Genomic DNA, 115,343 nt, shown 5'->3' on the forward strand with positions numbered 1-115,343 from the left:
CGGCCGGCCTGGTGGTGCGCGGCCTGCGGCTCGGGATCGACCTGGCGCGACCGTGCCTGCTGCTCGTCGCCGAGACCGTCCCCGGCCACCACGACAAGCTGGTGGCGGCCGCGGGGCGCTGCCTGTTCGGCAGCGACGGCATCAGCGCCGAGCAGTCCGGCACCGTCGTGCTCCTGCTGCCGCACGACGGTGCGCTGCCCGGCGCCGCGGCCCGCGCGGCCGTCGCCCAGCTCACCCCGCTCGTCGGCGTGCCGGTGACGGTCGCCGCGGGCGGGCCGGCCGCCGGGCCGCGGGCGATCGCCGACGCGCACGCCGAAGCGCTGCGCTGCCTGCGGGCACTGCAGGCGCTCGGCCGCACCGGCGACGGTGCCAGCGCCGCCGAACTCGGCTTCCTCGGCGTGCTGCTGGGCAACGAGCGCGACGTGGAGTCGTTCGTCACCGCGACGCTCGGGCCGCTGCTGGAGTACGACGCCCGCCGCGGCACCGAACTGGTCCGCACGCTCGGCGCCTACTTCGCCTGCGGCGGCACGCTGACCCGCACCAAGGACGAACTGCACCTGCACGTCAACACGGTCGTCCAGCGCCTGGACCGCATCCAGGCGCTGCTCGGCGCCGGCTGGAGCGACCCCGAGCGCGCGCTGGAACTCCAGCTCGCGCTGCGGCTGCACCTGCTGTCCGGCTCCTGAGCGGGCGTTTTCCCGGGACGTGTTCTCCCCGGCAGGCGTTCTCCCGAGGTGGGCGTCCCTGCCGGCGGGCGTTGAAGCCAGGTCCTTGTGCAGGACGACGCACGGCCGGCCGTGCGCCCGGTCGACGCGACGGTCGATCTCGCGCCGGCCCAGCGCCGTCCAGAACGCGAGCGCCGCGGGATTGCTCTCCGGCACCGCCGGACGCAGGCCCCCGCGTCCCTCGGCGCGGAACCGCTCCTCGACCAGTGCGGCCACCGCGCGTCCCATCCCCTGGCGGTGGAAGCGGCCGTGCACCATCAGCAGCCCGATCCACGGCAGCCCGTCCGCGGGACGGCGGTCGAGCAGGCACACGACCCCGACGAGCCGCCCTTGGGTGTCGCGGGCGAACAGGACCGCACCGCCGCCGGCACCGGCCTCCTCCCGCAGATCCGCCTCGACCCGCTCGGCGTCGATGTGCTCGGGATCGTGCTCGCCGGCCGCCCGCCAGTAGGCCGGGTCGGTCGCGTGGACCTCGACGACCTCGGCGATCTCCCCGGCGGACAAGCGCAGCGGCGACAGCGAGAGAACGGGCATGCGGGCCAGGGTGGTCAGGCCGCGAGGCCCGGTCACCCCGGCCCGTCCAGGTGCGTGGGTCAGCCGTCCACCTGAGCCCCGGCGGTGCCTGCTTCCCCACGCTTGCTCCGCCGTGCCCCGGCCCGGGCCGCGCGCAGCCGCTGCGGGAGCCGGGCCACGCCGCCGGGCAGGACGTACACGGCGACGACGAACAGCGTGCCCAGCAGGAACAGCGGCTGCGACAACGGCACCCGCAGCACCGACGGCAGGCCGGCCACCGTTCCCGAGCCGGCGAGGTCGCCGAGCCGCTGGTCGGCCCAGGTGTAGGCGACGCCGCCGATCAGCGGCCCCCAGCGTGAACCGGATCCGCCGAGGACCACCATCACCAGCAGGGACAGCGTGAAGTCGGACGTGGTGGTCTGCGGGGTCGCGCCGCCGGTGAGCAGCAGGTGCACCACGCCGCCGGCCGCGGCCAGCGCGCCGGCGACGACGAAGGCCACGAGCTTGAAGCCGTACGGGCGCAAGCCCAGCACCTCCACGCGGCGCTCGTTCTCCTTGATGCCCTCCCACACCCGCCCGGTGGGGGAGCGCACCGCCCACTGCACCACCACCAGCGTCAGCACCAGGTACGCCAGCGCGATCCAGTACAGGTTGGCGGTGTTGTCGATGCCGGCCAGGAACGACGGCAGCTTGTCCGCGGGGATCGCCCGGCCCTCCTCGCCGCCGGTCACCCCGCCCGGGTCGCGCTCCACCAGCAGCGAACCGGCCTGCGCGAACGCCAGCGTGACCATGGAGAACGCGATGCCGGACACTCGCAGCGACACCGACCCGAGCAGCGCGGCAAGCGCCGTCCCGGACAGCAGGCCCAGCACCACCGAGGGCACGAACGGCAGCCCGGCCTCGATCATGAAGGTGTTGGTGGCGTAGCTGCCCGCCGCGAAGTAGAGCGCGTGCCCGAACGACAGCAGGCCGGTCCGGCCCAGCAGCAGGTCGTAACCGGTCGCCAGCGCCCCGAACACCAGGCAGAGCGCCAGGAGTTGCAGGCTGCCGGCGGAACCGATCGGGCCGTCGAGCAGGCCCGGCAGCGGCATCGCGCTGTACGGGACGGCGATCAGCGCCACCAGCGCCACCGCGGGCCACCAGCGCGTCCAGCCGCGGGCGCCGGGCGAGGCCGCCGCGGTGTCGGGGGCCGCCTCGCGGACCGGAGTGGCGGTGCTCATGCGAGCCTCCCGGTGAGACCGCTCGGCCGCAGGAGCAGCAGGGCGGCGAGCAGGACGACCACGGCGAGGTCGCCGAGGCCGGACGCGGTGTAGTAGTTGGCGAACTGCTGGACCAGCCCGACGCCGGCCGCGGCCAGCGCGGCACCGGCCACCGAGCCCATGCCGCCCATCACCACGACCACGAACGCGAAGATCAGCAGCGAGGTGCCCTGGCCCGGGTCGACCGAGCCGTAGTAGAGCCCACCGAGCGCGCCGCCGAGCGCCGCCGCGGCCCCGCCGATCGCGAACACCAGGGTGAACGCCCGCCGTACGTCGATGCCGAGGGCGGTGACCATGGCACGGTCCTCCACCCCGGCCCGCACCACCAGGCCGTGCCGGGTGCGGCCGAGAAAGAGCCGCAGCGCGGCGAGCACCAGCAGCGCCGCACCCACCAGCACCAGCCGGTTGACCGGGATCCGCGCACCCAGCAGGCCGAACGTCCCCGACAGCGCGTGCGGCCCGGGGAAGGGACGCGCGTCGGCGCCCCAGATCGCCGACAGCAGCGCCGGCACCGCCAGGCCCACGCCGACCGTGGCCAGCACCTGCTCCCTCGGCCGCTGGTACAGCGGCCGGATCAGAGCCAGTTCGAGGACCACCGCGGCCAGCGTGCCCACCGCGGTCCCGAAGGCGACGGCCAGCACGAAGCCCGCGCCGGAGGAACCCGCGCCCGGCAGGTGTCCGGAGGCGGCCCACCAGCTGCCGTACGCCCCGATGGACAGCAGCGCGCCGTGCGCGAAGTTGAGCACGTCCATCAGGCCGAAGATCAGCGACAGCCCGGAGGCCACCAGGAAGTACAGGGCGCCCAGGCCCAGTCCGGTGACCGCGAGCAGAACGACGGTGGACATCAGGCGTCCGCCTCCTCGTGCGCGGGGGAGTTCGAGCCGACGCCCAGCAGGCGGCGGGTCGCCACGGCGTCGGCCAGCAGGTCCGCGGCCGGGCCGCGGTGCGCGGTGCGGCCGTCGGCCAGCACGACGCAGGATGCGGCCAGCCGCCGTACCAGGGCGAGGTTCTGCTCGACGAGCAGCACCGGCACGGCCTGCGCCGCGCGTTCCAGCACCTGGGCCACCTCGGTGACCACGCGCGGCGCCAGGCCCTTCGTCGGCTCGTCGGCGATGATCAGCCGGTTGCCGTTGAGCAGGGTGCGGGCGATCGCCACCATCTGCTGCTGGCCGCCGGACAGGGTGCCGGCCGACTGGCGGGCCCGTTCCCGCAGTTCGGGGAACAGCTCGTACACCAGTGGGTAGTCGGGCGCGCCGGCGCCCGCCCGCTCGGCCAGCCGCAGGTTCTCCGCGACGGTCAGGCCGGCGAATACCCCGCGGTCCTCCGGCGCGTAGCCGATGCCGCGGCGCACCAGGTCGTGCGTCGCCAGCCGCACCGTCTCCGCGCCGGCGAAGCGGACGCTGCCGGTGCGCGGCACCAGCCCGAGGACCCCGCGCACGGTGGTGGTCTTGCCGGCGCCGTTGCGGCCGAGCAGTGCGGTGACGCCGGACGGCGCCACGTCCAGGTCCACGCCGTGCAGGATGTGCCGGCCGCCCAGCACGACCCGCAACCCGCGGACCGCCAGCAGCGGTTCGGTCGCCGCGCTCACAACGCCTCCCCGAGGTACGCGGACTGCACGGTGGCGTCCGCCATGACGGCCTGCGGCGTGTCCAGGGCCAGCAGCGTGCCGTGGTGCATCACCGCCAGCCGGTCGGCCAGGCCCAGCAGCACGTCCATGTGGTGCTCGACCATCAGGACCGTGCGGCCCTCGTCGCGGTGCAGCGAGCGGATCAGTGCGGTGAGCGCCGGCACCTCCTCGGCGCTCACCCCCGCCATCGGCTCGTCCAGCAGCATCAGCCGCGGCTCTCCGACCAGCAGCACGGCGAGTTCGAGCTTGCGCTTCTCGCCGTGCGACAGCGACCCGGCGACCGCGTCGGCGCGGTGGCCCAGGCCGGTGCGCTCCAGCACGCGGGCGACCTGGCCGCCGTAGGCGGCGGCCCGCCGCCACAGCCGGTACGAGCCGCCGTCGGCGGCCTGCGCCGCCAGCCGCACGTGGTCCGCGACCGTCATCGCCGGCCACAGGCTGGACGTCTGGAACGTGCGGCCCAGGCCGCGCCGGGCCCGGGCCGCCACGCCCTCGGCCGTCACGTCCGCGCCGTCCAGCGCGATCGACCCGCGGCCCGCCGGGACCAGGCCGCTGATCAGGTTGAACAGGGAGGTCTTGCCGGCGCCGTTGGGACCGATGAACGCCAGGAACTCGCCCTCGCGCACGTCGAACGACACGTCGTCGACGATGGTCGCGCCGCCCACCGACCAGCCCACGCCGGCCAGGTGCAGGACAGGGGCCACGATCAGCCCGCCATCGCGTGCGGCGGCGGCGTCACCGCGGTCATCGGCAGCCGGCCGACCAGCTGCGGCTTGGCCGCGGCGCCGACGCCGGTGAGCTTGGCGGTGAACATCGGCTGCAGCAGGGCGTGGTCCGCCGCGCGGATCTGCTCGTCGCCCTTGGGACCCTGGAACGACCAGCCCTCCAGGGACTTGGCCATGGCCGTGGCGTCCGTCGCGCTGCCCGCCTCGATGGCGTGCACGATCATCAGCGCCGCGGTGAAGCCGTCCGGGCTGAACAGGTCGGGCGTGCCGCCGGCTGCCGTGATGCCGTCCAGCATCGCCTTCTCGACCGGCGTGCCGGCCGCGCCCGGGAAGTAGTGCGCCAGGAACGACACCTTCGAACCGGCCGTCCCGAACAGCGGGTACGAGGCGACCCCGGCCAGGCCCGTGACGACCTTGGTGGAGGTCACCACACCCTGCTGGTCCAGCGCCGTCCACAGCGCGGGTGCGCTGGTTCCGGCCCACGCCACGAACACCAGGTCCGGCTTGCGGGACTTGACCTGCCGGGCGAACGGCGTCAGGTCACCCGCGCTCGGCGGCGCCAGGACCGAGTCCACCGTGGCTCCCTGGCCGCCCAGCACCTGCTTGACCGCCGCGACGTTTGCCTGCCCGAACGCGGAGTTCTGGGCGAGCACGACGACCTTCTTGCCCTTGGAGTCGCCGAGCAGCGAACCCGCGGTGAGGATGTCCTGGTACGACTGCCGGCCGGAACGGAAGGTGTAGGCGTTCACGCCGGTCAGCGCGTCGGTGGCGGCCGGTCCCGAGATGTACAGCACCTTGTTCTGCGCCGCCAGCGGGGCGAGTTGCAGCGCGACACCGGAGTCGGTGGTGCCGGCGATGATCCGGGTGCCCTTGCCGATCAGCGACTTGGCCTCGGCCACCGCCTTTGCCGGGTCGCCCGCGTCGTCCTGCTCGGTGACCTCCACCTTGTGCCCGGCCGCCTTGCCGGTGTTGTGCGTGGCGTACGCCAGGCCGGCGTCGAACCCCTCGAGGTACTGCTTGCCGTAGGCGGCCAGGGGCCCGCTGCGCGAGTACACCAGGCCCACCTTCACCGGTGCGGACGCGGTGCCGGCACCGTCCTGCGAGGAACTGCCGGTCTGGCCGGGCTTGCTGCAGCCGGCCAGCAGCACGCCGCCCGCGGCCAGCAGGGCGAGCGCGGTGAGGGATCTGCTCCTGTGCGGAGCCGAGGGCCCCGAAATGGTGGACGTGACGATGCGACGCATGGCGACCGGCTCCCGGAGAGGCGGATGGTTGGGTGAACCGTAGAAGCGGCCAGGTCAACCGGACATGTGGTCGGCACACGCTCTGCACGGCCGATCGGTGTCGGCGGGGACCATGGCGGGCGCCTGGAGCGCTCGGAAAGGGTGGCAGGACCGGGGGCCGTCGCCACCGGCGGGCCCGAGCCCCCGGTTCCGGTGCCGAACGCCCGGACGGGCACCCTCACTTCGACCCCTCGGGGAAGGCGGACGCATGGACAAGGTGGTGGCCTCGGCCGACCACGCGGTGGCGGACATCCCGGACGGCGCGACGCTGGCCGTCGGTGGCTTCGGCCTCTGCGGCATCCCCTCCACGCTGATCGCCGCACTCGTCCGGTCGGGAGCCGGCGGTCTTCAGGTCGTCTCCAACAACTGCGGCGTCGACGACTGGGGGCTCGGGCTGCTGCTGGGCCTGGGCCGGATCGCCCGGATGACGTCCTCCTACGTCGGCGAGAACAAGGAGTTCGCGCGGCGCTACCTGGCCGGCGAGCTGGAGGTGGAGCTCACCCCGCAGGGCACGGCCGGCGGCGCCGGCATCCCTGCGTTCTTCACCCCGGCCGGCGCCGGCACCCAGATCGAGGAGGGCGGCCTCGCCTGGCGCTACGCCGCCGACGGCTCGGTCGCGGTGGCCTCGCCGCCCAAGGAGGTACGGGAGTTCGGCGGCGTCCGGTACCTGATGGAGGAGGCCATCACCACCGACTTCGCGCTGGTGCGGGCCGACGTCGCCGACCGGCACGGCAACTGCGCATTCCACGCCGCCGCCCGCAACTTCAACCCGCTGTGCGCGGCCGCCGCCCGGACCACGCTGGTCGAGGCCGAACGCATCGTGGAACCGGGCGAGTTGCCGCCCGACGCGATCCACCTGCCCGGGGTCTACGTCGACCGGGTGGTCGCCGCGGACCCGCACGACAAGCGCATCGAACGCCGCACCGTCCGCAGCCCGCGGGCCCAGAAGGAGAAGTGACCGTGCCCCTCGACCGCGACCGGCTCGCCGCCCGGGCCGCCCGCGAACTGCGCGACGGCGAGTACGTCAACCTCGGCATCGGCCTGCCGACCCTCATCCCCGACCACCTGCCCGACGGCGTCCACGTCGTGCTGCACTCCGAGAACGGCATCCTCGGCACCGGCCCCTACCCGGTCGCGGGGGAGGAGCATCCCGACCTGATCAACGCGGGCAAGGAGACGGTCACCGCGGCGCCCGGCGCGGCGTACTTCGACTCGGCGCTCTCCTTCGGCATGGTCCGCGCCGGGCGGATCGACGTGTCCGTGCTCGGCGCCATGCAGGTCCCCGCACACGGCGACCTCGCGAACTGGATGATCCCCGGCAAGATGGTCAAGGGCATGGGCGGCGCCATGGACCTGGTGCACGGTGCCGGCCGGCTCATCGTGGTGATGGAGCACGTGGCCCGAGACGGCTCGCCGAAGATCGTCCCCGAACTCACCCTGCCCGCCACCGGGCGCCGGGTGGTCGACCGCATCGTCACCGATCTGGTCGTCATCGACGTCACACCGGACGGCCTGCGGCTCGCCGAACTCGCTCCGGGCGTCGACCTGGAGCAGGTGCGCGCCGCGACCGGAGCGGAGCTGCTGGTGCCGCAGAGCCTGGCGGCCTGACCGCACCGAGCGGGCCCGCCCCGGCCCGGGCCCGCTGGGTGGCTCGACTCTCAGATGCGGGCCGCCGCAGTGTCCACCGCGTCCCGCACGTGGCCCGCGACGACCTGCGCGCCGGCCCGGCCCAGCACCACCGAGTAATGGTTCACCTCGGGCACGAAGTGAAGTGCCACGCCTTCGTCCGCCAGGCCGCTCGCCGCGACGACCTCCGGCGCGTACAACCCCACCGGTTCGTCCTGCAGGCCACGTTCGGCCCACAACAGCCGTGCGGGAACGGTCAGTTCGTGGACGGCGGCGAAGACCTCGGGGTTGCGCAGCTCGTCCTCCGCGTCCTCGCGGATGGCCGCGGCCCGGCAGGCGGACCGCAACTCCGGCTCCGTGCCGGTGAGATCGCGGTCGAGGTAGGCGTCGACGTCCGGGCCGTGCAGCTCGGCGAAGGCCGGGTGCCGCGCCCAGAACCCGTGGTACGCGGCACGGTCCGGGAACGTCATCTCCAGTTTGCGCATGGCCGGACCGATCACCGCGTGCAGCACCGCGTCGATGTCCACGCCTTGCGGCACCGGGAAGCCCAGCCCCCCGTCGACCAGGACGAGTCCGGAGTACCGCAGCGGATCGCGGCGGGCCGCCACGCACGCGACGAACCCGCCCATCGAATGCCCGGCGAGCACCGCCCGGTCCACCCCGAAGTGGTCGAGCACCGCGAGCAGGTCGTCTGCATGGCGGGCCATCGTGCCGGCGCCCGCGACGTTCCGGCTCAGGCCCCGCCCGCGCAGGTCGGGCGCGATCACCTCCACGCCGTCGAGCTCCTCGGCGACCCGCGTCCACGCCAGCCCGTTGGAGGCGATGCCGTGCACGGCCAGCACCGTGCCGGCCCCCGGCCGGCCGGGCCAGCGCCGCACCGCGAGCCGCCCGCCGGCCACCTCGACGCCCGTGTCCTCGTACACCCGCTGTGCCCGCGGCGCCCGTTGCCCGTGGTGCTCCCGCTGCTCGGCCATCTGCCGCCCGCCCTTCCGCCGCCGCGGCCGTCCCGCACGGCCCGAGCAGGATAGGCACCCGCGGCGCCCGCGGTCATGGGTGCGATCCACACAGCCGGGCACCGGGCTGTGTGGATCGCGGCGGCACGGCGGCACCCGGCGGACGGCGCGGCAGCATGCCCGGGCCGCGCGCCTGCCGCGCGCACCGGCCTCAGGTGTGCCGGCCGGCGAACCCCTGCGTGCACCAGCCGTTCCGTCGGCACGCACCGCGAACGCCTCCGTCGCGGGCGGCGGCTACTGCGGGCTCCAGCACGTGACGCAGCTCCACGTCGTGGGCGCGATGCCCGCGCGGCGCTGCAGCCATCAGGTGGTGCGGCGGATCCGGCTGGCCACCGAACGGTGGAACGACCACCGGCAGACTGAACCCAGCCGGATCATCGGCCGCTGCGGACGGCACTTGGCTCGGCGGCTGCCCCGCATGTCCGCCTTGAATGAACGGCAGCTTGCGCTTCTCGTACGGCTTGAGGCCGGCGAAGAGCCCGGACGCCCGGAGACCGGCGCTCGGCCTACGCCCTACGCGACCGTGGGCTTGTGGTTGTGAACTTCCGCCTCTGCGGCACGGGCGAGGCGCTCGACCCAGTCCTGGTGATAGCGGTAAAGCGCACCGGGATGCTTACGTCCGAGTTCCTCGACGAAGAAGGGGCCCTGCTGTGTTTCCTCGGTCAATACGTGACAACCATTGTCCGTGGGCGTGATGACCCACCCGTGGTACGCGCTCGAACCTGTTTCGTCGTCGTCGACTGTGGTCTCCCACGCAAGCCTGGTGAACGGCTCGTACTCCGTCACGTGGAGACTCATGGGAAATCCCACCGTCACCCGGCTGAACCTGGTCCCCGGAGCCAGTTCCGAATCGCCGGCCAGGATCTTGACGCGGTCTTCGGGAGGGAAGTAGCTCGACCAGTTCTCGGCGTCGACGAGCAGCTTCCATACCACTTCAGGCGGTGCCTTCACGTCGATGTCATTGAGCGCGTAGAGAGCCGACGACTTGGGGTCGTACCGTTCGGGCCAAATCACCTTGTCATACATCGGCCGTCTTTCCTTTCTGGGTGTGCTGCTGAGCGCACTTCGACGCGCCTCGCGCGTCAACCGGCCTGATTTTCACGCTCGGTCGCCACCTTGGCGAGCGCCGAGCATCGAGCGGAACAGTCACATGGTGTGCGGCATGTGCCATGGGCCTCTCCTTCGCTCTGCGTGAGCCCCTCGCCGGGCCTGGCGAGACGGTCTCGTGGGTGAGAGCAACCAGGGGCTCGGATGGCTTCCCTCAATCACCGTCATGCTTCGAAGGTTTGCGATAAGATCCATGGATGGCTTTCGGCGCGCACTGGAGTGCCAGCGCGGTCAGCCACGGCGTTCCGGGAGCGAGAACGCCCGGCCGGCGTGCACGTCGCGAATACCGGGAGGGTCAGCTCGAAGGCGCGGCATCCCTGAGCCGGACCAGTCTGTCGTGATCCTGCGAGCCGGGCGCGGCATGGTAGATCATCAGCCGCAGTGCGTTGGGGCCGTCGATGGCCAGGTTGTCCCGGGTCAGGGTGAGCCCACCGACCAGGGGGTGGGCGAACCGGACCGGAGGCCGGTCCACCATGTTGACGACGGCGTGGCGTTCCCACAGTTCGCGAAAGCGGGTGTCGCGCGCCGACAACTCGTCGACGAGTTCGCTCGTGCGCTGATCCCCCGCACTGGCGGCGATCGAGGTGCGGAACGAGGCGACCAGGTGAGCGGCAACCAGGTCCCAGTCGGCGAACAGGTCGCGCTCGTCCGGATCGAGGAACACCGACAACAGGCGGTTCCGGCCGGGCCGCAGTGCCGGCGAGAGCGCGCGGGCCAGGGCATTCGACGCGAGGACGTCGAGATGCTCGTCCTGCACGAAGGCGGGCAGGCCCACCGCCTCCAGCAGCCGTCCGATGCTGGCCGGGACGGCCACCAGCCGGGGGTCGTCCACTGGCCTGGTCGGCGGCCGACCCAGTGCGAGCAGGTGTGCCGTCTCGGTCGGGTCCAGCCGCAGTGCACGCGCGAGGGACTCCAGCACCTGCTCGGACGGATGCCGGTCCCGGCCCTGTTCCAGGCGCAGGTAGTAGTTCGAGCTGATGCCGGCGAGCAGTGCGACCTCTTCGCGACGCAACCCGGCCACGCGACGCGGTCCAAGTCCCTCGAGCCCGACGGCGCCTGGCGAGACGCGTCCGCGGCACGTGCGCAGGTATGCCCCGAGCAGGTTGTTCCGGTGCATACCAAACATCCTATGCGTGGGTGACCCTGTCGTTCCCAGGAAGAGCAGGGGCCGGCATGCCTCTCCGGCATCTCCGTAGCGTCTGTGGAGATCGGGCACAACACACCGCTGGAGAAGGGAAACGTGCGATGCCGGACACCAAAGGCCAACGCGTCATCGCGGTCGAGGAGCACTTCGCGACCGCGCGGTTCTGGGAGCGGACGGCGGACCAGCCGGCACTTCCCGGCGAGGATGCCGAGCGTGTGTACTCCCGCAGTTTCATCGCCAATGAGTTCATCAGCCGGCGGCTGACGGATCTGCGGACCCGCCTGGAGGAGATGGACAGGACGGGCGTCGACGTGTCGGTCCTCAGCCTCAATCCTCCCGGTGTCCAGCTCTGGTCCGACACGGCGATGGCGACGTCCCTGGCGCGAGAGATGAACGATGTGCTCGCCGACATGGTCGCCGGCAACCCGACCCGGTTCGCCGCGCTCGCCGCCGTCGCGCCCCAGGACCCCGAGGCGGCGGCCGAGGAGATCCGGCGCGCCACCGGGACGCTGGGGTTCGGTGGCGTGCTGATCGGCTCGCACACCGGTGGGCGATACCTGGACGAGCCGGAGTCCGAGCCGATTCTGGCCGCCATCGAGGAGACCGGCAGCACGCTGTACCTGCATCCGCGGATGCCGAGCCCGCAGATGCTGGACCCGTTCAATCCCTACGGCCTGCAACAGGCGATCTGGGGCTTTCAGGCCGAGGCCGCCACGCACGCGATGCGCTTGATCCTCAGTGGTGCCTTTGACCGGCACCCCGACCTGCGCATGGTCCTCGGTCATCTCGGCGAGGGCATCCCGTACTGGCTCTGGCGTACCGACAATCTCCACGCGAAGACGTACGCCTGGGCGCGCGACGTGCTCAACATGGTCAGGCTCGAACTCAAGCCCAGCGAGTACTTCCAGCGCAACGTCTGGATCACCACCAGCGGCATGTTCGACCACGACGCCCTGGACTACTGCCTGGCCAAGGTCGGCGCCGAGCGGGTGTTGTTCGCGGTCGACTACCCCTACGAGGACAGCGACGTCGCCACCCGGTTCCTGGCCGAGGCGAACCTCGACGACGAACAGCGGGCGGCCATCAGCCACCGCAATGCCGAGCGACTGTTCCGCGTGCCGCCGGCCGCATGACAGCGTCGCCGCCGGACGTACCCGATGACGGCCGGTCAGATCGTGGGGTGCTGGTCGCGGACCGGGCTGAGCGACTCCAGCAGCGCGGCGATGTGCAGGACTGTCGACTCGGAGTGCCAGCTCGCCGCCAGTTCCACGCCGATCGGCAGGCCGTCGCTGCTGGTGCCGAACCGCATGGACAGCGCCGGGAGTCCGGTCAGGTCGAACGGAATGGTCGCTGTCTGGATGTGGGCGGCATCCACCGTCCGGCCGTTGACGGTGAACCGGGAGAGTCCCCAGCGAGTTCGCTCGCGTCGGAGTGTATGAGGTCGGTCGTCATGAGGTCCGTAATGGACCGGTCTACTAGTGAGAGCCTGCTGCCCGGACCGGTGTGTCCCAGGCAGCAGAGGGCCTGTCAGGTGTGGAGGACCTGGCGAGTGACTGTCATCGCACGGTCGAGATGGTGTGCGCTGCGATGAATCTTCGCCATCATGCTCGCTCCGAGCCACAGGTCGTAGAGAGCCTCGGCCGTCGTGCAGGGGCTCTCCTCGACGGACACGGACCCATCCGCGATGCCGGCGGTGATCATCCGCTCCAGGCGGTCGACGATCGCGGTGGTCCCGGCTTTCGTCGCCACCCTCATCACCTCGGAGAGGTCGGCGACCTCCGCGCCGAGCTTGACGACCAGGCACCCGCCCTGGCAGTCGTCCGCTGCCTGCGTGTCGTGGAATCTCTGCCAGTAGCTCATCAGGTGCTCGGCGGAGTTCTTGCCCTTGTCGGCGACGATGCCGTCCATGGTCGCGAGGTAGTCGTCGAAGTAGCTCTTCATCATTGCCTCGCCGAAGGCGTCCTTGGAGGCGAAGTAGTGGTAGAAGGACCCCTTGGGGACACCGGCCGCGGCGAGGACCTCATTGATGCCGACCGCGGCGTAGCCCTTCGCGGCCACGATCCGCCGTGCGGTCTCCAGAAGGCTCTGGCGCGTCTCCACCTTGGTGACTGGCATGCGTGCACCGTAACACCGGATTAGACCGGTCGTCTAGACGGGGCGAGAGGCCGGGCCGGGCCCCCGGCGGTGGATGCCGCGGTGAAGGCTTGTACGAGGGGGCGGTCGTCTCCTCGGCGGGTGGCCATGAAGATCTGGCTCACTGTGGGCGGTCCGTCGAGTTCGAGCCTTCGGGCGCCCGGGGGCAGTGGTGCGGTGACGCTGTACGGGGCGATGGTGACACCGAGGCCGGCCGCGACGAACGTGACGATGGTGTGCCAGTGCGAGCACTCCTGCGTGACCTGGACGTCGATGCCGGCGTTCCGCAACGGCTGCGTGTTCGTGTCGAACGCCTTGGGTCCCGCTGAACGCGGGAAAAGGATCAGAGGGTCGGCGGCCAGCGCCCGCGCTTCCACCCGGTCACCCTCGGCGGCGGGGTGGTCCGTGGGGACGACGGCAACGAACCGTTCCGATGCCAGGAGAGAGAGGTCGATGTCGTCCCGCTGCTCGGCGTCCCGGACGATTCCGACGTCGGCTGTGCCTCGCTCCAGGGCCGTCAGGACATCGGTGGTGAAGCCGTCGTGCAGCTTGACCTGGACCTCGGGGCGGCGGCGGGAGAATTCGCGGAGGTGCTCGCCGACGATGGTGGTGGCGGAGGTGATGAAGGCGACGTCCAAGCGGCCGGCCTCGCCACGGCCGACGCGCCCGGCCTCGTCGAGGTCGGCCGCCAGAGTGTCCAGAAGACTTCGAGCCCGTGGCTGGAACGCCGCCCCCGCTTGTGTGAGGCGGACGCTCCGGGAGGTCCGCCGGAACAGCTCGACGCCGACGATCGTCTCAAGCTGTCTGATCTGCTGGGACAGGGCGGGCTGCGCGATGTGCAGCCGATGGGCGGCGCGGCCGAAGTGCAGTTCCTCGGTCAGAGCCAGGAAGTACCGCAGATGGCGGAGCTCGATCCGTCGATCCATAGGAGCAGCTTATTGATGGGCGCTGGGGTTCGTATTGGACATATGGGTGAGTATGGCCGGAGGCTGTGGGGCGCCACCGGAAAGGGAGTCCGCCCCATGTCGTACGCCTCTGCCCCCGTCGAGATCTCCTCGATCGCCTCACAACGTGACGCCGACGCGTTCTACGCGCTCAACGAGGAGTGGATCTCGCGCCTCTTCGTCCTGGAGGACGAGGATCGAGCCGTGCTCGGTGATCCGTTCGGCCGCATCGTGGCATCGGGTGGCGACGTACTCGTGGCCAAGGAGCCGGGCGATGGGGCTGTGGTCGGCTGCATCGCACTTCTGGCCTATCCGGATGACGTGTTCGAACTGGCGAAGATGGCCGTGGTTCCCGCCACGCAAGGACGCGGCATCGGCCGCCTGCTCATTGCCGCGGCGATCGACCGAGCCAGGGCACTCGGTGGGACACGGCTGTTCCTCGGCACGAACACCAAGCTGGCCCCCGCCATCCACCTTTACGAGGACGCGGGGTTCGTCAGAATCCCCCGCAACCGTCTGCCCGTGTCCGACTACTACGCCCGCGCCGACGTCCTCATGGAACTGATGTGAACTCCCCGGCCGGCCCCCCGGCGCCGGTCAGGGCCGAACATGTGCTGATCGGACCGGGGGAGCCGTAGGTCTCGGCTTCCGCTGACCCTTCCGGCATGAGGAGAATCTATCGCAACGCGTACTTCTATCGATGAACGGACGGGAAGTGCGGGTGGCTCCCCGGCTGTTGGACTGTCCGACGAGGACGGGTGTACCGCCTGTCCTGCGGAAATCCCGTGGAGCATTCGATGCCGTATTCCTTGAAGGACAAACGCGTTCTGATCGTGGGAGGCGGCTCCGACATCGCTGCCGCCCTGGCCACCGATCTCCTCCAGGAAGGCGCGCGGGTCACGCTCGCGGGCCGGAACGTCGAGAAGACGGCCGCCGCGGCGAAGGCCCTCGGGGATGCCGTCCGGTCTGTCGCACTCGACCTCTCGAGCGAGGAGTCGATCCGGGCGGCCGCGGACCAGGTCCGGGCCGCCGGCGGGCTGGATCATCTCGTCAGTGTCGCCACGGAGCGCGGCAACGGGCCGGTCGCCTCCCTTGAGCGCGGCGCGCTGCTCGCGGCCTTCGATGCCAAGGTCGTGGGTCCGATCCTGCTGGCCAAGCACTTCTCGGGGTTGATCGCCGAGGAGGGGTCGCTGCTGTTCTTCTCGGGCCTGGCCGCGTGGCGGCCGTCGCCGGGACTTGTCGCGATGGCGGCCACCAACGGCGGCGTGAGCACTCTTGTGTCCGCTCTCGCGGTCGAACTGGCGCCCACGCGTGTCAACGCCATCTCGCCCGGCGTGATCGACACGAGCAACTGGGACGCCGTCGTGCCCGACAAACACGAGTTGTTCCGACACATCGCCGCCTCCGCGCCGGCGCGCCGTGTCGGGGCCCCCTCCGACGTCTCGGCTGCCGCCTGCGCGTTGTTGATCAACCCGTACATCACCGGCGAGACCCTCCACGTCGACGGTGGAGCGCGCTGGTCCTGATCTGGGCCTTGCCGGACGCGCCGGCCCGACGATGTCGCACATGGGCGGTCACGCCTGGTCGGCGGGCATGTTGGCGGCCCACGTTCCGGCCGGATGCGGTCAGGCCGGGGCCGACGGGTCTTTGAGGCCGGTGACGATCCGGTGAATCGTCTCCAGCGGCAGCTTGGGCGTACCGTCGGGGAAGAGGAGGCCGTTCGTCTCCTGGGCGGTGTCCATGAACTGCGTGTAGCAGAAGCCGGCGACCAGCGGGCTGTCGCGCAGTGCCGCGAACAAGTCGCTGAGCAGCGCAGCGTACTGCGTGTCGGAGCTCGTGCGGGTGTACGAGAACTCGCCCTCGTCGGCGGCCAGCGACAGCCCGCCGAACTCGGTGATCATCAGCGGCGCATCGCCCGCCGCGTACCGTTCGGTCTGGCCGGCGGTGACCGACAGCCGCCGCCCCTGCGGCCCGAGACCGGTCAGCTGGGCCGAGAAGCCGGCCGTGCCGCCGTAGCGGGCGGTCAGCACCTGCGGGTCGCCGCTGTAGTCGTGGACGCCGAGGATGTCGCTGTCGGTGTGCTCCCACCCCTCGTTGGAGACCACGGGCCGACTCGGGTCGACGGCCCGGGTGAGGTTGGCCAGCGCGATCGAGTAGTGCCGCTGCGCGGTGTCGTGGGCGATGTCGGAAGCGCCCCAGCTCTCGTTGATCGGCACCCAGGTGACGATCGAGGGGTGGCTGCGGTCGCGCCGCACGATCTCCAGCCACTCCCGGGTCAGCAACTCCACGGCGTGCGCGCTGAATTCGTACGCCGCGCCGGTCTCGCCCCACACCAGCAGGCCGAGCCGGTCGGCCCAGTGGAGGAAGCGCGGGTCCTCCACCTTCTGGTGGATGCGTACCGCGTTGAAGCCCATGGCCTTGATCAGCTCGACCTCGCGCCGCAACTCGTCGCTGCCACGGCTGGCCAGCAGGGTGTCGGTCCGGTAGCCCTGGTTGAGCACCGAACGCACGTAGTAGGGACGGTCGTTGAGCAGGAAGGCCCCACCGCCGACCCCGACGCTGCGCAGCCCCACGTAGCTGTCCACCATGTCGACGGGGGCGGCGGGGTCCGCCGAGCCCACCACTTCGCCCGTACCGGCGCCTGCCTCCCGCACGGTGACCCGCGCGTCCAGCAGGACCGGCCGCTCGGGATGCCACAGCAAGTCCTCGCGGTCGATGCCGTTGCCGAGCGCGGGTATCACCACGTCCACCCGGGCCCGCGGGGTGCCGACCACCGCCGAGGTCTCGGCGAGTACCCGGCCGTCGAGGCTGAGCACGATCTCCACGGCCACCGGGCGCTGCGGGGTTCGGGCCAGCGTCACCTCGGCCAGTACACCGCGCGCCGGGTCGGCCGTCCAGGCCAGGTCGGCGATGTGCTGTACGGGTACGGTCTCGGCCCACACGCTCTGCCAAATGCCGGTGGTCCGCTCGTACCAGACGGCGTGCGGGCGGTCCCGCCAGTCCTGCTTGCCGCGCGGCTGGGCGAGGTCGGCCGGGTCGTCCTCGGCGCGGACGACCAGCACGTGCTCGGTGGCGCCGGGGCGCAGGGCGTCCGTCACGTCCGCGGTGAACGGGGTTTGGCCGCCGATGTGTTCGGCCACCAGGCGGCCGTCGAGCCAGACCCGGGCACGGTGGTCGACCGCGCCGAAGTGGACCAGGGACCGCTCGCCCGCGGCCGGCGCGAGGACGGCGTGCGGGATGCGGCGGCGGTACCAGACGACCCGGTGCGGCGCGGTCTCACCGATGCCGGAGGCGGGCGCCTCCGGCGGGAAGGGCACGGTGATCCTGCGGTCGAAAGGGTCGGGGGCGGACGGATCGGACGTACTGAGCGCCCCGGAGGGGCCGGCGGCCGCCGCGGGTCCGGGTGCTGCGGGTCGCGCGTCGTCGCCGAACCACGCTTCGCGCTCGCCGGCGTCGGCGTCGTCGTACCCGAAGTCCCAGACGCCGTCGAGGCTGTGCCACCGCTCCCGGCGCAGCATCGGCCGCGGGTACGACCCGTCCTGCCGGCTCACGCTCATGAGTCCCTCCTCCTGCCATCCGCTCTCGCTGTCGCAGTTGCGCTTGCTGTCGCTGTGCGTCACGCGTTTCGGCGGCCGCCCGGGTACGAGCCCGCGTACTAGAATGAGACGCTGCTCGTGATGATCAGTCGGTTCATGATGAGTGAATGTTTGCATCGATGCAAGAGCGGGCCGGCGGACCGCCGAACCTCGGCGGGAGAGCCGGGCCGACGCGAGCCGGTGCCGGGAGCGGGACGAGAGGGCGCCAAGTGGCCAAGGTGCGGATGCGTGACGTGGCCGAGCACGCGGGCGTGTCGGTGCGCACCGTCTCCAACGTGGTCAGCGGCTACCCCCATGTGAGCCCGGCCACCCGCGCCCGGGTGCAGCGTTCGCTCGACGAGCTGGGCTACCGGATGGACTACCTCGCCCGCGGCCTGCGCTCGGGCCGGACCGGCTTCGTCGCCCTGGCCGTGCCCTTCCTCGCCGAGCCGTATTTCGCCGAACTCGCCCAGGCCGTCGTCAAGGCCGCGGCCCGTCGCGGTGTGACGGTGCTGATCGAGTCGACCGGCGGCGACAGCGAGGTCGAGCGGCGCATCCTGGCCGGCGGCCTGACCAATGTTGCCGACGGTGTACTGCTCAGCGCGCTGACCGTGCCCCCCGAAGCCGCCGCTGTCCAGCCGGACTTCCCGCTGGTGCTGCTCGGCGAGCACGGCGTGGGCGACCGTTTGCCGCGGGTCGGGATCGACAACGTGGCCGCCGCCCGCACCGTGGTCGAGCACCTGCTGGACCAGGGCTGCCGACGGATCGTCGCGCTCGGCCGCAACGGCAGCGAGAACGGCCGGCAGCGTACCGAGGGCTACCGCCAGGCCCTGGCCGCGGCCCGGGTGCGCCCGGTGAACTGGCTCGTGGTCCCGGTCGACGACTGGACCAGGAAGCAGGGTTACGACGCCGTACGCCGGCTCCTGGACGGCAGCGGGCCGCTCCCCGACGCTGTGTTCGCCTTCAACGACGCGCTGGCCATCGGCGCGCTGCGGGCCCTGGACGCGTCCGGCGTGCGGGTGCCCGGGGAGGTCGCCGTCGCCTCGATCGACGACGTCCAGGAAGCCGCCTACGCGCACCCTCCGCTCACCTCGATCGCCCCTGACCTGGACGTGATCGCCGAGCGTGCGCTGACCCTGCTGGAGGAGCAGGCCGCGTCGCAGGACGCGGGACCCGCCGGGTCCGCACCGGACGCGGCGCCCTTCCGTCTGGTCGTCCGCGAGTCCTCGCTGCGCGCGCCCAACGCGCCCAACGTGCCCTCCGGCCGTGAGGCCTCCCCGCGCCTGGCGTCCGCGGGTGAGGGCGGCCAGTAGCCGCTTTGCTCTTCGGGTGCGGCCGCCGCCCCGCGCGGAAGCGTGCCCCGCGCGAGCGGGGCGCGAGCCCGCCGTGGGGCAGCTCTCAGCGCGCGGGCCCCCTGCGCCCCGTTTCGGCCGCGGCTATTGCATCGATGCAAATCGTGTGCCAAGGTTCCCGCCAATTGGTTCACACCGAATTAACGAGGTGAATGCCCAATGAGCGGCGCGATGGCGCGTCGACGGTTCCTCGGCCTCGGCGCGGGTGCGGCACTGAGCGCGGGACTGGCGGCATGCTCCTCCCCGCTGGCCTCCGGCCTGGCCGGTGCGCAGCCGGACACCGCGGACGTCATCTTCTGGAACCTGTTCACCGGCGGTGACGGCGCCAACATGGTGCAGATGGAGCAGGACTTCCGGAAGGCGCACCGGGGGGTGACCGTCGAGGCCACCATCCTGGGCTGGGGGAACCCGTACTACACCAAGCTCGCGCTGGCCACCGCGAGCGGTACGCCCCCGGATGTCGGCATCGCGCACCTGTCGCGGCTGCCGCTGCTGGCCGCGGCCGGCCTGCTGGAGCCGGTGTCCCGTACCGGTGTCATGGAGCTGGGCGTGACCGCCGACCGTTTCACTCCCGCGGCCTGGCAGAAGGCCGGCGTGAACGGCACGGTGTACGCGGTGCCGCTGGACACCCACCCCTTCGTGCTCTTCTACAACGTGGACCTGGCCCGCAAGGCCGGCCTGCTCAATGCCGCGGGCGACGGCCTGAAGGACATGAAGGGCGGCGCCGACTTCACCGACGCGGTCAAGGCGATGAAGGACGCCAGCGGCCACTACGGCGCCGTGATGTCGATCACCGCCGACCCGTCCACCGCATGGCGCTGGTTCAGCATGGTCTACTCGGGCCTGGCCGGACCGGTGGTCAGCGACGCCGGCACCAAGGTCTCCGTCGACGACGAGGCGATGCGCGAGACGTTCGCCTTCCTGCAGAGCCTCACCAACGGCGGCCTGATGCCCAGCGAGCTGAACGGCTCCGGCGCCAACGCGCTGTTCAGCACCGGCAAAGCCGGCTTCCTGTTCGACGGCGAGTGGCAGATCCCCTCGTACCGCCTGGTCAAGGACCTGCGCTTCAACGTCGTGCCGTTCCCCGCGCTGCTCGGCCCGAAGCCGGTGGCGTACGCGGACTCGCACGCGCTGGTCGTCCCGCACAACCCGCGGCGCTCGGCGGCCCGTACCGCGAACGCGGCGCGGTTCATCAAGAGCCTGCTGGACGACAGCGCGGTGTGGGCGGGCGGCGGTCACATACCGGCGTGGCTGCCGACGCAAACCAGCAAGGCGTTCCTGGACCAGACCCCGCAGCGCAACTACGTACAGGCGGCGTTCGACGCGCATTACGACCCGCCGGCCTGGTACACGGGCGCCGGGTCGGACTTCCAGAACACCGTGGGCGCCACGATCATCGAGGCCCTCGCCGGGCGGACCAGCCCCAAGAACGCCGTCGCCGCGATGCGCTCGGACCTGAAGCGGTACACCACGACGCGACCTCCGGTCACGATGAAGTAGGAGGCTGACCCACCCATGACGACCGCCGTCGCGACGCGATCGGTCCCCGAACCGGTCGCCGATACCGCGCCCGACCGGCCCGCGGACTCCGGGCGCCGGGCCGGGCTGCTGCTCAGCGCCCCCTTCCTCATCGTCTATCTGCTCTTCCTGGTCGGCCCGCTGGTGGTCGGCATCGTCCTGAGCTTCTTCAACACCACCACGGTCAAGAGCGGGCTGGGCGGCTGGGTGGGGCTGTCCAACTACACGAAGGTGTGCCGGGACCCGCTGTTCTGGGACGCGATGTGGCACTCCGTGCTGTTCACCCTGTTCACCACCCCGCCCCTGGTGGTCCTGGCGCTGGCGGCGGCCGTACTGGCGAGCCGGATGCGTCGCGGCCGGGTCTTCTACCGGATCGCGTTCTTCGCGCCCTACGTGGTGCCGTCGTCCGTGGTCGCGCTGATCTTCCTGTGGATGTACACACCGCAGGTCGGCCTGTTCACCAAGGTGTTCAGCGGTCTGGGCCTGCCTGTGCCGGACTTCATCGGCAGCACCTCCGGCGGCTGGACCGCGGTGACGCTGATGACCCTGTGGTGGACCTTCGGCTTCAACTTCGTGCTCTACACCGCCGCGCTGCAGGACATACCGACCGATGTGTACGAGGCGGCGGCCATCGACGGCGCGGGCCCCTGGCAGCAGATCCGTACGATCACCGTTCCGTTGCTGGCCCCCACCACCAGCCTGGTGCTGATTCTGCAGATCCTGGCCTCCCTGAAGGTCTTCGACCAGATCTACCTGCTGCTCGGCGGCGGCCCCAACCAGTCCACGCGGCCGGTCATCGAGTACATCTACGACACCGGCTTCACCTCGTACCGCGGCGGTTACGGCGCCGCTGCCACCATGGTCTATTTCGTCATCATCGTCGCGGTCTCGGCAGCCTGGTACGGGCTGCGCAGGTGGCGCGCGGCCGACACCGCGGCCCCGGCCGGCACCGCGGCCTGAGCGGAGGACAGCGTGACCACCACCATCATCACCACCGCGCCGGGCCGGAGCGCCGGCGGGACGACGAAGGCGGCCGGGGTCGACGGGCCGAGGCTCTTCAACCGGCTGTGCGCGACCTGCCTGACCCTGTTCGCGCTGATCTGGCTGGTTCCGTTCTTCTGGGCGCTGGCCACCTCGCTGCGCTCGGACGGGTCGATCACCCAGCATCCCACGTCGCCTTTCGCCGGGGGCTGGTCCTTCCATGCGTACTCGTACGCGTGGGACCACTACCCGATCGGCTGGTGGTACCTCAACAGCCTGGTGATCTCCCTCCTCGCGGTCGTGTTCACGGTCGGCTTCTGCTCGATGGCCGGATTCGCCCTGGCCTTCCTGCGGTTCCGCGGCCGGGGTGTGATCATCGCCCTGGTCACGGCCGGGCTGATGCTGCCCACCGAGGCGCTGGTGCTGCCGCAGTTCATCGAGTACCGCTCGCTGCACTTGTTGGGAACCTACTGGGCGCTGGTGCTGCCGTCGATCGCGGCTCCGGTGTCGGTCTTCGTCTTCCATGCCTTCTTCCGCGGCATCCCGACCCCGCTGATCGAGGCCGCCCGGATCGACGGCGCGAGCTGGTGGCGGGTCTACGCCTCGGTCTGCATGCCCATCAGCCGCCCGGCCGCCGCCACGGTCGCCATCCTGACCTTCATCAACTCCTGGAACGCCTTCCTCTGGCCGCTGCTGGTCCTCAACCAGACCAAGTCCCAGACCATCCCCGTCGGCCTGGCCTCCCTGGTCAACAACAGCAACATCCAGTACGCCGAGGTGATGGCCTCCTCAGTCCTCGGCTTCCTGCCCCTGATCGCGGTCTTCCTCGTCTTCCAGCGCCAGATCACCCAGGGCATCGCGACGACTGGCATCCGGTAGCGGAGGTGTGCCGCTGGAGGGAACTCGCCGCGTTGGACGAGAGCGGTCGTGAACCTGGTGCCGCAGCGGCTCAGAACGCGTTGATCCCGGTCAGCTCGGCCGACATGGTCCACAGGCGGGCTGCGGACTGCGGGTCGGCTCCCCACGGGTGCAGGCCGCGGCGCATCGCGTCCGGGGCCTGCGGGTCGACGATCTCCGCGACCTCGCAGTCCTCGAGGTAGACCCCGCCCATGCCGTCGAGGGCGGGTGCGGTCGCTGCCCAGGCCGCCGTCGCCGCCCCGGCCGGCGCCGACTTCCACTGGATCAGGTCGTTGCCGTCCTGGTCGACCCAGCCGAGCGCCACTTGGTCCGCCGGCTCGACGTAGCGCTGGAGGTTGGTGCGGATGCCCCCGGGGTTCAGCGAGAACGCACGGACCCCGAAGGGCTCGGCGAGCTTGTCGAGGTGCAGGGCGAACAGGATGTTCGCCGTCTTCGACTGGCCGTAGGCCTGCCACCGGTCGTAGCCCCGCTCGAAGTGCGGGTCGTCCCACCGGATGTCGGAGAACTTGTGGCCGCGTGAGGAGAACGAGACGATCCTCGCCCCGCCGTCGGCGACGATCGCGGGCCACAGCAGGTTGGTCAGCGCGAAGTGGCCGAGGTGGTTGGTGGCGAACTGGAGCTCCCAGCCGAGGCCGACGCGGGTCAGCGGTGGCGCCATCACCCCCGCGCAGTTGATCAGGTAGTCGACGCTGCGGCCGCGTTTGAGGAACCGTTCCGCGAACGCCCGCACGGAGTCGAGATCGGACAGGTCGAGCCGCTCGACTTCGACCTGCTCCATCCTGGCCAGCTCCTGGCGGGCCTGGACGGGGCGGCGGGCCGGAACGAGCACGGTCGCGCCCGCGGCGGCCAGTGCGCGGACATCCTCGAGGCCGACCCCGGAGTAGCCGCCGGTGACGATGGCGAACCGGCCGGTCAGATCGAGTCCGTCCAGTACCTCTCGGGCGGTGCTGGCGGCGCCGAATCCGCTGCCGATCGGCTTCTGTGTACTGGTCATGATCCCGAGTGTAGGAAGCGCGGAGCGCACCAGCCGTTAGGCATCAGGGGATGTCTCGTGGGATTGGCGGCGGCACGCCGATCTCCAATCGGTGACACTACGTAGATATCGCTTGCGCGGAATGTAGCATAGGGTGACCTTGTGCTCCGGTGCGGCCGCAGAAGGCAGCGCTCTGCTGCCGTGCTCTGAACCCTGCCGTGAGCGCACATCACCGTTGCCCAGCGCACCGGCGGCGAACGGAGAAAGACATGGCCATCGAGGACCGCACAGAGGCCGCTCCCCGGCACGGGCGGATGACGCACCCGCGCTCCCGCGCGGACATCGAGTTCAGCGGCGGCTGGCCGGCCAACGCTCTGGAAGCGGGCAAGTTCTTTCCGGCGACCCAGGTCGGACTGGCCGACCCGGACGCGCCGACGGACGTTCGCAGCGGGCCCAAGCCGGTACCGCCGGACGGGCGGATCGCCAGTGGCGGAAGCGAGCCGGACGCGGTCAGGCTGGACGAGGTACGCGACTGGCCGAAGGTCGATCTGCAGTCGGGCGCCGAGGTTCCGTTCCAGTGGAGCTTCTCGGCCAAGCACAAGACACGCCGTTACAACTACTTCGTGACCAAGGAGGGCTGGGACCCCGCGGCGCCGCTGAGCCGCGCCCAGTTCGAGCCCGAGCCGTTCGCGACGTACAAGCCGCACGGAGACACGCCGCACCCGCAGATGCCGGACCCGTCCCAGGACCCCCACTTCGACCAGCCGCACACGATCCGGCTACCGGAGCGTTCGGGCTACCACGTGATCCTCGGCGTGTGGGAAGTCGCCGACACCGGCCATGCCTTCTACCAGGTCATCGACGTGAACTTCCGCCAGTAGACCCCGCCCGGAATCATTTCGGGTCAGGGGTGTGTGGAGCTCGCTGGTGGTGATCAAGCTGGTGGAGCAGTGAGGCGAGTGATTCCCGCGGGGCTTGTCCGGCCGTGTCGATGACGATGTGTTCCCGGTCCCACGGCTCGTACTCGCGGTCGAGGACCTGCTGCCAGTCGGGCAACGGCAGGTCGGGGATGTCGATCGATCGCGTGGTTACGCGGTCTCGGTGCTCGTCCGTGTCCGAGCAGACGACTTCCACCTCCACGACGGGGACGGCTGCCTCGGTGCCCGCGTGGTGCCAGCCGTCGCGGGTGACGGCCAGCGGATTCACCGATTCCGCGATCACGGTGAGTCCCTGCCGCAGATGCTCCTCGGCCAGGGCGTATCCGACGACGTAGCCGGCCGCCCCGACGGGGTGCTGCGCCAGCCCGGAGCGCACGATGGCCTGTTCGATCGTGTCGACACGTAGGTGGACTGCGGCGAGACGCACGGCCAGAAGCCGCGCCAGTGTCGTCTTGCCAGTGCCGGGCAGTCCGCCGATGACGATGAGCATATGGACATGCTGCCCGCTCGGACTCCAGGAGTTGAGGCCGGTGTGGATTCCCGGGACGCCGAGGGGGTCCGTCACCGGGCGGAGCGACCCGGCACGGCGGCCAGGAGTTCTTGGGTGTAGGCGTGGAAGGGTGACGCGAAGACCTTTTCGACCGGGCCGGTCTCGAGGAGTTTTCCCTGGTGCATCACACCGACGCGGGAGGCGATCTGCCGCACGACCGCCAGATCGTGCGAGATGAAGAGGCAGCCGAGTCCCAGGTCGTTCTGGAGGTCCACGAGCAGGTCGAGGATCTGTGCCTGTGACGACACGTCCAGGGCGGAAACCGGCTCGTCGCACACGAGCAGGTCCGGGCCCAGTGCCAGTGCGCGAGCGATGGCGACGCGTTGCCGCTGGCCGCCGGAGAGCTCGGCCGGCCGCCGGCCCAGGAGCGCGGCGGGCAGGCGTACCTGGTCGAGCAGGGCGGTGGCCTGTCGGGAGCGTTCGGCGCGGGTGCCGATCCGGAAGGCGCGCAGCGGCTCGGAGACGATCTCGGCGATGGACATGCGGGGGGACAAGGAGGCGTAGGGGCTCTGGTGCACCACCTGCATCCGCCGGCGCAGACGGCGCAGTTCGCCGCCGTCCAGGTGGGTGATGTCCTGCCCGTCGAAGATCACGCGGCCGGACGTCGGGTCCGTGAGCCGTACGAGCATCCGCGCGGTGGTCGACTTGCCCGATCCCGACTCACCGACGAGGGCGAGCGTCTCCCCGCGTCGGATCCGCAGGCTGACGGAGTCGACGGCCCTCCGCCCGGTGCGCCGTTCGCCTCGCCGGGCGCTGAACTCCTTGACCAGATCCTCGGCCACGACCAGATCCCCCGATGCGGTCGCCGGATTCCCGGCCACGGCTGAAAGGTCCCGATCATCCAGTGGGGTGACCGCGGGTACCGGCCGGGGGCGCGGTGCACCGCCGTTCTCCCGGAGTGCCGCCCCGGGGTGGCCCAGGCCCGGGACCGCAGCCAGCAGACCTCGGGTATAGGGGTGACGGGGCGAGTCGAGGACCTGCCGCACCGGGCCGGTCTCCACGATCTCGCCGCGCGACATGACGGCGACACGGTGCGCGCGGTCCGCGGCGACGCCGAGGTCGTGGGTGATCAGCAGGACCGCTATGCCCCTCTCGCGGGTCAGCGTCCCGATGTGGTCGAGGATCTTCCGCTGGACGGTCACGTCCAGCGCGCTCGTGGGCTCGTCGGCGACGATCAGCCGGGGACGTGCGGCGAGTGCGATGGCGATCAGTACCCGTTGGCGCATGCCGCCGGACAGTTCGTGGGGGTACTGGCGGGCGACCTGGGCCGGTTCGGCCAGCCCCGCCTCCTGGAGCAGTTCCACGGCCCGACGGCGTGCGGCCGGCCGGTCGGCCAGCCGGTGGATGATCAGGGGCTCGGCCACCTGATGCCCGACGCGCTGCACAGGGTTGAGCGAGACCATCGGATCCTGCGGGATCAGGCCGATCGTTCGGCCCCTCAGCCCGCGCAGGGTGCTCTCGTCGGCGCGGGCCAGGTCCGCGCCCGCGAATGTCATGGAGCCCGCGTCGACGGAGCCGCCGCGCGGCAGCAGGCCGGTCACCGCGTGCGCCACCGTGCTCTTCCCGGAGCCCGATTCGCCGACCAGCGCCACGACCTCGCCCGGCAGCACGGACAGGCCGATTCCGCGTACCGCGGGCACTGTGCCGGCCCGGGTCCGGTACGAGATCCGCAGATCCCGGATGTCCAGCAGCGGTTCGCCGGTCATCGTGCCTCCCTGTCGTCACCGTCGAGGGCGCGGGCGATGCGGTTCGCGGCCAGCACGGTGGCCGCTATGACGAGCCCCGGCAGCGTGGTCAGCCACCAGGCGGTGGCGAGGTAGTTTCGGCCGTCCGAGACGAGCGAGCCCCATTCGGGGGTGGGCGGCTGTGCGCCGTAGCCGAGGAAGGAGAGCGACGACACCTGGAGGATGACCGCGCCGAAGTCGACGGCCGCGTAGACCAGGACGGGCCCGGCGGCGTTCGGCAGCACGTGCCGTACCAGCACGGCCGGCCACCGGGTGCCGGATGCCCGCGCGGCTTCGACGTACGCGGAACGCGCGATCTTCATCGCCTCGGCGCGCATGATCCTCGCGAAGGTCGACACGCTGGTCACGCCGACCGCGAGGGCGACTTCGACCGTGCCGAAGCCCAGCGCCGTCACCAGCGCGAGTGAGAGCAGCAGGCCGGGGATGGACAGGAGGACGTCGGTGAACCGCATCAGCGCGTCGTCCACGGCGCCCCCGCGATAACCGGCCAGCAGGCCCGCCAGGGAGCCCACGAGGAGTCCGACGGACACGGCGAGCACGGTCGCCTGAAGGGTGAGGAAGGAGCCGTGCACCACGCGGGCGAACAGGTCGCGGCCGAGCTGGTCCGTACCGAAGGGGTGGCCGGCGCCGGGGGGCAGGAGCTTGTCCTGCGGAGCGGCGGCCAAGGGGTCGCGCGAGGTGAGCAGGTCCGGGAAGAAGGCGGCCAGCAGGACGCCCGCGATCAGGAGGACGGACAGCACCAGGCCCGGCCGGAGCAGCCAGAACCGGACGTGGTGAGGGATCCGCGAACGCCGCTCCGGCAGGTCCGGGGCGGCGGCCGGCGGAACCTCCTGGCCGGGGCGCGGAGTGCCGGCGCCGGGAATGCTCAGTCCGGTCATGCCGCCACCGCCGGCCTCGTCGTCGTGATGATTCGCGGATCCAGCAGCGGATGGACGAGGTCGACGGCGAGGGATGTCAGGACGAACGTGACGGCCCCGAGGATGACCACCCCCTGGACGACGGGGATGTCCTGGGCCGTCACGGCCGCCGCTGTCTCGCGCCCGATCCCCGGCCGGGCGAAGACGGTCTCGACGACCACGGCCCCGGCCAGGACGTTGCCGGCCATGATGCCGACGAGCGTGAGCGGCGGAATCGACGCGTTGCGCACCGCGTGCCCGAAGAGGACCCGCCGCCGGCTCGCCCCCTTGGCCAGCGCCGTCTGGATGTACGGTTCGGCCAGCGCGGTCCGCAGGCTCTTCGCGAAGACCTGGGCGATCAGCGCGGCAGCCGGCAGCGCCAGCGTGACGGCCGGCAGTACCAGTGCGGAGAAGCCCTCGTCGCCGAAGGCCGGGAAGATCCGCCAGTGGAACGACAGGAGCTGTACCAGCACCAGACCGACCCAGAAGGTCGGTGCGGACACGCCCAGGGACGGCAGCGACAGCAGGAGCTGTCGCAGCCATCTGCGCCGGGTCGAACTGCCCAGCAGCGCAACGGCGCTGCCCAGTACCAGCGCCAGCAGCATGGCGCCGGCAGCGAGTTGGGCCGTCGTCGGGAGGGCCTGCCGCAGCAGGTGCGTCACCGGGACACCGCTTTGCACGGACCGGCCCAGGTCGCCGTGGACGGCGTGCAGGAGCCGCGTGGCGTACTGTTCGGCCAGCGGCTGGTCGAGCCCGTACTGGTGGCGCAGCGCGTCGGTCTGTTCCCGGGTGACGGTGGTCGCGTCGCCCCCTCCGGCGGCCATGATCGTCGCCGGATCGCCGGGCAACAGGTACAGCACGCCGAAGGACACCGTGTAGGCGGCCCACAGCACGAACACGGCCTGGAACAGCCGCCGTAGGAGGTAGTGCCTCATCATCGCCTTCGGAACGCCGGGTCGGGACAGGGCTGGTGTGCGCCGGGGCGGCGCGGGCACGGCGGGTGAACCGGTCAGGAGAGCCAGGCGTCGTGGAACTGCACCTGGGAGGAGGAGCCGAGGCTGACGTCGTGCACCCGGGCGCTCAGCGCGTACACGCTGGTCATCTCGAACACCGGGATCTGGTAGGCCTGTTCGAGCACTCGTCGCTGGGCGGCGGCGACGTCTTCGGCGCGCTTCGCCGGGTCCGCCGCGGAGGACTGCGCGTCCAGCAGCTTCTCCAGCTCGGGGTCCTGGACGCGGGAGAGGTTGAGCAGCTTGCTGGAGAACGCCGTGCGCAGGATGTCGGGATCGGCCCTGGTGCCGTTGCCCCACGCCAGGTCGTAGTCGCCGCTCTTCTGGGCCTGCTGGTAGTCGGCGATGGTCAGGATCCTGAGCGTGACGCCTATGCCGACCTTCTTCAGCTGCTGCTGGACGAGCTCCAGAACGGACTGGTTGGGCCCGAAGTTGGGCGCGAGGATGACCTTGAGATCAAGTTTCACGCCGTTCTTCACGCGGATGCCGTCGGGGCCGGGGGTCCAGCCGGCCGCGTCCAGGATCTGTTCCGCGCGCGCGGGATCGTGGGCGAGGAGCCCGGAGTTGTCCCGGTAGTCGTCGGTGGTGCTGGACAGCGAGCTGGTGGCCGGGAGATAGCTGCTGCTCAAGATGGTGTCGACCACCTGCTTGCGGTCGACGGCGATCTCCAGCGCCCGGCGCACGGCGATGTCGCCGGCCTCGGGTCGTGCGGCGTTGGCGCTCAGCGCGACGGGTACACCGGGATTGGACCGGGCCAGCAGTTTCTCGCCCTGCGCCTTGAGCCCGGCCTCGTCCTGCGGTGCGACACCGCCGATGGCGTCGATCTGCCCGGACTCAAGACTGCCGGTGCGCACTCCGGACTCCGGGACGACCGTGAAGGTGATGGCGTTCAGGTACGCGGGGCCGGTGTGCTTCCACAGGGAGGAGCCGCCCGTGTAGTTCGCACGCCGGCTCAGTTCCACCGACCGGCCGGGTGTGTAGCGGTCCAGCAGGAACGGCCCGGAGCCGACCAGCGGCCCGGTGCACAGGCTCTCGGCCGACCGCTCGAGGCTGGCGGGGCCCAGCAGGCCGAGTGTCGTGGTGGACGTGGCCTGGAGGAACTGGGCGTTGGGATGGTCGAAGACGACCTTGGCGGTGTGGGCGTCGACGACCTCCGTGCCGCGGTAGCCGCTGAGATAGCCGGAACCGAAGATCGACTTGGCTCCCAGTTTCACGACGGCGTCGAAGTTCGCCTTGACCGCCAGCGCGTCGATGGGCGTGCCGTCGCTGAAGGTCGCGCCGTCGCGCAGGTGGAAGGTGAAGGTCGACGCGTCCTGGCTGACCTGCCAGGACTTGGCGAGCCAGGGGACGATCCTGCCCGTCGTCGGGTCCTGGTCGGTGAGGGAGTCCACCAGGCCGCGGGCCGCGTAGACCGCGTCGTTGGTGGCCGCCTGGTGCGGGTCGACGCAGAGCGGGTCCGATCCCAGCGCGAAGGTCAGGTGGCCGCCCGCGCGCGGTCTGGAGGAGCCCGCTCCGGGCGAGGGCGTCGATGAGGACGAGGAGCAGGCGGCCAGCACGAGAGACAGGGCGACGGCCGTGGTGAACAGGCTGAGGGGGCGGCGTGAGCCGGACATGGGGAAGGCCTTTCCGGGCGAGAGGTGGTGCGTGGGTGGACGGATACGGATGGGACGGTCAGCCGTGTCCCATCCGGAACCCGATCCCGCGGAGTGTGACGATCCAGCTCGGGTCGCCGAGCTTCTGGCGCAGCGCGCTGATGTGCGTGTCGATGGTGCGGCTGGCCCTGGCACTCAGCGGCCGGCCGTCGACCGGGTAGTCCCAGACGTCGGCCATGAGCTGAGCACGCGAGAAGACGGTCTGCGGGTGTGAGGCAAGGTGGACGAGCAGGCGGAACTCGATGCGCGTCAGCTGGATCAGCCGGCCGTTGAGCCGTGCCTCCCGGGTGTTCGGATCGATGCACAGGGAGCCGATCACGATCACCTGCGATCGCCCGTAGGCGGTCGGAGGGGACGTCGAGCGCCGCAGGACGGCCTCGATCCGCGCGAGGAGCTCACGAAATCCGAATGGCTTCGCCATGCAGTCGTCGCAGCCGACCTGCAGGGACAGGATCCGGTCGAGATGGGTACCGGGATCCGTGAAAGCAATGATGGGTATGTCGCTCGCGACTCTCAATAAGCGGCACACCTCCAGGCCGTCGATGTCGGGGAGCGCGAGGTCGATCAGGAAGAAGTCGAACTTCGGATACTTCTCCAACGCCTCCGCTCCCGTGCCGCACTGTTCGGTGTCAAATCCGTGGCGATGCAACTCGGCACTCAGGCTGTCGACCCCGACCGTGTCGGAATCAGCTACCAGTACCCGCATGGTCCCCAAGCTTCTGTGAAAACAGCTCGAATTTCCTTACGCAGGTTAGCGGCCCTCCGGCGTTGGTCAAAGGTTCACTGAGACATTTCATACTCCTGCAAGGTTCCCGCAACGCCTGCGCATGAGTGCAGTTGAGCGCCGAGGGGATGCGGAGAAGCGTCAAGAAACCTGTACTTCCCTTAACGAAGTCCTGAGTTTCCGCGGCCTTCCGGAGCGGGTCCCGACAGGTGCACGTGACCCCGGAATGTCAGGTTCCGCTCGCGCGTGTTTGACATTCCCTTGATGGGTTCTTTCGGATACCCTTTACATTTTTGCTTGAGTTCTGCACGGGTTGTGGCGGACGATATTCGGGTCCGGCGGAGACCTGGGCGAACCTTTCCGGGCCCTTGTGGGCCGCGGTGCACGGTCAATCCGAGGGAGTATTCATGTGCGAGTGCCCCCGAAGAGACGGGAGAGGTGTATGAGTGGTTCGGTCATCATTTCCGGAGCCGGGCCGGCCGGGCTCGTACTCGCCGGGGAACTACGACTGGCGGGCATTGATGTCGTCGTTCTGGAACGACTTTCCGGACGTACCGCGGAATCCCGCGGAATCGGATTGAACATCCGTACCGTCGAGACGTTCGCCCAGCGCGGGCTGCTCCGCCGGTTCGGCGCCGTCCAGACCAGCGAACGCGGCCACTTCGGCGGTGTCCCGCTCGACTTCGGTGTCCTGGACGGCCCGTACCGGGCCGCCAACGCCGTACCCCAGTCCGTCACTGAGACGGTCCTGGAGACGTGGGCGCTGGAGTTGGGGGCCGACATCCGACGCGGCCACGAATTCCGCTCCTACCGGGAGGAGGGCTCGTCCGTCGTCGTACGCGTCGGGACCCCTGCCGGGGAGCGGACCCTGCGGGCGGACTACCTGGTCGGCGCCGACGGAGGACGCAGCAGTGTCCGCAAGGCAGCCGGCTTCGACTTCCCCGGCACCCCGGCCACCACCGAGCTCCTGCTCGCGGACATCCGGGGCATTGAGGTGACGCCCCGGACGACCGGTGAGCTGCTGTCCGGCGGAATGGCCATGTCCGCGCCGCTTCCCGGCGGCATCCATCGCGTCATCGTCGGCGAGCGGGGCGCGCCACCGCGCAGGCGCGGCGGTCCGCCGTCGTTCGCGGTAGTCGTCGACACCTGGAAGCGGCTCACCGGGGACGACATCTCGCACGCCGAACCGGTGTGGGTGAGCGCCTTCACCGACGCGGCACGGCAAGCGGCCGAGTACCGGCGCGGCCGCGTCCTGCTGGCGGGCGACGCGGCCCACATCCACCTGCCGGCGGGTGGCCAGGGCATGAACACCGGCATCCAGGATTCGGTGAACCTCGGCTGGAAGCTCGGCGCGGTCCTGCACGGCACCGCACCGGACTCCCTGCTGGACACCTATCACAGCGAACGGCACAAGGTCGGCGAGCAGCTCCTCGCCAACACCGCAGCCCAGAGCCAGTTGATCCTCGGCGGGGCGCAGGCACAGCCGGTTCGCGACGTCCTCGCCGAGCTGATCCGCTACGAGGACGTCAGCCGCCATCTCGCCGCCAAGGTCAGCGGGCTGGCGATCAGGTACGACGTCGGACCCGGCCCGAACCCCCTGCTCGGGGCACGCATGCCGCACCTGGAGCTGACCGTGCGGGGGCGTCCGGCCAGCAGCACCGCCCTGCTCCACGCCGGACGCGGCGTGCTGCTGGACCTGGCGGACAACCCGCACCTGCGCCGCCGCGCGGCGGGCTGGCGTGACCGGGTCGACATCGTCACCGCCGCCGCCCGCGGTGACGGGACCCCGCTCGACGGCACGACCGCGGTGCTGATCCGCCCCGACGGCTATGTCGCATGGGCCGGACCCGGCAGCCACCACGACCTCCCCACGGCATTGGACCGCTGGTTCGGCCCCGCCCGACGCGAATCCGAAAAGAGGTAGACATGCACAGCACACTGATCGTCGCCCGCATGGAACCGGGCTCCGCCGACGACGTCGCCGGAATCTTCGGCGCCTTCGACGCCACCGATATGCCCCACCTCATGGGCACCCGCCGCCGTGAACTCTTCTCGTACCGGGGCCTGTACTTCCACCTTCAGGACTTCGACGGCGAAAACGGCGGCGAGCTGATCCAGAGCGCCAGGACCGACCCCCGGTTCATCCGGATCAGCGAGGACCTCAAGCCGCACATCGAGGCCTACGACCCCGCCACGTGGCGTTCCCCGGCCGACGCGATGGCCCGCCGCTTCTACCACTGGAGCGCGTCGTGAGCCCGACGGACGGCCGGCGGGTCGTGATCACCGGGGTCGGCGTCACCGCTCCCGGCGGCATCGGAGCCAAGAACTTCTGGCAACTGCTGACCGACGGACGGACCGCCACGCGGCGGATCTCCTTCTTCGACCCGTCGCCCTTCCGCTCCCAGATCGCGGCCGAGGCGGATTTCGACCCCGAGGCGTCCGGACTCTCCCCGCAGGAGATCCGCCGGATGGACCGGGCCGCGCAGTTCGCGGTGGTCACCGCCCGTGAGGCGGTCGCCGACAGCGGACTGGACTTCGCCGGTCTGGACCCGCATCGCGTCGGCGTGACCATCGGCAGCGCCGTCGGCGCGACCACCGGGCTGGACCAGGAGTACCGCGCGGTCAGCGACGGCGGCCGCCTGGATCTCGTCGACCACGCCTACGCCGTTCCCCACCTCTACAACTTCCTGGTGCCCAGCTCCTTCACGACGGAGGTCGCCTGGGCCGTCGGCGCGGAGGGCCCCGGCACCGTCGTGTCCACCGGGTGCACCTCCGGTCTCGACGCCGTCGGCTACGCGACGGACCTGATCCGGGACGGAGTCGCCGACGTCGTCGTGGCCGGGGCGAGCGACGCTCCGATCTCCCCGATCACCGTCGCCTGCTTCGACGCGATCAAGGCCACCACGCCGCGCAACGACGATCCGGAACATGCCTCGCGGCCGTTCGACGCGAGCCGTACGGGTTTCGTCCTCGGCGAGGGGGCGGCCGTCTTCGTCCTGGAGGAGCTGGAGAGCGCACGCCGCAGGGGCGCGCACATCTACGCCGAAGTCGCTGGTTACGCGACCCGGTCCAACGCCTTCCACATGACCGGGCTGCGCCCGGACGGCGCGGAGATGGCCGAGGCCATCCGCGTGGCGCTCGACGAGGCCCGGATCGCCCCTGAGGGGATCGACTACATCAACGCGCACGGCTCCGGCACCAAGCAGAACGACCGGCACGAGACCGCCGCCTTCAAGCGGAGCCTGGGTGACCACGCCTACCGGACGCCGGTCAGCTCCATCAAGTCGATGGTGGGCCACTCGCTGGGCGCCATCGGATCGATCGAGGTGGCGGCATCCGTCCTGGCGATGGAACACGGCGTCGTGCCGCCCACGGCCAATCTGCACAACCCGGACCCGGAATGCGATCTCGACTACGTGCCGCTGACCGCGCGCGACTGGCGGACCGATGCCGTGCTGTCGGTCGGCAGCGGATTCGGCGGCTTCCAGAGTGCCGTGGTGCTCGCCCGGCCCGATCGGAGCAGCCGATGAACGCCCACCCCGTGGTGACCGGGCTCGGCGTGGTCGCGCCCAACGGCCTGGGCCTGGAGGAGTACTGGGCGGCGACGCTCGAAGGCCGCAGCGCCATCGGACGCATCACCCGCTTCGACCCGTCCGACTACCCGTCGCGGCTCGCCGGTGAGATCGGGGCGTTCAGCGCGCGGGAGCACCTGCCCAGCAGGCTGCTGCCGCAGACGGACCGGATGACCCAACTGGCCCTGGTCAGTGCCGACTGGTCCCTGCAGGACGCCGGGATCGATCCCGGCGAACTGCCCGACTATGCCGCGGGGGTGATCACGGCCGGCCACTCCGGCGGCTTCGAGTTCGGCCAGAACGAGCTGAAGGCGCTGTGGAGCAAGGGCGGCCGATACGTCTCCGCCTACCAGTCCTTCGCCTGGTTCTACGCCGTCAACAGCGGGCAGATCTCGATCCGCCACGGTCTGCGGGGCCCCAGCAGCGTGGTCATCAGTGACCAGGCCGGCGGTCTCGACGCACTCGCCCAGGCCCGGCGCCAGGTCCGCAAGGGGACGTCGCTCGTGGTGGCCGGTGCGGTCGACGCGTCGATCTGCTCATGGGGATGGGTCGCCCAGTTGGCGAGCGGCCGACTGGCCACCGGGGACGACGTGGAGCGGGCCTATCTGCCCTTCGACTCCGATGCCCGCGGCCATGTGCCGGGCGAAGGAGGTGCGTTGCTGGTGGTCGAGGACGCGGAGCACGCACGTGCGCGCGGCGCGGGGAAGGTCTACGGCCAACTCGCGGGACACGCCGCCACCATGGATCCCCGGCCGGGCAGCGGACGGGCGCCGGGCATCGAGCGCGCGATCGAAGGGGCACTGCGGGACGCCGGGGTCTCACCCGCCGAGGTGGACGTGGTCTTCGCGGACGCCGCCGCCATCCCCGAACTCGACCGTGCCGAGGCCGAGGCCATCACCAAGACGTTCGGGCCGCACGCAGTCCCGGTGACAGCGCCCAAGACCATGACCGGGCGGCTGTACTCGGGCGCCGCGCCCCTGGACGTCGCCGCCGCCCTGCTCAGCATCCGCGACGGTGTCATTCCGCCGACCATCGGTACCTCCCGCGCCGACCGGTACGACATCGACCTGGTGGTCGGCACCCCCCGCCCCGCGCCGGTGCGTACCGCCCTGGTGCTGGCCCGCGGCCACGGCGGATTCAACTCGGCGCTGGTCGTACGCGCCGTCGGCCGCTGAGCCGGCGGACCTCTCCTCCCCGCGGGGATCCCCGGGGCCTGTCCGGGACAACCACCCACCCACGCATGAAAGGCCAGGACATGTCCGCCACAAGCCTGTTCACCCTCGACGACCTGCGACGCATTTTGCTGGAGGCGGCCGGTGCCGAAGAGGGAGTCGACCTGAGCGGGGACATCATCGACACCGATTTCACGGCGCTCGGCTACGAATCCCTCGCGCTGCTGGAGACCGGCGGCCGGATAGAGCGCGAATACGGCATCGCGCTGGACGACTCCGCCCTGACCGACGCGGTCACCCCCCGAAGCCTCATCGAGATCGTCAACGCGCAGCTCTCCGCTGCTCCGAGCGCCTGAGGAGAAGACCATGGCAGAGAGCACCGGACGGGTCGCCCTCGTGACGGGTGCGACCAGCGGGATAGGGCTGGCCGTCGCCCGGCAGCTGGCCGGCGGAGGCCACCGGGTGTTCATCGGCGCCCGCAACGCCGAGAACGTCGCGGCGACCGTGAAGGAACTGCGCGCCGAGGGCCTGGACGTGGCCGGCGCAGCCGTCGACGTCCGCAGTGACGAGGGCGTCGGCGCGTTCGTCCGGGCGGCCGTCGACCGCTTCGGCACCATCGACGTACTCGTCAACAACGCGGGGCGCAGCGGCGGGGGAGTGACCGCCGACCTCACCGACGAGCTGTGGTACGACGTGATCGAGACCAACCTGAACAGCGTCTTCCGGGTGACCCGGGAGGTGCTGAACGGCGGGGGGCTGCGGCTGAAGAGCCGCGGCCGGATCATCAACATCGCCTCCACCGCCGGCAAGCAGGGCGTGGTGCTGGGCGCCCCGTACTCCGCCTCGAAGCACGGCGTGGTCGGCTTCACCAAGGCCCTGGGCAACGAACTGGCCCCCACCGGCATCACCGTCAACGCCGTCTGCCCCGGTTACGTGGAGACGCCGATGGCGCAGCGGGTGCGCCAGGGGTACGCGGCGGCGTACGAGACCACCGAGGACGCGATCCGGGAGAAGTTCGAGGCCAAGATCCCGCTGGGCCGCTACTCCTCGCCCGAGGAAGTCGCCGGCCTGGTCGGCTATCTCGCCTCCGACACCGCCGCCTCCATCACCTCCCAGGCGCTCAACGTCTGCGGCGGCCTCGGGAACTTCTGACCACCTCCCGACGCCCTTCCACCACCGATCGGAGCTGTGACCATGACGACCCGCGAGGTCGAACACGAGATCACTGTGCAGGCGGACGCCACCGACGTCTACCGGTTGCTCGCCGAAGTCGAGAACTGGCCCCGGCTCTTCCCTCCGTCCGTCTACGTCGACTACCTCGAACGCGACGGGAACGAGGAACGCATCCGGATCTGGGCCACCGCCAACGGAGAGGCCAAGAACTGGAGTTCGCGGCGGACCCTGGACCCCGACGCGCTGCGCATCCGGTTCTGGCAGGAGGTCTCGGCGCCGCCGGTCGCCGAGATGACCGGCACCTGGATCATCGAACGCCTCGGCGATCGCCGGTCGCGGGTGCGCCTGCTCCACTCCTACCGCGCGGTCGGCGACGACCCCGAGGGCCTGCGCTGGATCGACGAGGCCGTGGACCGCAACAGCCGGGCGGAGCTGCCCGGCCTGAAGGCCAACCTGGAGCTGTCGGTCCAGGACGCCGAGCTCAGCCTGTCCTTCGAGGACAGCGTCCGGGTGAACGGCGCGGCCAAGGACGTGTACGACTTCGTCAACGACGCCCACCTGTGGACGGAGCGGCTGCCGCACGTCACCACGGTCGAGTTGGCCGAGGACACCCCGGGGCTGCAGACCCTGCGGATGGACACCCTGGCCAAGGACGGTTCGACCCACACCACGGAGTCGGTCCGGGTCTGCTTCCCGCACCGCAAGATCGCCTACAAGCAGACCACGCTGCCGTTGCTGCTGAACCTGCACACCGGCTACTGGACGTTCGAGGAGGGCCCCGACGGCGTCACCACCGCCACCTCCCAGCACACCGTCGTACTCAACCCCGGGAACATCCACCGGGTGCTCGGCCCGGAAGCGGGCATTGCGGAGGCGCGCCGGTTCATCCGGGAGGCCCTCGGCACGAACAGCCGCGCCACACTGCACCACGCCCAGCAGTACGCGGAAGCGCGGCGCTGAGCATGGCACACGGTCCGGACACCGATGTCGTCGTGGTCGGAGCCGGCCCCGTCGGGCTGCTGCTCGCCGGAGAACTGCGCCTGGCCGGAGTGCGGGTGACCGTGCTGGAGCAGCTCACCGAACCGACCACCGAGTCCCGTGCCTCCACCCTGCACACCCGCACGATGGAGATCCTCGCCGAACGCGGAGTGCTGGAGCGTCTGGGCACCCTGCCCAGCGGTGGCCCGGGCCATTTCGGCGGCATGCCGCTGGACCTGTCGGCGGCGGCCCCCGGCCACCGTTACGCGGGCCAGTGGAAGTGTCCGCAAGCCCGCCTGGAGGCCGTGCTGTACGACTGGGCGACGGAACTGGGTGCGCAGGTGCGCCGGGGCCACGTGGTGACGGGCCTGCGCTCCCGCGCGGACCGCGTCGAGGTCGGCTTCATCGAGCTCGGCTCGAAGCCGTCCGTCCTGACCGCCTCCTACCTGGTCGGCTGCGACGGCGAGCGAAGCACCGTACGGCAACTGGCCGGGTTCGAGGTGGACGGCGAGGAAGCCACGCTGGAGATGCTCCGGGCCGACCTCGCGGGAATCGACGTGCCGAACCGGCGCTTCGAACGGCATCCGCAGGGGCTGGCCACGGCCTTTCGCTGGCCCGACGGCACCACCCGGGTCATGGTCCACGTCCACGGCAGCCGGCCCGGGCGGCGTACCGGCGCACCCGACTTGGCGGAGGTGGTGGCGGCCTGGGCCCGGGTGACCGGTGAGGACATCAGCGCCGGCACCCCGGTCTGGCTCGACGCCTTCGACAACACCGGACTGCAGGCAACCCGGTACGTGAAGGACCGGGTCCTGCTCGCGGGCGACGCGGCCCACGTGCAGATGCCGGTCGGCGGGCAGGCGCTCAACCTCGGGCTGCAGGACGCCGCCGACCTCGGCCGCAAACTCGCCGAACAAGTGGCCGGGGCCACCGGCAGCTCCGCCGGCGCCGGCGCGGGCGGCGCCGGACCGCTCGACAGCTACCACGACACCCGCCACCGGATCGGCGCCGCCACGCTGACCAATATCCAGGCCCAGGCCCGGCTGCTGCTCGGCGGCCCGGAGGTGGACGGACTGCGCTCGGTCTTCGGCGAGCTGCTGGAGATCGGGTCGGCCCGCAGCCACCTGGCACGCGCGATCAGCGGACTCGGGCCGTCCGAGCCGGGCCCCCCGCACCACGGAACCCGGCGGAATCCGCCCGCACCCGACGTCACCTCAGGAGAGGCACCATGAGCAGGCTCACCGGCAAAACAGCACTCGTCACCGGCTCCAGCCGCGGCATCGGCCGCGCCACCGCGGTGCGGCTGGCCAGGGAAGGCGCCCTGGTCGCCGTGCACTACGCCGCCAACGAGGCGGCGGCCCGGGAGACCGTCGAGCTGATCGAGAAGGACGGCGGCCACGGCTTCACCGTCCACGCCGAGCTGGGCGTCCCCGGCGACGTGCACGAACTCTTCCTCGGCCTGGACAAGGGCCTCAAGGAGCGGACCGGGGACACGACCCTCGACGTCCTGGTGAACAACGCGGGGGTGACCAGCGCGACCGGCATCCTCCCCGAGGACCTCACCCCGGAGCAGTTCGACACCTTCTTCGCGGTGAACGCCAAGGCACCGTACTTCATCGTGCAGCGTGCGCTCGCGCAGATCCCCGAGGGCGGGCGCATCATCAACATCTCGTCGGGACTGACCCGGGTCGCCAACCCCGACCAGGTCGCGTACGCGATGACCAAGGGCGCGATCGAGCAGCTCACCCTGCACCTGGCCCGGTCCCTGGCCCCGCGCGGCATCACCATCAACAGCGTCGCGCCCGGGATCACCGACAACGGCAGCGCGGTCTTCGGCATACCCGAGGCGGTGGAGCAGATGGCGCAGCTCTCGGCCTTCAAGCGGGTGGGCACCGCGGGAGACGTCGCGGACGTGATCACCTTCCTGGCCACCGACGAGGCCCGGTGGATCACCGGTGCCTTCATCGACGCCACTGGCGGCACCCTGCTCGGCTGATCCGCCGCAGGGCCACAACCGAATCGGACCGCACTGGAGGTGGGCATGCCGACGACAGAGGTCTCCGGCGGCATCTCGGAACGCATGGCACAACTCGGCGCGCTGAAGGAGCTGGTGCATCGGGGCCCGGACCCGCTGGCGACCGGACGACAGCACGCACGCGGCAAGCTCACCGTCCGGGAGCGGCTCGAACTCCTGCTGGACAAGGGGAGTTTCACCGAGGTCGAGGGCCTGCGGCGGCACCGGGCGACCGGCTTCGGCCTGGAAGCGAAGAAGCCGCACACCGACGGTGTGGTGACGGGCTGGGGCACGGTGGAGGGCCGTACCGTCTTCGTGTACGCCCATGACTTCCGGATCTTCGGCGGTGCGCTGGGCGAGGCGCACGCGCAGAAGATCCACAAGATCATGGACATGGCCATCGCGGCCGGGGCTCCACTGGTCTCCCTCAACGACGGCGCGGGCGCGCGGATCCAGGAGGGCGTGCAGGCGCTGGCCGGCTACGGCGGGATCTTCCGGCGCAACACCAGTGCCTCCGGCGTCATCCCGCAGATCAGCGTGATGCTCGGTCCGTGCGCCGGCGGGGCCGCCTACAGCCCGGCGCTCACCGACGTGGTGTTCATGGTGCGGGAGACCTCGCAGATGTTCATCACCGGCCCGGACGTGGTCCAGGCGGTCACCGGCGAGGAGATCAGCCAGAACGGGCTGGGCGGCGCGGACGTGCACGCCGGCACCTCCGGTGTCGCGCACTTCGTCTACGACGACGAGGAGACCTGCCTGGCCGAAGTCCGCTACCTGCTCTCCCTGCTGCCCGCCAACAACCGTGAACTGCCGCCCCGGACGGTCACCGCCGACCCGCCCGACCGCGAGTCCGAGGCGCTGCTCGGCCTGGTGCCCCCGGACGGCAACCGGTCCTACGACATCAGGGGCGTGATCGAGGAGATCGTCGACGACGGCGAGTTCCTGGAGGTGCACGCCGCCTTCGCCCCCAACCTGGTCTGCGCCCTGGCCCGGCTGGAGGGCAGGGTGGTGGGGCTGGTCGCCAACCAGCCCGCGGTCATGGCCGGGGTGCTGGACATCGACGCCAGCGAGAAGGGCGCCCGGTTCGTCCAGTTCTGCGACTCGTTCAACATTCCCCTGGTCACCCTGGTCGACGTGCCGGGTTTCCTGCCCGGTGTGGACCAGGAGCACGACGGCATCATCCGGCGCGGCGCCAAGCTGCTCTACGCCTACTGCAACGCCACCGTGCCACGCATCTCACTGATCCTGCGCAAGGCGTACGGCGGCGCGTACATCGTCATGGACTCCCGCTCGATCGGCGCCGACCTGGCCTTCGCCTGGCCCACCAACGAGATCGCGGTGATGGGCGCGGAAGGAGCCGCGAACGTGGTGTTCCGGCGCGAGATCGCCGCGGCCGAGGATCCGGCCGCGATGCGCGCCCAGAAGATCGCCGAGTACCGGAAGGAACTCGTCCATCCGTACTACGCGGCCGAGCGCGGCCTGGTCGACGACGTCGTCGACCCCCGCCGTACCAGGCCCCTGCTCTGCCGCGCCCTGGCCATGCTCGCCGACAAGGGCGCCGATCTTCCGCACCGCAAGCACGGCAACCCGCCCCAGTGAAAAGGATCGCCATGGATGTCGGACTTCTCTTCGACCTGCGCAACCCGCAGCAATGGCACCGGCCGTGGGCCGACCACTACGCACAGACCCTGGAATTCTGCGAGGAGGCGGACCGACTCGGTGCCGGGGGCCTGTGGTTCACCGAGCACCACCTCTTCGAGGACGGCTACCTGCCGCAGCCGCTGGCCTTCGCCGCCGCCGCGGCCGCGCGCACCCGCCGGGCCAGGATCGGGACCTCGGTGGTGCTTCCCGCGCTGCACCATCCCGTCGACCTCGCCGAGCAGGCCGCACTCGTGGACCTCATCAGCGGCGGCCGACTCGAACTCGGCCTCGGCGCCGGCTACCGGGTGCCCGAATACGAGCTGTTCGGAGCGGACTTCACCCGCCGGTTCGCCGGCACCGAGCGGAACATCCGCGAGATCCTGCGCCTGTGGGCGGACCGGTCGGTCTCGCCCCTGCCGCTCCAGAACCCGCCGCCGGTCTGGGGAGGCTTCTACGGGCCGCGCGGTGCGAAGTTCGCCGGCCGGCTCGGTATCGGCCTGCTGCACATCTCGCGCCCCATGTTCAAGCACTACCGGCAGGGCCTCGTCGAGGCGGGCCACGACCCGCGGGCGGCGAGGGTCAGCGACCTGGTGCCCCTCATCCTCTCCGAGGACCCGGAGAAGGCCTGGCACCGGGTGGCGCCGCACCTCGCCCACCAGGTCAACTCCTATCGGCAGGGATCGGTGGAAGGCAAGGGCCGGACCGTACCGCTGCTCACCGCCGAGGACCTCCGCGACCCGAACGCCCAGGATCCCCGGGGTCTGCTGGACATCGTCACCCCCGAGGACGCGGCCGTACGCATCAAGGAACTGACGAAGGATCTGCCGGTCGAGCACCTGATCTTCTGGGCGAGCATCGCCGGCATGCCGGACGACATCGCCGCGGAGAACCTCCGGCTCGTCACCGGGAAACTGCCGCCGCTGCTCCGCTGAGCAGGCCCCCGGCCCGCACGCCGACGCTTTCGAAGCCCATCGGCGCGCACCCCTGCCGCACCACGACGCGCCCCGTCCGACCAGACACCGACACCGACGCTGGCGGCCCACCATGACGGTCTTCTCCCGGTCCGATTCCCCCAGGTCCGATTCTCCCGCCGATTCCCCGGGCGACGCTCCTGCCGTTCCCCCTGCCGCTTCCCCCGCCACCGAGGACACCGGAGCGGTGGCGGATCCGGCGCCCTGGGACGCGCGGCTGTGGGCCGTGCTGTTCATCCTCTCGGCCAACATGATCCTCGACGCGATCGAGGTGTCCCTGGTACTCGTCGCCCTGCCGACCATCGGCACATCGCTGGGCCTGAGCCTGTGGACGGTGCAGTGGCTGATGAGCGGCTTCGCCATCGGCTTCGCCGCCCTGCTCGTTGTCGGACCGAGGCTGAATGCCGGGCTGGGCCGCAAGCGGGTCTACCTCGGCGCGATGCTGCTCTTCAGCGCCGCCTCCGTCGTCGGCGGGCTGGCCGGCAGCGCCCCCCTGCTGATCGCCACACGGGTCGTCAAGGGGATGAGCGCGGCCCTCACCGCACCCACCGGCCTTGCCATCATCGGCACCACCTTCCCCAGCGGCCCGCAGCAGCGACGGGCGGTCTCCGTCTACTCCCTGTTCGGCGCGGCCGGCTTCACCCTGGGGCTGCTGCTGTCCGGCGCCCTCCTGGAGGTGAGCTGGCGCTGGACGTTCCTCTTCCCGGCGCCGGTGGCGCTGGTGCTGCTGTTCTGCGGCCTGCGGCTCATCCCGGCCGACCCGGGCCCCGTTCCCGTCCCGCACATCGCGCCGGGGCTGCTGCGCAACGGCTCGCTGCTGCGCTCAGCCGTGGGCGCGGCAACGCTCAACGGCACGTACCAAAGCCTGCTGCTCCTGTTCGTCTTCCGGACCCAGCGCCAACTGGGCTGGCCCCCTTGGCAGTCGGCGCTCGCCCTGCTGCCGGCCTGCGTGCCGCTGGCCGTGACCGTGCCCTTCGCCGGTTCCATGACGGCGCGCTGGGGCACCAGCCGGCTGATCGCCTGCGGCGCGGCCGCCCCTGTGGTGGGCTGCGGGCTCTACCTGTGGCGCCCCACGACCGCGACGTACTCCACCGCGATGCTGCCGACCCTGCTCCTGGTCGGCGCGGCCTTCGTGCTCTCCTTCGCCGCCCTGAACATCCAGGCGACCGTGGCCCTGCCGACCGCGGACCGAGCAGCGGCCGTCCCGCTCTACCAGACGGCCGTCCAGCTCGGCGCCGTGCTGATGCTCCCGGTCACCGCCCTGCTGCTCAGCGCCTGCCACGGCTACCGCCCGGCGCTGTCGTTCATCACAGCCGTCGCCGCGGTCGGCCTGCTGACCGCGCTTCACGGACTTCGGATCTCTCACAGACAGGTCGCACCATGACGGATGACCGGCTTTCCCTTGTGATCATCACCGCCAGCGTCAGGGACGGGCGCCTCGGCCCGGCCGTGACCGACTGGTTCCTGGCCCAGGTCAAGGAGCGCGCCGAGTTCGCCGTGCAAGGCGTCGACCTGCTCGACCACCCGCTGCCGTTCGTCATACCCGCGCCGGGCTCGGACCTGCCCGCGGAGGTGGTCCGGGTGCGGGAATCGCTGCGTTCCGTCCTCGTCGCGGCAGACGCCTTCGTCGTGGTCACGCCCGAGTACAACCACAGCTTCCCGGCCGCTCTGAAGAACACCGTCGACTGGTTCTACCAGGAGTGGACGGCCAAGCCGGTCGGGTTCGTGTCGTACGGCGGACTCAGCGGCGGCGTGCGCGCGGTGGAGCAACTGCGCCAGGTCTTCGCCGAGGTGCACGCGCTGACCGTCCGGGAGAACGTCGCCTTCCCCAACGCCGGCGGGCGCTTCGACTCGCAGGGCCGGCCGGCGGACGCGGAGCCGAGCGTCCTGTCGGCCGGCCTGCTGCTCGACCAGCTCGACTGGTGGGGCCGAGCCCTGCGCACGGCCCGCGGCGAACGCCCGTACCCGCGCTGACATCAGCGACAACCGCCCCGAAGGGAAGCGCGAATGCCCCAGAAGATCACGTCCGCACCGCCGGACGTCCGCCGTGCCGACAGCACGCACGTCCACGTGGCCCAGTGGTACGTACCCGACCGCGAGAGCGGCATCGATGCCCTGCAGGAGGCCGTGACGCAGTTGCGTACCACCCCCTGGCCCACCGGGATCCTCTCCTTCGGTGGATACCTGAGCACCGAGCACGACACCGTGCTGACCTACGCCCAGTCGGCCGATGCCGCAGCCCACCGCGCCTTCACGGCCGGGCTGAAGGGGCTGGCCGGCGCCCAGACCGTCGAGTACACCCTGTACCGGGCGATCGTGCTGGACACCGGACCGGTGGTGCCGGCCAGTTTCGTCGTCGCCGCCTTCGACGTCGATGGTCCCGGGCCGCAGGAAGGCATCGTCGCCTCGATAGCCGACGCTCTGGAACGCGCCCCGGCCGCGCAGCACCCCGGACTGATCTCGGCCAACTTCCACCGCAGCACCGACGGCAGCCGGGTGCTCAACTACGCCGAGTGGACCAGCGACGAGGCTCACGCGGCCTTCCTGGCAGGCGCCACCCGGACGGCGACTCTGCGCGCCACCCACGACACACCCGGGGTACGCCCCATCGGCTTCAAGCGCTACCACCTGCTGCACAGCCTCACGGCTTGAGGCACCGACCCGCCGCCTGCGCCTCCGACGTCATCACGTCATCACGCCATCACCCCGGGAGGAACCGACCATGCCGACCACCACGCCGACCAGGGACGATCTCGTCGAGAGCGCGGGGAAACTCGTGCCCCTGCTGCGCTCCCGCGCCCTGTGGATCGACGACAACCGCCGGCTTCCCCCGGACGTCATCGAGGCGATCGAGGCGTCCGGACTGCTCAGGATGCAGGTGCCCACCCAGTACGGCGGATACGAGTCGGACGCCCGCGCGTTCGTCGACGTGCTCGCCGAGATCGCCAAGGGGAACAGCTCGGTCGCCTTCTGCATGTCCATCTACGCCTCGCTGACCTGGATGGTCGGGCTGTGGCCGGACGAGGCCCTCGACGAGGTGTTCGCCGAGCCCCACGTCCGGGTGACCGGCACCACGGCAGCGTCCGGTACGGCCACTCGGGTCGACGGCGGCTACCTGATCAACGGGAGCTGGGGCTACAACAGCGGTATTCTGCACGCCCACTGGAAGATCACCGCCGCCATGCCCGAGGGGCCGGCCGGACAGACCCTTCCGGTCTTCACCCTCGTCCCGGTGTCCGAGCTGGAACTCGTCGACGACTGGCACACCACCGGCCTCCAGGGCTCGGGCAGTGTCACCACCGTGGCCAAGGACGTCTTCGTGCCGGACCGCCGGGTGATCACGGGTGCCGACTTCTACCAGAACATCAGCAACTCGCGGGCCAACGCGGCCAAGGGGGGCTACCGGGTGCCGATGCTGGTCACCGCGACGGCGATGCAGACCGGCCAGCTCGTCGGCGCGGCCAAATATGCCCTGGCCGGCTTCCTGGAGCGGCTTCCCGGCCGGCCCCTGACGTACACGAACTATCCGAGTCAGCAGGAGGCGCCGATCACCCACCTGCAGGTCGGTGAGGCGGCACTGCTGATCGAGGACGCCGAGGCGCGGGCCCACCGCTTCACCGACCTGCTCGCCGAGAAGATCCGGCGGGACGAGCCGTGGTCCCAGGACGACCGGATCTTCTCCCGGGTGCAGATCGGCTGGATCGCCAAGCAGGTCAAGCAGGCCGTCGACATCCTGGCCTCCGCCGGCGGCGGCTCCTCGATCCTCCGGGACGTACCGATCACGCGCATCCAGAGGGACGTCCAGGCGACGTCCCTGCACGCCCTGATCACCCCGGCTACCAACATCGAGCTCTACGGCAGGTCCCTGACCGGCCTGGAACCCAACACGGTGTACCTGTAAGGGGGCCCGAACGCCGGGCTGCCGCACCGGGGAGCAGGGGACGCGCACGGAGCCGGCGGTCCGGCCCGTGCGCGCCGGCGTCCTCGCCCTGTGCGGCAACAGCCCGGCCTTCCGACCCGTCAGGCGGCATCCTTCCCGCCGGCCGTGCCCATGCGGAATCCGACCCCGCGGACGGTGACGATCCAGTCGCTCTGCCCCAGTTTCTTGCGCAGCGAGTTGACGTGGGTGTCGACCGTACGGCTCGCCTGGGCACCCAGGGCCTGCGCCATCGGGATCTCCCAGATCTCCGCCATCAGCCGCTGCCGGGTGACGACCATCTCGGAGTGCCGGGCCAGGTAGTACAGGAGATCGAACTCCTTGCGGGTCAGTTCCACCCGCCTGCCCTGCACACGAACCTCGCGCGAGACCGCGTCGATGTGCAGGCCACCGACCGAGACCGTCGTCTTCGGGGCGAGCGCCGGCCGGCGGGGCTCCCAACGGCGCATCACGGCCTGAATACGGGCCGCCAACTCGCGTATCTGATAGGGCTTGTCGAGGCAGTCGTCAGCACCCGCCCGCAGCCCGAGGACCCGCTCCATTTCGCCGCCGCCGGCGAACGCGATCAGGGGAACGTGGGCCGTTTCACGGAGGGTGCGGCAGACCGTCAGTCCGTCGATGTCCGGGAGGTCGAGGTCGAGCAGGACGAAGTCCGCCTGCTGGAGGTTCTCCAGTGCGGCGGTCCCGGAATCGACGGTTGTGACGTCATGGCCGTATCGCTCCAGGTTGCGGGTCAGCGTCAGCGCTTCGTGTTTCTGGGCCTCCACCACGAGAATGTGCACGATATCTCCTTTGGAGTCGCACCGGCCAAAGGTGGTTCCACGACCGCAAGCTCCATTGCCTGCCTCCCTGCCGTCCTGACTCTGCGCACATATGCTGATCCGCAGGGCGGATTCCACACCGCTGTCGTCGATTCGTGTCAGGGTGTTCACGCGTGTTCACAAGAATGAGCGGACCGGCGGACGGAAGATTCCCCGGAGCCCGGAACTATCCCGAACTCAGGAGGCGGCCGCGGACGCGGTGGCGCTCAAGTGGTCGGATTGGAACGCACGCAGGAATGTGCTCACCGCGGCGTTCACCACGCCGCGCAGTTCGGCCTCCGGGACGGGGCGGGTGCCGAACTGGGACCGGGCCTCCATGGGGCCGGTGAGCAAGGCGAGGAACTGCTCCGCGGCCTCGACGGGATCGCAGGTGCGCAGTACGCCGGCGAGGGACAGCCGTGCCATCCGGTCGGCGAGGGTCTGCCTGAGGCGATCGGCGCCGTGTCCCCAGACGGATTCCAGCAGATCGGGAAAGCTGGCGCTCTCCGCGTTCAGAAGTCGTCGCAACGCCCAGGAACGGGGATCACAACACTGCACCAGCAGGCGGTTCGCCACGTCCTCCAGGCGAGACCGGACCGCGTCGGGGTCCGCCGCGCCGTCCATGGCCAGATGCTCGGCCGCGGCCACGTTCTCCGCCATCACCGCGTTTCCGGTCGCCTCCATGGCGGCATGGAAGACGTTCTCCTTGTCGCCGAGGTGGTTGTAGACGGTGTGCTTGGCGACGCCTGCCACCTCGGCGATCTCCTCCACGCCCGCCCGGGCGTAGCCCCGGTCGGCGAACACGGTGAACGCCGCGTCCAGGATCGCCTGGCGCTTGTCGATGCGTCCTCGGGAGGTCGCCCGAGTGGCACCTGCCGACGTCGTAGTTCCGCCCACTCGATCAGTGTAGCCGCTTCGGGCGCCAGTTTGCACCCGTGAGTGCAGTTGATTGACCGTGCCGTTGCCCTGAACGCATCAGTGCTCTAATCTGCACTCGCCAGTGCAAAAATAGCTGTTGAGGCCAACGGAGAGGCTCATGGCGCATCCATCGGACGAAGGCCTGGATCCCGCGCTGCGGCGACTGATCGGTGTCATCCTGCTGGGCGGGATCATGGGGATCCTCGACGGCTCGATGGTCGCCGTCGCCGCCGACACCCTTGCGAAGAACTTCCACACCTCGCTCAGCGCGGTCGGCTGGGTGTCCACCAGCTATCTGCTGGCTCTGACGGTGAGCATCCCGGTCACCACCTGGGCGGTCGACAGGTTCGGCGGGCGGCGGCTGTGGCTGCTCGGCCTCGTGGTGTTCCTGGCCGGGTCCATCAGCTCCGGACTGGCGTGGAACATCGGCAGCCTGATCGCGTTTCGCGTGCTCCAGGGCCTCGGCGCCGGGTTGCTCGACCCGCTGATGCTGACCCTGCTGGCCCGGTCGGCGGGGCCGAGCCGTATCGGCCGGGTCATGGGCCTGATGGGCGTGGTCGGCTCCAGCGGCCCGGTGTTCGGACCGGTCCTCGGCGGACTCATCCTCCAAGGTGCGTCCTGGCGCTGGATGTTCCTGGTCAACGTGCCGATCGGCCTGGCCGCCCTGCTGCTCGCCCTGCGCGTGGTTCCGGACGACAAGCCGGTCGGTGAGCACACGGCGGGCAAGCTCGACGTCCTCGGCCTCGTGCTGATCGGCCCGGGCGTCGCGGCAGCCGTGCTGACCCTGTCCCAGTACGCCGAGCGGACCGAGTTCCTCACCTGGCGGGTACTGGTGCCCCTCGCCGCGGCGGCCGTGCTGTTGGCCGGCTACGCCGTCCACGCGCTCCGCGAGCGGAGCACGCGGCCGCTGATCGACCTGCGGCTGTTCACCTCGCGCAGCTTCTCCGCCAGCGTGACCGTCGGCTCCCTCGTCGGCCTGGCCACCTTCGCCAGCCTGTTCGCGCTGCCGCTGTACTACCAGCAGGTGCGCGGTCACGACACCTTCGCGTCCGCCCTGCTGCTCGCCCCGCTCGGCGTCGGTTCGGCTGTGTCCATGCCGTTGACCGGGCGGCTGTCCGACAAGGTCGGCTCGCGCAACCTGGTACTCGCCGGCGCCGTGGTCGCCGGGCTCAGCGCGCTGGGCTTCACCCAACTGGGCGCACACACCTCCCAGGTGTGGTCGGGCGTTCTGGCGTTCACCATCGGCCTCGGCCTCGGGAGCGTCGGCGCGCCCACCATCGCCTCGCTCTACCGGACGCTGCCGCCCCACCTCGTGCCGCAGGGCAGCACGGTGCTCTACATGCTCAACCAACTCGGCGCCGCGATCGGCATCGCCCTGGTCGCGCTGCTCGTCCAGAGCGCCGGCAGCGAGGACCCGCTGGGCGGCTTCCGGGCCGCGTACTGGGGCGTGACCGGTGCCCTGGCCGCTGTCCTCCTGGCCGCGCCACTCCTGCCGGGGCGCCCGGCGCCGCAGGAGACCGCCGCTGAATCGCCCGATGAGCGGCTCGACGCCCAAGCCGAGGCGGCTCCCGCTCCCGTCGCTGCCCAGGGGGACGGCAAGTGAAGACCATCGTGATCGCGGGCGGTACCGACGGCATCGGGAAGGCGCTCGCCGCGACCCGTCTCGGCAGAGGCGACACCGTCGTCGTCATCGGCCGCGACGAGGCGAAGGGAGCGGCGTTCCTCGCATCGGCCGCGGCTGTCGGCGCCGGGGCGCGGGCCGTTTTCGTCCCGGCGGACCTCAGCCTGCTGAGCGAGAACGAACGGGTCCTGGAGACGGTGCGGACGCGCTTCCCCGCCGTGGACACCCTCGTGTTCTGCGCCCGGCACTACCGCACCCGGCGCACCGAGACGGCCGAGGGCCTGGAGGAGAACTTCGCGCTGTTCTACCTCAGCCGCTACGTGCTCGGCCACGGCCTGGCCGACGCGCTCACGGCGGCCGGGCGGCCGGTGGTGGTGAACGTGGCGGGCCCCGGCGCCGATCTGGGCGTCGTGCGCTGGGACGACCTGGAACTGCGGCGCGGCTACCACGGGGGCGCCGCGCTCGGGCAGGGCGGAAAACTCAACGACCTGCTCGGTGTCGCCTTCGCCGGGCGGTACGGGGACCGCGGGATCCGATACGTCCTGATCCACCCGGGCGTCACGGCGACGAGCTTCTCCGGCGAGTACGACGAGCACACACTCAAGCAGATCACGACGATGCAGTTGTACGCCAAGCCCGTCGAACTGGCTCTTCCGCCGATCCTCGCGGCCATCGACACCCCGCCCGCCGAGGCGTTGAGCGCCTTTGTGGAGGGGCACCGGATCGAGGTGGAGGACGACTCCTTCGACCGGGGCGCCGCGAGGCGGCTCGAGAAGGTCACAGAGGGGATCCTGCTGGAGCACGGCAGCCGGACCGGCGCTCCACGGGGAAATTGACGTCGCCTGAAAAGGAATTGATGTTCTTTCCGCAACCCTGAGCGGGACTTTCTGGGCGCGGGCCATTGCCGGTCGGAGAATATTCCGTACTACGCCGTGGTCCGCGCCTTGTTCGCGGGACCGCCCCGTCCTGAGGAGCCGAAGAATGTCCTACACGTCCACCCCGCGGCCCGTCATCGAGAATCCTCACAGCGACGTCGTACTGGTCGGGACGGTGCCGGCGGACAGCCGGCAGCAACGGGAAGTGGCGGACGCCGTCGTGACGCACTGGCAGTCCCGTTCCTGGCCCGCGGAACTGCTCTCGCTCACGGCGTACACGAGCAGCGACGGCGAGTCCGTGCTGACCTATGCGCAGTGGTCCTCGGAGGAGGCGTTGCGACGGTCCCTGGAAGAGGGCGGCACCGTTTCCGACCTCACCGGTGTCACCGACTCCGGCGTCCCGGCACCGGTGCCCTACCGGCTGTACCGAGCGGTACGCGGCAGCGCGGTCGCCGATCCCGCTCCCGTCGCGGGGTCCTTCCCGGTGGCCTTCTTCGGCGCGGAGAACCACCGGGCCGCGCGTGCCTGGATCGACGGCCTCCTGGCGGCGGAGGAGGAGAGCGAAGGCGAGGACCGTGCCTACCCCGGCGGGATATCCGCCAACATGCACATCAGCCTGGACGGCACGAGCATTCTCAGCTTCTCCGAATGGGTGACGGAGGCCCAGGCCGTCGCTCACATCGAGGCGGTCTGGGAGCCGGTACTGAAGGAACTCGGCGGCACCGGCACCCTGTACCGGCACTTCCGGAGCCTTTTCCCGGAGCGCTGAGTGCGGTCCGGCGGCCCTCGGAAGGGGGCCGCCGGACCCGAAAGGTGTCAGCCGCCGACGCGCTCGTACGCCCGCCAGACACGGGGAGCGGTGAAGATGTACACCCGCTCCTGGCGCCGCCACCGGGCCGTCGGTACCGGCGCCGACGCCAGGGCCGAGCCGCCGGCCGTACGGGCGAGCAGGACCGAGACCAGCGCGGCCAGCTCTTCGGGAGAGGGATTGCCGCGCTCCACTCGGAGCGGGCGGAAATCGTTGGACTCGGTCATCATTGCGTCCTCGTGGTCCGGGATGATGGACGGCAGGCCACTTCTCCCTTCCATGGTTCTACGCAACCCGATCGCCCCTCAAGAAGCGGCTGTTCAGAAATCGGTGAAATTCGGCAACTCCTGTGCGGTCGTTTCCAGGAATGGCCAAACCGGATATCGGGCCGCAGCAGCCCTCCGGCGCCATGGGTCGACCCTGACGCCGTGGCTAGAGCTGGCTCAGGATCGTCGGGTCCGTGATCTTCGTGTCGTCGGCCAGCAGCATCGCCTTGCTCAGGATCACCGCGAGGGTGCGGTCGCCCTCGAAGGGGAGGTAGCCGGTCTGCGGGGTGGCCGGGTCGGACTTCGGGACGATGCACAGGTACTGGTCGTTCGGGGTCATGAGGATGTTGCCCGAGCCGAGGTGGATTCTGTACGTGTGCCGTTCGCCCTTCACATGAAGGAAGCGGCCCTCCAGCGTGCAGCAGTCGGCGATCGCCAGGCGCGGTACGAGCCGTTCCAGCAGCGTACGGCGGGTCTCGGCGCTCTGGTTGAGCTCGCCGAAGCCGTACGACGTCCAATACTCCCGGAACCGGCCCTCGGGACCGCCGTCCTGCCAGGTCGGGTCGTTGCCGACGCTTCCGACGCCCACGAACAGGTCGACATCGCGCAGGACCTCGGACAGCACGAGGGGCGGGACGTCCGCCAGGGGCAGCGGGTCGACGGGGTCCGCGCCGTCGGGCAGCCACATGCTGTACTCGCCGCCGTAGCAGTGCGCCCAGTTCTCGGGCGCGTCCAGCGGGTAGAAGCGCACCTGGTCGGTGGTCAGGCGCAGATAGCTGCCGGACTCGGTGGTGTCCTCCCCGTAGCCGTCCCCCTCTCCCTGGATCCAGTACTCGGCGCGCAGGCCCCACTGCGGCAGTTCGCGCACGGCGGGCGGGGCCGAGTCGTCGACCATCAGGCGCAGCCTGTTGCGCCAGCCCCGGATCGCGGCCAGGGAGTGGAACTGGTGCTGGCGCAGGACGTGGGCCGCGAAACGGTTGGAGTACGTGGCCGTCGCGCGCTCCGCGTCGGTGAGCAGGTACACCTCGCGGTGGGCCTGCTTGAACGGCTGGGTGACCGCGTGCCGCTCCAGCCAGTCGCGCCAGGCCACGATCTCGGCGGGCTCGTGACCGACCGGATGCCAGAGCCGGACCTCGGTGCCTTCGGTGACCGGGTCGTCGGCGAGGGTGCGCAACTCGCCGTCGGCGAACCCGACCGTCGTACCGTCGACCGTCCACAGCAGGCGGCGGGCCAGCGTGCCGACCAGGGGGTGGTCCAGCAAGCGCGCGCGCCAGGTGGCGTACGGCCAGGTGCGGCGGGCCAGGAACTGGCGGTCCAGACGCTCGCTCTGCGCGGCGAGCATCTTCTCGATGTCCTTGACCGCCGCCTTCAGCTCCTTGAGCTCCTCGGGGTGGTCGCGCTTGACGGCGGCAGGCACCGTCCTGACCGCCTTGCCTGCGGCGTTACGCCAGTTGAGGGCCGCCTTGCCGCCCTGGATCTCCAGCACGACCGTGACCTCGCCGAGCCGGTGCTCCGCCCGGCCGACCTCGCTCAACCCGTAGGCGGGCACCGCGAGTTCCTCGATCTCCGCACGGGACAGGCCCAAGGCCCGGGCCCGGGTCTCCAGCGCGGTGTCGAGGAGCTTGAGCGTGCCCTTGTAGGTCACCCGGGTGGCCAGGCGGGCGAGTTCGGCGAGGGCGGACTCGCCGTCCATCCTGGAGAGCGCGGTCACACCGGCATTGGCCACCTTCGGGGCCCGTGGGCCGAGCCCGGCGACCTTCTTGAGGGACGTCTCGACGAGGGCGCCGAGGGCGCGGGTGGTGTCAGGATGCGCGGGCAGCAGGGAAAGCACCCAGGTCAGGCCGCGCAGGGCGTTGGCGTTGTAGGGGTCGTAGGCCCTGTCGACGCCGGCCTCGTACTCCGGGCGGTCCAGCGCGAAGGTGCGGCGGCCGACGAGGACGAGCCAGGGCAGCACGGTCACCCGGACGCGATCGGCGCCGAGTTGGTCGATCAGGGCGCGTGCCTGCTCCTCCCACTTGGGGGAGGGCTTGGCGGCGGTGGCGGTCGTGACGTGCCGCAGCAGCGCCTGCCAGCCCGGGGAGTCCTCGCTGTCCCGCAGGGCCTGCTCGGCCCACTCCTCACCGACGTTGAGGACCGGCTCGGTGAGCTTCCTGGCGAGGGCGATGAAGTGCCCGCTGCGGTAGGTGTCCAGGGCCGAGCGGCGGAAGACGGCCACGACAGCGGGCGCGAGGGCACAGCCGGCGGCCAGTTCGGCTTCGGCGAGGGGCTCGTGGTGCTCGCCGTACCAGACGGAGTGCCGCCCGCCGAGCTCGTCGAGCAGTTTCAGGCGCTGCGCCGAGACCCCGTCGCCGGGCAGACCACGCGCGATGACGCCGATGAGGACCAGGGCGTTGCCCCGGGCGACCGGGCCCGCCGCCGAGTGGTACTGCGCCACCAATGCGGCGGCGAGCGCGGTGCGCGTCTCGGACGGGAGGCCGATCAGCTCGTCGAGGACGCCGGCCCACAGACCGCTCCAGTTGCCCCCGATGCCGGCCGCGGTCTTCAGCAGATCGACGGCGAGCGCGTCCAGCTGTCCGTCTGCGGCGCGCTGCCGGATCAGTTCCTTGGTCTGCTGTATCTGCGCCATCGTCACCCACCCACCAGCGGCACGAGCTTCAGGAACGTGATCTCCGTGCCGAGCGCGAGCTCGACCTCCTCGTCCGCGCCCGTGACCTGACGGTCCCCCACGAGCACCAGGAAGCCGTTGCCCGCGAAGGCCCGCAGGGCCAGTTCGGTCTGGGCCTCGGGGCCTATCCGGCGGGGTGTCTTCAACGCGTATCCGTTGAGCACGCGTTCGGCGTCCTGGGGCTGCACGAGCCCCTGAAACACCCGCGGCGTGCGCGCGTTGTACTCGGCGACCTCCTGGAAGACCCGTCGCCGGATCAGCTCACCCACGGTGAGCCGCTCCTCGGCGATCTCCAGCCCCCACCCGTCGCTCCGGTCCCCAGCGGTCGTCTCGTCGACGAACGTCACGATTGCCATACCGACGACACTAGGGGTGGCCACTGACATCGATGCTCGCATGCGGGACCGACTGATCGGCCCGCGACTGTGAGGCACCTCGCGTCAGTTGGTCCCCGTCAACTGAATGCGGGTGGCGGCGATCGCGGCCGCGATGGCGCCCCGCACTTCGGCCTCGGCCCCGAGCCGTCCGGTGCGGACCTCGGCAGCCTGGGCGCTGGCCGGCTGGGCGTAGCGTGCCACGGACTCGCGGATGCCGGCCGCGAACGGCTCGTTGCCCGCGCCGAGTTCGCCGCCCAGCACCAAGGCGGAGGGGTTCAGGCAGTTGACCAGCCCGGCCAGCACCCGGCCGACCGTCCGGCCCGCCTCGCTGAGGACACGAGCAGCGGCCGGGTTGTCGCTCAGCTCGGCCAGCGGCGGCACTGCACTGTCGTCGAGCGAGTCCTCGTGGGTGGCCAGGACATGCGCGAGCTGGCGGCGCACGGTGGTGACGGAGACGACGGTCTCCAGGCAGCCGCGGCTGCCGCAGCGGCACCAGTTCCCGGCGCCCGGGATCTGTGTGTGCCCGATCTCGCCGGCTATCCCGGTCGCCCCGCGGTACGGGCGGCCGCCCACGATGATCCCGGCACCTATGCCATGAGAGGCCTTGATGTACAGGAAGTCCTCCAGACCGCGGGCGGCACCGTAAGCCTGTTCGCCGCGCGCGCCCATGTCGGCGTCGTTGCCGATCGACACCGGATGCCCGAGCCTGCGCTCCAGCTCGGCCGCCGGGGCCAGCCCCACCCAGTCGGCCAGGATGGTCGGCGGGCGGACCACCTGGGTGCGGATGTCGAGCGGACCCGGGATGCCGGCGGCGATGCCGAGCACGTCGTCGAGCGTGTGGCCGCTGCGCTGCAGGCACTCCCGCGCCAGTTCCGCGGCCAGGTCCATCGCGGGACCGGGACGGTGGTCGACGTCGATCGCTGCGGCGCACCGATGCAGAACTTCGCCCGCTGTGGTGGCTGCCGCCGCGCTGACGTGTGAGTGGCCGAAGTCGATCCCGACGACCACGCCTTCGTCGCTGACCAGGCTTATGACCGTGGCCCGGCGGCCACGGCCCGACGCTTTCCCCGGGGCGGAGGACTCCACCACCAGTCCGCTCGCCCGCAGGAACGACACACAGTCGCTGATCGCGCTCGCCGACAACCCGGTCATCCGGCTCAGACTCGCCCGCGTCAACCCGTTGCCGTGGTCGGCCAGTATCGCGACGACCTGGTCACGGGTGCGCTTGCGCCGCGCGGAAAGCGAAGCCGAGTCGTTGCTGTCCATGCCGGAAGTGTAGGGGTTTCCTGCGGTGAGCGGCAGATATGTGCCGCTCGCACCGGCAACCGTGAAGTGCGTGGAAGTGAGTTCCGGCGTTTCTCCCGGGCGACGACACCGAACTGCCGCCATGTGCTTGCGTAGTTCGACCGACCAGTACCTTCACATGGCGCTTGCGTGCACAGGTGAATTCATGCGCTCACCGTGATATTCGTATCGGTTCTCCTTCTTCCGCAGGCGGTCCTGTGACGCGTGACGGGCCTCCCGCCGTGACGTGTGTCAGTGCCGGAGGCCCGTTGCGCGCGCGTCGGTTGATCAGGAGGGGATGTTCCACTGCTGGTCGGTGGTGCCCCGGCAGGGCTCGATGACCAGCGGCGTGCCATTGCCGGTTGCGGCGCCCGCGGCGGTGAGGCACTTGCCGAGTCCGGACCTCAAGGTGCCGGCGGCGGGATCGTACGTCCATTGCTGGGAGACAGTGGTGCCGCAGGTGTAGAGCTGCACCGGTGTCCCGTCGGCGTCCGAACCTCCGCGTACGTCCATGCACTTGCCCATCGCACGCACGGTGCCGTCACCGGGCATGGACCAGGTCTGCGCGGCAGTGCCGTTGCAGTCGTAGAGCTGGAGCGGGGTGCCGTCGGCGTTGTTGCCGCCGGCGACGTCGATGCAGCGGGCGCCGGCGACGTTCGTGACGGGGGTGTTGCACACAACGGGGCCGGGCGTGGCGGCCGGATGGCGGGTGGGCAGGTGGAGCGGCTTGCCCGCAGTGACCGTGTGCAGCTTGCCGCTGCCGTCCCGGACCGCGAGGGGCGGTCCGGACCGCTGGGTGAGCGAAGTGGACGACTGGCCGACGGAGATGTCGAAGGTCCTGCCGTGCCACTTCACGCCGGTGATGTCGACGCCCGGCAGTTGCTGCGGCAGGAACGGGTCGACGGTCACCGCGTCCGTCCCCCAGCGCAGCCCGGTGAACCCGTAGAGGAACTGCTGGAGGTAGCCGCCCTCACCGGTGGTGAAGGTGAACGCTCCGCCCGAACGGGTCTCGTGGAACTGGTCGAACGGCGCGGCGATGAACGGGTCGACGCTGCTGCGCAAGTGGTCGTAGGCCGTGCACCCCGGGGAGCCGAGGGCGGCGGCGTCGATCGTGGCGATCGCGTCGGTCATGGACGGGCCGCCGGGGTCGGAGTGCTGCGTGTAGTAGTCCAGGTCGTTCTGCGCCACGTCGGACGGCATCGGCACGGCCCACGGGTACTGCAGCAGCGTGACGTCGGCCTGCTTGACCTGCTGGCCGCTGTAGCCCTGGAACTCGGGGTGGATGCCGGCCGTCGTGTCAACGGGGATCTTCAGGCCGTCCGCGACCGTGCTCCACGCCGGGTCGGCGGGCTTGCCGAGGATGCCGGCCGCCTGGACGGCGATCCGCAAGCTGGCCTGCGCGCCGGCGTTGGTGCTCGCGCTGTTGTCGACGTGGTCGTGGTATTCGTCGGCTCCCTGGACGTCGTCGATGTCGTATCCGCCCGCGGCGTCCGGCACGGCGCGGGTGGCCCAGTAGTCGGCGATGTCCTTCAGCACCGGCCAGGCCTTCTCCTTCAGCCATGCGGTGTCGCCGGTGGCCTGGTAGTACTGCCACTGGGCGAGGGCGATGTCGGAGTCGATGTGGATCTCGTCGTTGCCCTCGTTGTTGCCCGGGGGAATCGTCTCCTTGCCGGTCAGGGAGCTCTCCCAGGGGAACTTCGCGCCCTTGACCGGCCGGTCCGGGGTGGACAGGGCCGCCGCGGCGGCCTCTGCCGCGGGAAGCAGCTTCTGCCGGTAGGTGTCCGCGGTCTGTGCGATGTCGGGATACTGGGCCAGGAGCGCCGGATACATCCAGGTCTCCATGTCCCAGAACACATGGCCGTTGTAGCCGTCGGAGGACAGCCCGCCGGGGCTGGTGCTCCAGGTGACGCCGGCCCGCATGCTGGCCAGCAGGTAGAACATGGACGCGTGGATCTGCGCGGTCATGGCCGCGTCGCCCGGAACCGAGATGCTCGACTGCCACAGCTGTGACCACGCACTGCTGTTGCGGGCGAGGGCGTCCCGGTAGCCGTCCTCCGCGGCCGAGGCCGCGGTCCGCGCGGCGGCCTGCTGCGGCGTCGCGGCCTTCAGCGGCCGGTCGGTGTCGACGCTGGACGCCACGCCCACGTACTTGGTGACCTCGTACGGCTGTTCCGCACGGACCGGGAAGGTGGTGCTCTGTCCCGCGCTGCCGGACGCCATGGCGGTGACCGGCTCGGTCGGCTCGACCTGCCCGTTGACCCGCAGGACGGAGTTCAGCCCGGCGGTGACCAGGTTCCCGTCGGTCACGACGCTCTCCGACAAGGTCGCGGACTTGCCGTCCACCGCCGGGTTCACGGCCGAGGCGTGGTCGAGTCCCTGACCGTCGAACTCGTCCATCACGGTCGCCGTTCCGCTCCAGTGCGGCACGGCACGCACCGTCACCGTGCCCAGATGGCCCTGCGCACGGTTGGCGTTGACGGTGTAGACGAAGCTCGTCCGGTCGCCCTCCGGGGACGTCCAGTCGAACGACGTCGTGAGCACTCCCGTACGCAGGTCCAGCGACTGCTGGTAGCCGCTGGTGGTGCCCGTGGTCTGCGGGGCGACGTCCGTCGGCGGCTGGGCCCCGGTCGGGTACGGCGCGAGGTAGTCGACGTTCACCCGCGCGGTGTCGTCCTGCGCGACAGTGATCTCAAGGGTGTTGGAACCGGCCGTCAGGGTGACCGGCACGTGGGCCACGGCCCAGCTGTCCCAGCTGCCCGTCGCCGGCAGTGTCAGTTGCTGGAGCGCGCCGTTCACACCGAGGTGGACCGTCTGCGGACTGCCGCTGCCGTTCGCGTACCGCACGTCAAGCGTCGCCTGGCCGGCAGGAGCGTCGCGGACCACGACGGCGTCGGTGCCGCCCACGGTGGGGGTGTTGTTGGTGTTCAGACCGGCCAGATAGCCGCCGGCGACCGACCCGCCGTGGGAGGTCTCGATGAACGCCCCGCCGGAGATCTGCCCGTCCTCGGCCGGGCAGATCTGGTCGAACGCGCAGGACCAGTTGCCCGGCACCCCGTAGACGCCACCGCCGCGGCCGAAGCCGAGTGTCGTCCAGGCCGGCAGGCCGGCCCTGCGCTCGTACTGGCCCGCGGGGGCGGCGTAGAAGCCGGCGAGTTCGGACTGCGTGACCACCGGGCTGTTGGAGAAGCCCTCGCCCGCCGCGGGTACGCGTGCGGCGAGGTAGCCGTTGCCGACGAACGTCGGCGCGTAGTCCTTCGTCGCGTCGGTTGTGCTGAGGACCCAACCGTCTCCGCCGCCGGCGCCGGCGGCCGGCGGTGGCGTCGAGGAAGCCGGCGGGGCCATCACACCGCAGAGCACCCACCCGAGCGCCAGCACGAGGCCGGCTCTCCTGCGTATGCCTGGGCGGAAACGCCGGCCCGAGGGTACGTGCATGGTTTCTCCTTCTGCGATTCCAGAGGCAGCGGCGTGGCGGCACGACCGGTCGCGGGAGCCGGCCGCTGGCTGAAGGTCAGGTTCAGGGCTTCCTGGGCCTGGCGGACGCTCACGCTACGGTCCGCCTATTAGGCCGTCAAGGTTCGAAATCGCTCCGGATTTCTTTCTGTCGGCGGCAGAATTCCGAAGGGGGGCGGGTTGCCTTGCCAGGCGGGCCAGACGCTCTCGCACGACTACGTCATCGCCGTCGACCGCTTCGGCGCCGCGTACCCGTGGCCGTCCGACAGCGGCCTGGCCCCGGCGGGCTCGTACGACTCCCCCTACGCGCACATGACGGCCTACTGGGACGGCCGGCTCGCGGAGATCGCTCAGCTCGCCCTGCCGGACCCCCGCCTGTTCAACGCCTACAAGGCGGGCATGATCTACGGCGAAATCGTCAAGGATGGCACCGTCCCAGTTCCAGCGGCCGGACAGGAACATCTCGATGAGCATGGACGACGCCTGCGCCTACCCGTACTCGGCGAGCGTCTTCTCCCGCGCCGCCGACGGAACGTCGGACCGGGAGCCCCACCGTTCGACCGCGTTGCGACTCTGAGCCCCCCCGACCTCCAGGAGTGCTTGTGACCGACGTCAGCCGCCGAAGGTTTCTGCAACTGGCCGCGGGCACAGCCGCGGCGACCAGCCTGTCCGCCGGGATCGCCCGTGCCGCGTCGATCCCGCCCGCCGCCGGGAGCGGCACGCTCGCCGACGTCCAGCACGTCGTCGTGCTCATGCAGGAGAACCGGTCTTTCGACCACTATTTCGGGACGCTTCGCGGGGTGCGCGGCTTCGGCGATCCGCGCCCTCTGGTACTGCCGTCCGGGAAGACCGCTTTCCACCAGGCGGCCACGTCGGGGCAGGAGACCCTGCCCTTCCGCCCGGACGCCGACGACCTGGGCCTGCAGTTCATCCAGGACCTGGACCACAGCTGGTCCGGCACCCACGCGGCGTGGAACGGCGGCGCGTACGACCGGTGGATACCGGCCAAGTCCACGACCGCGATGGCCTATCTGACGCGCGCGGACATCCCGTACCACTACGCTCTCGCGGACGCGTTCACGGTGTGCGACGCGTACCACTGCTCGATGCTCAGCTCCACCGACCCCAACCGCTACTACCTGTACACCGGTTACGCCGGGAACGACGGCAGGGGCGGCGGGCCGGTGCTCGGCAACGAGGAGGCCGGCTACTCCTGGACCACGTTCCCGGAGATCCTGCAGCAGGCCGGCGTGTCCTGGAAGGTCTACCAGGACGTCGGCACCGGTCTTGACGCCGCCGGCAGTTGGGGCTGGACCGGCGACGCGTTCATCGGCAACTACGGCGACAACTCGCTGCTGTACTTCGACCAGTACCGCAACGCACAGCCCGGCAAGCCGCTCTACGACCGCGCCCGCACCGGGACCCACGCGGCAGGCGGTGACGGCTACTTCGACCGGCTGCGGGCCGACGTGGCCGCCGGCACCCTGCCGCAGGTCTCCTGGATCGCCGCGCCCGAGGCGTTCTGCGAGCATCCCAACTGGCCGGCGAACTACGGTGCCTGGTACGTCTCGCAGGTCCTGGACGCGCTCACCTCGAATCCGGACGTGTGGAGCCGAACCGTCCTGCTGCTCACCTACGACGAGAACGACGGCTTCTTCGACCACGTGATCCCGCCCTTCCCGCCCGCCTCCGCCGCCCGGGGGCTGTCCACCGCCGACGTGACGCAGGACCTGTTCGGCGGTTCCTCCTCCTACGGCGCGGGACCGTACGGGCTCGGGCCGCGTGTGCCGATGCTCGTCATCTCCCCGTGGAGCACCGGGGGCTGGGTCTGCTCGCAGACCTTCGACCACACCTCCGTCGTGCAGTTCATCGAGAAGCGTTTCGGCGTGCACAACCCGAACGTCTCCGCCTGGCGCCGCGCGGTCTGCGGTGACCTCACCTCCGCGTTCGACTTCTCCCGCAGCGACGCCGGCCTGCCCGGCCTGCCCGACACCAGCGGCTACGCCCCGCCGAACCACGCCAACCCCGGCGACTACGTGCCCCGACCGCCGGCCACCGGCACCCTGCCGAAGCAGGAGAGCGGGCTGCGCAACGCCCGGCCGCTGCCGTACGACCTGGCCGTGGACACCAAGGCGGTGGGCGGCCGCATGCAGTTCACCTTTGCCGCCCTCGGCACGGCCGGGGCCGCCTTCCACGTCACCTCGGCCACCCGCAGCGACGGTCCCTGGCCCTACACCGTCGAGGGCGGCAAGAGCCTCACCGACAGCTGGGCGCTGCCCGGCACCCGCTACGACTTCTCCGTCTACGGCCCCAACGGGTTCCTGCGCCGCCAGGCCGGCACCAACACCGCCGTCGGCCCCGAGGTCACCGCCCGCCACGACAACTCCGCGGGGCAGGTCACGCTGACGTTCACCAACGCCGGCAGCACCACCGTCACCTTCACCGCCACCGACGCGTACGCGCCCAACGACCACTACGCGTACACCGTCCAGCCCGGCGGCTCGCGTACGGTCGCCGCCTGGGGCGTGTCCGCCGGCCACCACTGGTACGACGTCACCGTCACCTCCACCAGCGACAGCGCGTTCGTCCGGCGGTTCGCCGGCCATGTGGAGACCGGCGCGGCCAGCACCAACGATCCCGCCACCGCCACCACCTGACCCCGCTCCGGTCGGATCTGTCACCGCAGTTGCACTCGACACGGCGACCACCCGTCGCACGTGCACTCGCCGAGGTCCCGGGTCCCCTGCCGTGCGGCGGGACCCGGTGCCCCTCAGTCCGGAACGAAGGTGCCGCCTGCGGTCGTCGCCAACTCCGTTCCGAGGGCGGCTGCCGGTGTCCAGGCACCGGGCCTGCCGACGCCACGGGCCAGCAGTTCGGTGACGGTGGCGGTGACGTCGGCCGTGAAGTCCATGCCGTCGCCGGCGCGGAGCCATCCCTCGCGCCGGGTGCCGTCCGGCCACTCGACGACGGCGTGCCCCCACGAGTGCTTGCGCGGACGCGGCGCGGCCTTGATCCGTACCCGGCCGAGCCGGTCGACGGCGAGGCGTCGCAGCGCCGGAACGGACAACAGGCGGCCCAGCAGCGGGAGCAGGGCACGGATCAGCGGAGCGGTCGGCACGAGACCGGACGTGGCGGTGACGAACGGTGCTCCGCTCACCGCGCGCGCGGCGACGAGCTCGCCGGACGCGACACCTGCCGACTTCGCCGCCTCCCCGTCCGGAAAGGCGAGTCGCCGCGGGTCCGCGCCGAGGCGGGACGTCACCAGTCGCCCGTTCTCGTACCGCCGTCCGCCGGCGGTGAGCACGTCGACCATGCTGGCCGCCAAGGCGGCACCGAGCACACCCGCCTCGACGGCCACCGAGCCCACGGCGTCGACCAGCACCCGGTGCGGCGCGGGCCGCCCTTCGCACAGCTTCGCCACCACCGCCTCCGTCGCCAGCACGCCGAAGCCGGCGCCGGTGACCAGGGTGCTGCCCGTTCGCACCGCTTCGTCGTGCAGGGCGAGCAGCCCCTCCACGGCGACCACGTCGGCGGCCGGGTCGACGTAGTGGCCGCCAGGCATGCACGCACGGGCGATCACCGGCGCTGTGGCGGCGAAAGCGCCCATCGTGTTCACCACCACCCGCGGGCGCTGCCGCGCGATCTCGGCCGCGATCAGCTCGGCCGAGTCGGCGACGACCACCTTCGCGTCCCCGGGCAGACCGGCTGCGGTCCCGGCGGCGACCATCCGCTCCCGGCTGCGCCCGACCGGCACGACCGTCAGCCCCCGCGCGGCCAGTCGCGCGGTCACGCCCCGGCCGACACGTCCGGTCGCGCCGACGATCCACACCTCGTCGTTCGTCCTGCTCTCGCCGGCCGTCGCGCCGGTCCCGCTGGTCTCGGTCATGCGAACGTCACCCTGCCTTCTCCGGGCCGCACCGGGGACGGGCAGCCCCAGTGATGACACAGTGTGTCGTGAATGCAGGCTAGCACTGATGGCACAGTGCGACATCACCTGTGGCGGTCCGACCGTGCCGCGGACGGGTCGGGCCGTTCCGGTCGCCCGGGACCCGCGGTGTGAGGAGATGCGGTGCCGGCGGATACGGGTGACAGTGGCCTTGGGGGCCGTCCGCAACCCAGGAGGGTGTGTCATGGCGGGTCTGGTCCGCAAGAGCTTCGGTTCGCCCGAGGAGGTTCGGCCCTTCGAGGGCGACACGGGTGAACTCGCGCTGGTCAATCTGGAGGCCGGGCCGGTGGGCCGGGCGACCTTCCAGCCCGGCTGGAAGTGGTCCCAGCACGTCAAGCCGATCGCCGGGACCGACAGCTGCGAGGCCGGGCACATCGTCTATTTCATCTCCGGGCGGATGAAGATCGTCATGGACGACGGCGAGGAGACCGAGTACGGCCCCGGCGATTTCGGCATCATCCCGCCGGGCCACGACGCGTGGATCGTCGGCGACGAGCCGTGCGTCCTCATCGACTGGCAGGGCATGGCGGACTACGCCAAGCGGTAGCCGAACCCTGACGGCCGGGCGACGGCGCGCCGACCCGCCGGACCCGCGCCTCTGGTCCTCCGAGCCGGGAAATGGGCAGGGCGTCACCCGTCGAGCGCGGCCACCTGCCCGAGCAGGTCGGCGTTGCCGGTGTGGTGCACGGGGCGCAGGCGGGCCCGGGTCAGCTTCCATCCCTCGGGGGTACGTGTCCACTCGTGCTCGCCCCGGGCGTAGAGGACCCATGTGTTGACCGCCGGGTCCGCGCCCAGGGCGGGGTGGTGATGAAGCGCCTGCTCGTAGAAGGTGACAGTGGCCCGGTCGCCCATCACCGACACGACCTCGTTGGTGATCATGTGCTGGGTGAGCTCGACGGGGCCGACCACGTTGCGCGCGGACCGCAGCATCTCGTCGGCGGGGACGGCGCCGCCCGCGTCGTCGTTGACGCCGCCGAAGTCCACGTGCACCGTGTCGGCGTGCAGTTTCCGGTAGGTGTCCCAGTCACCCGCGTCCGCTGACGTGAAGTACTGGTGCACGGCGTTGATCACGTCGCCGTAGTCGTTCATGGCCGAATGCCTTTCTTCGTGTCCGTCCTACGGCCCGGCGTCGCGTCGGGCGGCCCAGCGGGGGCGGCGGAGATCACCGCGTCCATCCCGGCCGGCGTGAGGGCGGGATGCCGCAGCGCGGGCCCGTGCGGGGCGAGCCCGGCCAGCAACACCTCGAGGTGGCGCCGCCATGCCTCGACCGCGACCCCGCGGGTGACGTCGAGTACGCCCTGGAGCGACCACGCGGTCACCGCCACGTCCTCGGCCGTGAGTTCCGGCCGGGCCCGGCCGCGCCGTTGTGCCGCCGCCAGCAGTTCGCCCTGCGCCGCACGCGAGCGCGCGACCAGCGGGGAGGCGCCGGGCACGGTCCACATCCGCGCCACCAGCCCCGAGTGACCGGCGAGCAGTTCGCCGATTTCCCAGAAGTAGTTCTCGAGACCTGTGCCGTCGGGGTCGCCGAGATGGCGCTCGGCCACGTCCACGGCGTCGGCCAGCAGCCGCCGGGCCAGCTCGTCCAGCAGCGCCCGCTTGTTCGGGAACCGGCGGTAGACCGTGCCCAGACCCACCCCGGCCCGCTGGGCGACGACTTCGATGCTCGTGGCCATGCCGTGCTCGGCGAAGACCGCGGCCGCGGCGGCGAGCACGCGCTCCAGATTCTCCTCGGCGTCCCGCCGCAGCGGACGCGCCGCCGCCTGATCCATGACCGGTCCTCGCTCCGCCGTTGTCGGTGTCTCCCGCGGTCCCCGTGCAGCCACCATAACCTGACCGGAAAACAATTTCCGCTTAGACCGTTCGGCTGTCGCGATCGTCACAGCGCGCGTTCGTCCGCACTCCGCCCGGCGAGCCCTACTCCCCGATGTCCCGCATCTCCATGTCGGCCAGGGATTCGCGCCGCACGAGCACGCGGGCCGTTCCTCGGTGGAGGCCGACCAGGGGCGGGCGGCCGATCATGTTGTAGGTCGAGGCCATGGACAGGTGGTACGCCCCGGCGACCGGCACCGCCAGCAGGTCGCCGGGGCGTACGTCGGCGGGGAGGAGGGCGTCGGCGGTGATGACGTCGCCTGCCTCGCAGTGGCGGCCCACCACGGTGACGGGCCGCAGGGGCGCGGGGGAGGGGCGGCCGACGAGGAGGGGGGCGTACCGGACGCCGTAGAGGGCGGGGCGCGGGTTGTCGCTCATGCCGCCGTCGACGGCGACCAGGGTGCGGCCGCCCATGTCCTTGACGGCGAGGACGTGGTAGAGGACGACACCGGCCGGGCCGACGACCGCGCGGCCGGGCTCGACGGTGAGCCGGGGGACGGGCAGGTCCGAGTCGGCGCAGGCGCCGGCGAGTTCGGTGCGGACGGCCCCGGCCAGGGCGGTCAGGTCGAGGGCGGGTTCGCCCGCCCGGTAGGGCACCGCGTGGCCGCCGCCGAGATCGAGTTGCGGCAGAGCGATGCCGTGCCGGTCGCGGATCGTGGCCAGCAGCGCCACCATCCGCCGTACGGCGACGAGATACGGTTCCACGTCGGCGATCTGCGAGCCGATGTGGCAGTGCAGGCCCACGAGTTCCAGCCGCGGCTGGCCGAGCACCTTCTCCACGGCGTGCTCCGCCGAGCCGTCGCCGATGGACAGCCCGAACTTCTGGTCGTCCGTGCCGGTGCGCACCGCCGGATGCGCACCGGCCGCCACCCCCGGCACGACCCGCAGCAGCACCTGCTGCCGGTCGCCGGGAGCGACCAGGGTGGCCAGCCGGGCGATCTCCGTGACGCTGTCGATGACGATCCGCCCGACCCCCAGCCGGACCGCGGTCCGCAGATCCTCCGGGGTCTTGGCGTTGCCGTGCAGCACGATCCGTTCCGCCGGGAAGCCCCCGGTGACCGCCAGTTCCAGTTCACCGGCCGAGCACACGTCCAGGCCCAGGCCCTCCTCGCGCACCCAGCGGGCGACCGCCCGGCACAGCAGCGCCTTGGCGGCGTAGACGACGTCCGCCCCCGGGAAAGCGGCGGCGTAAGCGCGGCAGCGGGCCCGGACCTCGTCCTCGTCGAGCAGGTACACCGGCGTGCCGAACCGGCTCGCAGCCTCCCGCAGGGACACCCCGGCGACGGTCACGTCGCCGTCCGTGCCCGCACTGGCCGACGCGGGCCACACCGACAGGTCCTGCGGACCGGTCCCGAGCGCGGGGACCGGTCGGGCCGGGGAGACAGTCATGGCAACCTCCAGCGGTACGTACGTGACGCGCGGGCCGGTGTGCGGCGGGCGACCCGGCACGGCTCCGCGGGCGCCGGGGCCGGGAGCCCGGGAGCCGTGCTTGCGGTCACCGCGGGTTCCGCCCGGCGCGGTGCACATTCGACGCTAGATCCGGGGCGCCGCCGCCCCGCCTCGCATTGACACGTGCTTGACGCCGGCCGCCGTTGCCCTTGCGCCGCTCTGACGGCCCCGGCGCCCCCGCGCGGCCCCAGGATCCCCGGAGCGCGCAAAAGCGTGCGCGAACCCTCCGCTCAGCTGCATGTTCGATCTCCGCGCCAGGACCCTCCACCGCGCCGCGGTGGCCCGTTCGCCGAGCGTCAGGCGGCCATGACGCGGCGCCAGACCTCCACGGTGGTCGCCGTCGCCGCCGCCAGGTCGCGGCCGGGGGAGCAGAAGGCGCGGTAGAAGGTGCGCTCCGTCATCCAGCACAGCGCCCGCGCCAGTGCCGGGGCGGCCTCGGGCCCGTCGCCGCCGGGCAGGCCCGCCCGGACCAGGACCGGCGTCATGGTCGCCGCGAACGCCTCGACGGTCTCGTCCCAGGCCGCGCCTATCACCGGGTGCAGGGCGGAGTGGTCCACGGCGGCCCGCATCACGGTGCCGTGCTCCCGCCACACCTGCTCCACACCGCGCACCGCCCGCTCCATCAGCACCGGCGGCGGCGACTGCGCGTCCTGCGCGGTGTTGTCGGCCTCGGCCCGGACCGCGCGCATGGTCCGCTCGACCAGGGCGGCGAGCACCTCGTGCTTGGAGCCGAAGTAGAAGTACAGCGAGCCGCGCGAGATGCCGGCGCCCTTGGCGATGGCCTCGACGGTCAGCTCCTCCAGGCCCGTCCGCTCCAGCAGCGCCTCCGCGGCGTCCAGCAGGGCCTGCTCGCGCAGGTCCCCCTTCCGCGGGGCGTCACCGCGCCTTCCCACAGCCGTCTCCCTGGTCGTTGAGTCCCGGTCACCCTAGCGTCCGGCCGAGGCGGCCGGACGCGGCCGGGATCAGTTCCCCGCGAGCTGGGCTCCGTCGGGGAAGTCGGTGGTGCGCGACAGCGGCTCCCAGGCGCGGATCTCGTCGTCCAGCGCCTTGCGCGCGGTCGTGACCAGGCGCAGCGCGTCCGAGCCGAGCACCAGGTGCCCGGGGGGCTCGGGGACGTCCAGGATGTGCAGCAGTGCCTCCGCCGCCCGCTCCGGGTTGCCGAGCTGATTGCCGCTGGCCTTGATCCGCGCCTCGCGGATCGGGGTGAACAGCTCGTCGTAGTCCTCGACACGGCGCTCGGCCCGCGTCATGGACCGGCCCGCCCAGTCGGTGCGGAAGGAGCCGGGTTCGAGAGCCGTCACATGGATGCCGAACGGTGCGACTTCCTTGCGCAGGCTGTCCAGCATGCCTTCCAGCGCGAACTTGCTGCCGCAGTAGGCCGACATCCCGGGCACGGCCATCAGGCCGCCCATGGACGTCACCGCCATCAGGTGGCCGGCCCGGCGCCGGCGCATGTGCGGCAGGACCGCCTGGAGGGTCGCCGCCGCCCCGAACACGTTCGTGGCGAACTGCGCCCGCACCGCCGACATCGGGGTCTCCTCGAAGATCCCCTCCAGGCCGTATCCGGCGTTGGCGACGGCCACGTCGACCGGCCCCACCGCGGACTCGACCTCGTCCACCACGGCCACCACCGCCTCGTCGTCGGTGACGTCCAGCAGACGCGCGTGCGCCCGCCCGGGCGCCAGCGCCTCGAAAGCTTCGGCGTCCGCCTGGCCGCGGACGGTGCCCACCACCGTGTGCCCGGCGGCCAGCGCGCCCACCGCGAACGCCCGGCCCAGTCCACTGCTCACACCGGTGATCAGGAATGTCTTCATGCCCACTCGCCTCCTCGGGTCGCCGGGCCGCGGCGGCTTCGCCGCGGCACCGGCCTCACCTGAAAATCTACACCATGCAGATTTTTTTCGGCGTGACGCAGAAAATGCGAGGCCCGGGCTGATCGGCGGCCCGTCGAGCGGCGGGCCGGGCTGCAGGTCAACGGACCGCTCGACCGACCGGTCAGGCGACCGGGAAACGGGCGCCGGTCAGTTCCTGCGAGACGGTCCAGACGCGTTCGGCGTCCTCGCGGCTGCGCGCGGCGCGGTAGACGGGCAGTTCGGCCGGACCGCCGGTCAGGTGGGCGAAACCGTCCGGGCCGTAGAGGGCGCCGCCTTCGGCCCGCGGGCTCGTCGCCGCGTACAGCGCGGGCAGCACGCCGGTGTCGACCTGCTGGACGAGGAAGGGGGTCACCCTTGCGGCGCCGCGGAACATCCGGGTCCGGACCGATTCCCGGCCGCGGCCCAGGTTCCAGCCGGAGGTCTGCAGGTTGGTGAGGGTCAGCCCCGGGTGCGCGACATTGCTGGTCAGGCCCCAGCCGTAGGCCTGGCTGCGGCGGTCCAGCTCCAGGGCGAACAGCATGAGCGCGAGCTTGGAGCGGTTGTACGCCCGCATCGCCCGGTAGCGCCGCTCCTGCTGGAGATCGGCCCAGTCGAACCGGCTCGCGCCGGCGGCCAGCGTGGCCATGGTCGTCACCCGCGCCCGGCCCGCGGTCAGTACCGGCAGCAGGTGTGCGGCGAGCGCGAAGTGGCCCAGGTGGTTCGTGCCGAACTGCAACTCGAACCCGTCCGCCGTGGTGTGCCGCTCCGGCGGGGTCATCACGGCGGCGTTGTTGATCAGGATGTGCACCGGGTCGCCCTCGGCGACCAGCGACCGGCCGAGGTCCGCCACCGACGCCAGCGAGGCCAGGTCCAGGTCGCGCAGCGAGACCGCCGCCCGCGGGCAGGCCGCGCGGATGCGCTCCACGGCCGCCGCGCCCTTGGCCCGGTTGCGCACCGGCAGCACCACTTCCGCGCCCGCCCGGGCCAGGCGCAGCGCCAGCCCGACCCCGAGGCCGTCGCTGGCACCCGTGACCACCGCCCGCTGTCCCGACAGATCGGGTACCTGGATGTCCGGCTTGCTGCGTGGCATGAGGTTCCTTCCGATTCTCGTGTCCGGTCGCCCGGCTTCCCGGCCTCCAGGCTGCTGGGCAGCGGGCGGCGCAACCACGGTGCGTTTGTCCCCGGATCGCCGGTCCGGGGCTGCGTGTGTACGGGCCGGGAACGTGCGAGCCCACCGGCCGGCGCTAGGCTTGGCTTGCGATATGAAAGTCAGGCCGATGGGAGGCGGTTCGATGACGGCCGAGGCGGCGTACCGCGACGTGCCGTGCCCCATCGGGCGGGCGGCGGACGTGCTCGGGGACCGGTGGACGCTGCTGATCCTGCGCACCGCCACCACCGGGGAGACGCGGTTCGACCGGTTCCGGGCGGAGCTGGGCGTCGCGGACAACATCCTGGCCGCACGGCTGGCCAAGCTGGTGGCGGCCGGGCTGCTGACCAAGGTGCCGTACCGGGACGGCGGACGGACCCGGCACGAATACCGGCTGACCCCCGCCGGAGCGGACGCGCTGCCGGTACTGCTCGCGATGGCACGGTGGGGGGAGCGGCACACCCGTACCACCGACCCGTCCGGGCCGATGCGCGTGCTGCACAGCGTGTGCGGGCAGGCGCTGGCAAGCGGCGAGTACTGCGCGCACTGCGGCCGGCTCGTGACCCGCGACGAGACCGTGTGGATACGGCCCTGGCGCTCGCCCGAGCCGGTGGCGATGGCGCAGCCGGCGGTTGACGCTCAGGGCGTGGCCGACGGTGCCGCGTGAGGACCTGAGCGCCTGCGCCGCGACCGGCCGCGGCGCCGCAGGGAACGGCCGCACGGAACGAACGTCTTGATCGGATACGGAAGAAGGCACGTGATGGAACGGATCCTGGTGGTCGGCGCGGGCGCCACGGGCGGGTACTTCGGGGCGCGGCTCGCCCAGGCCGGCCGGGACGTGACGTTCCTGGTACGGCCGCCGCGCGCGGAGCTGCTGCGGGAGCAGGGCCTGCGGCTGACCGGCCCGGCCGAGGACGAGGTGCTGCACCCCCGGGTCGTGACCGCCGGCGAGCTGGCCGAGCCGTACGACATCGTGCTGATCTCGGTGAAGGCGGACGCGCTGTCCGCGGCCGCCGACGACATGGCACCCGCGGTCGGCCCGCAGACCCTGGTCGTGCCCTTCCTCAACGGCATGGCCCACCTCGACCTGCTCGGCGAGCGGTTCGGTCCGGCCGTGCTCGGGGGCGTGGTGCGCGTGGTGACCCAGCTCGGCGCGGACGGCGCGATCGTGCAGCTCGCCCCCGGCGCCGACATGGTGATCGGCGAGCGGGGCGGCGGCCGGTCCGAGCGGGTGGACGCGGCCGGGCGGGTGCTCAAGGCCGACGGCTACGACTTCACGGTCAGCGACGACGTCGTGGGCGCGATGTGGCAGAAGTGGGTCTTCATCGCCACCGCCATGGCCGTCACCTACCTGGCCGGCGGGACGGTCGGCGAGGCGGCCGCCGTGGTCGGCGGACCGGAGGCGGCCACCGCGATCCTGACGGAGGCGGCCTCGGTCGCGCGGGCCGCCGGCCACCCGGTGCCGGGCGGCGTCTTCGCGGCCACGGACGCCGTCATGACCCGCCCCGGCTCGCCCTTCGCCCCGTCGATGTACCGCGACCTGACCGCCGGCCGCCCCGCCGAGGTGGAACACGTCTTGGGCGACCTGGTCGCCCGCGCCCACGACCTAAGCGTCCCGGTCCCGCGGCTGGAGCTGGCCGCCGTACGTGGACGCGTGCACAACAACCGCATCGCGATTGCCGCGGCGCAGGACCGTACCGCCTCCTGAGCGCGGGGCCGCCGCCGGGCGCCCGCTCCTGCGGCGATCCCGGGCCCTTCCGGGGCACCCGGAGCCCTTCCCGAATAGCCGATATATTCCTTTTGTCGCTGGGAAGAATGCCCTGAGAAGGACGAGAGGACGAGCGCACCGGACACGGTGCCACACTGACGTATCGGAGCAGGGATGAGCGCCCTTGCCGGCACCTCCGCGGACCGCGGCTTCTGCCTTCCCGCGGTGGCCGCGGCCGTCGTCGGCCCCACCGGGACCGTACTGCGCTGGTCCGCGGAAGCGGCCGCCCTGCTGGGCCGGCCGGGGGCCGAGGTGTGCGGCAGGCCGTTCGCCGACCTGCTCGCGGACGGCGGAGCGCAATCCCGGCCCGGCGGCGCCTACCGCGGACCGCCCCGCGGCGGGCGGGTGGCGCTGTGCGGCGCCGACGGTGAGGTGGACGCCTGGCTGCGGGTGACCGCCCTGGCCGGCGCGGAGGGGGAGCACCTGGTGCTGATCGCGCCGTACGAGCGGGCCGTCGAATGGGGCGAGGGCACCTCGCTGCTGCGCGCGGTGCGCGGCCAGCAGCGGATCGGCATCGCCTTGCACCGCACCGACCTGCGCCTGGAGCAGACCAACATCACGCCGGAGATGTTCGGCGGCCCGCCGGTCGCACCCGGCGTCGCCCTCGCCGACGTACTGCGGCCGCCGGACGCGGCCGCCGTGGAGGCCGTGCTCGCCGACGTGCTGCACAGCGGCGTGCCCGTGCTCGGCTCGAACCACCTGATCCGGTCGGACGGCGACAGCCCGCCGTACGAGTGGACCATGAGTCTGTCGGCCTTCCGCCTGGAGGACGCAGCTGGGCGGCCCTCGGGAGTGGCCGCCGTCATGTACGACGTCAGCGAGCAGGAACGCGTCCGCCGGCACCGCGAACTGCTGCACCGCGCCGCCGAGCGCATCGGATTCTCGCTGGACGTCCGCCACATCGCGCGGGCCCTGGCCGACGTGGTCGCCGAGGTCGGCAGCCTGGTGACCGTGGACCTGGCCGCACCGGTGCTCGACGGCAACGAGCCGTCCCCCGCGTTCGGCGGGAACCCCCCGCTGGTCCGGGTCGCGGTGGCCGGCGCGGACGGCACCTGGCCGCCGGACCTGCTGAACGTGGGGGAGCGCTATCCGGACCTTCCGGAGAGCCCCGAGATCAAGCTGATCGGGGAAGGCAGATCGATCACCCTCGCCCGGGAGGACGTCGCGCGGGCCCTCGGCCACGATCCCGGGCTCTGCCGCACCTTGCTGCCGCCGCAGGCCCAATGGGCCGTGGTCTCCCCGCTGTTCGCCCGCGGGACCATGTTCGGCAGCCTGACCACCTGGCGGGACGAGCCGTCGGCCCCCTTCGACGAGCACGATGTGGAACTGCTCGCCGAGATCAGCTCGCGCGCCGCCCTCGGCATCGACAACGCCCGCCGCTACACCCATGAGCACAAGGCCGCCGTCGCCCTGCAGCAGAGCCTGCTGCCGCGTGCGGTGACCAACACCTCCGCGGTGCGAACGGCCGGCGTCTACCGCCCGGCCCGCGGCGGTGCCGGTGTGGGCGGCGACTGGTTCGACGTCATCCCGCTGCCCTCGTTGCGGGTCGCCTTCGTCGTCGGCGACGTCTTCGGCCACGGCCTGTCCGCCGCGGCCACCATGGGCCGGCTCCGCACCGCCGTGCAGACCTTCGCCGCCCTCGAACTCGAACCCGCCGAGGTTCTGGGGCACATGGCCGACCTGGTGCAGCGCATCGCCGCCGAGAGGCCGTTCCAGGACCGCGACATGGTGGGCGCCACCTGCATGTACGCCGTGTACGACCCGGCGACCTGCCAGTGCGTCGTGGCCAACGCCGGCCAGCCGCCGCCCGTCCTGGTCCGGCCGGACGGCGCCGCCGAAACCCTGTCGGTGCCTCCCGGACCGCCGCTCGGAGTGGCCGGCGAGCCGTTCACCTCCGTCACCTTCGACGTGCCCGAGGCGAGCGTGCTGGCCCTCTTCACCGACGGGCTGCTCGACCTCGACGCCTACGCCGGCCCGGACGGTCCCCTCAGGCTGGGCGAGGCCATCGCGGCGCGGCGCCGGCAGGAGGGCGGAGGCGGCCTGGCGGACACCGGCGGCGAGCTGCTGTCCGAGCAGCAGGGCGGCCGGCCCCGGGACGACGTGGCCCTGCTGCTCGCGCGCACCGCCGCGATCGACCCGGCCAACATGGCGAGCTGGGAATTCCCCGCCGACGCCGAGTCGGTGGCGGCCGGCCGGTCCGCCGCGGTCCGGCAACTGGACAAGTGGGGCCTGGACGACCTGGCCTTCAACACCGAGCTCGTGGTCAGCGAACTGATCACCAACGCCATGCGCTACGCCGGCGGACCCGTGCAACTGCGGCTGATCCGGGACAAGATGCTCATCTGCGAGGTCGCCGACCCCAGCAACACCCAGCCCCGGCTGACCCGCGCCGCCTCCACCGACGAGGGCGGCCGCGGCCTGTTCATCGTCGCCCAGTGCACGGCCCGCTGGGGTTGCCGGTACGGGCAGCGCGGCAAGACGATCTGGACCGAACTGCCCATCACGGCCGAGGCGTCCTGAGGCCGTCCGGCCGTAACGCGAAGCGGCCGCCGGCCCGGCCCGGGTCTTCCGGTCCCGCGATCAGCCGTGCAGCGGGACGTAGACGGCCAGGCACACCCCGGCGCCGATGGCGAAGCCGACCACGGTCTGGGCGCGGGTGTGGTCGGCCAGCGCCACCCGGGACCAGCCGGTCAGGACGGACGCGGCGAGCAGCAGGGGGAGCGGCCCGGGCCCGTACAGGGCGGTGAGGATCACGGTCGCGGCCCCGGCGACCGCGGTGTGGCCGGACACCTTCCACCACACGGTGACGACGCCGCCCGCGGTCAGGCCCGCCGCGGTGGCCGCGACCAGCGCCACCAGATCGCGCGGCGCGCCCAGCGGCGGCAGCGACGCGAGGACGGCGAGCGCGGAGGCGACGGCCACCGTCAGCGGTACGGCACGCTGCCGCCGTACGCGTACGTGCAGATCCGTGTACCGGCCGGCCCGCACTCCCGCCACCACCACGCCCAACGGCACCCCGACCATCACGCACGCCGCCGCCAGCGCCCACCCGATCCCGGCCCGCCCGCCGCCGTGCCACCCGACGGTCAGCAGCAGCGCCAGCAGGACGTTGGCGGGGGCGAGGACATCGGTCACGGTCCGGGCGAGACGGCGCGCGGCGCTTCGGGCGGCGCGAGGGCCGCCGGCGGCGGTGCCGGCGGGCTCGGGTCCGGCGACGGCCGCCACCGGCACTGCGGGACCCGGGGCGGGGGCGGGGTCAGGCCGGTCCCGGCCGGCTCTCGACTCGATCACCCCGGCATTATGCGGGCCGTCGCCCACGGCCTCGTCGCCCGGTCGAGCGCCCGGCCTCGGATCGGGCCCCGCGAACGCGCCATGCGGGCCCGGCGAATCGCGTGTGCGGAGATCAAGCGCAAGGTCCATCATGGGGGTTCACGCCGTACGGGGTCCTGGGGGAAATGCGATGGCGAGGGGGATGCGTGCCGCGATCGGCGCGGTGAGCGCGTCGGTGGTGCTGGCGGTCGCGGTGAGCGGATGCGGCGGAGGGCACGGGGCGAAGGCCGGCGAGCGCCCGGCGACCGGCGCACCGGCCACGTCCGGCGCCGGCACGTCCGTACCGACCACGTCCGTACCGGTCACCCACCCGGCGCCGACGACCACCGGACCCGTACCCGTACCCTCGGCCACCGGGACACCCCTGCCGGTGCCGGTCTTCGGCTCCGCCGTCCCGGTGCTGACCGCACAGCAGCTGAAGGCCGCGACCTTCCGGGACGGCTCCGTGTCCGTGGCGTACGGCATGCCGGTGACGGACCTGAAGTCCCCCGGGACCGTCAAGCGCCGGCCGGTCGCCCCGGCCGCCTGCGATCACGTCATGGCGATCGCCGAGGCCGACACGGCGCCCGCCGGGGTGAGCCAGCTGATCAACTGGAGGACGGACATCTACCCGGGCGGCACGGTCGTCGGCGCCTATCCGCCCGGGGGCGCGCGGCAGGTCTTCCGGGCGCTGACCGCCGACCTGGCCCTGTGCCGGGCGGTCTCGGGTACCGACTACGGCGGTGCGAAATTCACGAACCGCATCGTTGTCGAACCGCGGCCCGCGGTGGGCGCGCAGGCCGTGCGGTTCGACGAAGTGGCCCACCTGCCGGACGGGGACGTGCGGTACAACGAGTGGACCGCGGTCCGCGTCGGCGACGTCGTCGTCTCCTTCGAGATGACCGACATCGGCCGCCGCACCCCCTTCCCGCCCGCCCTGGTCACCGAGCAGGTGCGGCGGCTCGCCGACGCCCAGCGCTCCGCGTCCCGCGGGTAGCCCGGCCCGGAAGCCCGGGCCGGGGAGCTGTCACGCCGCCGGATAGCTCCACTTCTGGTTGCTCTGGCCGTTGCAGTCCCAGATGATCAGGCGGGTGCCGTCGCCCGTGCCCGCGCCCGCCGCGTCCAGGCAGCGGCCCGAGGCAGGGTTGCGGATGGTGCCGTCGCCCGGGGTGGTCCACTGCTGGTTGCCGCCGCCGTTGCAACTCCACAGTTCGACGTTCGTGTTGTTCGCGGTGCCGCCGCCCGTGACATCCAGGCACTTGCCGAGCGACTGGAAGGTGCCGCCGGTACGGGTCCAGGTCTGGTTCGTGCCGCCGTTGCAGGTGTAGAGGGTCACGGTGGCGCCGTCGGCGGTGTTGCCGCCGTTGACGTCCATGCACTTGCCCGACCCGGCGCCGGTCACCGGACCGCTGCCGCCCGGCCCCGCGATGCCGGCCCCGGTGAGCTTGACCAGCCGGGACCCGTGCGCGGGCACCGAGTTCGCGGTCCAGCTCCCGGTGGCGGTGCCCAGGTCGGCCCGGGCGGCCAGATCCCGTACGGAGGCGCTGCCGGTCAGGCCCAGCGAGCTGAAGGCGACACTGACCGTCGCGGCGGCGGAACCGGTGTTGAACACGCCGACCACCGTGCTGCCGTCCGGCAGCCGCTTCGCCCAGACCTGCTGGCCACCACCGCTGACCTGGGTCGGGACGACGCCCGACTGGTCGACGGCGATCACCTCGGGATTCGTCAGGATCGCCTGCGCCTTGGCGTCCTCGAACCAGACGTCGCCGCCGACGTACAGCGGCGCCGAGGCCATCGACCAGAAGTTCATCACCGTCTGCCGCTCGGTGTCGTTCAGCCCGTCCTGCACGCCGGAGCCGGTGTTGTTGTTGATCGGCATCGAGTCCAGGTCCGGCCAGTAGTTGCCGCCCACATGGCCGAGCCAGGCCGGCAGGTCGGCGAACCGGGCGCTGACCGAGCTGTTCCAGGACGAGATCGTGTCGCAGTAGCACTCGACGTCGGTGTCCACCCGGACCCCGTTGACGTACGGGCGCAGCGCGTCGGCCTCGGCGACCGGCACCGGCCAGCCGCTGGCGGTCAGGTAGATCGGCCGGCCGGAGCGGTCGATGGCCCGGGACCAGACGGCGAGATTGTCGGCCGGCACGTCCGCGGTGGTCGCGCCGCCGTTCAGGTGCTGCCCGTCCACCTTGATCAGGTCCACGCCCCAGGAGGCGAAGGTGCTCACCACCGCGTCGTAGTACGGCTGGGTGCAGGAGTTGGTGTAGTCGACCGCGTAATCCGTGCCGCTGCCCCACCCGTTGGGCACCTGGGTCAGCGGCTGACGGACGATGTCCCTGGTGTGGCACGAGGTGCCGGGAATGGGCGCGTTGGCGTCGTAGGCCGCGCCGGGCAGGCCGACCACGTCGTAGATCCCGGCCTTGAGCCCCTTGCCGTGGATGTAGTCGACGACCGCCTTGATCCCGTCGGGGAAGCGGCCGGTGTCGGCCTTGGGCACGCCTTTGCCGTCGACGCCGCTGCTCCAGCCGGAGTCCAAGTTGAGGTAGCTGTAGCCGGCCGGCAGCAGCTTGGCGGCGAGCGTGTCGGCGGCGTTCTTCACGTTCTGCTCGGTCAGCCAGCCCGAGCCGTACCCGGGGTGCGTGGAGGACTCCACGCTCCAGGTGCTGAAGCCCATGAACGGCTTGGCGCCGATGTCGCTCTTGGCCTGGGCCGGCGCGCCGGGCAGGACCAGCAGGGCGCCGGACGCGACCAGTGCCAGGGGCAGCGCCCGGCTCAGGGCCCTTCGCAGGTGCATGACGGAACCTCCGGTACGGGACCGGGCACGTCGTCCGCGCGCGCTGACCGGTCCGGGGGGGGTGGGGGCTCGTACGGGTCCTCGCCGAGGGTTCCGGACGGCCGCGGCGGCTTCGGGTACGAGGGCGTGCTGCATGGTTGCGTGGACATGACATTCTGGCAGGTCTTGGGGCCGGGCCGCAGCCCGCAGGAGTGCTCCTCCGTGTCACGACGTCGGACCGCACCCGGTCCGTCCGTATGCCCGTCCGCACGCCCGTTTGCGAATCTGTCCGCAAGGGCGACGGCACCAGCTTCTCGCGTGAATGCCAGGCGCTTCACAGCCGCCGGACGCGCAGCACTCCGGTCAGCATCGGCAGCGTGAACTCGCCCTGGGCGGTCTCCGGTCGGCTCGCGAGGAATGCGCGGATCCGGCCCAGCGTCGCCTCTCGGTCCTGGTTCGGCATGACCAGCACCCCCGCCCGTGTCGCGAGGGTCGCGACGAGGGAGTCGGCGGTGCGGCGCTGCCCGTGCGGGAACTCGGCCTGCACCGGCGAGCCGAACCGGGCGGCCGCGCCGGTCTTCGGAAGGTGTGCGCCGGCCGTCGCGGCGCGCCAGGCGGCGGGCGTGTCCCGAGGGCCGACGGCCGCGCTCCCGCCGGCCCGCGCGAGTCCGGCGACCCACTCGACCCGGTCGTCCATCAGGTTCCACAGGCCTGCCAGGACGCCGCCGGGGGCGAGGACCCTGGCGATCTCGGGTCCCGCGACCGCCATGTCGAACCAGTGCATGGCGTTGCCGGCCAGCACGGCATCCACGGAGGCGTCCGGCAGCGGTATCGCCTCGGCGCTGCCCGACAGGGCACGGACTCCCGGCAGCGAGCGGCGCAGCTCGGCCAGCATCGCCGGGTCGGGCTCGACCGCGATGACGTCGGCCCCCAGCGCGACCAGCGCGGCGGTCAGCTTGCCGGTTCCGGCGCCGAGGTCGAGTACGCGCGGTCCGGGCGCGGGCTCGAGCGCCCAGCGCATCGCGGCCTGCGCGTAGTCCGGACGGTGTTCGGCGTATGCGACCGCGGCCGCGCCGAACGACGAGGCGTGCAGCCGCCGTTCATCCTGATCCACCCGGCCACGCTATCGGCGCCGATGGCGGTGGGCCAGCCCCGTGACGTACCGGGCCGCGACTCCCGTAGAGAATTCGGTTTCGTTCCGCACTGCACGCACGGCCCCTGTTCATTACGCTCGATGCGTAGCCGAATCGAAGGGATCGGGGGCCGGCGACGCATGCCAGAAGGGTGAACGGGATGCAGGAACCGAACGCGCATGGAGACCCGACTCCGGGGGAATACACGTACATCGTGGTGGGCGCGGGGACGGCCGGATCCGTCGTGGCGGAACGATTGAGCGAGCAACCCGGCACCACCGTCCTCCTGCTGGAGGCGGGGAGCGCCGATCGCCCCGACGACGGCCTCATGCCGTCCTTCTGGGGAAGCCGCTTCGACTGGGCGTTCACCAGCACGCCGCAGGAGGGCCTGGACGGAGTGAGCGTCCCGGTTCCCCGTGGCCGCGGACTGGGCGGTTCCAGCACCATCAATTCCTCGTTCCACATCCGTGGCCACAGCACCAGCTATGACGCGTGGAACGAATCCGGCGCCGAGGGCTGGAATTTCCGTGCGCTGCTGCCGTTTTTCCGGCGCAGCGAGCGGACTACCGGCACGGATGCGCATTGGCGGGGGACCGAGGGCCCCATGGTCGTGGAACGGCCGCCCGATCCCTCCCGCGACGAATTCCAGAACGCCGCATCGGCGGCGGCGACGCAAGCCGGTTACCATCTGCTCGCCGACGGCAACGGTGAGGAGACCGAGGGCGCGGCAGCCACCGAGCTGAACGTGGTGAGCGGGGCGCGCCAGAGCGTGGCGGACGCCTACCTGCGGCCTGCCATGTCCCGCCCCAACCTCGAGGTGATCAGCGATGCCGTGGTGCGCCGGCTCGTGATCGAGGACGGTCGCTGTGTCGGCGTCGAATACGCGGTAGGCGGCCGCCCGGCCGTGGCCCGGGCCGGCGGCGAAGTCGTGCTCTGTGCCGGCGCGATCGGATCCGCCCAGCTCCTGCTGCTCTCGGGCATCGGTCCCGCGGAGCAACTCCGCGCGGCCGGTGTCGACGTGGTCCACGACCTGCCCGGCGTGGGGGAGAACCTTCAGGACCACCCGTACGCGCACGTCGGCTTCCGCACGTCGGAGCCGGTGGCCGCGACCAACGCGAACCTCGTCCACGTCCTGACCCGCAGCTCCGCGGGGGCGGACCCCGACCTCCAACTCGTCGTGGTGCCCTACCTCTTTCCGGTGCGAGCCGCGCAATCCAGGGACGAACCGTGGGGCAGCGGTTCCTGGCAGCCGTCGAGCCTGCCCGGTTATTCCGTCGTCTTCGCACTCATGCGCCCCCTGAGCCGGGGCACGGTCCGGCTCGCCGACGCCGACCCCGCCTCCGAGCCGCTGATCGACCTGGGGCTCTACCAGGACCGTCGCGACCTGGAGAGCATGGTGCGTGGCCTCAACGTCGCCACGGACCTCGGCAGTTCCGACGCCTTCGCGCCCTGGCGCCCGAACGGGACGGCACAGCCCGTCGGCGACCTCGCCGATCCACGCGCCTACGCCGTCCTCGCCACCGGAAGCTACTTCCACCTCGCCGGGACCTGCGCGATGGGCACCGGCCCCCAATCCGTCGTCGACCCCGAACTGCGCGTCCACGGCATCGACGGCCTGCGCGTCGTCGACGCCTCCGTGATGCCCTCACTCCCCAGCGCCAACATCAACGCCTCCGTCCTGGCCCTCGCCGAACGAGCCGCCGCCTTCATCCCGGCCTGACGCGCCATTCCCCCGGGACGGGCCTGCGGGCCCGGCGTCGTCGCCCGGAGTGCCGCGGGGCCCGTGCACAGACATGACCTCTTCCCGCCTGCCGCCGCCCACGCGTCGTCGTGCCTGCGGTTCCGGGTCGCGGCTGCTCAGGAGCACTGAACGTCGGGCGCGGCGGGCCGGGAATCACGGCGTGGCCGGCGTGTTGGCACTGATGGGTGCCGATGGCGCCGGCCACCGTGCGCGCGAGGAAGGGGAGCCGGTCGGCGCTGGAGCGCGCGGGGTCGTACGGACCACCGGCGGGAGCCGTGCGGACCGCGCCGCGGGCGGCGGAACGAGCGACGATGGAAGTGGAGGCCCGGGCGGCTCCGGGCCCACGCGCCGTGCGGAAGGAGGGCGCGATGAACGGATCCGTGACCGTGGGGCGGATCAGGGGCGTGCCCCTGCGGATCCATTGGACCGCCCCGCTGCTGGTGATCGTCATCGGCGTCGGGCTCGGCTCCAGTACGCTCCCGGCCTGGGCACCCGGCCACTCCAGCACTGCGTACCGGATCGCCGCGATCGTCGGGGCACTGCTGCTGGCGGCGAGCCTGGTGCTGCACGAGGCCGCGCACGCCCTGCTCGCCCGGCGGTCCGGGATCGAGGTCAAGGACGTCACGGTGTTCGCCCTGGGCGGCGTCACCCGGATGGGCCAGGCCACCACGCCCCGCACCCAGGGGTGGGTCGCGGCCGTCGGGCCGTTGACCAGCCTGCTGCTGGGCGGCCTCGGCTTCGCCGGCGCGGTGCTGACGCACGACGCCTTCCACTGGGCGGTGCCGGCCGCGGTGCTTGCCTGGACCGGCTGGGCGAACGTACTGCTCGGCGCGTTCAACCTGCTGCCGGCCGCCCCGCTGGACGGCGGGCGGGTGCTCCAGGCGATCGTCTGGCGGCTGCGCGGCGACCGCGAACGGGCGATCCGGGTGGCAGGCCGCTGCGGCCAGGTGGCGGGCGCCCTGATGGTGCTCGGCGGCTGGGTGGAGTTCGCCAAGGGCGGCGCCGGCGGCCTGTGGCTCACCGTGCTCGGGCTGTTCGTGGCGATGGCCGCCTACGCCGAGGTCCGCCGGTCGGTGCTGTACGACGCACTGCGCGGGGTCCGGGTGGCCGAGGCGATGGCGACGCCGGTGGTGACCGGACAGGACTGGCTCACCGTGGACCGCTTCCTCGCCGAGACCGTGCCCCGGACCGGCCGCCGGGTGATCCCGCTGACCGACTTCGACGGCCGGCCCAGCGGGGTCGTCACGGTGCCAGGCCTGCTCACCGTTCCCACCGCGCGCAGGTCCGAGGTCAGGGTCCGCGACCTGGCCGTCCCGCTCGGCCGCTGCACCCTCGCCGCGCCCGACGACCGGGTCACCGACGTCCTCGAACGCGGCGGCCTGACCCCCACCGGCCACGTCCTGGTCCTCGACGAGGGCCGCGTCGCCGGCATCCTCACCCCCGAGGACATCACCCGCCTCGCCCAGCACCACCACCGCCCTCCGGCCACCCCGAACTTCCGCAAGGTGGGCTGAGGCCAGGCGTACGCAACGGCGGCGGCCCCCGGTGCGCGATGAACGCACCGAGGGCCGCCTCGGGTGCCGGCGCCGTAAAAGACGGGGCACCCCGCCCTCAGGACGCCGGCAGCCCGTACCCCCGGACCCGGATGCCGTCCAGCCGGCCGAACACCGTGTCCTCGAAGCCGACCGCGGGACCCTCCTTCCGGCCGCGCACACCGAACAGGCCCGTCACGACCGCCTCGGTCACGGCGGCGGCCGCCACGCTGTCCCGGTTGGAGACCCCGCGCTCGGCGACCCGGTAGGAGCCGTCGGGGGTGACCTCCATGGCCTGGCCCCACAGGGCGCCGGAGGTCGCGCGGTGGGCCCGGCGCAGGATGCCGGCCGCCAGGTCCGGGCGGTCCAGCCGGCACAGGCCGTACGCGGTCGCGCCGGGCCAGGCCGCGAAGGCGCCGGCCGCGCCGTGGTCGGGCCGGTCGGAGAAGGGCGCCACCGGGTCCTGCGGGTCCAGTGCCCGCATCCAGTCCCCGTCCAGCAGGTGGTCGGTGACGAAGGAGACCATCCGCGCCCGCTGGTCCGGCGGCAGATCCTCGGCCAGATGCGCGGCCACCAGGACGAAGTCCAGGCAGTGGCCGATCGCCTCGGGCCCCTCCGGATGGGCGATCAGCCACCGGCCGTCGCCCGCGTACTGCCCGAGCACCGCCCGCGCCAGCCGGTCTCCCTCCGCCCGGGCGGTCGCCGCCTCCCCGCGGTGGCCGAGCGAGTCCAGCAGCCCGGCCAGCGACCGGAGCATGCCGGCGTAGCCGGCGTTGAACGACACCACCGCGTCCCGGTAGTTGGGCACGCACTCCAGCAGTTCCCACGCGTCGCGCCCGAAGTCGACCAGCTCCCCGGTGCCGAACGCCGCCCGCCGCGAGCGCGGCCGGTAGGCCAGGGCCCGCAGGTGGTCCAGCACGGTGCGGTCCGCGGCCCGCTCGGCGAGCAGCCCGGTGTCGCCGGTGACGTCGAGATACGCGGTGACCGTGTGGAACAGGGCGTGGTCGTTGGCCGCGTAATGGTTGCCGACCGGCATCAGGTTGTACGTGTCGAAGGAGTGGCAGTGGTCGTACGGCTGGGCCAGCGCCGCCAGGATCCAGGCCCGCATGCCCTTGGGCTCCAGCATCGCGGCGGTGCCGGCGAACTCCGACTGGTCCCAGAAGAAGGTGGTGGTCGGGCCCAGCCGCGGCCCCCCGGTGAGGAAGACCGGCCCGGTCCGGGACACCCGGGTGTTGCGCATCCACAGCATCAGCAGCGCGCCCAGGTAGTACGTACGGGCCAGATCCGCGTCCGGGGTGTCCAGCGTCGGCAGATGACCGGAGAACTCACCGTTCCCCGGGGTGAACGCCGCCCGCCAGGTGCCCCGCCAGCGCTCGGCGGTCTCGTCGAACGCCGCACCGAAACCGGCGGCGGCGTCGGCGGCCGAGGCCCGCACCCGCTCCGGCGCGGCGCCGATGTCCAGCACGACGCCCAGCTCCCGGGACTCGCCGGGGCCGAGCAGGAGCTGCCAGCGGGCCGAGCCACGCGAGCCGAGCGCGGTGAGCGAGCCGGGCGCGTCGGTGAAGGCGTACGCCGAGCACGCCGTGCTCCGCTCGTCCGTGACCACCACCTCGCCGCCGGTCACCCGCGCGGTCCACCGCCGCCCGCCCCACCAGGGCAGGGTGCGGGCCACCTCGACACCGTCCACCAGCAGCGTGGCGCCGTCGTCGGCCACCCGGGCGGTGATCATGTGCCAGGCCCCGGCCGTCAGCGGCTCCTCGGCGCTCACGTGCTCGCCGCCGGCCCGCAGCCACAGCCGCCCGCCGCTCACCCCGACCTGCAACGAGTCCGGGTGGTTGCCGTGGGTGGCGATCACCCCGTCCGAGCCGGTGTGGTCCACCCGCAGGTCCAGTACGAGCGCGTCACCGGCGGCGAGCGAGGCGGTGCCCACCCGCAGATCGGTGTCGGCCCGGACCGTGTGCACCGCCCTGCCGTCACCGATCGCCGCCCGGGTGCCGTCCGCGTGCTCCACCGCCAGCTGGCGCACCAGGCAGGGCGCGCCCGGCGCCCGGGAACGGCCCGCGTCCGGCGTGGAGTGGTCGGGCAGTTCGGACTCCAGCAGCATCGGGGCCGAGTCCTCGTCGCGCTGGATGCCGGGGATGCGCGGCGAGCCGAGCCGTACCCAGCGCTCGCCGTGCGGCAGGAGCTGCACCTGGCGCGGCTCGTCCGCCAGCACCTCGGCCCGCAGCCGCTCGGTGGCGTAGAAGTCGTGGTGGTGCCCGGCGTTCCACGGCGTGCCGTACAGCCAGCCCCAGTCGACCTCGCTGCGGGCGACCATCGCGAGCAGTTCCTGTTCCAGCGCAGCGGGCACCGGGTCCGCGGAGTCGTTGCGCACGGTGATCCGCCACATCACCCGGCTGCGCTCGTAGCCCAGCCGGACCTCGGTGCGTACGGTCAGCGGGCCGTGGGCGGCCTCCCGCCGCACGCCCCACGGCGTCCAGCGGAACCGCTCGGCGGCGAGCGGCCGGCCGTCGATCTGCAGCACGCCGGTGTGGTAGCCGCCGCTGAAGGGCGCCAGAGCCAGCCAGGACAACGATGTCAGGTCCGCGTTGACGTGCGCCTGACCCCATTGGTTGCGCAATGAGGGCAGGTGCGCCAGCTTCCCGGCCGGCATCCAGTCGCCGGCCAGGTCGTCCAGCGGGGGCAGGCCCGCAAGCGGCTCGGGAGCGGGCTCGGCCGCCTCGCCGGCCACCGCCTCCGGCACCGCGCTCACTTGGTCGATCCCGCGGTCAGGCCGGCGATGAACTGCTTCTGCATCGCCAGGTAGCCGGCCACCGGGACGATCCCGGCGAGGAACATGATGCCGAACAGCTGTCCGTAATCCATCTGGAACTGCCCCACGGAGAGATAGAGACCGGTCGTGATGGTCTGGCCCTGCAACGGGCCGAGGATGAACTGCGGGTTGAGGAAGTCGTTCCAGATCCACAGCGACAGGAAGATGGCCACAGTGGCGGTGGCCGGCCGCACGAGCGGCATGACGATCGACCACCACACCCGCAGGCCGCCCGCGCCGTCCAGGCGGGCCGCCTCCACCACCTCGTCCGGCACCGCCCGCATGAAGCCGACGTAGACGAACACGGCGAAGGAGAAATAGCCGCCGCCCAGGTTGGACAGGATCAGCCCCGGATAACTGTGGGCCAGGCCCAGGAAGTTCAGGATGTGGATGGTGGGCAGCAGCACCACCTGCGGCGGGATCATCAGACCCGCGGCGAGCATGGCCAGGATCGCCGCCCGCAGCCGGGTGCGCCGCCGGGAGATCCAGAAGCTGAACGCCGAGCCCAGCGGGATCAGCAGCAGCACCGAACAGACCACCACGATCAGCGAGTTGCGCAGGCCCAGCTGCAGCAGGTGGTCGGGCCGGTCCAGCGCGGTGCGCAGGTTGCCGAGGGTCGGATGGACCGGCGGCGCCGCCGGATCCGAGACGATGTCGTTCTCCTTCTTGAAGGCGTTGACGATCGTCAGGTAGATGGGGCTGACGAAGACCAGGACCACCACGACGGCCAGGGTCAGCCGGGCCGGGCTCAGCCAGCGGGCCCGACCGGCGCGCGGACGCTGCGGCTCGGCGGGCCGGCGGGTGCGCACCGGCCGCTTCGGTACGGTCACCGGGCGCGGCGCACCGGTGTGCTGGACGGTCACAGGTCCACCTCCCGGCGCCGCAGCAGGCTGGTGACGGACAGGGCGATGACCGCGGACAGGGCCAGCAGGAACATCGCGATCGCCGAGGCGTAGCCGAACCGGTCGCTGCTGAAGGCGGTCTTGACGATGTACTGGGCGGTGGACTGGGTGGCGTTGGCCGGACCGCCGGAGGTGAGCACCTGGATGACGTCGTACAGCTTGAGCACCGTGATCAGCGAGATGGTGACGCTGATGGTGGTGGCCGGCGCGACCATGCGCAAGGTGATCATGCGGAACTGCTGGCGGGCGTTGGCGCCGTCGATGGATCCGGCGTCGTACAGCTCGCGCGGGATGTTCTGCAGCGCCGCCAGGTAGACCACAGTGGTGAACCCGGACAGCACCCAGGCGACCACGACGCCCACCGAGACCTGGGCCAGGTGCGGGGTGCCCAGCCAGTCCACCGGGTGGCTCACCAGGTGGCTGCGGGTGAGCACGCTGTTGAGCAGCCCGTCCTGGGTCAGGATCGTCTTCCAGACGAAGCCGACGATCACCCCGGAGATCACCTGGGGGAGGAAGGCGATGGTGCGCAGCACCCGGTAGCTCAGGTCGGTACGGTCCAGCAGCATCGCGAAGAGCAGACCGATGACGTTGGCCACCGCGGTCACGCCGATCGCGAGCGCGAGGGTGTAGACGACGCTGTCGCGCAACTGGGTGTCGTGCAGCATCTCGCGGTAGTTCGCCAGGCCGATCCAGTTGCTGCCCGCCTTCAGCGGGTTCTCGTCGGTGAAGCTGCTGCGCAGGCTCATGAAGACCGGGAGGACGATGAAGACCAGGTAGAGCACCAGGCCGAGCGCCGCGATCACTCGCAGCCCCAGGTCCTGTGTGGTGTCGCGGAACCAGTGGGTGAGCGGTCTCACCGATCCCCTCCTTCCGTGCGGTGCGGGCCGGCCGTGGCGCCGGCGTGGTTCGTGCCGTTCATCACTTGGTCGCGGTGCTCCACGCCTGGTCGAGCTTGGCCATCTGGCCCTTGACGTCGGAGGAGTTGAACAGCGCCTGGGCGGCGGCGTAGAAGTCGTTGTTGAGCGAGCCCGGCAGCGCGTCGTCACTGGTCGCCCAGCCGATCGCGGCCACCTTGGTGTTCTGGCCGGTCACGTAGGCGTAGGAGTTGGTGAACGCGGGGCTCACGGTGGCGCCGTAGTCCTTCAGCGTCTTGCCCTTCAGCATCGGGTAGGCGCCGTCGCCCTCGATCAGGGCCTTGAGATTGCCCGGGTCCAGCGACCACGCCTTGGCGAAGGCCATCGCGCCCGCGCTGTCCTTGGCCTTGGTGCTCACCGCCATCGAGCCGCCCACCGCGAACGGCAGCACCAGCGAGCCGTCGTCGGTCGGCCAGGGGAAGACGCCGATGGTGTTCCACTGGTCCTTCGGGATCGAGCCCAGGTACCAGCTGCCCATCGGGTACATCGCGGCCTTGCCGGCGTTGAAGTTCTTGATCGAGTCGGCGTAGCTGACGTTGAGCGCGCCCTGCTCGAAGTAGCCCTTCTCCACCAGGGTGCGCATCTTGGTGGCGGCCGTGACCACGTCGGCGTCGCCGAACTTGACCGAGCCCGCGTACCGTTCCTGGATCCACTTGGGGTCCTTGCCGAGCACGTCCGCGCTGATCGCCCCGGTCAGCGGCATGGCGGCGGCGAAGGGGTCGTTGCCGCCGAGCTCCATCGGCGTGATGCCCGCCGCCTTGAGCTTGGCGTTGACGTCCAGGAACTGCTGCCAGGTCTTCGGGGGCTGCACGCCGGCCTTCGCGAACAGCGTCTTGTTGTAGAACACCAGCGGGATGATCTGGGAGTTGGTCGGCGGGATGTAGACCTTGCCCTTGATCGCGTTGCCCTGCGGCAGCAGGAAGTTCTGGTCGACCCAGGACTGGTCGTACGGCTGGAGCAGCCCCGCGTCGGTGTACTGCGAGGGCGTGATGGACTCCAGCAGGTCCGGGAACTGCCCCGACGCCTGGAGCTGCTTGGCGTACGAGTCGCGGTCCGTGCTGGGCGCCACGATCTGCTTGATGGTCACGCCCGGCACGGCCTTCTCGGCCCTGGCGATCGACGTCTTCCAGAACGCGGGCGTCAGCGACGGGGTGTTGAAGGTCATGTACGTCAGCGCCGACCCCCCGCCCGAGCCGCCGCCCGAGGTGGCGGAGGAGCATCCTGCGAGCAGCAGCAGACCTGCCGCGGCGACGACGGCACTTCGTCTACGCATGGCCGTACCTTTCGGAAAGAGGTTGTGCGGAGGGATTGGGACACACGCCACCCGTGCTCCGGAACGCTGAAGCGGCTCGGCCCCGGATCGGTGAGATAACGTTGTCTCGCCGAGTACAGTAGGGTTCCGCGTCAGCAAGTCAAGACCTCACGCGATCACGGAGCGATCTCGGGCCGGCCGGGCGACGCAACGCGAAGCCACCGGGCCGGGCCGTACCGTCGGTCACGGGGGCCGGCCGGACGACCGGGGAACCGAGCAAGCCAGGAAATGCCAGCGAATGCCAGGGAAGGGGAGCGAAGTGGCGGCTTCTGCAGCCGGCGGGCCGGGCGTGCCGCGTACGCGCCGGCCGACGATGGTCGACGTGGCCCGGGAGGCGGGGGTCGCGCTGCGAACGGTCTCCAGGGTGGTCAACGGCGACGCCACGGTGGGCCCCGCCTTCGCCAGCCGGGTCCAGCAGGCCATCGACCGGCTCGGCTACCAGCCCGACGAGCGGGCCCGGCAGTTGCGCAGCGGCCGCACCGGCACCATCGGGGCGGCGGTCCGGCACATCGCCGACGCCCACCCGGTGCTGCGCGCGGTCGACGAGGAGGCCCGCGAGGCGGGGCTGACGGTGGTCGCGATGTCCACCGAGGACGACGAGGTACGGGAGCGCGAGGCAGTGATGTCCATGTGCCGGCGGCGCATGGACGGGATCATCATCGAGCCGATCGCCGACGGCCATCAGTACCTCCAGCCGGAGATCGACTCCGGGCTCGCGGTCGTCGCCTTCGACCGGCCGGCCACCGGCGTGGAGGTGGACACCGTGCTGTCCGACAACCGCGGCGGCATCCGGCAGGCGTTCGAGCACCTGGCCGCGCACGGCCACCGCAGGATCGGCTACATCGGTGACGACGAGCGCATCTACACCGGGCGCGAGCGCGCCATCGCCTTCCGGGACTGCCTGAACGCGGCCGGCGTGGGAGTGGAGGGCATGGTCCACCCCGGCCCCATCGAGACCGCCCGCATCGGGGCGGCCCTGGAGACACTGCGCGGCGGCCCGGACCCCGCCACCGCCATCGTCACCGGCAACTTCTCCACCACCGTCGCCGTCATCCGCGCGCTCGGCTCCGGATACGGCGGCACCGCGCTGGTCGGCTTCGACGACTTCGGGCTGGCGGACCTGCTGCGGCCGGCCCTGACCGTGGTCGCCCAGGGCGACACCGAGATCGGCCGGACCGCGATCGAGCTCTTCCGCTCGCGCCTGGCCGAACCCGACCGGCCGGTGCGGACGGTCACCGTCTCCACCACGCTGGTCGCGCGCGGCTCGGGGGAGATCAGGCCCTGATCTCCGGGAGCGGGGCGGCCCGAAAACCTCCGGGAAGCAGGGTTGGTCCGGAAGGCGGTGCGGGCCGCCCGGCGCGATGCCCGGCGCCGCTCAGTCCCCGACCCGGACCAGCCCGCTCTCGTAGGCGAAGATCACCGCGTGGATACGGTCCCGGAGGCCGAGTTTGGTCAGGATGCGGCCGAGGTGGGTCTTGACGGTGGTCTCCCCGACGAAGAGGCAGTCGGCGATCTCGCCGTTGGTCAGCCCCCGGGCCACCAGGGCGAGGACTTCCCGTTCCCGCTCGGTGAGAGCCGCCAGGCGGCCGCGCTGGGCGGGCGCGGACGCGGGGGCGTGCAGGACGAAACGCTCGACCAGGCGCCGGGTGAGCGAGGGTGCCACCATGACCTCCCCCCGCAGCACCGCCCGGACGGTCACCAGGATCTCCTCGGCGGGGGCGTCCTTGACGAGGAAGCCGTTCGCGCCGGCACGCAGGGCCGCGTAGGCGTATTCGTCGAGGTCGAAGGTGGTGACGACGAGGATCCGGGGCCCATCGGGTTGCGCGCAGAGGCGTTCGGTCGCGGCGAGCCCGTCCAGACCGGGCATGCGTACGTCCATCAGGACGAGGTCCGGCTCCAGGGCGGCCACGCCCGCGAGCGCCGCGTCGCCGTCGGCGGCCTCGCCCACCACGGTGAGATCGGGCTGGCTGTCGACGACCATGCGCAGTCCCATCCGGATCAGCTCCTGGTCGTCGCAGATCAGCACCCGGGACACCGCCGGAGCGGCCGCGGGTGCCGGGCCGGTCATGAGGCCGCCGTGGCGGGCGCGGGTTCGGCGGGGCGCAGGGTGGCGGCGACCCGGTAGCCGCCGCCGGGCGTGGGCCCTGCGTCGACGCTCCCGCCGTAGCGGGCGGCACGTTCGCGCATGCCGGTGATTCCACGACCGGAGGAGAGCAGCGGGGCGGGGCGCTTCGCGGCGGTTCCCCCTCCGGCCCCGGCCGAGTTCTCCACCCGGACCCGGACCAGTCGCCCGGGCCCCTCGGTACCGGTGTTGACCCGTACGTGGATCGTGGCGTCCGGCGGCGCGTGCTTGACCACGTTGGTGAGTGCCTCCTGCACGATGCGGTACGTCTGCGCCGTGAGATCCGCGGGAAGGCCGCCCCGCTCGCCGCGCAGCTCCAGCCGGGCGCGCGTGCCGCTCGTGTCGAGGCGTGCGACCAGCCGCCGCAGATCGGCCGCGAGGGAGTCGGTGGCCCCACCGGGACGGGCGCAGGAGCCGGGATCGGAGCCGGGGCCGTCGGCCGATGCGTCCGCGCCGGGCGTACGCAGCACCTCCAGCAGCCGGCGCAGTTCGCCCAGGGCCTCACGGCCGGTCGCGCTGATGACGCCGAGGGCGCGGTCGACGGCGGCGGGGTCGGCCTGCCGCATCAGCCTGCCGCCCTCGGCGTTCAGAACCATCACGCTCATGCTGTGCGCCAGGACGTCGTGGATCTCGCGGGCGATACGGGCCCGCTCCTCGGCGGCGGCGACCCGGGCCAGGGCGATGCGCTCGGACTCGGCCAGCACGGCCCGCCGCTCGAACTCGGCCATATAGGCCCGCCGGGCACGGACGTACTCGCCGAACACCCAGGCCCCGGCCAGCAGCAGCCCCACCGCGAGCGGGGTGAGCCAGGCACCGCGGGCGCCCGGGCCCCCGTGGACCCGCTGCCAGGCGGGAATCCACAGCAGAACACAGCCGGCGGCACACACCACCGTCGCCGCGGCGGCCCGGCGCAGGCCGCGCACCGTGAGGGTGGCCAGGACCGCGGCCAGGGCGACGGCGCCGCGTCCCAGTTCCTCTCCCCACACCTGTCCGAGGTACTGCGCCCAGAACGCGGCCAGCACCAGGGCCGCGACGAGCACCGGCCGGCGGCGGCGCCACACCAGGGGCAGCACCAGGGCGACGTACATGCCCGCCTGCACCCGGACCGGCCGCCAGTCCGGCTCCGGGCGGATCACCGGGGGCATGGCCACCAGCACGACCAGCAGGAGGTCCGTCAGCCACGGGTGGCCCCGCCGCAAGCGGGGCAGGGTCTCGATCAGCCGGTGCACCCGCCTCACGCTACGGCCGGGGTCCGCTGCCCCACATCGTCCCGCAGGGCGTCGCGGGGTCCTCCCGCGGTCGTACGGACACCGGCCCGGGATACGACGTGCGGCCACCCGGGGCGCTTCCAGCATGACCGCCATGTCGATCACCACCGAGTTCCTCAGACGGCCCCTCATGACCGGTGCCGTGGCGGCCAGTTCACGACGACTGGCGCTCGCGATGACCGAGGGCATCGGCCTGGAGCGGGCCCGGCTCGTGGCCGAACTCGGCCCGGGGACCGGGGTGTTCACCGACGCGATCCTCGCCCGGCTCGCGCCCGGCGCACGACTCGTCGCGGTCGAGCTCAACCCGGTGCTCGCGGACCGGCTGGCGGCCACCCGCCGCGACACACGGCTGACCGTGGTGCCGGGATCGGCCGCCGACCTGGCCGCCGCGGTGCGCGAACCGGTCGACGCGGTGGTCTCCGGGCTGCCGTGGACGGTCATGCCGCGGGAACGGCGCGAGCACATCCTGGACGCCGTGACCGAAGTCCTCGCGCCCGGCGGCCGGTTCACCACCTTCGCCTATCTGCACGCGGCCTGGACCCCGCCCGCCCGTCACTTCACCGCCGAACTCGCCCACCGCTTCGACCACGTGGAGCGCTCGAGGGTGGTCTGGCCGAACCTTCCGCCCGCTTTCGTGCACCGGGCCACCCGGAAGCCCTGACCGCGAGCGGGCCCACGGGGGTGCGGGCCGCTACCGGGAAGGCCGCGGCCGGGAAGACCGGCGCGAGGGGTTCCGTGGCCGAGGCAGCCCGCGCTGGGTGAGTCCGCTCCTGCACATGCGCCGCTCCCGTACTGCGTCGCCCTCGACCTGTGCCGCTTCCGTACCCGCGCCGCTCCGCAGCTCGTCGAATCGGCTGTCCCCGCAGGTCGGCGCCAGGCCACTGGCCGGGCGCCGACCTGCGGCGCGTCATCTCCCCGCGCCTTTGGACGCTCCCGGCGAACCGTACGCGCCGGACCTCCGCAGCCCCTCGCTCGGCGGATCCGCTTTACAAGGGCGCCGAAGCGCCTCTATAAACGACGGCAGATCGCTGAGATAACGTTCTCCCGAGTCGGTGACCCGGCCCGGGAGCGCTGCGGGGACGCCGGCCGGGACGGGCCGGCTCCCCGGTTCTCCTCCCCATCCCGTGTACGGCCGCACATGGGATCTCACCAGGCACGTCGCCGGTCGTACAGCCGCCAGGACGCCCGTTGACGCCGGTCGCGCGACAGTTTCCCGACAACGCTGTCAGGGCTGCCCGCGTCCCGGCACCGGGGAGATCCGATGTACCGCCGTCGCAGCCATGGCGGCAGCCATGGAGAGAGGCAGTGAGTACGAGATGAGGCGCACAGCGCCGGCGCGACGCACCCTGGGCGCGGCCACGGCCGCCACCATGGTCGCCGCCGCCCTCACCACCGTCGTGACCACCGCCGTGGCCCGGCCCGCGGCAGCCGACCCGATCACCGCGAACCAGGGCCTGGCCACGGTCGCCAAGTACCAGGGGGTGTGGACCTCGCCCCCCACCCACCTGACCGGCGGCGACACCACCGACGCGCCCATGATGGGCAACGGCGACGTCGGGGTCGCCGTCGGCGGCACCATCGCCAACCAGACCTTCTACCTCGGCAAGAACGACTTCTGGTCCGCCACCAGCCATGCCATCCGGCCGCTCGGCCGCATCGTGGTGTCGGCCGCGGGCCTGACCGGCTCCTCGTACAACGTGGTCCAGGACATCGGCCACGCCGAGGTCCGCGGCACCTACACCCTCGGTGGCCAGACCCTGACCACCACCAGTTGGGTGGACGCCAACACCGACATGTTCGTCACCAGCTTCTCCCTCACCGGGGGCAGCGCCCAGTCCATCGGCATCACCCTGCAGAACGGGTCCGGCGGCACCCCCACCGTGTCCACCTCCGACCACGACCTGGACGCCGACGTGGTCGCCGACGCCGGCGGCAGCGGCGACCCCCGGGCCCGGATCGCCGCCCGCACCATCGGCCAGAGCCAGACGGTCGCCGGCAACAAGATCACCCTGACCATGCAGCCGAACACCACCTCCACCCTGGTCGCCGGCATCGTCAGCAGCGGCGACTCGGGCTCCTGGCAGTCGGCCGCCGACAGCATGGTCGACACCCTCACCCAGCAGAACGTCGCCGACCACAACGCCTCCCACCGCAGTTGGTGGAACGGCTACTGGTCCCAGTCCTACGTGCAGATCCCCGACGCGGACGTGGAGAAGAGCTGGTACGGCTCGCTCTACCTGCTCGGCAGCGTCTCCCGCACCGGCAAGTACGCACCGGGCCTGTGGGGCAACTGGATCACCGGCGCCATGAACTGGAACGGTGACTATCACACCAACTACAACTACGAGGCGCCCTTCTACGCCGCGCTGACCACCAACCACATCGCGCAGATGGACGCCTACGACCAGCCGGTGCTGGACTGGACGATCCGCGGCCAGCAACTCGCGCAGCAGAACGGCTTCTCGGGCGTCCTCTACACCGTGGGCATCTCGCCCGGCGGCACCAGCGCCGACACCAGCCTGCACAACCAGAAGTCCAACGCGGCCAACCTCGCCTCGGACATGGTGATGCGCTGGGAGCAGACCCGCGACACCACCTACGCGGCCAAGGTCTACCCGTACCTGAAGCAGGTCGGCCTGTTCTGGCAGAACTACCTCACCAAAGACGCCTCGGGCACGTACACCATCACCAACGACGCGCCCCAGGAGGACAACGCCTACCCGCAGACCAACTCCACCCTCTCGCTCGGCCTGGTGCACCTGCTGATGCAGGGCCTGGTGGACATGTCCACCGCCCTCGGCCAGGACGCCGGCACCCGCGCCACCTGGCAGGACATCGACGCCCACCTCGCCGCGCTGCCCACCATGAGTCGCAACGGCCAGACCGTCTTCCGGGAGACCTCCACCGGTGCGGACTTCGTCAACGACGGCAACGACATCGACATCCAGGCGGTCTACCCCAGCGGTCAGGTCGGCCTGGACAGCGCCGCCACCCTCCAGCAGACCGCCCGCAACACCGTCGACCAGCTCACCGCCGCCTGGCACGGCGGCAACGCGCCCGCCACCTTCTACGCCGCCGCGGCCCGGGTCGGCTACAACGCCGCGACCGTCCTGGCCAACCTGCGCACCGAGGCGACCGCGAACAGCTACCCCAACATGGCGATCCACCACAGCGGCGGCGGCATCGAGAACATCAACGTCACCACCTCCGGCCTGGACGAGATGCTGCTCCAGTCCTTCCAGCACGACATCAAGGTGTTCCCGGACTGGCCGAGCGGCACCAACGCCAAGTACGGCGACCTGCTGGCCGACGGCGGCTTTCTGATCTCCAGCAGCCTGGCCGGCAACTCCGTGCAGTACGTGCGCGCGGTCAGCCAGAAGGGCGGCACGCTCACCCTCACCAACCCCTGGCCCGGCAGCGCCCCGCAGGTCTACCGCAACGGCGCCGCGGCCGGCACCGCCTCCGGCAGCCGGATCACCCTGTCCACCTCCGCCGGGGAGACGATCACCCTCGCCCCGCCCGGCACCTCCTACGCCACCGTGCAGACCGAACTCGCCCAGCCCCTCCAGACGAGCGGCACCGGCGCGACCAGCTCGTCCTTCGCCAGCGGCCTGGAGAGCGGTGACCCGCAGCCGGCCTGGCTGGACACGGTGGACACCGCCGGGGGCAACGTCTCCGGCGTCACCGGCATCACCTCCGGCGCGGCCGGCCCCGAGACCAGCCCCCGCAGCGGCGAGCAGGCGCACACCGGGACCACCGCCCTGATGTACTCCGGCAGCGCTTCGGGCACCTCCCCGCACGCCTACCTCAAGGTCTTCGACCTCAGCGGCGCCCCGCTGGCCATCGGCACCGCGAAGACCCTGGGCTACTGGATCTTCCCGCAGTCCAACGCGACCACCCCTTGGGTGCTGGCCGGTTCCACCGAGAGCGAGTGCGTGGCCGTGGACATGGTCTTCACCGACGGCTCCACCCTGCGCGACTCAGGCGCCACCGACCAGAACGGCAACGGGATCCACCCCGCCCAGCAGTGCGGCCGGCTGACCCTCGACACCTGGAACCACGTCACCGTGAACCTCGCCGCCCACGACGCCAACAAGCAGATCGACCGCATCCTCGTCGGCTACGACCACCCCGGCGGCAGCGGCGGCTACCGCGGCTACGTGGACGACCTGACCGTCAACTGACCCCTTTCCGCCCGCCCTTCGGCCCATCCCGGGGGCCGACCCGAACCGCCCCCGCCGTCCGCACACGGCGGGGGCACCCTCCGTACCGCCGTCGACCCATCACCGGAGGTGCCGCGCCCGTGCAGCGCGTCCAGGCCGTCATGCGCGACGGCACCGTACTGACCGCCGACGTCCACCGCCCGCCGTCCGGCAGCGGCCCCTGGCCGGTGCTGCTGGCCCGCGGTCCCTACGGCAGCCGGGACCCCGGCGTGCTCGCCGCCCTCGACCCCGAGGGCGCGGCCCGGCGCGGCTTCCTGACCGTGGTCCAGGACGTACGGGGCCGCTTCGGCTCCGGCGGCATCTGGGAGCCGCTGGTCAACGAACGGGACGACGGCCACGAATCCGTACGCTGGGCCGCCGGCCTGCCCGGCTCCGACGGACGGGTGGCGATGTACGGGCCCAGCTACCTCGGGCACGCCCAGTGGGCCGCGCTCACCGCCGGGCCGCCCGAACTCGTCGCCGTGATGCCGGAGTTCACCTGGGCCGATCCCTGCGACGGACTGGTGGCCCGCGGCGGTGTGCCCGAACTCGGCCTGGTCGCCCAGTGGACGCTGGGCCTGGCCGGCCTCGACCGGGACCGCGACGCCCTGCCGGCCACCGGGTGGCGGTCCCCGGCGCTCGCCGGGCTGCCCGTGCCCGGCCGGAGCGGTGGGCCGGACCTGCCGCACGCCCTGCCCGCCGGGAGCGGCCGACCCGCGGCCACCCTCACCGTCGCCGGCTGGTACGACGCCTTCCTCCAGGGCAGCCTCGACAATCACGTCCGGGCCCGGGAACTCGGCGGCCCGGCAACGTTGATCGTCGGCCCCTGGACGCACGGCGACCGGGCCACCGCGCTGCCCTTCGGCGCCGCCGACCTGCGCACCGCCGAACTCCACTGGCTGCACGCGGTCCTGGCCGGCCGCACGCCCCCGGGTCCCGCCGTCCGCGTCCATCTCACCGGCACCGGCCAGTGGCGCTCGTACGCCGCCTGGCCCCCGCCGTCCGTCCCGCTGACCCTGCACCTGCGCGGCGACGGGACGCTCAGCCGCACGCCCCCGCCGCACGCGGAGGCCTGGCGTACCTTCCCGTACCGCCCCGCCGACCCTGTGCCCACCCTCGGCGGCGCTCTGCTGCTCACCGACGACCACCCGGCCGGCCCCGCCGATCAGCGCCCCCTGGAGGACCGCGCCGACCTGCTGGTGTGGACCGGCGCGCCGCTGGACCGCCCCCTCACCGTCGTCGGCCGGGTCACCGCACTCCTGACCGCGCACTCTTCCGCCGACCCCGCCGACTGGGTCGTCCGGCTCACCGACGTTGCACCCGACGGCACCTCGCGCCTGGTGACCGACGGCATCACCCGCACCGCCGCCCCCGGCGGCACCGTGCCGGTCGACCTGTGGTCCACCGGCCACGTCTTCCGCCCCGGCCACCGCCTGCGGGTCCACGTCACCGCCAGCAGCTTCCCCCGCTGGTCCCCGCTCCCGACTCCGTCCGACCGCCGAGTCGCGCCCGCCTCACGGCTGATGCTGCCCGTGGTCCCCGAGCCGTAGCGCCCGGGCACCGGTACGGGGCAGGCCGGGGCGGGGAGTGGCGCTGGCGGGCGCGGCAGGCGGCGGGCCGGCTGCCGAGGGGCTGAACGTCCCTCCGGCCCCGCCGCTTTCACGGCGCCGGCCCCTGTCGGCCGAGGCCGGTTCGGCGCCGCCGGTCCGCGTCGTTGTGGTCGACCGCCGTCGCGGCGAGGGCGGGGGCGGGAGCGCCCCGGGGCCCCTGCTCCAGAAGAGGCGGAAAGGCTGGGCGTTCTCCCGAAAGCCGCCGCAGGCCGGGGCATTTCTGTTATGCGGGCCTCCTCCGGGCGGTCTCCGGAGCATGAGGCACGCTCCGACACGCAAGCGGCACCGGGTGCGGCCGTCCCGGGGCCGGTACGCGGTCCTGGTGGCGGCGGTGATAGCGGTGGCGACCATCTCCTGGCTGGTCCAGCCGTCGGGCTCGACCGGGCATCCGGCGGCCGACGCGCGGCCGTCGGCTCCGGCGACGGCGACCACCGGTACCGCCGCACCGAGTCCGGACGGCTCCGCCACCCGTCCCGCTCCGACCACGTCAGCCCCCACCACCCGGCCCCCGACGACCCGCCCGGCGGCCACGAGGACCCCCGCGAAGGGCCCGCACAAGAAGCCCACCCCGGCCGCCCCCGCGACCACCCGGCCGCCGGCCGGTGCCGCCGTGCCGCCCGCCCCCGCGGGCCGGCGCACCATCACCCTGGTCAACCGCACCTCCCAGACCGTCTGGGCGGTGGTCACCAACACCAGCGCCGCCTACCCGGGCGGGCGCCGGCTCCAGCCCGGGCAGAGCACGTCGCTGACCGTGGCCGACAACTGGGGCGGGCGGATCTGGGGCCGCACCGGTTGCGCCGGGGACGCCGGCGGCCACTGCCTGACCGGTGACTGCACCACCACCTGCGGCGGCCCCACCACCCCCACCACACTCGGCGAGTTCACCTTCAACGCCTTCGACGGCATGGACTTCTACGACGTCAGCATGGTCGACGGCAGCAACCTGCCGATGTGGATCAACATCGCGCACACCACGACCGCCGACCCGCTCACCTCCGCCGGCTGCTATCGCGGCACATGCACCTCGCCGGTGAACTGCCCGTCCGCCATGCAGGCGAAGAACGGCGGCAGCGTGATCGGCTGCATGCCGCCCTGCGCCGCCTTCGGCGGGGACACCTACTGCTGCCGCGGCTCCTGGGCCGGCCGGGAGAACTGCGTGCCGTCCAAGTGGCCGGTCGACTACACGCAGGTCTTCAAGCGCGCCGAACCGTACGCCTACTCCTACGCCTTCGACGACTCGGCGACCATGTCCTGCAAGGGCGCCTGCTACTACCGGATCACCTTCGGCACGACCTGACGACCTCCGACGGGCTCCGGCCCGCCCGACCGTGCCCCCGGCCGCGACCCCGCGCCGGGGGCACCGTCATGTCGCGGTCATGTCGCGGCCCGCGAGCGGCGCCTTGTGCGATGCCGTGTGTGATGCCTCGTGTGATGCCTCGTGCACGGGTCTTTACGGGGCCGACACAGATGGTCTAGAAACGACAATCGTCCGATGTTAGTTCCGCCCCAGCCCCTCTTATCCCCCCAGTCGATGAGCCCTGCCCAATCAGCGGGCTGATTCATCGGATCACCACACAGTGTCGTGTCGAGTCAGCCCCTGGAGGGCACCGTGCAATTGAACTCCCGTCACCGACGCGTGCCCAGACGGCGCGCCCTCGCCCTGTGGTCGGCGGCGCTGACCGCGCTGGCCGGCATGGTGCTGGCCGAGCCGGGCGCCGCCCACGCGGTGGACGGCCCGACCACGGCCTGGCGCGACGGCGCCTTCCAGGTCGACCCGGCCGGCGTGGTCAGCCGCTCCGACCTGGTGCTCGGTGCCCCCAACGTCAACCCCACCGGCTCGGTGCCGCTCGGCAACGGCTCGCTGGGCGTGGCCGCCTGGGCGGCCGGCGGCTTCACCGCCCAGCTCAACCGCTCCGACACCATGCCGGACCGCAAGTCCCCGGGCCAGCTCACCATCCCCGGCCTGTCGGTGATCTCGCACGCCGCGGACTTCTCCGGAAAGCTGGACCTGACCGACGGGGTGCTGCGCGAGTCCGGCGGCGGCATGACCATGAAGGCCTGGGTGGCATCCGACAAGGACGAGCTGGTCGTCGACGTCACCGGCGCCGACCCCAAGGTGCCGCAGACCGCCTCCATCAACCTGTGGTCCGGCCGCAAGCCCACCGCCGCCGCCTCCGGCGCGCTCGGCACCCTCGCCGAGACCTGGACCGACAACAGCCCGCAGATCCCCAGCGGCAAGACCTTCGGCTCGATGGCCGCGATCACCGCCGGCGGCCGCCAGGTGACCGCTTCCGTGGCGAGCCCCACGCAGGTCAAGGTGAACTTCACCCCGCGCGCCGACGGCAGCTTCCGCGTCGTCGTGGCCAGCCCCGGCTGGACCGGCGGTGACGCGGCGCTGACCGCGACCGACCTGATCGGCGGGGACGCCCACGCCGCCGAGCGCGCCCTGATGAACCGTCAGGATCGCTGGTGGAACCGGTACTGGACGCACAGCGGCCTGGTCGAGATGAACTCCGCCGACGGCAGCGCCGCCTACATCGAGAACCTGCGCACGCTGTACCTCTACGAAGAGGCGGCGTCGATGAAGCAGGGCATCTACCCCGGCAGCCAGGCCGGCGAGGCCGACATGTTCGCCTGGGCCAAGGACCAGCAGACCTGGCAGCCCTCGGCGTACTGGCTGTGGAACCTGCGCACCCAGATCTCGGCCAACATGAGCAGCGGCAACTACGCCCTGAACACGCCGATCTTCGACATGTACGCCGACGACCTGCCGCAACTGGAGGCGTGGACCAAGCAGATGATGGGTGGCCTGCCCGGCACCTGCCTGCCCGAGACCATGCGCTTCAACGGCAACGGCGGCGACACCACCCCCGGCGCCAACGCCTCGTGCAGCGAGCCCGGCGCCCCCAACTGGAACGCCCTTGACATCTCCAGCGGTCCCGAGGTCGCGCTCTACATGTGGGAGCAGTACCAGGCCACCGGTGACAAGGCCATGCTCGCGAAGTACTTCCCGTTCATGAAGTCCACCACGGTCTTCCAGCTCGCGTACCAGACCGTCGGCCCCGACGGCCTGCTGCACGCCAACGCCAACGCGCACGAGACCCAGTGGTCGGTGCAGGACCCGACCACCGACATCGCGGTGGACCACACCCTGTTCCCGATCATCGAGCAGGCCGCGCACGTCCTGGGCACCGACACCACCACCGACAAGGACCTGGTGGCGCAGGTGCGCAAGGCCGCCACCGAGATCCCGCCCTACCCGCGGACCGACCAGGCCACCCGCACCCAGCTGCTCAACCCGCACTACACGCAGGCCGAGACCGACGCGGCCGACGCCACCGGCACCGACATGATCGCCATCTCGTACGAGCCGGCCGCCGCGCGCCGCAACGGCGAGAACATCGAACTCGAGCCGCTGTGGCCGTGGAACACCATCAGTGACCAGGACCAGAACCTGTTCGCCCTGGAGCAGCGCTCGTACGCCCACCGGCCCAACAAGGGCGGCAACGACTGGTCGATGGACGCCATCGACGCGGCCCGGCTGGAGAACCCGGCCGAGGTGCGGGCGGACCTGATCTCGATCACCGAAGGCCACCAGGTCTACCCCAACGGCTTCGCCGACCTCGGCAACAGCGTCGGCTTCCAGCCGTACATCGAGCAGGAGTCCGGCGCCGCGACCGCCGTCAACGAGGCGCTGGCGCAGGACTACGACGGCATCATCCGCTTCGCCCCGGCCTGGCCCGCCGACTGGGACGTCAGCGGCAGCGTCTACCTCCAGCACGGCACCAAGGCCGACGTGCAGGTGCAGGGCGGCACTCTGGTCACCGCCGCGATCGAGGCCGGCACCACCGGCACCCTGAAGGTGAAGAACCCGTGGCCCGGCGGCCGTACCGAGGTCGTGGACGGCGCCACCGGACACGTCGTCACCGCCGCGAGCGGCGCCGCGATCCTGGACGTGCCCGCCAAGGCCCACCGCTCCTACCTGGTCCAGCGGGCCGACGCCCCCACCACCGGGCTGTCCTTCGCCCAGGTCACCGGCACCCCGGCGGCCGCGGCCAAGCACCTCGGCGGGGTCAAGCTCGGCCTGGACGCCGGCACCACCAGCGGCACCGCCACCGTCGGCACCGTACTGGCCGGCACCGACCAGTCCTTCGGCCTGACCCGGCTCGACGACCCGTCCTCGCCCGGCGCGACCACCACGCCCGGTGACGTCGCCGGCCGCACCGCCCGTACCACCGGCACCGCCCCGGCCGGCAGCGACATGTACTTCGACGTCGCCAACGACACCGCGGCCACCGGCACGTACACCGGCACGCTGCACGTTTCGTACTACGACTCGGGCACCGACCCGATCGCCGTCCAGGTCGACGCCGGGTCCGCCGACCGCTACCACCAGGCCGGCACCATCGCCCGTACCGGCACGGACATCTGGAAGAGCGCCGACATCGCGATCGACACCGCCTGGTTCGGCGGGCTCCAGGCGCAGGGCGCCGACCTGCGGCTGCACTCGGCCTCGCCGTTCAGCGTGCACAGCACGGCGCTGACCGTCAGCGGCGTGTGGGTGCCGAACCAGAAGTCCTTCCCGCCCGCCCCGGCCATCACCACCCCGCGCTCGGGCGGCACCGCCAAGCTCGCCTCCTCGGTCATCGGCACCACCGTCCCGAACGGCGTGGTGACCGTCCACAAGGGCACCACGACGCTGTGCACCGGTACCGCCGACGACTCCGGGGCGTGGAACTGCGCGCCGGCCGGCGGGTTCACCCCCGGCCAGCAGGCGATCACCGCGACCGTGGCCGACCCCAGCGGCGTGGCCAGCGACGCCTCGGCGTCGGTCTCCTTCGACGCCTCCGACCTGCCGCCGGGCACCGCGCTGGTCGGCGCCGTGGTCGGGCCGGACAACCACGCCTACGGCATGAGCGAGGACGAGCGGCCCTCCGGCGGCTTCGACGGCCCGACCACCGCCTCGGTGATCGACGGCCTGACCGCCCGCACCAGCACCCAGAGCAACATCTACTTCGACATCGACGACTCCATCGCGCACGCCGGCTTCTACTCGGCGACCTGGACCATCTCCTACTACGACACCGGCAACGGCTCCTTCGCCGTGCACTACGACAACGGCAGCTCCGACCCGTACAAGTCCACCCAGTCCATCCCGCTGACCAACACCAACACCTGGAAGACCGCCACGGTGACCGCTTCCGACGCCTACTTCGGCGGACAGGAGCACTCCGGCGCGGACTTCCGGCTGCGCAACGGCGGCGGCCAGGTGACGGTGCACAGCGTGGTGGTGAAGGTCTCCGGTGACGGCGTCGCCAACACCACCCGGTTCGCCCCGCCGGTGACGATCACCACGCCGCAGGCCGGCGCCACGGTGAGCGCCACCCCGACGGTGACCGGCACCGCGGAACCCGACGCCAAGGTGACGGTCACCGCGGAGGGCGCGGCCGTGTGCACCGCGACCGCCGCCGACGACGGCACGTTCACCTGCACCGCCGGCGCCCCACTGGCGGCCGGGGCGCACACCCTGACCGCCCAGGCGCAGGACGTGACCAACACGCCCGCACCGCAGGCCACCGTTCAGGTGACGGTGCAGTAACGGCACCCGCCCGCCACCCGACCGCGACGGCCGGGGCCCCCGCACCAGCCGCGGGGTCCCGGCCGTCGCACATGGTGCGGCATGGCACGCGGTACGTCGTACGGCGGCCGGTAGGGGGCCGGGGACGCGCCTGGTACGTGCCCGGACACGCGTCGCCCGTACGGCCGGTGGTACGTAGCGCCGAACGGTCCGGGATGCGGCCGTCCGGGGGGCTGGCTACCCTCGAACCGGCGGCCCGATCGGCCGACCGGCGCGGCGGACTTCACTGCCGGCCGGGCCGGGGCCGCGGTGCATGCACATTGGGGGATCAATCGCCGACACCCGTCACAACCCGGCACGGGAAGGACGATCGACATGAGGATCCCGCACACTCGCATGGCTGTGGCACTCGCCGCGACGGCCGCGGCGGTACCGCTGAGCCTGGGAGCGTTCGCTCCGCAGGCCCAGGCGCAGCCGTCGCCGACCCCTACGGGAACCGCACCCACCGGCACCGCGAGTCCCACGACATCGATTCCGACGACTGCGAGTCCTACAGCCGTGAGTCCCACGGCCACGACTCCCACGCCTACGGCCACCACGGCAACTCCCACGGCGTCGCCGACCGCCCCCGGTACGCCGAGCCCGACGACGACGAGTCCGACCACGAGTCCGACGACCACGAGTCCGACCAGTCCGACGACGAGCCCGACGACCAGCCCGTCCCCGACCAGGACCACTCCTGTCGGAGTGTTCGGTCCGCAGTGCTCCTCGCTGCCGCGCAGCGGAGCGGGCAGCCTGGCCACCATGGCCAGGAACAGGGTGGTGGCCGCTTCGACCGGCAACCCGCTGCTCACCCAGTTCGTGTCCGCGGTGAACCGGGCGAACCTGGCCAGCACGCTCAACAACGCGCATGGCATCACGGTGTTCGCGCCGACCAACGCCGCCTTCCAGAAACTGGGCACGACCCAGCTCAACTCGCTGCTGAACAACCCGACGCAGCTCAAGAAGGTGCTGCAGTTCCACGTGGTGAATCAGCGCATCACCCCGGCCGAGCTGCCGAACGGCTCCTTCGTCACCCGTGAGGGCTCCAGGATCACCACGTCCGGTTCCGGGACCACGTTCACGGTCAACGGCACCGCGAACATCGTCTGCGGCAACATCCGGACCGTCAACGCCACCGTCTACCTGATCGACTCCGTGCTGATGCCGCCGAGCTGACCCGCCGGTGTCCACGCCGCACGATCGCGGGAGGGCCGCCGCACCGCACCAGGCGCGGCGGCCCTCCCGCGTGCTCCCTCCGTACCGCCGTTCGTACCCCTGAATCGCCCGAACGGGTGAAACACGCCATGTGCCCGGATCGATAGGCTTGGTGACGATATCGACGCCGGGGGAGCGGGACGAGGGGGTACGCGATGGTGGTCCGGTCCGCGGCGGCGGCGCAGGAGCAGGAGCCGCCCGTCGTCTTCGACGCGCCCTTCACCGACCCGGCCGCCTGGGCGGTGGGCCGCACCTCCGCCTATCCGGAGGACGGCCGCAACCCCGCCGACAACAAGCTCGACCAGATCGGCCCCGCCTACGGCCCCACCGCCGACGGCGTCTTCCACGCCCGCCGGGCGCCGGCCGGCCTGTGGTACACCGACCTGGTCTCCACCGAGTACGCCCCCGGCGGCTTCGAGCTGCTGCCGGGCGACGAAGTGAGCGCCACCTGCACGGTGTTCGCCACCCGCGGCGCCTGGCCCGCGCTGTGGACCTGGGGCCGGGACACCGCCCCCGGCCGGCCGCAGCCCGGCCACGGCGAGGTCGACCTGTTCGAGTACCACCCCACCAACCCGCGACTGCTGGAGTTGTCCAACCACGTCCGCGCGGCCGGTTTCGCGGCCGATGACACCGTCACCCCGGGCGTGCCCTTCCGGCTCCGGGTGGTGCTCGGCGAGGCGAACGTGTCCTGGTCCGTGGACGGCACCGAGGTGTTCGCCGACGGCCGCGGCGTGGGCCCGCACTGGCGGGCCTGGCCGGTGGTCAACATCAGTGTCGCGGCGGGCCGCTGGGGCCATCTGCCGCCGGAGCCCGGCGTGGACGAACTGCACTGGCAGTGCACCGGCCTGGAGGTCCGCCGGCCGGCGGCCCTGGGGCGGGGGAGCGGATGACCGGCCGGTCAGGGGCGCGGCTGCGCCGCGAGCACCGTCCCCTGGGCCGCCGCGCACAGTTCTTCCGTACCGTCGTCGCCGATCACGTACAGGTCGCAGCGGCAGGTGGCCTGGCGGCGGCCGGCCTGCAGCACCTCGGCACGCGCGAACAGGGTCCGGCCGGCCGCGGGCCGCAGATAGTGGATGGTCATGCCGGTGGTGAGGACGCCCGGGCCGAGCACGGAACCGCCGGCGAAGGTCAGCGCGTTGTCGGCGGCGTAGGACAGCACCCCGCCGTGCACGAAGCCGTTCTGCTGGGCGAACTCCTCCCGGACCGGGATCTCCAGCACCGCCCGGCCCTCGCCGAACACGGTGAGGCGCGCGCCCAGCAGGCGGCTGAAGGGCTGCGCGTCCAGTGTCCTGCGGGCGAATTCCAGGGCTTCCGGGTCGGGGGGCGGCACACCGTCGGTCACGGTCGGTCAGCCTAGCGGCACAGGTCGGCCGGGCGGTACTTCCGTCTTGCCTCCGGCGTTGCCGGGGGCGGCGCGGGGGGGGCGTGTTCGGCGAGGCGGCGCGCGGGATGTCAGGATGGGCCCATGGACAATGTGTATTTCGACATCGCCATCGACGGTGCCCCGGCCGGGCGGATCGTCTTCCGCCTGTTCGACGACGTGGTGCCGAAGACGGCGCAGAACTTCCGGGAGCTGGCCACCGGCCAGCACGGCTTCGGTTACGAGGGTTCGGCCTTCCACCGGGTCATCCCGGACTTCATGCTGCAGGGCGGCGACTTCACCAGCGGTGACGGCCGCGGCGGCAAGAGCATCTACGGCAACAAGTTCCCGGACGAGAACTTCCAGCTCAAGCACGACCGCCCGTTCCTGCTGTCGATGGCCAACGCCGGGCCGAACACCAACGGCTCGCAGTTCTTCGTCACCACCGTGGTGACGAGCTGGCTGGACGGCAAGCACGTGGTCTTCGGCGAGGTCGTCGAGGGCGAGGACCTGGTCAAGCTCATCGAGAGCAAGGGGTCGCGCAGCGGCGCCCCCAGCGCCAAGGTCGTCATCTCGGCCTCCGGCACCGTGCCCGCCTGACCTCTGCCCGAACCTCTGCTGACGATCGTCCGACACGTACCACCGGCGCGGCGGCCGTCCACCCCTGATCCGATGGCCGACAAGGCCCGGAGGATCCGCGGGGCCCGAAAGGGTCCGCAAGGGGCGGGCGGCCGCCGCTGCCGCGTCACGGGCAGGAGACCGAACCGCCGGGCCTACGCGTCGCCCGGCTCCTCGCGTTCCTGCCCCCGCCGTTCCGCCGCAGGCTCTTCGTACCGGTGGGCCGAGGACCGGTGCAGGGCGTGGTGGGCGGTGGCGATGCGCAGGTTCAGCCGCAGTTCCTCGGTGTCCAGCGTCTCCTGGACCCGGCGCAGCACCGAGTCGTCGATCAGGCGCTCGTCGCGCAGGCCCACCAGAGCCGTGCGCTTGACCACCAGCAGGGCCTGGCGCAACTCGTGCTCGGCGTGCTGGACCGGCCCCTCGTGGTGCTCCAGTTCCGCGGCGTGCTCCCGCAGCTCCCCGGCCAGCCGGTCGACCACCTCGTCCGGCGCGCCCAGCGACCGGCCGAGCGCCGGCAGCTCCGCCAGGGCGCTGTCCACCACCCGCTGCCGGGCCAGCAGCTCCTCGCCGTGCTCGTCCGGGTCGGGCGGCAGCCGGGCCCAGCGGATCACCGCGGGCAGCGTCTGGCCCTGGAACACCAGGGTCGCCGCGATCACCATGCCGGTGACGAAGACGATCACGTCCCGCCCGGCCAGCGGCGAGCCGTCCCGGGCCACCGCGGGCACCGCCAGCGCCGCGGCGAGCGACACCGCACCGCGCACCCCGCCCCAGGCCATCGGCGCCCGCTGCCGGGCCCCGACCCGCCGGGCCCGCTGCTGCGGGCGGCGGTCCAGCGCCCGGATCAGGTACGGGGTGGTGTAGATGTAGGCCACCCGGGTGAGCAGCACCGTGCCGAACACGGCCGCGGCCAGCGCCACCGCCCGGCCGCCCGCCATCGACCGCAGGTCCTGCACCGCGCCCGGCAACTGAATGCCGACCAGGACGAACAGGGCCCCGTTGAGCAGCAGGATCGCCAGCTCCCAGAAGGCCATGGTCTGCACCCGGGCGTCGGCGTGGATCAGCAGCGGGCTCGCCCAGCTGATCATCAGCCCGCACACCACCACCGCCAGCACCCCGGAGACATCCGCCCGCTCGGCCGGCAGGTACGCCGCGAACGGGGTGAGCAGGCTCAGCCCGGTGCCCAGCACCGGATCGTCCAGGTGCCGCCGGATCAGGATCACCAGTCCCGCGATCCCGGCGCCGATCGCGGCGCCACCGGCGTACCCGACCACGAAGCGCCACAGCGTGAAGCCCCAGGAGAAGGAGTGCCGGCCCACCGCGATGTCCACCGCCACCGCGAAGAGCACCAGCGCGGTGCCGTCGTTGACCAGGCTCTCGGCCTTCATCGTGGTGAGCATCCGGCGCGGCATGCCGCGGGCGACACTCGCCACCGCGGTCGCGTCGGTCGGCGCCAGCACCGCGCCCAGCGCGAACGCCATCGGCCCGGCCATGCCCAGCGCCTGCGCGGTGGTCCCGACGGTCAGCGCGGTGACGATCACCAGGGCCACCGACAGCAGCACGATCACCCGCAGGTTCTGCCGGATCTGGCGCAGCGAGATGGTCAGCGCCTCCGCGTAGAGCAGCGGCGGCAGGAAGATCAGCAGCACCACGTCCGAGGGCACGTGCAGTGAGTGGAAGTGCGGGATCAGTCCGATCAGCACCCCGCCGACCAGCAGCAGGACCGGCTCGCTCACCCGGATCCGGCGGGCCGCCCAGGTCAGGGCCAGCACGGTGCCGAGCACCACAACGACGATTTCCAGCGCCCTCACCGGGACAATCTCCCATCTCGGCGACGTCCGGGCACCTGTCGGGCGCCTCCGCCGGGCGGAATTCTGTCAGCCGGCGCCGGGACCGGCCGGGCCGGCGGGTGAATCGGCCGTTTCGGGCGGCGGCGGCAGGTACAGGTGGGCCAGGTCCGCCGGCACCGGCGAGGTGGGCCGGAAGAACGGTGCCGAGGTGTCCGCGGCGGCGGCCGGCGCGTCGGTCAAGCGCATCCGCTCGCGCAGCCGGCCGTAGAAGTCGGGTCGTTGGAGCCGGACCAGCCGCAGCGGGCGCGGCGCGGCGAACACGCCGATCCAGTCGCCGGGGTCCAGCACCCCGCGGAGTTGCCCGTCCACACTGATCGCGGCCCGCCCGGAGTGCGGCAGGATGCGCAGCGCGACCGGCTCGTCCGCACCGGTCACCACCGAGCGGTTGAAGGTCATGTGCGGCGCGACCGGGGTGAACACCAGCGCCCGCATCCGCGGCGAGAGCACCGGCCCGCCGGCCGCGAAGCTGTACGCGGTCGAGCCGGTCGGGGTGGCCACCACCACCCCGTCGGCGGAGTACGAGGCCAGCAGCCGCCCGGCGATGTACACGCCGAGGGCGACCTGGCGGTCGCGGGCCAGTTTCTCCACCACGATGTCGTTGAGCGCGGTCACGTCCAGCGCCACGCCCCACCCGTCGCCCTCGGTGGTCTCCGGCCTGACCTGCGGCGGCGGCAGCGCGGGCCCGCGCCCGTAGCGCAGCAGCGCCTCCATGTCGGCCGGCAGTTCCGGCGTGCGCGAGGCGCGCATGGTCAGCGTCATCCGCTCCTCGCAGGCCGCACGGCCCGCGTGCACCGCGTCGAGGGCCCGCTCCACGTCCGGGACGCAGATCTCGGTCAGGAAGCCGACCCGGCCCACGTCCACGCCGAGCACCTGGATGTCCTTCTTGGCCGCGATCCGCGCGCCGCGCAGGAAGGTGCCGTCGCCGCCGAGCGTGACGATCAGGTCCAGCGGGCCCGCGGCGGCCATCTCGGCCTGGCCGCTTCGCCGCGGTTCCTGCTGCTCCCACACGTCGATCGGCGTGCAGCCGATCGAGTTGCGGGCGCACCACTCCCGTACCGTACGTGCGCCCTCCACGGCCGCCGCACGGCCTTCGTGCACGACAAGTCCCAGTCGGGTGAGCGGCATGTGCACCACCCTACGCGCCCGGGCCGTGACGCGCGCCCGCGCACGTGACCGGCGCACGCGATCGGCGGACGTGATCCGGCGGGGTGCCGCGCGGGGCGCGCCACCCCGCGGTAGCGGCCGGTCAGAGGGCATGATCGACTGGAAGCAGGGAACACGACAGGCACGTAGTGCGGGCGGCCGGGGAGCCGCCCGGGCGTCACGGGGAACGAACCGCGACGAAACCACTGCGGCACACGGCGACACATGCCGGCGCGCGACGGCGCACGACGGCGTGACGACGGCGCGCGAAATTGCGACAATGCATGACGGAACGGAACAGGACCGATGATGACCGAGGCACAGCAGGCGATCACCGCGCGGGACGGCCGGAGCGAACCGGCCCGGGGTGCACCCTGCTGGGTCAATCTGGCCGCGCGGAACCTGGAGGCGCCGGAGAAGTTCTACGGCGCGGTGCTCGGCTGGCAGTTCCGGGCGACCTCGCTCGGCGAGAGGTTCGCGATCGCGCTCAGCGGCGGCCGGCCGGTGGCGGGGATCGGCGCGATCGCCACCGACCTGCAGGTCGCCGTGGCCTGGACCCCGTACTTCGCGGTCGACCAGGCCGACGAGGCGGCCGCCCGGATCAGCGAGCGGTCGGCCACGGTGGCACTCGGCCCGATGGCGTTCGCGGTCTCGGGGCGCGCGGTGCTGGCCGCCGACCGGGACGGCGCGGTGTTCGGCGTGTGGGACGGGCGGATGCCCGGCGGCTGGGAGACCTGGCGCGACGAGGGCCCGGTGGTGGTGCGGCTGCGCACCCGGGACGCCTTCGAGTCCGCGATCTTCTACGGTGGCGTGCTGGAGTGGGACAAGGACGGTCCCGAGGGCGTCACGGTGGCGTACGAATACGACGAGGTCGTGGTGCGCAGTCACGGCGGTGTGGTCGCCCGGCTCAGCTCGGGCGCGATCGGCGCGGCCCCCGACCCGGATCTGCGCCCGCACTGGAGCGTGCAGTTCCGGGTGAAGGACGTGGAGGCATGCGCCGAGACCGCACTCGCCCTCGGCGGCAGCGTGGTGTCCCGGGGCATCACCCGCGAGGGCACGTACGCGGACCTGCGCGACCCGGACGGCGCACGCTTCACGGTGCTCGGGCACTGACGGCTCAGGTACGGGCGGCCGCCGGTTCCTTCGGGCCGTGCGTCAACCTTGGCATCGACCGGCGTCGACGGCCGCCGTGACCTGCTGGTGTGCCTGACGACCCCTACAGACAGGATTCGTCCTGTTCCACGCCCGGCCGGAACCGGGAGAAGAGCACCGGGGAGAACCAGCCCGGCTCCTGGCCGCTCATCCATCCCTGCACCGACGGCGCCGGCGGGCGGACACGGCCGGCCGCGTACAGACCGACGCCGATCAGCGCGCCCGCGAGGGAAAGGGCGAGGCACACCCACAGGGCCGTCCTGGTGCCCGAGTCGATGCCGTTCCCCACGGAGGCGGCGACGTGCAGCAGGATCGGGGCGACCATGAACGCCGCGACCGCCCGGAGCAATTCGACGATCGCGAACACGCGCTGCACGTTGTTGGAGCGCAGGGAGAAGCCGGCGATGAACAGCGCGGGCACGACGGAGGCACCCACGCCGATGCCGACCAGCCCCGAGCCCACGCCGGCCAGGGGAAGCGTGGGCGGGGTGGCGCCGTTCATGATCACGATGCCCGCGCTCAGCAGAAGCAGGCCCACGAGGACGTAGTAGTGCAGCCAACGGGTGCGGAAGATGACGCTGAAGGCGGCCGCGGTGATCACCGCGCCGCCGAACTCGGGAAGATAGGTCAGGCCCAGGCGCAGCGGCGTCGTGTGGCGCGCGAGCAGGTCCAGGGTCAGTGAGATCGCCGACACCGAGGCGGCGGCGGCGCAGATGGCGGCGACGACACCGGCGACCGGGAGCGTGCTGACCAGGCTCCCCACGCACAGAAGCGGACGCTTGGCCGTGTACTCGTGGATGAACAGCACGACGATCAGCCCAAGCCCGCCGAGCAGCGGCCCGATCGTATAGGCGCTCACGAAGGGGTGGGTGAGCAGTTCCGAGGCGCCGAAGAACGCGGCCACGCACCCGACGGTGGCAAGCCCGAGCGCGGGGTAGTCGATGGGCGAGCCCGGATCGACCGGCGGCGTCTCCTGGAAGGTCAGAGCGGACAGCACGAGGGCCGCCGCCGCGATTCCGGTGACGACCCAGAACAGCGGCCGCCAGCCGTGGGCGTTGGCCTGGATGCCGCCGACCACCGGACCCAGTGCGACGGCGCCGAAGATGCACACGTTCAGGATCACGACGGTCGAGCGCAGTCTGCTGGCCGGATATCCGATGATCAGCGGCGGCACGGCAGCGATGAGCAACAGGCTGGTGCACAGGCCCTGCAGGACGTGCCCGACGATGAACATTCCGGGGTTGACCGCCGAGGCGGTGAGCACCGAGCCGACCAGCAGCAAGGTGCCGTAGACGAGCAGCATCCGCCGCTGCGGCAGCCGCTGGGCGAACTGCACCGCCAGCACCGTCCCCACCGCGTAGCCGGCGTTGGCCATGCCCAGGGTCACGTTCATCGCCTGGGGGCCCAGGTCCACGTCCCTGGCGATGATGGGTGTGATGGGCCCCAGTGCGGCCGAGAGGGCCAGGTACGGCACAAGGGCGAAAACGACCATCGCGGCGACCGCGGGATAACGGCCGGCCAGCGGACCTTGTCGCATCGGTCGCTTCTTCCTCTCGGCCGGGAATGGGGCGTGCGGTCACCATCGTGTGACGACAACCCCGCGCTCCGGCCGAACGCAGCCGCTGATGTCACCCGATCGGTGCTCTGGCCCGGGCCCGGAAGGCCGTCAGATCCGGTTCAGTCCCCCGTCGACGTAAATGTTGGCGCCGACGATGTAGCCGCTCTGTTCGGAGGCGAGGAACGCCACGGCTGCGGCGACTTCCTCGGGACGGCCTGTACGGCCCTTCGCCACGGTCGCGGCGACCCTGTCCTTGAGCGCGGCCAACGCCTCTCCGCCACCGAGGATGTCGGCGAGCCCGGGAGTTTCGACCCCGCCCGGAAGCAGGTCGGAACCGCGCCGCTGGAGTACTTGATCCAGTGGCGCATGAGCCTTGCCCGCGATGCCCTGAGTCGGGGAACGCGATCAATTTCCGAACTCGCATTCGCGACCGGCTATAAATCCGAGAGTGCGTTCAGCACCGCGTTCCGCCGCGTGACCGGTTCCTCGCCCAAACATTTTCGCGAGGCGTCGAACCGTGCGGACCGACCGGCTCCGGGCGTTCCCGGGGCCGGCGGGGGTGTGACCCGATCCGGCCAAGTGACCGGCCGCGAAGGCATGGCGGCGCCTTCCGCCCTTCCGGACCCGAGCGTTTCCTCTTGACGGTTCGGGTGGGGCGCAGTGTCATGTCCGCAGCGCGAATGTGTGCGGTTGTGCGCGCTTGTGGTGAGTCCTTCAACAATCCGCCCCCCACCCGAGGAGTCGCTCCGTGCTCGGATTTGTCAAGGTCACGACATTACGGTCGCCGTCGCGGATGCTGAGGGCCGTACTCGGCCTGCTGGCGCTGCTGGCCGCGATGGCACTGGGCTTCGGCGCCCCCGCCGCCAGGGCGGCGACCGGCACCACCGTCGCCGTGGACGGCACCAGCGCCGGCCGTACCTTCGACGGCATCGGCGCCATCAGCGGCGGGGGCGGCAACACCCGCCTGCTCACCGACTACCCCGCGGCCCAGCGCCAGCAGATCCTGGACTACCTGTTCACCCCCGGCTACGGCGCCGACCTGCAGATCCTCAAGGTCGAGATCGGCGGTGACACCAACTCCACCGACGGCTCCGAATCCAGCCACATGCACGCCGCCGGCACCGTCGACTGCTCGTCCGGCTACGAGTGGTGGCTGATGGAGCAGGCCAAGGCCCGCAACCCCGGGATCAAGCTGTACGGGCTGGCCTGGGGCGCCCCCGGCTGGCTCGGCGGCGGCAACTTCTGGTCCACCGACACCGTGAACTACCTGCTGTCCTGGCTGAGCTGCGCCAAGAGCCACGGGCTGACCATCGACTACCTCGGCGGCTGGAACGAGCGCGGCTACAACGTCTCCTGGTACGAGCAGTTGCGCTCCGCCCTCGACTCCGCCGGCTACGGCGCGATCCGCGTCGTCGGCGCCGACAGCGACTGGTCGGTGGCCGGCGACGTGGCATCCAACCCCTCCTTCGCCGCGGCCGTCGGCATCATCGGCGTGCACTACCCGTGCGAGGGCGGCGACGGCGGCAGCGCCGACACCTGCCCGGGCAACGCCACCGCCACCGGCACCGGCAAGCCGCTGTGGGCCAGCGAGAACGGCTCCCAGGACCTGGGCTCCGGCGCCCAGGCGCTGATCCGCTCCATCACCCGCGGCTACATCGACGCGCACTTCACCGCATACATCAACTGGCCCGTCGTGGCGGCGATCTACCCCAACCTGCCCTACGCCAGCGACGGCTTGGTCCGCGCCGACGAGCCCTCCTCCGGCGCCTACCAGGTCGGCCACAGCACCTGGGCCACCGCGCAGGTCACCCAGTTCACCGCGCCCGGCTGGAAGTTCGTCGACGCCGGCTCCGGCTACCTCGGCGGCGCCGAGTCCAACGGCAGCTTCATCACACTGCGTTCGCCGAGCGGCGCCGACTGGTCCACCGTGGTCGAGACCACCACGGCCACTGCGGCCCAGAACGTCACCCTGCACGTCACCGGCGGGCTGTCAACCGGCACCGTCCACGTCTGGGCCACGAACCTGAACTCCACAGACCCGGCGGCCTCTTTCGTCCACCAGACGGACCTGACCCCGGCCGGCGGTTCGGTGTCGCTGACCGTGCAGCCCGGATACGTGTACACGTTCAGCACCACCACCGGGCAGGGCAAGGGCACCGCGGTGTCGCCCGCGGAGCACCGGCTCGGCCTGCCGTACTCCGACACCTTCGACACCACCACGCCCGGCCAGCAGCCGCGCTACCTCTCCCAGATGCAGGGCGCCTTCGAGGCGACCAACTGCGCCGGCGGCCGTTCCGGGCTGTGCCTGACCCAGCAGGCCCCCGTACGGCCCATCGAGTGGGACGGCGACTCCGACCCGTACACCATCGGCGGCAGCCTCAACTGGACCAACTACACGGTGGCCGCCGACGCGCTGCTCCCGCAGTCCGGCGCGGTACGGCTGATCGGGCGGGCCGGCTCCCAGCACAGCTTCGGGCCGGCCGGCATCAACTCCTACTACCTCCAGGTCAGCGACACCGGCGCCTGGTCCATCGTGCGCAACAACACCGCGCACGCACTGACCACCCTGGCCTCCGGCAGCACGGCCGCGCTCGGCACCGGCACCTGGCACCACCTGGCCCTGACGCTGAACGGGCACACCCTGACCGCCGCGATCGACGGCACCACGGTCGGCAGCGCCACCGACGGCACGTACGGCACCGGTCTGGTGGGGCTGGGCACGTCCGGCTACCGCACCGACCAGTTCGACAACCTCACCGTCACCCCGGTCGGTTCGCAGCCCTCGGCCACCGGGCCGGTCACCGCGCTGGTCGACACCGCGAAGTGCCTGGACGACAACACCGGCGCCACCGCGGACGGCACCGCGGTGCAGATGTGGGACTGCAACGGCACCGGTGCGCAGAACTGGACGGTCGGCACCGACGGCACGATCCGCCTGGGCGGCAAGTGCCTCGACGTCACCAATGCCTCCACCGACGACGGCGCCCTCGTGGAGCTGTGGACCTGCAACGGCGGCGGCAACCAGCAGTGGCAGTCGCAGCAGGGCGCGCTGGTCAACCCGGCCTCCGGCAAGTGCCTGGACGACCCGGGCGTGAACACCGCCAACGGCACGCAGTTGGAGATCTGGACCTGCAACGGCGGGTCCAACCAGCAGTGGGTGGTGAACCTGCCCTGATCCGTGAGGGGGTGCCCGCGGCCGGCCGCGGGCACCCCTGGATCACGCGTCCCGGTGGATCACACGCCGATGCTTTGGTACGTCACCGTCACGTAGGCGGTCCGCGCGGTGGGACTGGTCGGCTGCGGGACGAAAGCGACCTTGCCGGTGCCGTAGCAGGGCAGTTGGATGCCGGTGGGGATCTCGGCCTTGACCCCGTACGCCTTCAGGACGGTGGCCGCGCTGGACGAGGCCGGGGCGCCGAAGTCGACCAGGATGTGGTCGGCCGCCTCGCCGGTGTACCCGGGCTGGCCGGTCACCGGGACGCTGACCGCGGGGGTCACGTCCACGCTCTGGCCGGCCACCGGGTGACCGGTCTGACCCGGGACCACCGGGCCGAAGCAGCCGACCTGAATGACCGCGTTGACCGGCGTGCCGTTGACCTCGCCGAGGAACGTCTGGTGCGGCGCGATGGGCGCGGGGTCCACCGCCGCGGTCGCGCCGGTGACGCCGAGCGCCGTGGCGGACAGGGCCACCGCGGCGACCGTGGCCCATCTGCCTGCTCTGATG

At 71.9% G+C, this 115,343-nt stretch carries 98 protein-coding genes and 1 pseudogene (2 of these 99 running past the window's edge); 50 read left to right on the forward strand and 49 right to left on the reverse strand.

Going from position 1 to position 115,343, the window contains the following annotated elements; all coding sequences use genetic code 11:
• A protein-coding gene (locus tag ITX44_RS02510) for a helix-turn-helix domain-containing protein (protein ID WP_205355264.1) crosses the window boundary here: on the forward strand, positions 1–686 show its 3' portion. It extends 1,498 nt beyond the left edge of the window; only the last 686 of its 2,184 coding nucleotides appear in the window; its start codon lies off the left edge, out of view; the stop codon is at positions 684–686.
• A gap of 207 nt (positions 687–893) precedes the next feature.
• Here the strand turns inward: ITX44_RS02510 and ITX44_RS43235 are convergent.
• The 6 genes and pseudogenes from ITX44_RS43235 to ITX44_RS02540 all read right to left on the reverse strand — a co-directional run.
• Positions 894–1,259, reverse strand: a pseudogene (locus ITX44_RS43235) (GNAT family N-acetyltransferase); the annotation flags it as partial.
• A gap of 59 nt (positions 1,260–1,318) precedes the next feature.
• Positions 1,319–2,458: a branched-chain amino acid ABC transporter permease gene (locus tag ITX44_RS02520; RefSeq protein ID WP_205355265.1), complete on the reverse strand. Its 1,140-nt coding sequence runs from the start codon at positions 2,456–2,458 to the stop codon at positions 1,319–1,321.
• Positions 2,455–3,342, reverse strand: a complete 888-nt coding sequence (locus ITX44_RS02525; RefSeq protein WP_205355266.1) for a branched-chain amino acid ABC transporter permease — start codon at positions 3,340–3,342, stop codon at positions 2,455–2,457. The genes ITX44_RS02520 and ITX44_RS02525 overlap by 4 nt, the downstream gene beginning before the upstream one ends.
• Entirely contained in the window at positions 3,342–4,085 is a 744-nt protein-coding gene (locus ITX44_RS02530; RefSeq protein ID WP_205355267.1) for an ABC transporter ATP-binding protein, read from the reverse strand. Before ITX44_RS02530 ends, ITX44_RS02525 begins: the two co-directional genes overlap by 1 nt.
• Positions 4,082–4,825 carry an ABC transporter ATP-binding protein gene (locus ITX44_RS02535; protein WP_205355268.1) on the reverse strand — a complete coding sequence of 248 codons (744 nt, stop codon included), beginning with the start codon at positions 4,823–4,825 and terminating at the stop codon, positions 4,082–4,084. Before ITX44_RS02535 ends, ITX44_RS02530 begins: the two co-directional genes overlap by 4 nt.
• A gap of 2 nt (positions 4,826–4,827) precedes the next feature.
• Positions 4,828–6,087, reverse strand: coding sequence for a substrate-binding domain-containing protein (locus ITX44_RS02540; protein ID WP_205355269.1), 1,260 nt, complete (start codon positions 6,085–6,087; stop codon positions 4,828–4,830).
• Positions 6,088–6,334: 247 nt separating this feature from the next.
• Here ITX44_RS02540 and ITX44_RS02545 point away from each other — a divergent pair, with 247 nt between their 5' ends.
• Positions 6,335–7,084, forward strand: coding sequence for a CoA transferase subunit A (locus ITX44_RS02545; protein WP_205355270.1), 750 nt, complete (start codon positions 6,335–6,337; stop codon positions 7,082–7,084).
• A gap of 2 nt (positions 7,085–7,086) precedes the next feature.
• A complete protein-coding gene (locus ITX44_RS02550; RefSeq protein ID WP_205355416.1) occupies positions 7,087–7,734 on the forward strand; it encodes a 3-oxoacid CoA-transferase subunit B in 648 nt (215 codons plus the stop codon).
• Between the two features lie 50 nt (positions 7,735–7,784).
• Here the strand turns inward: ITX44_RS02550 and ITX44_RS02555 are convergent, their stop codons facing one another.
• The 3 genes from ITX44_RS02555 to ITX44_RS02565 all read right to left on the reverse strand — a co-directional run bounded on the left by ITX44_RS02555 (position 7,785) and on the right by ITX44_RS02565 (position 10,998).
• Positions 7,785–8,726 carry an alpha/beta hydrolase gene (locus ITX44_RS02555; RefSeq protein ID WP_205355271.1) on the reverse strand — a complete coding sequence of 314 codons (942 nt, stop codon included), beginning with the start codon at positions 8,724–8,726 and terminating at the stop codon, positions 7,785–7,787.
• A gap of 552 nt (positions 8,727–9,278) precedes the next feature.
• A complete protein-coding gene (locus ITX44_RS02560) occupies positions 9,279–9,791 on the reverse strand; it encodes an SRPBCC domain-containing protein (protein WP_205355272.1) in 513 nt (170 codons plus the stop codon).
• 376 nt (positions 9,792–10,167) lie between these two features.
• Positions 10,168–10,998 (reverse strand): helix-turn-helix transcriptional regulator, encoded by an 831-nt coding sequence (locus tag ITX44_RS02565; protein WP_205355273.1) that lies wholly within the window; start codon positions 10,996–10,998, stop codon positions 10,168–10,170.
• 119 nt (positions 10,999–11,117) lie between these two features.
• Here ITX44_RS02565 and ITX44_RS02570 point away from each other — a divergent pair, with 119 nt between their 5' ends.
• Positions 11,118–12,149, forward strand: coding sequence for an amidohydrolase family protein (locus ITX44_RS02570; protein ID WP_205355274.1), 1,032 nt, complete (start codon positions 11,118–11,120; stop codon positions 12,147–12,149).
• Between the two features lie 35 nt (positions 12,150–12,184).
• Here ITX44_RS02570 and ITX44_RS42515 read toward each other — a convergent pair whose 3' ends face one another.
• The 3 genes from ITX44_RS42515 to ITX44_RS02585 form a co-directional block, all read right to left on the reverse strand.
• Entirely contained in the window at positions 12,185–12,391 is a 207-nt protein-coding gene (locus tag ITX44_RS42515; RefSeq protein ID WP_205355441.1) for an amidase family protein, read from the reverse strand.
• 152 nt (positions 12,392–12,543) lie between these two features.
• Positions 12,544–13,131: a TetR/AcrR family transcriptional regulator gene (locus ITX44_RS02580; RefSeq protein WP_205355275.1), complete on the reverse strand. Its 588-nt coding sequence runs from the start codon at positions 13,129–13,131 to the stop codon at positions 12,544–12,546.
• 20 nt (positions 13,132–13,151) lie between these two features.
• A complete protein-coding gene (locus ITX44_RS02585) occupies positions 13,152–14,075 on the reverse strand; it encodes a LysR family transcriptional regulator (RefSeq protein ID WP_205355276.1) in 924 nt (307 codons plus the stop codon).
• A gap of 96 nt (positions 14,076–14,171) precedes the next feature.
• Here ITX44_RS02585 and ITX44_RS02590 point away from each other — a divergent pair, with 96 nt between their 5' ends.
• Both ITX44_RS02590 and ITX44_RS02595 read left to right on the forward strand, forming a co-directional pair.
• Positions 14,172–14,663, forward strand: a complete 492-nt coding sequence (locus tag ITX44_RS02590) for a GNAT family N-acetyltransferase (protein WP_205355277.1) — start codon at positions 14,172–14,174, stop codon at positions 14,661–14,663.
• A gap of 215 nt (positions 14,664–14,878) precedes the next feature.
• Entirely contained in the window at positions 14,879–15,619 is a 741-nt protein-coding gene (locus tag ITX44_RS02595) for an SDR family oxidoreductase (RefSeq protein ID WP_307795046.1), read from the forward strand.
• A gap of 99 nt (positions 15,620–15,718) precedes the next feature.
• Here ITX44_RS02595 and ITX44_RS02600 read toward each other — a convergent pair whose 3' ends face one another.
• Positions 15,719–17,650 (reverse strand): glycoside hydrolase family 2 protein, encoded by a 1,932-nt coding sequence (locus tag ITX44_RS02600; RefSeq protein WP_205355278.1) that lies wholly within the window; start codon positions 17,648–17,650, stop codon positions 15,719–15,721.
• Positions 17,651–17,913: 263 nt separating this feature from the next.
• Between ITX44_RS02600 and ITX44_RS02605 the strand changes: the two genes are divergently transcribed.
• The 4 genes from ITX44_RS02605 (at position 17,914) to ITX44_RS42520 (ending at position 22,398) form a co-directional block, all read left to right on the forward strand.
• On the forward strand, positions 17,914–18,981 hold the full coding sequence (locus ITX44_RS02605; RefSeq protein WP_205355279.1) for a LacI family DNA-binding transcriptional regulator: 1,068 nt from the start codon (positions 17,914–17,916) through the stop codon (positions 18,979–18,981).
• 210 nt (positions 18,982–19,191) lie between these two features.
• Positions 19,192–20,520 carry an extracellular solute-binding protein gene (locus tag ITX44_RS02610; protein ID WP_205355280.1) on the forward strand — a complete coding sequence of 443 codons (1,329 nt, stop codon included), beginning with the start codon at positions 19,192–19,194 and terminating at the stop codon, positions 20,518–20,520.
• 15 nt (positions 20,521–20,535) lie between these two features.
• Complete coding sequence (locus tag ITX44_RS02615; RefSeq protein ID WP_205355281.1) at positions 20,536–21,498, forward strand: carbohydrate ABC transporter permease; 963 nt, start codon at positions 20,536–20,538, stop codon at positions 21,496–21,498.
• Positions 21,499–21,510: 12 nt separating this feature from the next.
• A complete protein-coding gene (locus ITX44_RS42520; RefSeq protein WP_307795047.1) occupies positions 21,511–22,398 on the forward strand; it encodes a carbohydrate ABC transporter permease in 888 nt (295 codons plus the stop codon).
• 70 nt (positions 22,399–22,468) lie between these two features.
• Here the strand turns inward: ITX44_RS42520 and ITX44_RS02625 are convergent, their stop codons facing one another.
• Positions 22,469–23,431 (reverse strand): oxidoreductase, encoded by a 963-nt coding sequence (locus ITX44_RS02625; RefSeq protein ID WP_205355282.1) that lies wholly within the window; start codon positions 23,429–23,431, stop codon positions 22,469–22,471.
• A gap of 248 nt (positions 23,432–23,679) precedes the next feature.
• On the opposite strand from ITX44_RS02625, the gene ITX44_RS02630 reads away from it, so the two are divergent.
• Complete coding sequence (locus ITX44_RS02630; RefSeq protein ID WP_205355283.1) at positions 23,680–24,291, forward strand: lytic polysaccharide monooxygenase auxiliary activity family 9 protein; 612 nt, start codon at positions 23,680–23,682, stop codon at positions 24,289–24,291.
• A 13-nt stretch (positions 24,292–24,304) separates the two neighbouring features.
• Here the strand turns inward: ITX44_RS02630 and ITX44_RS02635 are convergent, their stop codons facing one another.
• The 6 genes from ITX44_RS02635 to ITX44_RS02660 all read right to left on the reverse strand — a co-directional run bounded on the left by ITX44_RS02635 (position 24,305) and on the right by ITX44_RS02660 (position 30,907).
• A complete protein-coding gene (locus ITX44_RS02635; RefSeq protein WP_205355284.1) occupies positions 24,305–24,838 on the reverse strand; it encodes a P-loop nucleotide/nucleoside kinase family protein in 534 nt (177 codons plus the stop codon).
• Positions 24,839–24,909: 71 nt separating this feature from the next.
• The gene (locus ITX44_RS02640) at positions 24,910–26,604 is read right to left on the reverse strand and encodes a dipeptide ABC transporter ATP-binding protein (protein WP_205355285.1); all 1,695 of its coding nucleotides are present in this window, start codon (positions 26,602–26,604) and stop codon (positions 24,910–24,912) included.
• On the reverse strand, positions 26,601–27,521 hold the full coding sequence (locus ITX44_RS02645; RefSeq protein ID WP_205355286.1) for an ABC transporter permease: 921 nt from the start codon (positions 27,519–27,521) through the stop codon (positions 26,601–26,603). The genes ITX44_RS02640 and ITX44_RS02645 overlap by 4 nt, the downstream gene beginning before the upstream one ends.
• Positions 27,518–28,474, reverse strand: a complete 957-nt coding sequence (locus tag ITX44_RS02650) for an ABC transporter permease (protein WP_205355419.1) — start codon at positions 28,472–28,474, stop codon at positions 27,518–27,520. Before ITX44_RS02650 ends, ITX44_RS02645 begins: the two co-directional genes overlap by 4 nt.
• A gap of 74 nt (positions 28,475–28,548) precedes the next feature.
• On the reverse strand, positions 28,549–30,162 hold the full coding sequence (locus ITX44_RS02655; RefSeq protein ID WP_205355287.1) for an ABC transporter substrate-binding protein: 1,614 nt from the start codon (positions 30,160–30,162) through the stop codon (positions 28,549–28,551).
• A gap of 58 nt (positions 30,163–30,220) precedes the next feature.
• Positions 30,221–30,907: a response regulator transcription factor gene (locus tag ITX44_RS02660; RefSeq protein ID WP_205355288.1), complete on the reverse strand. Its 687-nt coding sequence runs from the start codon at positions 30,905–30,907 to the stop codon at positions 30,221–30,223.
• 460 nt (positions 30,908–31,367) lie between these two features.
• Here ITX44_RS02660 and ITX44_RS02665 point away from each other — a divergent pair, with 460 nt between their 5' ends.
• The 15 genes from ITX44_RS02665 (at position 31,368) to ITX44_RS02735 (ending at position 46,347) form a co-directional block, all read left to right on the forward strand.
• Positions 31,368–32,849: an FAD-dependent monooxygenase gene (locus ITX44_RS02665; RefSeq protein WP_205355289.1), complete on the forward strand. Its 1,482-nt coding sequence runs from the start codon at positions 31,368–31,370 to the stop codon at positions 32,847–32,849.
• A gap of 2 nt (positions 32,850–32,851) precedes the next feature.
• Positions 32,852–33,178 carry a TcmI family type II polyketide cyclase gene (locus ITX44_RS02670; protein WP_205355290.1) on the forward strand — a complete coding sequence of 109 codons (327 nt, stop codon included), beginning with the start codon at positions 32,852–32,854 and terminating at the stop codon, positions 33,176–33,178.
• On the forward strand, positions 33,175–34,455 hold the full coding sequence (locus ITX44_RS02675) for a beta-ketoacyl-[acyl-carrier-protein] synthase family protein (protein WP_205355291.1): 1,281 nt from the start codon (positions 33,175–33,177) through the stop codon (positions 34,453–34,455). The genes ITX44_RS02670 and ITX44_RS02675 overlap by 4 nt, the downstream gene beginning before the upstream one ends.
• Positions 34,452–35,672: a ketosynthase chain-length factor gene (locus ITX44_RS02680; protein WP_205355292.1), complete on the forward strand. Its 1,221-nt coding sequence runs from the start codon at positions 34,452–34,454 to the stop codon at positions 35,670–35,672. Before ITX44_RS02675 ends, ITX44_RS02680 begins: the two co-directional genes overlap by 4 nt.
• An 80-nt stretch (positions 35,673–35,752) precedes the next feature.
• Positions 35,753–36,025, forward strand: coding sequence for an acyl carrier protein (locus ITX44_RS02685; protein WP_205355293.1), 273 nt, complete (start codon positions 35,753–35,755; stop codon positions 36,023–36,025).
• A 10-nt stretch (positions 36,026–36,035) separates the two neighbouring features.
• Positions 36,036–36,821: a 3-oxoacyl-ACP reductase FabG gene (gene fabG / locus ITX44_RS02690; RefSeq protein ID WP_205355294.1), complete on the forward strand. Its 786-nt coding sequence runs from the start codon at positions 36,036–36,038 to the stop codon at positions 36,819–36,821.
• Positions 36,822–36,863: 42 nt separating this feature from the next.
• Positions 36,864–37,802, forward strand: a complete 939-nt coding sequence (locus tag ITX44_RS02695) for an aromatase/cyclase (RefSeq protein ID WP_205355295.1) — start codon at positions 36,864–36,866, stop codon at positions 37,800–37,802.
• 2 nt (positions 37,803–37,804) lie between these two features.
• Positions 37,805–39,052, forward strand: a complete 1,248-nt coding sequence (locus ITX44_RS02700; RefSeq protein WP_236059734.1) for an FAD-dependent monooxygenase — start codon at positions 37,805–37,807, stop codon at positions 39,050–39,052.
• Positions 39,049–39,816 (forward strand): SDR family NAD(P)-dependent oxidoreductase, encoded by a 768-nt coding sequence (locus ITX44_RS02705; RefSeq protein ID WP_205355296.1) that lies wholly within the window; start codon positions 39,049–39,051, stop codon positions 39,814–39,816. The genes ITX44_RS02700 and ITX44_RS02705 overlap by 4 nt, the downstream gene beginning before the upstream one ends.
• Positions 39,817–39,861: 45 nt before the next feature.
• Positions 39,862–41,433, forward strand: a complete 1,572-nt coding sequence (locus ITX44_RS02710) for an acyl-CoA carboxylase subunit beta (RefSeq protein WP_205355297.1) — start codon at positions 39,862–39,864, stop codon at positions 41,431–41,433.
• An 11-nt stretch (positions 41,434–41,444) separates the two neighbouring features.
• The gene (locus ITX44_RS02715; protein ID WP_205355298.1) at positions 41,445–42,407 is read left to right on the forward strand and encodes an LLM class flavin-dependent oxidoreductase; all 963 of its coding nucleotides are present in this window, start codon (positions 41,445–41,447) and stop codon (positions 42,405–42,407) included.
• Between the two features lie 226 nt (positions 42,408–42,633).
• Complete coding sequence (locus tag ITX44_RS02720) at positions 42,634–43,830, forward strand: MFS transporter (RefSeq protein ID WP_307795048.1); 1,197 nt, start codon at positions 42,634–42,636, stop codon at positions 43,828–43,830.
• Positions 43,827–44,420 (forward strand): NADPH-dependent FMN reductase, encoded by a 594-nt coding sequence (locus ITX44_RS02725; protein ID WP_205355300.1) that lies wholly within the window; start codon positions 43,827–43,829, stop codon positions 44,418–44,420. The genes ITX44_RS02720 and ITX44_RS02725 overlap by 4 nt, the downstream gene beginning before the upstream one ends.
• A 33-nt stretch (positions 44,421–44,453) precedes the next feature.
• Positions 44,454–45,098 (forward strand): antibiotic biosynthesis monooxygenase family protein, encoded by a 645-nt coding sequence (locus ITX44_RS02730; protein ID WP_205355301.1) that lies wholly within the window; start codon positions 44,454–44,456, stop codon positions 45,096–45,098.
• A gap of 70 nt (positions 45,099–45,168) precedes the next feature.
• Positions 45,169–46,347: an acyl-CoA dehydrogenase family protein gene (locus ITX44_RS02735; RefSeq protein ID WP_205355302.1), complete on the forward strand. Its 1,179-nt coding sequence runs from the start codon at positions 45,169–45,171 to the stop codon at positions 46,345–46,347.
• A 119-nt stretch (positions 46,348–46,466) separates the two neighbouring features.
• Here the strand turns inward: ITX44_RS02735 and ITX44_RS02740 are convergent, their stop codons facing one another.
• Positions 46,467–47,165 (reverse strand): response regulator transcription factor, encoded by a 699-nt coding sequence (locus tag ITX44_RS02740; protein ID WP_307795049.1) that lies wholly within the window; start codon positions 47,163–47,165, stop codon positions 46,467–46,469.
• Between the two features lie 216 nt (positions 47,166–47,381).
• Complete coding sequence (locus ITX44_RS02745; RefSeq protein ID WP_205355303.1) at positions 47,382–48,080, reverse strand: TetR/AcrR family transcriptional regulator; 699 nt, start codon at positions 48,078–48,080, stop codon at positions 47,382–47,384.
• A 139-nt stretch (positions 48,081–48,219) separates the two neighbouring features.
• On the opposite strand from ITX44_RS02745, the gene ITX44_RS02750 reads away from it, so the two are divergent.
• From ITX44_RS02750 to ITX44_RS02760, 3 genes are all read left to right on the forward strand, one after another.
• A complete protein-coding gene (locus ITX44_RS02750) occupies positions 48,220–49,704 on the forward strand; it encodes an MDR family MFS transporter (RefSeq protein WP_205355304.1) in 1,485 nt (494 codons plus the stop codon).
• A complete protein-coding gene (locus ITX44_RS02755; protein WP_205355305.1) occupies positions 49,701–50,558 on the forward strand; it encodes an SDR family NAD(P)-dependent oxidoreductase in 858 nt (285 codons plus the stop codon). The genes ITX44_RS02750 and ITX44_RS02755 overlap by 4 nt, the downstream gene beginning before the upstream one ends.
• Positions 50,559–50,703: 145 nt before the next feature.
• Positions 50,704–51,366, forward strand: a complete 663-nt coding sequence (locus ITX44_RS02760) for a hypothetical protein (protein ID WP_205355306.1) — start codon at positions 50,704–50,706, stop codon at positions 51,364–51,366.
• A gap of 47 nt (positions 51,367–51,413) precedes the next feature.
• Here the strand turns inward: ITX44_RS02760 and ITX44_RS02765 are convergent, their stop codons facing one another.
• The 5 genes from ITX44_RS02765 to ITX44_RS02785 form a co-directional block, all read right to left on the reverse strand.
• Positions 51,414–51,686, reverse strand: coding sequence for an acyl-CoA carboxylase subunit epsilon (locus ITX44_RS02765; protein ID WP_236059735.1), 273 nt, complete (start codon positions 51,684–51,686; stop codon positions 51,414–51,416).
• Between the two features lie 151 nt (positions 51,687–51,837).
• Positions 51,838–54,297: a DUF4132 domain-containing protein gene (locus ITX44_RS02770; RefSeq protein ID WP_205355307.1), complete on the reverse strand. Its 2,460-nt coding sequence runs from the start codon at positions 54,295–54,297 to the stop codon at positions 51,838–51,840.
• Positions 54,298–54,299: 2 nt separating this feature from the next.
• The gene (locus ITX44_RS02775; protein WP_205355308.1) at positions 54,300–54,692 is read right to left on the reverse strand and encodes a hypothetical protein; all 393 of its coding nucleotides are present in this window, start codon (positions 54,690–54,692) and stop codon (positions 54,300–54,302) included.
• Positions 54,693–54,776: 84 nt separating this feature from the next.
• Positions 54,777–55,979, reverse strand: coding sequence for an ROK family protein (locus tag ITX44_RS02780; RefSeq protein ID WP_205355309.1), 1,203 nt, complete (start codon positions 55,977–55,979; stop codon positions 54,777–54,779).
• A gap of 306 nt (positions 55,980–56,285) precedes the next feature.
• On the reverse strand, positions 56,286–59,372 hold the full coding sequence (locus ITX44_RS02785) for a ricin-type beta-trefoil lectin domain protein (RefSeq protein WP_205355310.1): 3,087 nt from the start codon (positions 59,370–59,372) through the stop codon (positions 56,286–56,288).
• A 255-nt stretch (positions 59,373–59,627) separates the two neighbouring features.
• On the opposite strand from ITX44_RS02785, the gene ITX44_RS02790 reads away from it, so the two are divergent.
• Positions 59,628–60,053, forward strand: a complete 426-nt coding sequence (locus ITX44_RS02790; protein WP_205355311.1) for a hypothetical protein — start codon at positions 59,628–59,630, stop codon at positions 60,051–60,053.
• A complete protein-coding gene (locus ITX44_RS02795) occupies positions 60,050–62,104 on the forward strand; it encodes a phosphocholine-specific phospholipase C (protein WP_205355312.1) in 2,055 nt (684 codons plus the stop codon). The genes ITX44_RS02790 and ITX44_RS02795 overlap by 4 nt, the downstream gene beginning before the upstream one ends.
• Before the next feature lie 113 nt (positions 62,105–62,217).
• Here ITX44_RS02795 and ITX44_RS02800 read toward each other — a convergent pair whose 3' ends face one another.
• Complete coding sequence (locus tag ITX44_RS02800; RefSeq protein ID WP_205355313.1) at positions 62,218–63,333, reverse strand: saccharopine dehydrogenase family protein; 1,116 nt, start codon at positions 63,331–63,333, stop codon at positions 62,218–62,220.
• Positions 63,334–63,577: 244 nt separating this feature from the next.
• Here ITX44_RS02800 and ITX44_RS02805 point away from each other — a divergent pair, with 244 nt between their 5' ends.
• Positions 63,578–63,940 carry a cupin domain-containing protein gene (locus ITX44_RS02805; protein ID WP_205355314.1) on the forward strand — a complete coding sequence of 121 codons (363 nt, stop codon included), beginning with the start codon at positions 63,578–63,580 and terminating at the stop codon, positions 63,938–63,940.
• An 83-nt stretch (positions 63,941–64,023) separates the two neighbouring features.
• Here ITX44_RS02805 and ITX44_RS02810 read toward each other — a convergent pair whose 3' ends face one another.
• From ITX44_RS02810 to ITX44_RS02835, 6 genes are all read right to left on the reverse strand, one after another.
• Complete coding sequence (locus ITX44_RS02810; protein ID WP_205355315.1) at positions 64,024–64,482, reverse strand: nuclear transport factor 2 family protein; 459 nt, start codon at positions 64,480–64,482, stop codon at positions 64,024–64,026.
• Complete coding sequence (locus ITX44_RS02815; protein ID WP_205355316.1) at positions 64,479–65,162, reverse strand: TetR/AcrR family transcriptional regulator; 684 nt, start codon at positions 65,160–65,162, stop codon at positions 64,479–64,481. The genes ITX44_RS02810 and ITX44_RS02815 overlap by 4 nt, the downstream gene beginning before the upstream one ends.
• Positions 65,163–65,307: 145 nt before the next feature.
• A complete protein-coding gene (gene lysA, locus ITX44_RS02820) occupies positions 65,308–66,651 on the reverse strand; it encodes a diaminopimelate decarboxylase (RefSeq protein ID WP_205355317.1) in 1,344 nt (447 codons plus the stop codon).
• 356 nt (positions 66,652–67,007) lie between these two features.
• Positions 67,008–67,604 (reverse strand): TetR/AcrR family transcriptional regulator, encoded by a 597-nt coding sequence (locus tag ITX44_RS02825; RefSeq protein ID WP_205355318.1) that lies wholly within the window; start codon positions 67,602–67,604, stop codon positions 67,008–67,010.
• Positions 67,605–67,673: 69 nt separating this feature from the next.
• Positions 67,674–68,525 carry an oxidoreductase gene (locus tag ITX44_RS02830; protein WP_236059737.1) on the reverse strand — a complete coding sequence of 284 codons (852 nt, stop codon included), beginning with the start codon at positions 68,523–68,525 and terminating at the stop codon, positions 67,674–67,676.
• Between the two features lie 181 nt (positions 68,526–68,706).
• Positions 68,707–69,654, reverse strand: coding sequence for an SDR family oxidoreductase (locus tag ITX44_RS02835; protein WP_205355320.1), 948 nt, complete (start codon positions 69,652–69,654; stop codon positions 68,707–68,709).
• A 187-nt stretch (positions 69,655–69,841) separates the two neighbouring features.
• Between ITX44_RS02835 and ITX44_RS02840 the strand changes: the two genes are divergently transcribed.
• From ITX44_RS02840 to ITX44_RS02850, 3 genes are all read left to right on the forward strand, one after another.
• The gene (locus ITX44_RS02840; protein ID WP_205355321.1) at positions 69,842–70,378 is read left to right on the forward strand and encodes a winged helix-turn-helix transcriptional regulator; all 537 of its coding nucleotides are present in this window, start codon (positions 69,842–69,844) and stop codon (positions 70,376–70,378) included.
• Positions 70,379–70,471: 93 nt separating this feature from the next.
• Positions 70,472–71,419, forward strand: coding sequence for a ketopantoate reductase family protein (locus ITX44_RS02845; RefSeq protein WP_205355322.1), 948 nt, complete (start codon positions 70,472–70,474; stop codon positions 71,417–71,419).
• 174 nt (positions 71,420–71,593) lie between these two features.
• Complete coding sequence (locus ITX44_RS02850; protein WP_205355323.1) at positions 71,594–73,999, forward strand: ATP-binding SpoIIE family protein phosphatase; 2,406 nt, start codon at positions 71,594–71,596, stop codon at positions 73,997–73,999.
• A 60-nt stretch (positions 74,000–74,059) separates the two neighbouring features.
• Here ITX44_RS02850 and ITX44_RS42525 read toward each other — a convergent pair whose 3' ends face one another.
• The gene (locus ITX44_RS42525) at positions 74,060–74,770 is read right to left on the reverse strand and encodes a phosphatase PAP2 family protein (protein ID WP_205355324.1); all 711 of its coding nucleotides are present in this window, start codon (positions 74,768–74,770) and stop codon (positions 74,060–74,062) included.
• Positions 74,771–74,939: 169 nt separating this feature from the next.
• Here ITX44_RS42525 and ITX44_RS02860 point away from each other — a divergent pair, with 169 nt between their 5' ends.
• Positions 74,940–75,785, forward strand: a complete 846-nt coding sequence (locus ITX44_RS02860) for a hypothetical protein (protein WP_205355325.1) — start codon at positions 74,940–74,942, stop codon at positions 75,783–75,785.
• Between the two features lie 30 nt (positions 75,786–75,815).
• On the opposite strand, the gene ITX44_RS02865 is transcribed toward ITX44_RS02860, so the two are convergent.
• Positions 75,816–77,579 (reverse strand): glycoside hydrolase family 27 protein, encoded by a 1,764-nt coding sequence (locus ITX44_RS02865; RefSeq protein ID WP_205355326.1) that lies wholly within the window; start codon positions 77,577–77,579, stop codon positions 75,816–75,818.
• Positions 77,580–77,892: 313 nt separating this feature from the next.
• Complete coding sequence (locus ITX44_RS02870; protein ID WP_205355327.1) at positions 77,893–78,672, reverse strand: class I SAM-dependent methyltransferase; 780 nt, start codon at positions 78,670–78,672, stop codon at positions 77,893–77,895.
• Positions 78,673–78,851: 179 nt separating this feature from the next.
• Here ITX44_RS02870 and ITX44_RS02875 point away from each other — a divergent pair, with 179 nt between their 5' ends.
• Positions 78,852–80,411, forward strand: a complete 1,560-nt coding sequence (locus ITX44_RS02875) for a GMC family oxidoreductase (protein WP_205355328.1) — start codon at positions 78,852–78,854, stop codon at positions 80,409–80,411.
• 389 nt (positions 80,412–80,800) lie between these two features.
• Entirely contained in the window at positions 80,801–81,946 is a 1,146-nt protein-coding gene (locus tag ITX44_RS02880; RefSeq protein WP_205355329.1) for a site-2 protease family protein, read from the forward strand.
• A 97-nt stretch (positions 81,947–82,043) separates the two neighbouring features.
• Here the strand turns inward: ITX44_RS02880 and ITX44_RS02885 are convergent, their stop codons facing one another.
• From ITX44_RS02885 to ITX44_RS02900, 4 genes are all read right to left on the reverse strand, one after another.
• A complete protein-coding gene (locus ITX44_RS02885; protein ID WP_205355330.1) occupies positions 82,044–84,716 on the reverse strand; it encodes a LamG domain-containing protein in 2,673 nt (890 codons plus the stop codon).
• The gene (locus ITX44_RS02890; RefSeq protein WP_307795050.1) at positions 84,713–85,639 is read right to left on the reverse strand and encodes a carbohydrate ABC transporter permease; all 927 of its coding nucleotides are present in this window, start codon (positions 85,637–85,639) and stop codon (positions 84,713–84,715) included. Before ITX44_RS02890 ends, ITX44_RS02885 begins: the two co-directional genes overlap by 4 nt.
• The gene (locus ITX44_RS02895) at positions 85,636–86,535 is read right to left on the reverse strand and encodes a carbohydrate ABC transporter permease (protein ID WP_307795051.1); all 900 of its coding nucleotides are present in this window, start codon (positions 86,533–86,535) and stop codon (positions 85,636–85,638) included. Before ITX44_RS02895 ends, ITX44_RS02890 begins: the two co-directional genes overlap by 4 nt.
• A gap of 61 nt (positions 86,536–86,596) precedes the next feature.
• The gene (locus tag ITX44_RS02900; protein WP_205355331.1) at positions 86,597–87,865 is read right to left on the reverse strand and encodes an ABC transporter substrate-binding protein; all 1,269 of its coding nucleotides are present in this window, start codon (positions 87,863–87,865) and stop codon (positions 86,597–86,599) included.
• A 298-nt stretch (positions 87,866–88,163) separates the two neighbouring features.
• On the opposite strand from ITX44_RS02900, the gene ITX44_RS02905 reads away from it, so the two are divergent.
• The gene (locus ITX44_RS02905; protein WP_307795052.1) at positions 88,164–89,189 is read left to right on the forward strand and encodes a LacI family DNA-binding transcriptional regulator; all 1,026 of its coding nucleotides are present in this window, start codon (positions 88,164–88,166) and stop codon (positions 89,187–89,189) included.
• A gap of 90 nt (positions 89,190–89,279) precedes the next feature.
• On the opposite strand, the gene ITX44_RS02910 is transcribed toward ITX44_RS02905, so the two are convergent.
• Positions 89,280–89,972, reverse strand: coding sequence for a response regulator (locus tag ITX44_RS02910; protein ID WP_205355332.1), 693 nt, complete (start codon positions 89,970–89,972; stop codon positions 89,280–89,282).
• Entirely contained in the window at positions 89,969–91,255 is a 1,287-nt protein-coding gene (locus ITX44_RS02915) for a sensor histidine kinase (RefSeq protein ID WP_205355333.1), read from the reverse strand. Before ITX44_RS02915 ends, ITX44_RS02910 begins: the two co-directional genes overlap by 4 nt.
• 133 nt (positions 91,256–91,388) lie before the next feature.
• On the opposite strand from ITX44_RS02915, the gene ITX44_RS02920 reads away from it, so the two are divergent.
• From ITX44_RS02920 to ITX44_RS02950, 7 genes are all read left to right on the forward strand, one after another.
• Complete coding sequence (locus tag ITX44_RS02920) at positions 91,389–91,955, forward strand: class I SAM-dependent methyltransferase (protein ID WP_236059739.1); 567 nt, start codon at positions 91,389–91,391, stop codon at positions 91,953–91,955.
• Positions 91,956–92,610: 655 nt separating this feature from the next.
• The gene (locus ITX44_RS02925) at positions 92,611–95,478 is read left to right on the forward strand and encodes a glycosyl hydrolase family 95 catalytic domain-containing protein (protein WP_205355335.1); all 2,868 of its coding nucleotides are present in this window, start codon (positions 92,611–92,613) and stop codon (positions 95,476–95,478) included.
• 119 nt (positions 95,479–95,597) lie between these two features.
• The gene (locus ITX44_RS02930; RefSeq protein WP_307795053.1) at positions 95,598–97,046 is read left to right on the forward strand and encodes a CocE/NonD family hydrolase; all 1,449 of its coding nucleotides are present in this window, start codon (positions 95,598–95,600) and stop codon (positions 97,044–97,046) included.
• Positions 97,047–97,428: 382 nt separating this feature from the next.
• Positions 97,429–98,403, forward strand: a complete 975-nt coding sequence (locus ITX44_RS02935) for a thaumatin family protein (RefSeq protein ID WP_307795054.1) — start codon at positions 97,429–97,431, stop codon at positions 98,401–98,403.
• A 339-nt stretch (positions 98,404–98,742) separates the two neighbouring features.
• Positions 98,743–102,705 (forward strand): Ig-like domain-containing protein, encoded by a 3,963-nt coding sequence (locus ITX44_RS42530; protein ID WP_205355337.1) that lies wholly within the window; start codon positions 98,743–98,745, stop codon positions 102,703–102,705.
• A 783-nt stretch (positions 102,706–103,488) separates the two neighbouring features.
• Entirely contained in the window at positions 103,489–103,902 is a 414-nt protein-coding gene (locus tag ITX44_RS02945) for a fasciclin domain-containing protein (RefSeq protein ID WP_205355338.1), read from the forward strand.
• A gap of 194 nt (positions 103,903–104,096) precedes the next feature.
• On the forward strand, positions 104,097–104,831 hold the full coding sequence (locus tag ITX44_RS02950) for a LamG domain-containing protein (RefSeq protein WP_236059741.1): 735 nt from the start codon (positions 104,097–104,099) through the stop codon (positions 104,829–104,831).
• Positions 104,832–104,839: 8 nt separating this feature from the next.
• Here ITX44_RS02950 and ITX44_RS02955 read toward each other — a convergent pair whose 3' ends face one another.
• Positions 104,840–105,283 (reverse strand): PaaI family thioesterase, encoded by a 444-nt coding sequence (locus ITX44_RS02955; protein ID WP_307795055.1) that lies wholly within the window; start codon positions 105,281–105,283, stop codon positions 104,840–104,842.
• Between the two features lie 123 nt (positions 105,284–105,406).
• Here ITX44_RS02955 and ITX44_RS02960 point away from each other — a divergent pair, with 123 nt between their 5' ends.
• A complete protein-coding gene (locus ITX44_RS02960) occupies positions 105,407–105,901 on the forward strand; it encodes a peptidylprolyl isomerase (RefSeq protein ID WP_205355339.1) in 495 nt (164 codons plus the stop codon).
• Positions 105,902–106,074: 173 nt separating this feature from the next.
• Here the strand turns inward: ITX44_RS02960 and ITX44_RS02965 are convergent, their stop codons facing one another.
• On the reverse strand, positions 106,075–107,727 hold the full coding sequence (locus ITX44_RS02965; protein ID WP_205355340.1) for a Na+/H+ antiporter: 1,653 nt from the start codon (positions 107,725–107,727) through the stop codon (positions 106,075–106,077).
• 66 nt (positions 107,728–107,793) lie between these two features.
• Entirely contained in the window at positions 107,794–108,891 is a 1,098-nt protein-coding gene (locus ITX44_RS02970) for an NAD(+)/NADH kinase (RefSeq protein ID WP_205355341.1), read from the reverse strand.
• Between the two features lie 324 nt (positions 108,892–109,215).
• On the opposite strand from ITX44_RS02970, the gene ITX44_RS02975 reads away from it, so the two are divergent.
• On the forward strand, positions 109,216–110,022 hold the full coding sequence (locus ITX44_RS02975) for a VOC family protein (protein WP_205355342.1): 807 nt from the start codon (positions 109,216–109,218) through the stop codon (positions 110,020–110,022).
• 103 nt (positions 110,023–110,125) lie between these two features.
• On the opposite strand, the gene ITX44_RS02980 is transcribed toward ITX44_RS02975, so the two are convergent.
• Both ITX44_RS02980 and ITX44_RS02985 read right to left on the reverse strand, forming a co-directional pair.
• Complete coding sequence (locus ITX44_RS02980; protein ID WP_205355343.1) at positions 110,126–111,598, reverse strand: MFS transporter; 1,473 nt, start codon at positions 111,596–111,598, stop codon at positions 110,126–110,128.
• Positions 111,599–111,727: 129 nt separating this feature from the next.
• On the reverse strand, positions 111,728–111,886 hold the full coding sequence (locus ITX44_RS02985; protein WP_307795056.1) for an SDR family oxidoreductase: 159 nt from the start codon (positions 111,884–111,886) through the stop codon (positions 111,728–111,730).
• 99 nt (positions 111,887–111,985) lie between these two features.
• Here ITX44_RS02985 and ITX44_RS40705 point away from each other — a divergent pair, with 99 nt between their 5' ends.
• Positions 111,986–112,261, forward strand: coding sequence for a helix-turn-helix domain-containing protein (locus ITX44_RS40705; protein WP_236059743.1), 276 nt, complete (start codon positions 111,986–111,988; stop codon positions 112,259–112,261).
• Positions 112,262–112,367: 106 nt separating this feature from the next.
• Complete coding sequence (locus ITX44_RS02995) at positions 112,368–114,794, forward strand: ricin-type beta-trefoil lectin domain protein (RefSeq protein ID WP_307795057.1); 2,427 nt, start codon at positions 112,368–112,370, stop codon at positions 114,792–114,794.
• Between the two features lie 59 nt (positions 114,795–114,853).
• Here the strand turns inward: ITX44_RS02995 and ITX44_RS03000 are convergent, their stop codons facing one another.
• Positions 114,854–115,343 carry the 3' portion of a hypothetical protein gene (locus ITX44_RS03000; protein ID WP_205355344.1) on the reverse strand. It continues 8 nt past the right edge of the window, so 490 of the gene's 498 nt are visible here — the last part of the coding sequence; its start codon lies off the right edge, out of view — the gene reads right to left on this strand; its stop codon occupies positions 114,854–114,856.

Origin of the sequence: Actinacidiphila acididurans (assembly GCF_016918855.1) — a bacterium.
Lineage (GTDB): Bacteria > Actinomycetota > Actinomycetes > Streptomycetales > Streptomycetaceae > Actinacidiphila > Actinacidiphila acididurans.

Coding starts and splice junctions, on each gene's coding strand:
- ITX44_RS02520 (WP_205355265.1), bottom strand. CDS start 2,458: ATGAGCACCGCCACTCCGGTCCGCGAGGCGGCCCCCGACACCGCGGCG.
- ITX44_RS02525 (WP_205355266.1), bottom strand. CDS start 3,342: ATGTCCACCGTCGTTCTGCTCGCGGTCACCGGACTGGGCCTGGGCGCC.
- ITX44_RS02540 (WP_205355269.1), bottom strand. CDS start 6,087: ATGCGTCGCATCGTCACGTCCACCATTTCGGGGCCCTCGGCTCCGCAC.
- ITX44_RS02545 (WP_205355270.1), top strand. CDS start 6,335: ATGGACAAGGTGGTGGCCTCGGCCGACCACGCGGTGGCGGACATCCCG.
- ITX44_RS02555 (WP_205355271.1), bottom strand. CDS start 8,726: ATGGCCGAGCAGCGGGAGCACCACGGGCAACGGGCGCCGCGGGCACAG.
- ITX44_RS02560 (WP_205355272.1), bottom strand. CDS start 9,791: ATGTATGACAAGGTGATTTGGCCCGAACGGTACGACCCCAAGTCGTCG.
- ITX44_RS02565 (WP_205355273.1), bottom strand. CDS start 10,998: ATGTTTGGTATGCACCGGAACAACCTGCTCGGGGCATACCTGCGCACG.
- ITX44_RS02570 (WP_205355274.1), top strand. CDS start 11,118: ATGCCGGACACCAAAGGCCAACGCGTCATCGCGGTCGAGGAGCACTTC.
- ITX44_RS02580 (WP_205355275.1), bottom strand. CDS start 13,131: ATGCCAGTCACCAAGGTGGAGACGCGCCAGAGCCTTCTGGAGACCGCA.
- ITX44_RS02585 (WP_205355276.1), bottom strand. CDS start 14,075: ATGGATCGACGGATCGAGCTCCGCCATCTGCGGTACTTCCTGGCTCTG.
- ITX44_RS02590 (WP_205355277.1), top strand. CDS start 14,172: ATGTCGTACGCCTCTGCCCCCGTCGAGATCTCCTCGATCGCCTCACAA.
- ITX44_RS02600 (WP_205355278.1), bottom strand. CDS start 17,650: ATGAGCGTGAGCCGGCAGGACGGGTCGTACCCGCGGCCGATGCTGCGC.
- ITX44_RS02605 (WP_205355279.1), top strand. CDS start 17,914: ATGCGTGACGTGGCCGAGCACGCGGGCGTGTCGGTGCGCACCGTCTCC.
- ITX44_RS02610 (WP_205355280.1), top strand. CDS start 19,192: ATGGCGCGTCGACGGTTCCTCGGCCTCGGCGCGGGTGCGGCACTGAGC.
- ITX44_RS02615 (WP_205355281.1), top strand. CDS start 20,536: ATGACGACCGCCGTCGCGACGCGATCGGTCCCCGAACCGGTCGCCGAT.
- ITX44_RS02625 (WP_205355282.1), bottom strand. CDS start 23,431: ATGACCAGTACACAGAAGCCGATCGGCAGCGGATTCGGCGCCGCCAGC.
- ITX44_RS02630 (WP_205355283.1), top strand. CDS start 23,680: ATGGCCATCGAGGACCGCACAGAGGCCGCTCCCCGGCACGGGCGGATG.
- ITX44_RS02635 (WP_205355284.1), bottom strand. CDS start 24,838: ATGCTCATCGTCATCGGCGGACTGCCCGGCACTGGCAAGACGACACTG.
- ITX44_RS02640 (WP_205355285.1), bottom strand. CDS start 26,604: ATGACCGGCGAACCGCTGCTGGACATCCGGGATCTGCGGATCTCGTAC.
- ITX44_RS02645 (WP_205355286.1), bottom strand. CDS start 27,521: ATGACCGGACTGAGCATTCCCGGCGCCGGCACTCCGCGCCCCGGCCAG.
- ITX44_RS02650 (WP_205355419.1), bottom strand. CDS start 28,474: ATGAGGCACTACCTCCTACGGCGGCTGTTCCAGGCCGTGTTCGTGCTG.
- ITX44_RS02655 (WP_205355287.1), bottom strand. CDS start 30,162: ATGTCCGGCTCACGCCGCCCCCTCAGCCTGTTCACCACGGCCGTCGCC.
- ITX44_RS02660 (WP_205355288.1), bottom strand. CDS start 30,907: ATGCGGGTACTGGTAGCTGATTCCGACACGGTCGGGGTCGACAGCCTG.
- ITX44_RS02665 (WP_205355289.1), top strand. CDS start 31,368: ATGAGTGGTTCGGTCATCATTTCCGGAGCCGGGCCGGCCGGGCTCGTA.
- ITX44_RS02670 (WP_205355290.1), top strand. CDS start 32,852: ATGCACAGCACACTGATCGTCGCCCGCATGGAACCGGGCTCCGCCGAC.
- ITX44_RS02680 (WP_205355292.1), top strand. CDS start 34,452: ATGAACGCCCACCCCGTGGTGACCGGGCTCGGCGTGGTCGCGCCCAAC.
- ITX44_RS02685 (WP_205355293.1), top strand. CDS start 35,753: ATGTCCGCCACAAGCCTGTTCACCCTCGACGACCTGCGACGCATTTTG.
- fabG (WP_205355294.1), top strand. CDS start 36,036: ATGGCAGAGAGCACCGGACGGGTCGCCCTCGTGACGGGTGCGACCAGC.
- ITX44_RS02695 (WP_205355295.1), top strand. CDS start 36,864: ATGACGACCCGCGAGGTCGAACACGAGATCACTGTGCAGGCGGACGCC.
- ITX44_RS02700 (WP_236059734.1), top strand. CDS start 37,805: ATGGCACACGGTCCGGACACCGATGTCGTCGTGGTCGGAGCCGGCCCC.
- ITX44_RS02705 (WP_205355296.1), top strand. CDS start 39,049: ATGAGCAGGCTCACCGGCAAAACAGCACTCGTCACCGGCTCCAGCCGC.
- ITX44_RS02710 (WP_205355297.1), top strand. CDS start 39,862: ATGCCGACGACAGAGGTCTCCGGCGGCATCTCGGAACGCATGGCACAA.
- ITX44_RS02715 (WP_205355298.1), top strand. CDS start 41,445: ATGGATGTCGGACTTCTCTTCGACCTGCGCAACCCGCAGCAATGGCAC.
- ITX44_RS02725 (WP_205355300.1), top strand. CDS start 43,827: ATGACGGATGACCGGCTTTCCCTTGTGATCATCACCGCCAGCGTCAGG.
- ITX44_RS02730 (WP_205355301.1), top strand. CDS start 44,454: ATGCCCCAGAAGATCACGTCCGCACCGCCGGACGTCCGCCGTGCCGAC.
- ITX44_RS02735 (WP_205355302.1), top strand. CDS start 45,169: ATGCCGACCACCACGCCGACCAGGGACGATCTCGTCGAGAGCGCGGGG.
- ITX44_RS02750 (WP_205355304.1), top strand. CDS start 48,220: ATGGCGCATCCATCGGACGAAGGCCTGGATCCCGCGCTGCGGCGACTG.
- ITX44_RS02760 (WP_205355306.1), top strand. CDS start 50,704: ATGTCCTACACGTCCACCCCGCGGCCCGTCATCGAGAATCCTCACAGC.
- ITX44_RS02765 (WP_236059735.1), bottom strand. CDS start 51,686: ATGGAAGGGAGAAGTGGCCTGCCGTCCATCATCCCGGACCACGAGGAC.
- ITX44_RS02770 (WP_205355307.1), bottom strand. CDS start 54,297: ATGGCGCAGATACAGCAGACCAAGGAACTGATCCGGCAGCGCGCCGCA.
- ITX44_RS02775 (WP_205355308.1), bottom strand. CDS start 54,692: ATGGCAATCGTGACGTTCGTCGACGAGACGACCGCTGGGGACCGGAGC.
- ITX44_RS02780 (WP_205355309.1), bottom strand. CDS start 55,979: ATGGACAGCAACGACTCGGCTTCGCTTTCCGCGCGGCGCAAGCGCACC.
- ITX44_RS02800 (WP_205355313.1), bottom strand. CDS start 63,333: ATGACCGAGACCAGCGGGACCGGCGCGACGGCCGGCGAGAGCAGGACG.
- ITX44_RS02805 (WP_205355314.1), top strand. CDS start 63,578: ATGGCGGGTCTGGTCCGCAAGAGCTTCGGTTCGCCCGAGGAGGTTCGG.
- ITX44_RS02810 (WP_205355315.1), bottom strand. CDS start 64,482: ATGAACGACTACGGCGACGTGATCAACGCCGTGCACCAGTACTTCACG.
- ITX44_RS02815 (WP_205355316.1), bottom strand. CDS start 65,162: ATGGATCAGGCGGCGGCGCGTCCGCTGCGGCGGGACGCCGAGGAGAAT.
- lysA (WP_205355317.1), bottom strand. CDS start 66,651: ATGACTGTCTCCCCGGCCCGACCGGTCCCCGCGCTCGGGACCGGTCCG.
- ITX44_RS02830 (WP_236059737.1), bottom strand. CDS start 68,525: ATGAAGACATTCCTGATCACCGGTGTGAGCAGTGGACTGGGCCGGGCG.
- ITX44_RS02835 (WP_205355320.1), bottom strand. CDS start 69,654: ATGCCACGCAGCAAGCCGGACATCCAGGTACCCGATCTGTCGGGACAG.
- ITX44_RS02840 (WP_205355321.1), top strand. CDS start 69,842: ATGGGAGGCGGTTCGATGACGGCCGAGGCGGCGTACCGCGACGTGCCG.
- ITX44_RS02845 (WP_205355322.1), top strand. CDS start 70,472: ATGGAACGGATCCTGGTGGTCGGCGCGGGCGCCACGGGCGGGTACTTC.
- ITX44_RS02850 (WP_205355323.1), top strand. CDS start 71,594: ATGAGCGCCCTTGCCGGCACCTCCGCGGACCGCGGCTTCTGCCTTCCC.
- ITX44_RS02860 (WP_205355325.1), top strand. CDS start 74,940: ATGGCGAGGGGGATGCGTGCCGCGATCGGCGCGGTGAGCGCGTCGGTG.
- ITX44_RS02865 (WP_205355326.1), bottom strand. CDS start 77,579: ATGCACCTGCGAAGGGCCCTGAGCCGGGCGCTGCCCCTGGCACTGGTC.
- ITX44_RS02875 (WP_205355328.1), top strand. CDS start 78,852: ATGCAGGAACCGAACGCGCATGGAGACCCGACTCCGGGGGAATACACG.
- ITX44_RS02880 (WP_205355329.1), top strand. CDS start 80,801: ATGAACGGATCCGTGACCGTGGGGCGGATCAGGGGCGTGCCCCTGCGG.
- ITX44_RS02900 (WP_205355331.1), bottom strand. CDS start 87,865: ATGCGTAGACGAAGTGCCGTCGTCGCCGCGGCAGGTCTGCTGCTGCTC.
- ITX44_RS02910 (WP_205355332.1), bottom strand. CDS start 89,972: ATGACCGGCCCGGCACCCGCGGCCGCTCCGGCGGTGTCCCGGGTGCTG.
- ITX44_RS02920 (WP_236059739.1), top strand. CDS start 91,389: ATGTCGATCACCACCGAGTTCCTCAGACGGCCCCTCATGACCGGTGCC.
- ITX44_RS02925 (WP_205355335.1), top strand. CDS start 92,611: ATGAGGCGCACAGCGCCGGCGCGACGCACCCTGGGCGCGGCCACGGCC.
- ITX44_RS02945 (WP_205355338.1), top strand. CDS start 103,489: ATGGCCAGGAACAGGGTGGTGGCCGCTTCGACCGGCAACCCGCTGCTC.
- ITX44_RS02950 (WP_236059741.1), top strand. CDS start 104,097: ATGGTGGTCCGGTCCGCGGCGGCGGCGCAGGAGCAGGAGCCGCCCGTC.
- ITX44_RS02960 (WP_205355339.1), top strand. CDS start 105,407: ATGGACAATGTGTATTTCGACATCGCCATCGACGGTGCCCCGGCCGGG.
- ITX44_RS02970 (WP_205355341.1), bottom strand. CDS start 108,891: ATGCCGCTCACCCGACTGGGACTTGTCGTGCACGAAGGCCGTGCGGCG.
- ITX44_RS02975 (WP_205355342.1), top strand. CDS start 109,216: ATGATGACCGAGGCACAGCAGGCGATCACCGCGCGGGACGGCCGGAGC.
- ITX44_RS02980 (WP_205355343.1), bottom strand. CDS start 111,598: ATGCGACAAGGTCCGCTGGCCGGCCGTTATCCCGCGGTCGCCGCGATG.
- ITX44_RS40705 (WP_236059743.1), top strand. CDS start 111,986: ATGAGCCTTGCCCGCGATGCCCTGAGTCGGGGAACGCGATCAATTTCC.